Origin of the sequence: Planococcus rifietoensis, from assembly GCF_001465795.2 — a bacterium.
Lineage (GTDB): Bacteria > Bacillota > Bacilli > Bacillales_A > Planococcaceae > Planococcus > Planococcus rifietoensis.
Map to the genome: position 1 here is coordinate 1396019 of NZ_CP013659.2, position 114271 is coordinate 1510289.

Genomic DNA, 114271 nt, shown 5'->3' on the forward strand with positions numbered 1-114271 from the left:
GGCAGGAGATAACGTTCGCGGGCCATCTTTTTGAGATGCGAAGTATTGTGTATGTTCCGCTGCACAGCGCATGATTGCAGTTTCAATAAAAACCCGTAACGCAACGGCTGGACCGTGATGCCGCTAATAAAGAGGCTCAATACTTTTTCTGGGAAACGCTTAGCCAATTCCAAGGCGACATGGCCTCCTAAAGAAAGTCCCACTATATGGACAGCTCGATCCTTAATAACTTGATGGGCAATTTGTTCGGCACTATCCGCTAAACTGACCCAAGGTATCGCGGCACTTTTTCCGTGTCCAGGCAAATCAACCATAATCAATTGATGATCGGAAAATGCGTATTCTTGTTGCCACCATATCCAACTGCTTGCGCCAAGCCCGTGGATGAAGAGTATGGGTTCCGCTTCAGTAAACGTGGACTCTGAGTAAGCGATCATATTAGACACTCCTCGGTTTCTTTTTTTAAAACCAATCGATCAAATGCTTCATTCCTTAGAAATGTGGCAGGTTTTTTAGGGTCTTGAAGTGATCAAATAGCGCAGTAGGGTTTTAAAACGGTGACATAAAGCAAAGTGGTTTCATCATTCCCCAATTTCAAAGTGTTTATTGTTTTATAGAAATACAATTTTTTATCTAAGCGAAATCGGAACTGAGCGTTTGGAGTATAGATAGCCAATAAGCTCAAAAATAAACCTAATTCAAGCGAGAAAAGTGAGTTCTGTCGAATGAGAAAAATGATAAAATATTATCAAAATACTTTTCGGGAGGGGCAGCGATGGATACGTGGTTTGGTGCAAGATCTGATTATCCGTTCGAGCTTTTTTCCGTCAGCCATCTAATCGTACTGGCAATTGCCTTAACAGGATTCCTGTGCCTGGTCCTTTTAAGAGACAATTTCGCCGCTAAAGATGCCTTGTTCCAGCAATTGCGCTGGCTGCTGTTTCTTGTGCTGCTCATCTCTGAAGTGTCCTATCAGTATTGGGCCGTCAGCCACGAGTATTGGAGCTTCGATCGTTATATGCCGCTTCATTTATGCGGTGTCGCTTCTATCACCGCCATGATCGGCTTAGTGACTTTGCATCCATTTTGGATCCGCGTATCGTTTTTCATCGGCATCGTGCCCGCGGCTTTGGCACTGGTGACGCCGGATATGCCGTATGATTACCAGCACTACCGGTTTTGGAAATTTTTTGTCCATCATACTGCCATCGCCTGGGCAAGTCTGTTTTTGGCTTTATTTATGCCAAGTGCACTTACGTGGCGTTCGGTATTTTCGGTTTATGGAATTTTGCTCGTGTATGCCGCGTTCATCGGGTTTTGGGTCAATCCACAGACCGGCTCAAACTATCTTTACCTGTCGCAGCGGCCATCTACCATCTCACCCTTGGATTTTTTCGGGGATGGCGTTTGGTATTATATCAATTTATGCTTAGCTGCTTTCCTGTTATTTGCGGTTCAGTACGGGATATTCCGCTGGATCTTTAAAAAAACCGGCCCTGAAGAAAACTGAATGCGACTAACAACCAGCTGCCAGGTGCGGAAATGCTTCCGTCTCGGGCAGCTTTTTCGATTTTCAATAGAGGACTATTTGCATATTTAGAGAATAAAAGGGGGACAGAGCGAAAGGGGTGGCGGGAATGGATTGGGTAGTCGTACTGAGCTGGACATTGAACTCTTTATTGCTGTTGAACATCGTGCTCGCGCTTGTAATCATCTTTAATGAACGTCGGGATGCTGGGGCTACTTGGGCATGGCTATTGATTTTGTTTTTCTTGCCGATTCTCGGATTTATTGTCTATTTGTTTTTCGGCAGGCATTTGACCACCAACAACTTCTACAACTTAACGGAAGACGAACAATCCTATTTCACGCGCCAAGTCGATGCTCAAGTCCAGCGCATCCAGGCAGGGGAAGCAGAATATGATGAAGAGCTGCTGAACAAATACGAGCAATTGCTGATCATGAATTTGCGGTCGTCCAAATCACTCGTCAGCTTCTACAACGAAACCCGTATATTCTCTGAAGGCAACGAGAAATTCGACACCATGATCAAAGACATTGGCAACGCGCAGGAAGAAGTCAATGTCCAATACTATATCATTAAACGGGATGCGCTCGGCCAGCGGCTATTCGATGCTTTGCTCGAACGTGCCAAAGCCGGAGTCAAGGTACGGCTTCTCTATGATGCAGTCGGGTCGAAGAGTTTAAAACAATCGGATTTTAAGGAATTGATCGAACATGGCGGCGAAGTGGAAATCTTTTTTCCGTCCAAATGGGGAATCAATTTCCGCCTCAATAACCGCAACCACCGGAAAGTGTGCATCATTGACGGGAAAATCGGCTATATTGGCGGATTTAATGTCGGGACGGAATATTTGGGTGAAGTGGAGAAATTCGGCTATTGGCGCGATGTTCATTTGCGCATAGAAGGAGACGTCGTCCATCATATCCAAGACCGTTTTGTGCTGGATTGGAACTACGCCAACCAATACAAGAACCGAGACGACATCTTTTGTTTTCCACCTCACCAAATCAGACATTTCTCGCCGATGCAAATCGTCACGAGCGGGCCGAATTCGCACACAGAACATTTGAAAAACATGAAAATCAAAATGATTTCGTCGGCAAAGCGCGAAATCTACATCCAAACGCCGTATTTCATTCCGGATAAAAGCTTTATGGACGCCTGTAAAATGGCCTTGCTGAGCGGTGTAAAAATGAATATTATGATTCCCGGCAAGCCGGACCATCCATTTGTTATGTGGGGATCCTGGTCGTTCCTTGGCGAGTTGCTCGATTACGGAGCGGACGTCTATTTATACGATCGTGGTTTTTTGCACTCCAAGACGATGACCGTGGACGGCGAGATTTCAACTGTCGGGACCACCAACCTGGATGCCCGCAGCTTCCGATTGAATTTCGAAATCAATACGCTCGTTTTCAACCGCCGGATTGCGCTCGAACTGGAGTCCCTGTTCGAGTCGGATACTGCCGATTGCCGCAAATTGACGAAAGAACTCTACGCACAGCGCGATTGGACCATCAAGCTGCGCGAAGGTTTTGCCCGCCTGTTGAGCCCGATTTTATAATTTGTGATAGTTACGTGTGGAATGTGGGTTGAAGAAGTCTCCTAATCCAGTACGAATTAAAATAGAATTGTTTTTTCTACATTCAAAATTCAATGATCTATCTAAGTATTTGGAGAAGCGTTCGCTCGAAAACCCTTCTGCTCAATAATGTTGCGCATTACTTTCGCAAAGATAATGTCTCCCGTAGGTCGACCTTATCTTTCCAGTGGTAAAGCGAGACGACCGAGACCTCGGAAGGTGCCTAGCGGCTGAGGATGCCTGGGCGCGAGCCCACGGAAAGCGAGCGATAAGCTTCGGAAAATACAACTTCTTACGTTTTTTCGACAACCTGAAAAAGCTGAAACCACTTTAGGTTTCAGCTTTTTTTATTTGTCCAAAATCCCCAATGCCTACAAGCGCTTCTGCGACATGGCTTCGCGCATATGGCGCAGCGCCGTCTTGCCTTCGTCACCACGGGCGATCATGACGTTTGTGTAGAGCGCATCGATCAAGCTGAGCTGCGCGATGCGGGAAGCGAGGGCTTCTGAACGGAAATCCGTTTCTTCCGACAAGGTGTACAAAATAATATCCGCCTCTTTGGATAATGGCGATTTGGCGAAATTGGTCACGCAGACGATCGTCACTTCTTTTTCCTTCAAGACGTGAAGCACTTCCAGGACATCGCGCGTGCTGCCGGAGTGTGAGATAACAATGGCCACATCGCCTTTGGTGAGCTGGGATGCGGACATAAGTTGGAGATGGGCATCCATATTCATCGCCACATGAAGGCCGAGCCGGACGAATTTATGATAGCCGTCCATGGCGATCATCGCAGATCCGCCGTTTCCGAAAAACTCTATCTTGCGTGCAGACAGCACTGCTGCGACTGATTGTTTCAAGGCATCTTCGTCGATGATCTGCAAGGTATCTTCGAGTGTCTTGATATTGGAGCGGAATACTTTTTCTGCCACTGTTTTTACTTCGTCGCCTTCTTCGATCTGTTCATGGATGTCTTTTAATGGCGCGACAACTTCCGCAGCCAAGGCGATTTTGAACGCTTGGAAGCCTTTAAAGCCGAGGCGCTGGCAGAAGCGGAAGACGGTCGATTCTGCAAGCCCGAGCTCATCGGCAATTTGGTTGATCGTCAAATGGATGATGTTGCGGGGGTCATTTAAGATGTAATCGGCGATTTTCTTTTCCTTTTCACTGAAATTGCGGTAACTGCCACGGATGGCTGCCAATGCGAATTGTTGTTGTTTCATTCTGCCACGCCTCTTTCTGTTGCTTGAAGTTTTTTTATATTTCTATCATAACATGCTTGTGTATGGAAAAATATTTGATATAATAAGTTTAATAAGGAAAAATATTCTTTTATTCTACAGGAGGTTTTCAAATGGAAATCGGAATTATCGGTTTGGGCAAGATGGGCAAGAACTTGGCACTCAATTTAACAGATCATGGCCACACAGTGGTAGGGCATGATGCAAACGCCTTGGAAGTAAGCGGTTTCAAAGTTGCGGGATCGCTCGAGGAATTGGTGCAGAACCTGCAGGCACCACGTACGGTGTGGTTGATGGTGCCAGCCGGAGAAATTACGGAATCGGTCATCACACAATTGGTGCCGCTATTGGACAAGGGCGATGCCATCATTGACGGAGGCAACTCGAACTACAAAGAATCAGTGCGCCGCGCTGAGGAATTGCAAGCGAGCGGAATTTATTTCTTCGACTGCGGCACAAGCGGCGGAACAGAAGGCGCGCGCCACGGGATTTGCGCAATGATCGGCGGGGACGAAGAAAAGTTCAACGACATCGAACCGCTCTTCCGCGACATCTCAGTTGAAGGCGGCTATCTCTATGCCGGCAAATCAGGCAGCGGGCATTTCATGAAAATGATCCACAACGGCATCGAGTACGGCATGATGCAATCGATTGCTGAAGGATTTGATATCCTCCACAAGAGTGATTTCGACTACGACTTTGAAAAAGTGGCCGGCGTCTGGAACAACGGCTCGATCATCAGCTCTTATTTGATGGGATTGACGCAAAACGCCTTCTCGAAAGATGAAAAGCTCGATGGCATCAAAGGGGTCATGAACTCTTCAGGAGAAGGAAAATGGACAGTGGAAACGGCACTTGATTTGAATGTGCCGGCACCGGTCATCACGATGTCACTGATGATGCGCTACCGTTCACTTGAAGACGATACGTTTACAGGGAAAGTCGTCGCAGCACTTCGCAATGAATTCGGCGGGCACGCAGTCGTCAAAAAATAAACCATTGTTTATCTGAAAGAGGGGGAAATCACATGGATGGTTCAACATTAATTATCATCGCGGTTGCAAGCATTTTCGTATTGCTGTTTTTGGTCATGCGTACGAAATTGCACGCGTTCGTCGCGTTATTATTGGTAAGTCTACTGCTCGGCATCGCGGCGGGAATGCCGCTTGGGGATGTTATTCAATCGATTCAAAACGGCATGGGCGGAACACTTGGCTTTGTCGCAGTCGTCGTTGGCCTTGGCGCCATGTTCGGAAAAATGCTGGAAGTTTCCGGTGGCGCTGAACGCTTAGCCGCTACATTGATCGGTAAATTCGGAGAAGATAAAGCACCGTGGGCTCTTGGCGTAACAGGTTTCATCGTTGCCATTCCAGTATTTTTCGATGTCGGTTTCATCATTTTAGTGCCAATCGTCTACAGCTTGGCGAAAAAGACTGGCAAATCTCTTTTGCATTACGGGATTCCGCTATTGGCGGGTCTTGCTGTTACACATAGCTTCATCCCGCCGACTCCGGGACCGATTGCGGTTGCGGAACTGGTCGGTGCAGAACTTGGCTGGGTTATCCTGTTCGGGGTGCTCGCGGGGATTCCTTCCATGATTCTAGCGGGACCTGTTTTTGGACGCTACATAGGGAAGCGCATTCATTTGACGATTCCGGATTACATGGATATCAAAGAACAAGAATACGATAAAGAATTGCCAAGCTTCGGGATGATCATTTCTTTGATCTTGATACCGCTTGTGTTGATTCTCTTCAACACCTTGTCAGCCGTCGTGTTGGATGAAGGGAACCAGATCCGTGAGATCTTGACTTTCCTTGGCCATCCATTCGTCGCCTTGACAATCGCTACGATCCTGACGTTTTTCTTCCTGGGCACACGCCGCGGCTATTCACGCCAGGAAGTTCAAGACATTGCAACGAAAGCACTTGAACCTGCGGGTATCATCATCCTCGTTACAGGGGCTGGCGGTGTGTTCAAACAAGTATTGATCGACTCAGGTGTCGGCGATGTGCTCGGCCAAATGATGGGCGACTCTGCGCTTCCGCCGATTGTCCTAGCGTTCTTGATCGCTTCAGCAGTCCGTGTGGCACAAGGCTCCGCTACCGTTTCCATGGTAACGGCTGCAGGATTGATCGCACCGCTTCTAGAAATCACCGGAACAACTGGCCCAGCACTTGGCTTGATCGTTATTTCCATCGCTGCAGGCGCTACGGTTTTGTCTCACGTAAACGATTCCGGCTTTTGGCTTGTTAACCGCTATTTCGGAATGAGCGTCAAGGACACATTGAAATCCTGGACCGTGATGGAAACCATCATCGGCCTCACCGGATTCGTGGTAGTATTGATTTTGAGTTTCTTTATCACATGAGTACAGAAAAAGAAAAAGGGATTTTCCTTTTTCTTTTTCTGTTATAAGGAAGGAAGAAGAACATGCCTGAACAATCCTATTATTTAGGGGTCGATATAGGGACCACTTCCACAAAAGCTGTCCTATTCAATAAAGCGGGGCAAATCAAAGACAGCCATACTGTTTTCTATCCCTTGCACACGCCGAACCAGTTGACCGCCGAACAGGACCCGGAAGAAATTTTTCGCGCCGTCCTGACAGCGGTCCGGGAAACCTTGAGAAAAAGCGACATCAGCAAAGAGTCATTAAAACTCTTGTCGTTCAGTTCGGCCATGCACAGCCTGATTGCGGTAGATGCTCAAGGAGAACTTTTGACCAACAGCATCACTTGGGCAGATACGAGAAGCTCGAAGCACGCGAAGCACATCAAAGAAAACTTGAACGGACATGACATTTACTTGCGGACCGGTACGCCGATCCACGCAATGTCGCCATTAGCGAAACTTTTGTGGCTGCAGGATGAAAAACCGGAAATCTGCCAAGCTACCGCGAAGTTCATTAGCATCAAGAGCTATATTTTCCATAAGTTTTTCGGAGAGTATGTCGAAGATCATTCCATCGCTTCCGCTACAGGCTTGTTTAATTTGGAACAGCTCGACTGGGACCAAGGCGCATTGGATGTGTCTTGTGTAACGGCAGAGAAATTACCGCGCCTCGTTCCCACGACCGAGCAGTTCACTGGAGTCGCACCGGAGTTCGCTGCGTTCATGGGTGTCCGGGAAGACATTCCGTTTGTCATCGGGGCAAGCGACGGCGTGTTGGCCAATCTCGGCGTCGATGCCATCGACCCCGGAGTCATTGCAGTGACCATCGGGACGAGCGGTGCCATCCGTACAGTGTCCCCGGTGCCGAAAACCGACCCGAAAGAGCGGACTTTCTGTTATGTATTGACGGAAAATCACTGGGTGATCGGCGGGCCGGTCAATAACGGCGGCATCATTTTGCGATGGCTTCGCGATGAATTCGCATCATCTGAAGTAGAAACGGCGAAGCGCCTCGGGATCGATACATACGATGTGTTGACGAAAATCGCAGCAACGGTTAAACCAGGAGCTGACGGGCTGTTGTTCCACCCCTATTTGACAGGGGAACGGGCACCGCTTTGGGATGCCAATGCCAGAGGGTCGTTCTTTGGCCTCAGCATCCATCACCAGAAGCAGCATATGATCCGCGCTGTACTCGAAGGCATCGTCTTCAACTTGTATACCGTGCTACTGGCAGTTGAGGAATTGACAGGAGAGCCGGCACGCATACAAGCTTCCGGCGGTTTTGCCCGCTCTGAGTTGTGGCGCCAACTATTGGCAGACGTCTTCGACAAACCGGTCATCATCCCGGAAAGCTTTGAAAGTTCTTGTCTCGGCGCCGTGGTCCTCGGCATGTATGCTACGGGCGAGATTGAGGACTTTAGCATTGTCTCTGAAATGATCGGCAGCACCCATACGCATCACCCCGAAACGGAAGCGAGCAATATCTACCGTGAATTGCTCCCGATTTATATCCGTTTATCGCGTTTACTGAAAGAGGAATATGAGAGCATTTCCGATTTCCAGCGCAAGCATATGAATTAACAAGAAACCCGAGGCTACTGGCCTCGGGTTTTTTTAATGCATTGATTGAGGGTTAACACAATGCTGACCGTTATTTTGTGGAAAAGTTCTGAAAACGAACCGAATTCAAAGTGCCTTTTGATATACTAATATTCACAAGTACAGGTGGTTGTTGGGATAAAGGAGGGAGAATTCCATGCTCAATCAGGTGTTGAAACAATTCAATCTACAAGTGATTTCCGTCAATGAAGTCGAAGATTCTTTCAGTTCAACGGTATACAAATGCACTTTGCCGAATGGCGAATCGATCTTTTTGAAAATCCCGTATACCCGTGTGAAATACGAGCGCGAGCTGGCCGCTTATGAAATCCTCGCTGGCCATGTCCCGATTCCAAAGCTGCTCGATCATTGGGCGGGTGACGATAAATGCCCAGGGGCTTTACTGCTGTCCGAACTAAAAGGGAAGTCTTTGTCCGCAACAGCTTCTCCGGAAATCGCATATCAAATCGGTGCCATGCAAGCGTCTATGCATCAAATCAAACCTTCTAACAAGACAGCACTCGGCGCCATACAAAATGAATTTCCCAATTGGCATGAATTTATCGAAAGGCAGTTTTATAGCTTCGCGGAAGATGCAAAAGAAGTATTGGAGGAAGATTTATATATGGCCAGCTTGCGCAAGTTTGAGCAAATGAAAGGCGAGCTTCCAGAACCAGACGGGCCAAGTTTTGTCCATATGGATTTCCGGCCAGCCAATATCATTGTGGAAGAAGGCCAGGTTTCCGGCATGATCGATTTTGAAAGTGTGCGCTTCGGTTCGGCGGAAATCGATTTCACTAAAATTCACCGTGATTTTCTCAGCACAAATTCGTCATTATCTGACTCCTTTCAGATGGGCTATAACAGCATCCGGCCGATGATCGATTTGCAAGCCGTTTTGCCCTTTTATCGGTTCATTGATGCCTTTAACAGCAATGGCTGGAGCCAAAGGCGGGGCCTGGAGAAGAATTTTGCATTCTATGAAACCAATTTGAGGATATTGAAAGAAATGCTGCAAGGAGATCGGCTGGAAAAATGAAGACTAGACGCTGGCTATCCAGAAAAATCGGCGAATGCCAAATCTAGCAGATTGGAGGGAGATTGTTGAGAACCCTTTGTTACATCTTACTGTTGGCTGTGGTTTTGTTAGCAGCATGTGATGAAAATCAACAAAAGAGCGCCGCTGTTTTGGAAGCGGAAGCTCATTTGGAAAACCAAGGATATACGTCGATTTCCGTGATAGAAGAAAAGTCGTTGCTTCTAACGAAACAAGATTTGAAGGATCCGTCCTATGCGCCGATTTGGCAAGTCCAGCCCTTGGATTCTAATCAATACATAGATAAAGAGCTTACTTCTGTGGAATTAATCGTACAAAATCACCCGCTTGAACGTCTCTACAACAGCAAGAAAACAAGAACCATCGTCTATCTCCATCAAAATAAAGTAGTTGGCGGGTGGTCATTCCCAGTGACCTCAAGTGAAGCGCTTGTCGGCAATGTGTATTCCTTGGATGGGAAAACGGCGGAAGAAGTGAAGCAAGAAGAATTAAGCCCTAAATAGAAAAGATAATGTATACAAACGAATGGGGAGAGTGTTACGTGGAAAATCAAACATATGTTAATTGGGACGGCCAGACTGTGAGCCTGACTTGGCAGCCCTATAAACAGCTCCATGCAAGCGACGTCGCGACCAGTGTTCATGGCTACTGCTTTCTAGATGAAAAACTGGTCCTCGTTCAAGTAAAAGGCCGAGGATTTAATGTTCCGGGCGGCCATGTGGAAAAAGGGGAAGTGCCTGAACAGGCATTACGCCGTGAAGTGTACGAAGAGGCATATGTAGCCGGGGAGCTAACTTATATCGGTGCAATCGAAGTGAACCACTCAGAAAATAGGGAATTTATGGAGAATGGAAAATACCCGAAAGTTGGATATCAACTATTCTACCGAATGGACATTACAAAGTGTTTTTTATTTTTGCGTCAATTCGAGACCACCGCGCGCATTTGGGTAGAGACCGAAGAGGTTCCGTATGTGATGAATGATCATGAGTTAGCGCTATTGGTATTAAAAGAAGCAGTGGCGAGTAAGCGAAAGCTAGATTCAAATAGTGAATAAGGAACAGCATTTACATAAAGAATTTATTGGTCTTTGTAAAAGCTTCAATAAAGAATTTCGCATCATTTTAAGTTTGGATGATTATTTAAAAATATATACAAAATCATCTATAGACGGCTACAGGAGAACCGAGAACCACGGAAAAGACTTAAGGAAAATAGACATTATAAAAAAGATAAAGGAGGCAAATCAATGATTAAAGGCCTTTACGAAGCGCATTTACCGGTCAGGAATTTAAAACGCTCCATTGAATTCTATACTAGTTTGGAATTGGAACTTGCTTATGAGACTCCAAAGCTGGCTTTCTTTTGGATTGTCAAAGGGAAAAGTTGGGTGGGCTTATGGGAAACGGATAAAGTGGAAACGCCATATCATCCTTCGCTTCGCCATATCGCTTTTCATGTGGATATAGGAGCGATCCGCAACGCGAAGGTTTGGCTGGCTGACAGAGGAATCGAAGGGCGAACGGCTTTCGGTTTTTCACCGGAAGAACAACCAGTGATCTTGCCGAACCGGCCATATGCCCACGCAGCAGTTTATTTTCATGACCCGGATGGCAATTCACTGGAATTTATCGCACCGCTAGATTTCAAGGTTGAGGAAGAATTCGACATGATGTCTTTGGCACAATGGGATCAAAAGCACGTATAGAAAATGTTCAGCTGAGCAAGCAGAAAACTACGGGAGGGCATCACATGTTGAACTATACGTTGTGCTTGATTCGAAATGGCGATGAAATTCTGCTCCTGAACCGGGAGAAGCCGCCGCAGATGGGCATGTGGAATGGCGTCGGCGGAAAAATCGAGCCCGGCGAAACGCCGCTTGAAAGTGCCATCAGGGAAACCTTTGAAGAGACCGGCATTCGATTGACAGATATGCTGCATGCAGGAAATGTTCTTTTCACGAATGAAAGCAGCCGTCAAGGAATGTACTTGTTTATGGCGGATTTGCCGGAAACACAAGTTTTGGCTACGCCTCTTGGAACCCGTGAAGGCATATTGGATTGGAAGTCAATCGACTGGATCCTGCAAAAAGACAATCGCGGAGTAGCCGCTAATTTACGTGCCTATCTGCCTTCGCTGCTAAATGGTGATTTGAAATTGGAACATTGCTTCATTTATAAAAATAGGGAAATCGCTGAATACACAGCGGCAGCACTTTCAGAACCAATAAAAGCTTAGAGAGGAGTGGATTCAATGAATTTCAAGCCGATCAATTTCAATGAAAAACTTTTGAAATTCGACGATCTATGGTCGCCGAAAGTCATCGCAGAAATGAATGATTATCAATTCAAAACCGTGAAAGTGCAAGGGGATTTCGTCTGGCATAAGCACGAAGAAACTGATGAAGTGTTCATTGTGTTAGAAGGAGAACTGGCCATTGAATTCCGGGACGGAAAAGTGGAATTGAAAGCAGGCGAAATGTTTGTCGTTCCAAAAAATACAGAGCACAAGCCATTTGCGAAAACGCAAGCGAGCATCTTGCTGGTTGAACCTAAAGGCGTCGTCAATACAGGCGATATTCAAAGTGGGCAGACGGCAGAAAATGATGTGTGGATCTAAACGGGTTTTTCATGAAATTTACGCTTTCGTTGCGTAAAATGCGGTAAAATAACAGCATACTTTATTTTAGGACGTGATTTTCTTGCCGGATTGGACTTATCATACGATGTTTGAACCCGCACTTTCCCGCTTGCCGGCAAAAACCGGGAGAGAATTTATCCATAAAGGCATGCATCGGATCGCCTCGATTCCCGGCGGAAGCAAACTCATCGAATACTTGGGGCACACGGCTCCAGCCAAGCAGCTGGAAACGGAGATTTTTGGTTTAAAGATTGCCAACCCCGTCGGCTTGAGCGGGAAAATCGATCCCTTGCTTTCCGGAACCAAGGCATTCAGGCATTTGGGAATGGGCTTTATCGAGATCGGCCCGGTGTCGTGGGAGCCGGTGGAAGCGGGTTCACCGGAATTCATTGACTCAAAAGATAAGTTGCTTTTTCCATACCATCTGGAATCACCCGGTCTCAAGCGAACGATCGAGAAGCTCGAGAAGCTGAAACCGTTCGACAAGCCGATTTTCATCCGGCTAGGGAAAAGCGGTTCTTTTGAACAAACGCGTTCTTTATTGAACAAGCTGTCCGCGTATGGAGATGCTTTTGTCATTGAAGAGCCGTTCAGCGAGGAGCAGCGGCAGTCTTTAAAGGAAGCAGTCGGCAGCAAGCCGCTATTATATGCCAGTTCAGCGGATGAAATCGATTCAGCTGTTATGGGACTGGCAGCTAATGAAACATGCATAGACGGAATCGTCATCGATGAACTGGGAATAGACACGGGCGAAGGCATGGAATATCCGATCGAACAAACTGGACTGCTGGCTGAACAAGTGTCTGCCATTCGGCAGCACAGTACAATTCCGATCATCGTCTCAGGCGGAATCGCTGAACCGAAAGACGCCCTGGCTTTATACGGGGCAGGAGCGGATTTGGTGATGCTCTCTAGCGGCTATGTCAGGACCGGCCCCGGTTTGCCGAAGCGCATCAATGAAGGATTGCTGGATCAACGAATAACGGCGCCTCCTATGTACGATGGCTGGATTTGGCATTGGCTATTCGGATTGTTCATGTTCCTCGGCGGAGCAGTGGCAATGCTTGTCAGCATGACCATCGTCCTCATGCCTTATGACGAGGCATTTTTGAATTTATCGAGAGAAGAACTAATTGCGATCAATCCGAATATTTATCATTTCATGCAGCATGACCGGATGACCGTCGCCGGCACGATGGTTTCCGGCGGCATTCTCTATATGCAATTGGCGAGGCACGGTGTCCGTCATGGTTTGGAATGGGCAAAACGCGCGATTCACATCGCAGGGGTATTAGGGTTCCTCGGTATTTTATTATTTATCGGATTCGGTTATTTCGACTGGCTCCACGGTATTCTTTGGCTTGTTTTGCTTCCGTTTTTCTGGAAAGGCTACCAGGCATCCAAAAACCATAGCGAACATTCGTCTTCGCGCAACCGCACGAACCACCAAGCCTGGAAACGCAGCTTGTGGGGACAGCTGGCGTTCGTCGCACTTGGATTTGCGCTCGCAGCAGCCGGGCTTGTCATTTCGACAATCGGCGTGAACGGCGTTTTCGTCCAAACTGACATCGCCTATATCTGCATGAGCCCTGAACAAATCGCTGCCATCAACGAACGGCTCATTCCTGTAATCGCGCATGACCGGGCGGGGCTTGGCAGCGCCTTGATCAGTGTGGGGCTGCTTGTGTTGATGCTCGCGTTATGGGGATTTCAGGAAGGGCAGCGATGGGTCTGGTACACGTTCCTGTTCGGCGGGCTGCCGGCGTTTGGGGCGGCCATCATCATTCATTACGTAATCGGCTATACGAGCTTTATTCATATCCTGCCGGCGTATGTAGCCTTAGTGCTGTTCGCAAGCGGATTGATCTTGTCCAAAAAATTCTTTTTCATAAAATAGCAACTTGCCGGTGAATGAGCCGGCAAGTTTTTTTGCATAAAAAAACAGCCTCAAGGGCTGCTTATCGTCATCAATAATTTTTCGATACTTGATGTGGTGCTGCAGGTTCTGGGTTGTAAGTTGAATTTGTTGATTCTTGGTTTTTCTTCTTATCCAAATATTTCATCAAGCCGGCTGCGTTATTGCTGTACTGGTTGACTTGGAAACGGTTGGCAGGGTCGTCTTCGACTTTTTTCGAAATGCCCGACGTGATGCTGCGGACCACCGAATTCATGTCGATGACTGAATTGATCGTTCCTTTCGCCCCATCAACCAGGACGGCCACTTTCTCGGATTTCTGCTGGATGTCTTCTTTCAATTCATTTGTCGTATGCTGCAAATGAGTCGTCTCAAGCATTAGCTTGTCCATGCGGCCTTTCAAGTTATCTGCCGAACCTTTCATTTCTTTCATCGGCTCCTTGATGCCGGATAGCAGCATCACGACACCGACGACGGCGACGATCAGGCCAAGGACAATGATACCAAGTGCTATGTAAAGCCAGATAATCGGATCCATATAAACTTCCTCCTTTTTGGTTTGTGTATTAAGCCATACCCGTTTTAGGCAGTCTTTAACACAAAATCCAAGGAGAACAGTCAAGCTTGGCGGATTCGTTTTGGCAGAACGCCGGTATTTTCTAGGCCAATTGACTTTTTGCTTGTTCAATTAGGAAAATTCGGCTCCGCTCCATAAATCACTGACAAAATTTTAGCAATGAAGCTGCTGATCCTGCTTTACTGGCGTTATCGAGAATCAGCGGATAAGATAAATGCAATATAGCCGACGTCATGGCTGAAATTCCAATCCATGAAAACTTCATCGATGTTCCTCTGTAGAGAGTGGTTCAAAGGGGCTGCTTTAAGAAGTTTCCGTTCAAGAGGGCGTTTGGTCAATTTGAGGATTTCAGAGAAGCCTCCCTCTATCAAAGCTTTCTCAATCCCCACCAAAATGCCGCTGCGCTTCAACAATAATGTTCGATTGCTCATCCACAAGGTCTCGATGCTGTCCGGTATACGCCCGGCTTCTTCACTGACGCGTTCTACTTGTTTATGGAAAATATCACGCTCTCCATCTTCCGGCCACCCTAATGGATCTATGAGGTGATCATCACACATCACGCCGATAAATATGCCGCTTTTAAGCGCCAAGTTCCAATCGGCATATAACTCGGTGAATTCCAGCTGGGTAATCGTCAAAAGTTCACTTAAAATTTCAGCCTTCAAGGCATTGAACATGAAATCTCTCGTTTCCAACACGCGTTTGTCCTCTTCTTGATCAAGCAAAATCTTTTCCATAGGACTGACAAACCCTCTGAAATGTATTGTGATATATGGCCTTTTGATGGTGACGTAAACAGAAGCAGGCCCTTTTCCGAAATGCTGGCGGAGTAGGTTGGAAATATAGCCCGAAACTTCTGATTGAATTGGTCTTGCTTCCTGCATAATAACTGTCTCCTTCCCGGCACGCGACGGCCGGCTAGTTCTTTGCTTTTCGCTCGCTCTTCTTAACGCGCAGAAAAACGGGTTTTACCTGCAGTTCTTCATTCCGATTCAAATTTCAGTCAAACTTAAACGGAAAAAGCTGCATTATTGGATAAATGGAAATGAAAAATCCACCTTCTACAGGCCTTCAGCCTACTTAACTTGACGGATATAAAATAAAAAAAGACGCCAAAAAGAATGATTCATTCTCTTTGGCGTTATTCCCAGCTCTATTGTCAGGTTTATACTCTGCGCAATTCCAATATGGCAGCCCATGCTGCATTTTTACAATCCCATTTAACTAACTGTTATGAAGCCCGCTTCATAGTCGCGGGAGATGATTCAACTACTGTATAAAGAATTATAGCGAGAAAGGGAAAAAATTTCAAGGCGCTATTCAGGAAAGCGCTCATGCTTCCCGAACTGGCTAAAGGGAGGTTTCTGCAAACAATGTTGGAAAGCCTATCGATTTCCTCATTTGCTAACTAGGTTCCATTGTGGATGGGAAAAAGAGCTTAGTTATAGATCGTTTGATAAGCCTTCATGAACTTCTTGTCAATCCGCTGCTTGAGTTTCCATGGGAATTTGCCGTGCATGCTCCATCGTCCGTAAGTCAAAAAAGCTTCGCCGCCGCCCGTGGAGAGGATTGCGACATAGCGTTTTTGCGGAATGAAGGAAGACAATGGATTTCCATCGAGAAAATTCAGGAGGTTGTCCCACAGCACGGGTCCTTGGCGAACCGCATAGACCCCGTTTTTTGCAAGGTCCGGATAGCGGTCAATCGAGATGCAATCGCCGGCACCGAAGACCTCGGCGTAACGGGTCGATTGAAGTGTTGAATGGACAGCTAAAAATCCGTCGCGGTCTACTGGCATGCCTGAATGCTCGAATAAATCAGGGCTTTTCGGGCCAGTCAGCCAAAGAACATCTGATTGGGGATAGGAGGCACCGCTTTTTGCGGTCACAGAATTTCTGTCGATATCGTCTATCGTTACATCCGTGAAAAACGGCAGCTCTTTTTCGCGCGCAATCGCCTCGATTTTTTTGGAAGCAGTTGCTCCTTGAGCTGATAGCAGCGCACCCGAACTCAATAGCAGAGGAACGGCTGTGAAATGTCGCCGCTTTCGCCAAGCTTGTACAGAAAAGGCCAGTTCCACGCCCGATGCGCCGCCTCCGACAATGACAGGCTTAGCAGATTCACGGAATTTCAGCAATTGTTCCGGAAAATGATAGTTCGGCTTGATCGGTGAGATGTATTTTCGCAGCGTTTCTGGGCTATTCGTTTGTGAACCGATGTCAAAAGAGACAGCATCGTAAGGATAGGCCTTGCCACTCTGGCCTATCAGGATGCGGGATTTCGGATCGATGGCACAGATGGCATCTTGATAGAAAGCCGAGCCGATTTTTTCGGCGAGCCGTTTTAAATCGATGCGGATCTCATCCAAATCATAGAGACCTTCCGTGAATCCAGAAAACATCCCTGAATAGTATTGGTAGACCGCAGGCGAGACGAGCACCAGTTGCACATCTTCCCGCGGTTTTTTGGCGAATTGGGAGAGCGCATGCAAATGGGCATGGCCGCCTCCAACCAAGACGATAATCTTCATATTGAACACTCCTTACGACAGAATCCGTTTGGCCTCAGCCATGCGCTGAAAGATGGTAAAAATCTGTACGGCGATAAACAATAGCGTAATCGCCGTTAAATATGGAGAAAAAATGATCATTAACGTAAACAGGATAAAGCCTTCGGTCCGTTCTGCAAGCCCGGCTTGGTAGTAGAACGATTTCGTTCCCTGTTTTTCGGATAATGCCCCGACGGTCAAGAAGATGGTCATGGCAACGATGATCGATGCACTTAGCAGCAGCAAAGCCCACATCGAGTCTGGAAAGCGAAAAGCCAGCCCTAAAATCACGCTGATTTCCACGAGCCGGTCGAAACTGATGTCGAGCAGTGTGCCCCAGGGAGACGGTTTTGTTTTTCTCGCCATTGTCCCATCGACCACATCCAAGAAGCCGGATAGCCAAAGCGCGATAAGTGCCAAGGCTGGCTGATTCAAGTAGATGAAGACACCTGATGACAAGCCAATGGCAAATGCCGTCTTGGTCACCCCGTCAGCCGTCCAGCCTTTTTTCAATAGATAATCGGCAGTCTTGTCTACTGCCGGTTGTACGTGTTTTCTGGCATATGTATCAAGCATCGATGTCACCTTTTCCTGTTGAGGATGTTATCAGTATATAACAACCCGAACGGCTGGACCCATCAAAGAGCTTAGGGTTCCGGCGGTCAATTTAAAATAGTCGATAATTCCGAGGGGTATTAAAGGAAAGTTCCTGATGCTTTTTGATAAGATGTACTTACTTCAGGAAAGAAAGGATTTGGTAGAAATGGCCAAAAAATATGATATTGCAATTATCGGGGCAGGAGCAGCAGGCCTGACAGCCGCTTTTACAGCTGCTGGATTTTCGAAAAAGACCGTTCTTATCGATAAAAATCTGCCAGGCGGAGAATGTACGTGGTCTGGCTGCATTCCGAGCAAATCGCTCATCAATATCGCGAAAGAAGTCCATCACGCCAAAAAATATTCACCTGAGCTAAAAGTCGATACATCAGAAGTATTAAAAGATATTCAAAAAGTCATTCAAAAAGTATACGCCGGGGAATCACCGGAAGTGCTGAAGGAATCCGGCATCGACTTTATCAACGCTTATGCGAGATTTACTGGACCAACGACATTGGAAGTGGAAGGGGAAACGATTGAAGCGAAAAAAATCATTCTCTCTACTGGTTCCACACCATTGGTACCGCCAATCGACGGCTTGAGTGAAGTGGGTTACCTGACCAATGAATCGATCTTTAAATTGGAGTCGTTTCCTAAAACGATGACCATTCTCGGCGCAGGCCCAATTGGTGTCGAGATGAGCCAAGCGCTCAACCGTCTCGGCGTTAAAGTGACGCTGGTGGAAAAATCGGAGCGCATCTTGTCCAATGACGACGAGGAACTCGCGTTGATGATCCAGCAGCGCCTCATCGAAGAAGGCGTCACGATTCGTGTAGGCGCGGCAGCAGTTAAAGCTGCACAACAAGGCAGTCAAATTGAACTGACAGTCGAGAAAGACGGCAAACAAACAGCGATTTCAAATGAAGGGCTTCTCGTTGCGCTCGGCCGCCAAGCAAATGTCAAGGGCTATAACCTGGAAACTGCCGGTGTCGAGTACGATAAAAAGCGCATTCAAGTGGATGAGCATATGGAAACGACCGCTAAAGGCATCTATGCCATCGGCGATGTCGTCGGGCCTTACCAACTATCGCATATGGCGAACGCACAAGGCATTACGGCGACACAAAATGCCATTTTGCCGATCAATCGCAAAATGAATTACGACAATGTGACCTGGTGTACATACACGGACCCTGAACTTGGCCACTCCGGTTTGTCCGAAGCGCAGGCACGCGAACAATACGGCGATTCGATCCGCGTCTACGAACACGATTATGCGGATATCGATCGTGCCAATACGAAACAAGGTTCGATCGGTAAAGTGAAGATCGTGCTCGACAAAAAAGGCTATATTCTTGGGGCAAGCATCCTGGGCGACCGTGCTGGGGAAATCATCAGTCAAATCCAGACACTGAAAACACTTGGCATCAATATGGGTAAATTATCCAGTGTTATCCATCCGTATCCGACCTACAGCGAAGTCTTGGTGAAAATCGGGAAGAAAGTTTATGTCGATAACTTGCTGAACCAGCCAGTCGTCAAAATCTTCAATAAAGCAAAAGATGGCGAGTTGCCTGTCAAAAAAATCGGGTTGTACGGTGCTGCAGCAGCGGCAGGCTTTGGCATCGCCAATATGGCGGTCCAAAATAACACTAAGCCAAAACTTGGCGTTAAAAATGGCCGTCTCAAGGAAATGCCTTCCACGCCTAATGCCGTTTCGTCACAAACAACTGAACGGGACAAATTCGTTCCAGCATGGCCGTATAATGGCAGCAATGAACAAGCGAAAAAGAACTTGATCGGCATGTTGAAAGGCTATGAAGGTGTGCGGATTGTCCAAGTGAATAATAATTATGTGTATGCAGTTGCTACGACTAAATTGATGAAATTCAAGGATGACATCGAATTTTATTTTAATGACGCAGCGCAGCAAATCGAATTCCGCTCCTCATCACGCGTCGGTTATTCAGACCAAGGGCTTAACCGCAAGCGCTATGATGAAATGAGAAAACGTTATTCAAGCATTTCGACACATACGCGTAATTCATGAATAAAAAGCGCATGGCCAAATGGCTGCTGGCGGCTGTAGCCATCGGCTTGGTCATCTGGCTCAGCCGTTCAGTCTTCGATGTGGAGGCGGAAGATCTCCGCAACTGGATATTATCGTTTGGATTATGGGCGCCCGTAATTTATATCATCGTGTACACGATCCGGCCGCTGATTTTCTTCCCAGCCTCGGTACTGTCAATTGCGGGCGGCTTGGCTTTCGGTGCTTGGATGGGCACGCTTTATACCATTATGGGCGCGACTTTAGGTGCAATGCTGTCCTTTCTGGTCGCCAAGTCGGTAGGAAAAAGCATTGTTACAAAAGAATGGACAGGAAATGCGGCGAAATTCCAGAGACAAATGGAACAGAACGGCTTTTTGTATGTGCTGCTGTTTCGCTTGATCCCGGTCATCAACTTCGACTTGATCAGCTATATGGCAGCAATCGCCAAAGTGCGGTTCCCGTCGTTTGCCTTGGCGACTTTGATCGGTATCATCCCGGGAACCTTCGCTTATAATTTTCTCGGCAGCAGCTTTGTTAGCGGCAATCCAAAAGTGATTGGGGCGGCAATCATTGTGTTCGCTGTTTTGACCGTTGTGCCGATTGTGATTCGCAACCGCTGGAATCGAAAAAACGGGGGCAATCCAGGCAAGCCGAATTGATGCTGTGATACTCAAGGTGCATTGCTGATGCTTGATTGAAATACAGAGAAGCCGCATAAAAGGGTTAGGAAGTGGGATTAATGAAAATATATCCAATAACGGCAGTTAGCGTCTTAGCGCTTGCCCTGTCAGCCTGTTCAAGTGAGCAGGCGGGAAGCGCGACGGATGCGGAAAGTTTATTGACGGATGACTGGAGCGTTATTCAAGAAGCGGCGCAAGGCCAGGAAGTCAATATGTATATGTGGGGCGGGAACGACAACATCAATACTTATTTGGATAAGTGGGTCGCGCCACGCATGAAAGAACAGCACGGCATTGAATTGACCCGTGTGCCGATGAATGACGCGCAAGACATCATCAACCAATTGCTCGACGAAAAAACAGCTGGGAAAAGCGACGGCAGCATGGACATCATCTGGATCAACGGCGAGAACTTCAAAGCCGCAAAAGACAACGACCTGCTGTGGGGAGATTTCACCGGCCAATTGCCAAATTTTAATGACTACATCGATGCAGATGCCCCGGAAGTTTCACAGGATTTCGGAGAACCGGTGGAAGGCTTGGAAGCACCATGGGGCAAGGCTCAATTTGTATTCGTGCATGACGAAAGTAAACACGAGACTCCGCCAAAATCGATGGCTGAACTCGCCGATTGGGTACAGGAACATCCGGGACAGTTTACGTACCCCGCACCGCCTGATTTCACGGGCAGTGCTTTTGTCCGCCAGGTATTGTATGAAACGACCGGGGGGCACGAACAGTACCAGCAGCCTGCTGCCGAGATTGAAGATTTGGAACAACGCCTCGAGCCGATGTGGCAATACTTGAATAGCATTGAGCCGTATTTATGGCGCGAAGGCGAAACGTATCCGGAAAGCCTGGCAAAACAAGATCAGTTGTTTGCGAGTGGTGAAATCGGGATGACCATGAGCTACGATCCTGCACTTGCTGCGAGTGAAGTATTGAAGGGACGTTTCCCAGAGTCGACCCGCACTTATCTCTTGGACGGGGGAACACTGGCGAATACGCATTTCCTGTCGATTCCGTTTAACGCATCAGATAAAGCAGGGGCGCTTGTCGCAATCAATGAACTAATGTCGCCTGAGGCCCAAACGGCTAAATTATCGCCCGAGAACTGGGGCGATTTGACGGCGCTCGAATTGGAAAAATTATCGCCCGAGCAGCAACAGGCGATGAATGAAGTAAATCTCGGGGAAGCGACACTTTCAATAGAAGAATTGGAACAAAACCGCTTGCCTGAATTGTCTTCAGATTATATCGACATCATTGAAAAAGGGTGGACGGAACATGTGGCGAAAGAGTAAACCGTATCTTTTGCTGCTGCCGGCCGCCGGCACGATCATCCTCCTGTTTTTCGGGGGGATTTTTGATGGGCTGCTGAAAAGCTTCGGCTATTTTCCAGCAATCGGGGAAACGCAATTGACCTTGGCTGCCTACGACAGGCTCCTGCATTCAGGCTCTTTTTGGGAATCGATGGCGCTCACGTTGCGAATAGCGGCGCTGTCTTCATTGCTGTCGGCAGTCATCGGGGCGCTCCTCGCCGTGGGCTTGTTTTTTCTCACGGATTCCATGAAAAAGGCAACGCCGAAAGCTTGGTACCGCTTGTTCCAATTGCCATTGACCATACCGCATCTGGTCGCAGGTTATATTATCGTGCTGTTGTTCATGCAAAGCGGATTTGTATCGAGATTGTTCGTGGCATTTGGCTGGATTGACGACATCACGGATTTCCCGGTGCTCGTCAATGACCCGTTCGGATGGGGAATCATCCTCACTTACGCTTGGAAAGAAGCACCTTTTGTAGCGCTTATGCTGTATCCAGTGCTGTCGCGGATCCAGGGTTCCTGGCGTGAAGTGTCACGTGTTTTCGGCGCGGGCAATTGGCAATTCGTCCGGGAAGTGGTCGTGCCCGTCATGATTCCGGCGTGGGTGATTGCCACGTTCATCGTTTTTGTATTTACTTTTTCCGCTTTTGAAGTGCCGTATCTGCTTGGTGTCACCTATCCAAGCGTGCTGCCGGTCTATTCATATCAGCTGTATACAAGCGGCACGCTTGCAGATCGCCCCGAAGCACTTGCGGTCAATATGATCCTCGCGGCTTTTACAATTTTGCTCGGACTAGTAGCGTATTACTTCAGTAAGCGCTGGAATGTACTGAAGGGGTGGAGCTAATGAAAAAACATCCACACCTTCTGTCCATGTTTTTCTTCATTGCATTGATTATTTTCGTCATCGTCCCGTTTGTTCCCCTGCTGTTGTCAAGCCTGTCATTCGGGTGGCGCTGGCCGGATGTTTTCCCGCAAGACTGGAGTTTGCGTGCATGGGAATACGTCATGAATGACGGGCGAACGTGGCAGGCGGTCGGGATTAGCTTATGGATCGCCTTGATCGTAACGGCTGTGAACATCGTACTTGCAGTCCCGGCGGCCAACGCATTGGTGCGTTATCCGGTTCGTGGCAGATGGCTGTTTGAAGCGATCATTTTTGCGCCGATCCTGATTCCGCCATTCATCTCGGTCATGGGGATCCATTTGACCTTTTTGCGGCTCGGACTGACTGAAACCGTTCTTGGTGTTGTGTTGGCGCATATCGCACCGACTTTGCCGTATATGTTCCGAGCGGTCATGGTCAGCTATCAAACCTTGTCAGCGGATTGGGAAGACCAAGCGCGCATGTTGGGGGCAGGCGCATGGCAGCGATTCTTCCATGTCGTGCTGCCGCATCTGTTGCCGGGCATCTTGGCAGGCGCCAGTTTAAGCGTCTTGATTTCCTTGAGCCAATACTTAATCACCTTCATCATCGGTGCTGGCCAGGTGGTCACCCTGCCGATCTTGCTGTTTCCGTTTATCAGTGGGGGAGACCCAGGCATAGCCTCGGCTTATTCATTGCTATATGCAGCCATTGCCATTGCGGCTTTGATTGGAATGGACGCAGCTTTAAAACGTTATTATCAACTGAATAAAGCCAGACAGGATCCGGCGAAAGGAGTGGAACCATGAGCGATTTGCGCATCATCGATTTGGAAAAGCGATATGGAGCCGTGCAGCCAAAAGACGAAGCGTCGTTCGTGCTTCGTCCGGTCCGGCTGTCCATCCGGGAAGGAGAGTTCTTTTCGCTGCTTGGGCCCTCAGGCTGCGGCAAAACGACTTTATTGAAACTGGTCGCTGGCTTGTTGCAAGCAGATGGCGGAGAAGTGTGGGTGGGGGATGAAAACCTGACAAATGTACCGCCTGAATCAAGAAAGTTTGCCATGGTGTTTCAGCAATCGTTGCTGTTTCCGCATAAAACCATTGAAGACAATGTGGCTTTTGGCTTGAAAATGCAGAAAGTCGGCAAACAACAGCGCTTGAAAGCTGCCCGGGATATGCTCGAACATGTGGGACTCAGTGGATTTGGCAGCCGCTTTCCCGACGAACTGAGCGGCGGGCAGCAGCAACGCGTGGCACTCGCCAGGGCGTTGGTGGCGAATCCGCGCGTTTTGTTGATGGATGAACCATTCAGCGCGCTCGATCCGGGCTTGCGGGAAGACATGCGCGATTTGCTGAGCCGCATCCAAAAAGAATTTCGTGTGACCGTCTTGTTCGTGACGCACGACCGCGACGAAGCTTTTGCATTATCCGACCGGATCGCGGTCATGGGCGAAGGGGCATTGCGCCAAGTCGGCAATGCGAGAGAATTATACGAACGCCCGGACACGACAGCGGTCGCTGCTTTCCTTGGCTTGCGGAATATCTTGAGCGGCACGCTGGAAAATGGCCGTTTCGTCTCTTCGGATGGATTTCTTGAAGTGGATGGCGCCAGTCAATTGGCAGACGGCGAGTATTTTATGGTCATTAGGCCAGATGCGATCATAGCAGCAGAAAATGACCAATCAAGCCATGTCCGCATTCAAGGCATCATCCAGGAAATGAAATACGTACGCGGCATGTACAACCTGAAAGTGAAAGCAGGGAACCAGCTGCTGGAATGTATTTTCACTACTGACCAAGCGGAAAAAACAACCGTCGGGGAAGCGATCGATTTGCTGGTGGACATGAAGGAAGTCCGTTTTTTGAAAGAATAGCATCACTCAAGTTAAAAGCCCCTTGCCATCAATGCGGCAAGGGGCTTCATGATTTTCTAGCTAACGGGAGCCTCTGACAATATAGGCATCATTCCAGAAAGTGTTGTGTGCAATTGGGTTATTTTTACTGATTATTTTTACAGTTATTAATAGAACAAGTGTTCTGTTTGTGGTAAAATAAAGGTACAGCTGCATGAGGGCGGTTTGGCCATTCCCTATAGAAAGGGGGTGGTAGCATGACCATGGCAGAAGCATTTTCGCTTGTGTTCACGAGTGTCGGGTTGACGATCAGCGCATTGACGCTCGTCTTATCCTTGATTCTGGTCATTCCGAAAAAAAAATAACCGTCCCATTGGCGTGGGCTGACGGTTATTTCATAAACCTATAGTGTCCAGCCGACCGCCCTCGAAAGGCGGCATGCAGCTGGCCGGATGCATACAGCATCCGGTTTTTTTCGTTACTTTCAGTATACTAAATTACAGCTATTTTGCAACTGTCTCATATCCAACCCCGCTCATAAGGCACAGGAGCTTCGATATCGGCTCCGAGCGTCTGAGCGGCAGTGTAGGCCCAATACGGGTTGCGCAGCAATTCGCGTGCCAGGAAGATGAAATCCGCACGGCCGTTCTGCAAAATTTCTTCTGCATGGCGCGGCTCGGTGATCAAGCCGACAGCGCCTGTTGCGATTGGTGTTTCTTTTTTGATCGTTTCCGCAAAATTCACTTGGTAGCCAGGGTAGACTGGAATCTGTGCCGGCACGACAGCCCCTGAACTGACATCGATCAAATCGACGTTCTGTTGTTTCATCCATTTGGTCATCTCGACATATTGTTCAGGCGTCATACCGCCGTCTGTGTAATCTTCTGCCGAAATGCGCACGAACAAAGGTCCGTCCCAAACCGCATTCACTTCGTCCAATACACGGCGCAACAGGCGGTAACGGTTCTCGCTGCTGCCGCCGTATTCGTCAGTGCGTTGGTTGGTCAAAGGAGATAAGAACTGGTTGATCAAATAGCCATGGGCTGCGTGGATTTCGATGACGTCGAAGCCAGCTTTTTTGGCGCGTACAGCGCCATCTTGGAACGCTTGGACGGTGTCATCGATTTCTTCGATCGTCATTGCTTTCGGTGTTTTGTATTTAGCGTTGAAGGCGATTGCGCTTGGTGCCTGAATGTCGCCGTCGACTGTCGCTTTCCTGCCGGCATGCGCCAATTGGATGCCGGTTTTCGCGCCGTTCGCTTTCATCAAGCGGACGATTTCCGCCTGTCCGTCGATTTGGGCATCATCCCATATGCCGAGGTCGCGGGAAGAAATGCGCCCGATCGGCTGAACGGCAGTGGCTTCAGTGATAATCAATCCAACGCCGCCGACTGCGCGCGTCGGATAATGGACACGATGCCAATCGGTAACCTGTCCGTCTTCTTTATCGCTTTGGTACATACACATCGGAGCCATGACGATGCGATTTTTGAAATGGACGCCTTTGAGCTCGAATTCTTCGAAAAGTTTTGCCACGTGAAATTCCTCCTTCAGTCTCTATACAAGAGATTAGTATACCGGAAATTCGGGAAGGCTTCGATTCGAAAGACTTCTCCTGCTTCTTTAACGATGAAAACATCCGCATAAACAGAAATCCCCCGTAAAAGTCGTCGCTTTCACGGGGGTAAGGAGGTTCTTATTCGAATTCTTTGCCGAGCTCGCGGGAGCGATTGGCAGCCGAAGTAACGCAATCGCCGACGATGCGCTTGAAGTCGTTATCATAGAGAGCTTGGAGTCCGGCTGCGGTGGTGCCGTTCGGGCTCGTGACGCGCTTGCGCAATTCACCGAAGTCTTCTTGCTGGAGCATTTCCGCTGCGCCATCGAAAGTTTGGCGCACCAGTTTCTTCGCATCTGCAGAAGACAAGCCGTTATCGATCCCAGCTTGTACCATGGATTCAGCGAAATAATAAAGATACGCTGGTCCGCTTCCTGCAATGCCGGTCACCGCGTGCAATTGGTCTTCTTCCACGACCGTCACGCCGCCGATCGATGACAAGAGCTTTCTCAGCAAATGCTGCTGTTCTTTGGTGACGAATTTGCTCCAAGCGACGCCTGTGGCCGACTTGCCGATTTGCGCTGATGTATTCGGCATCGCACGGGCCACGGCGAAATCGCCGACATGCTTTTGGATCGTCTCAATCGAAACGCCTGCCGCGACAGAGACGATGACAGTATCGCCTGTCAATTTTTCGCGGATTCCTTTCAATGCCACTTCAACATCTTTCGGTTTCATCGCAAGCAGGATGAAATCAGCATCTCTCAGTTCGGTCTTGTCATCGCACACAATGTTAACGCCATATTCATCATGCAAAAATTCCAAACGGTCCTGATCTGACCGGTTCATGACGGAGATTTCATCGGGTTTCATAATTCGCTTATTGATCCAGCCGTGGATCATGGATTCGGCCATCGATCCGGCCCCTACACATACAATTTTCATACATTCCACTTCCTTTTCTCAAAATAAAAAGCGCAATCATCCCTGTTATTCCAAGGACGAAAACGCTTGTTTCCGCGGTACCACCTAAGTTTGCACACTTGCACAACTCGATATCCTTATCGCGGACAGACGGCCGTGTTTGCACGGCAGCTCAGAAGCAGGTTCAGGAAGGGAGCGGGGGTGCGGCGTTTCAGCGTTGGCGGCACTCTCTTGTACCCATCACCTTCCGTACTAATCTTCATCTACGCTTACATATGTTATTAAATTATAAGTAAACAAATTTTATTTGTCAAATTGGCCAGCCGGCGTGACGGCGCCTGCCATTCAAGGTATGATAAGTGAATAGACATTCATTTTAAGGGAGTGGGAATGATGGAACCGATCAAAATCACCATCCCGACGCCATTTGCGGTCGGAGATGTCAATTCTTATCTATTGAAAGGCGACGCGTTGACGTTGATCGATGCCGGACCGAAAACACCGGAAGCCTGGGAAGCGCTCAAGGCCGGACTGAAAGCGGCGAATGTCGCCCCTGAAGACATCGAGCAAGTGGTCTTGACGCACCACCACCCGGATCATGCCGGCTGGGTCGACGGCTTCGACGCCGCCAAATTGTACGGACATCCATATAACGATCTATGGCTGCGCCGGGACGAAGCTTTTTTCGATTATCATGACGCGTTCTATCAGGAGCGCTTGAAAGAAGAGGGAGTGCCGGGTGATTTAATGTTCTGGATGAAGAAGATGAAGCGGCCGCTCAATTTGATGGGCAATCGCCCGCTCGATATGGCTATCAATGAAGGCGATACGATTCCGGGCCACGCGGACTGGCATGTCATGGAGACTTTGGGGCATGCCCAGAGCCATTTGTCGTTTTGGAATCCGGAAGAACGCACGATGATCGGCGGCGACCACGTCATCGCGAAAGTATCCTCGAACCCGCTTATTGAACCGCCGTATAACCCGGAAGAAGGACGCCCGAAGTCTTTGCTTCAATACAACTCCTCTCTCAGCCGGCTATTGAAAATGCCGATTGACGTCATCTACAGCGGACATGGGGAAGATGTGCGCAATGTCCACGAACTTGTTTCTACACGGCTTGAAAAGCAGCACTTACGGGCAATGAAAGTACTCGACATGCTCGACCGGTCGAGTGAGCAGTCGGTTTATGAATTGACACAGCAGCTGTTTCCACATGCTTACGAAAAAGAGCTCGGTTTAACACTGTCCGAGACGATCGGCCAAGTCGATTACTTGCTCGAAGACGGCTTGATCGAAGAACGGCTCAACGACCAGGGCATTTTCGTCTACCGGCAAGCTTAATGTACAGAGTTGCATGCACAAGCTTCAGCAGGTAAACTGAAAATTAAGAGTTGCAACAAGAATCTAAGCGTAAAGGATTGGGATAAAGTGAAAAAAGCTAGTTTATTTCTTGCAGGATTCCTGCTATTGGCAGGTTGTTCAGATGATGCCGCACCGACAGAACCGGCGGAGCCGGCAGGCAATGAAGAAGAACCGGAAATTGCGGTTGAACAAGAGGGCATGACGGAAGAAGGATTCATTACGCAGATTGGGGATGGACGCATTCTCATCAATAGCATTTACTTCTCTGTGCCGGAAGACGTCGAAGTCCAATTTGCAGAAGGCGGCGAAACGACAGAAGCTGTCATTAGCGACTTGCGCACCGGCATGAAAGTCACGACCGATTATACAGGGCCGCTAGAAGAGTCCTATCCGATGCAAGGCGAAGCGGAAAAGATCACCATTTTGCAGGACGAAGAATCCAAGCGGCAATCGGAAGCTTTGCAGGCCTTTATCAATGAAGAGCAGCTGTCCAAACTTATCATTTTGGGACAGCCCATCGTGCGCGGCGATGAAATCGGATTTTTATTCAATAATATGGAAACTGGTGATTTAACGGAAGTGCGCATCGATATGAATACACTGGAATATACAATGGGCAATGAAGAAGATGAAGAACAAGCAGAAGACACCGAGGAATAAGCCGAACGGCAGATCTCGGCAGCAGAAACCCTGGATGGCATAGAGCCATCCGGGGTTTTGCATGCACAGAACTTGTTCTTTCTATAGAAGAAACACGTTTTTTTGCATATTTCCTAAAAAACATGAAAATTTATGCGCGTCTTCCCTTGCGTTATAAAAAATGCCATGTTATTATGTGTATATTCATCGCATATAACGCATAAAAATACAGGAGGTCATATTATATGAACAAAAAAATCGTACTCGCATACTCAGGTGGACTAGATACATCGGTGGCCATTCCATGGCTCAAATCACAAGGTTACGACGTCGTTGCTGTTTGCCTCGACATCGGAGAAGGAAAAGACTTGGACTTTATCAAACAAAAAGCGCTGCAAGTCGGAGCGGTCGAAAGCTATATGATCGATGCCAGAGACGAATTTGCCGAAGACTATGCACTCATTTCGCTTCAAGCCCATACATTATATGAAGGCAAATACCCGCTCGTTTCTGCATTGTCGCGTCCGTTGATTTCCAAAAAACTCGTGGAAATCGCAGTAGAAAGCGGCGCAACAGCTGTTGCCCATGGCTGCACAGGAAAAGGCAACGACCAAGTTCGTTTTGAAGTTTCCATCAAATCCTTGAACCCCGACCTTGAAGTCGTCGCACCTGTTCGCCAGTGGGGCTGGTCGCGTGATGAGGAAATCGCTTATGCCAAGCAGCATGACGTGCCGGTTCCGGTCAACTTGGATTCGCCATTCTCCATCGACATGAACCTATGGGGCCGTGCCAACGAATGCGGCATCCTCGAAGACCCTTGGGCAACACCGCCAGCAGATGCATATGATATCACCAATGCACTGGAAGACACGCCGGATACGCCGGATATCGTCGAAATCGAATTCGTCAAAGGCGTACCGACGAAATTGAACGGCATCGATTATAAATTGACGGATCTGATTTTCGAATTGAACCATGTCGCAGGCAAACATGGCGTCGGCAGAATCGACCATGTGGAAAACAGACTGGTCGGCATCAAATCGCGTGAAATCTATGAAGCGCCAGCAGCGATGACTTTGATCGCCGCGCATAAAGAACTTGAAGATATCACTTTGGTAAAAGAAATGGCTCATTTCAAGCCGGTCATCGAGAAGAAAATGACGGAATTGATCTACGAAGGGCTATGGTTCTCTCCACTGCGTGTCGCACTTGAAGCGTTCTTAAAAGAAACGCAGGAGTTCGTCAATGGCACAGTCCGTGTCAAACTGTTCAAAGGCCATGCCATCACGGAAGGGCGTAAGTCACCAAACTCCTTGTACAGCGAAGAACTGGCGACGTATTCAACAGACGATACGTTCAACCACGAGTCTGCAGTCGGATTCATCGAGCTATGGGGCTTGCCGACAGTCGTCAACTCTAAAATCAACAAGAAAGAAGTTGCGGTCACGGCACAAGTCAAAGAGGAGGTACAGCTATGACCAAACTGTGGGGCGGTCGTTTCCAAAAGACAGCTGAACAGTGGGTCGACGAGTTCGGGGCTTCCATTTCCTTTGACCAGAAACTAGTGCTCGAGGATCTCCAGGGCAGCATGGCGCATGTCACCATGCTGTCTTCCTGCAAGATCCTGCCGCAGCAAGACGCTGACTTGATCTTGTCAGGGCTTCAGACGCTGCAGCAAAAAGCGGAGAATGGAGAACTCGAGTACAGCGTATCGAACGAAGACATCCACTTGAATTTAGAAAAACTCCTGATTGATGAGATCGGCCCTGTCGGTGGCAAACTCCATACCGGCAGAAGCCGCAACGACCAGGTAGCGACGGATATGCATCTGTATCTGAAAAACCGCGTGACGGAAATCATCGAGCTGATCGAAGCCTTCCAGTCGGCAATCGTCGAGCAGGCAGAAACGCATGTTGAGACGGTCGTACCGGGGTATACGCATCTTCAGCGCGCGCAGCCGATTTCATTCGGCCATCATCTGATGACCTATTTCTGGATGCTGCAGCGCGATAAAGAACGTATGCAGGAATCCTTAAAGCGCATCGATGTGTCGCCTTTAGGAGCAGGAGCGATGTCCGGGACGAGTTTCCCGATCGACCGCGAACTGTCCGCTGAACTGCTTGGCTTCTCAGGCGTCTACCAAAACAGCCTGGATGCCGTCAGCGACCGTGACTTTATCCTGGAATTCCTCAGCAACTCATCGATGCTTATGATGCACTTATCACGCTTTGCAGAGGAGATCATCCTTTGGTCGAGCGAAGAGTTCCGTTTCATCGAACTTGACGATACCTTCTCGACAGGCTCGAGCATCATGCCGCAAAAGAAAAATCCGGATATGGCGGAACTTGTCCGCGGCAAGACAGGACGCGTCTATGGCAATCTATTCGGCTTGCTGACGACTTTGAAAGGCTTGCCGCTTGCCTATAATAAAGACATGCAGGAAGACAAAGAAGGAATGTTCGACACGGTCCATACCTTGATGGGATCTTTGCCGATCTTTGAAGGGATGATCCGGACGATGAATGTCAACACCGCCTCTATGGAAAAAGCGGTGAACTCCGACTTCTCGAATGCCACGGAGCTCGCGGATTATTTGGCGGCGAAAGGCATGCCGTTCCGCGAAGCGCACGATGTCACCGGCAAGCTGGTCTTCACGTGCATACAGCGCGGCTATTATTTGAAAGACCTGCCGCTTGAGGATCTCCAGGCAGCCAGCCCGCTCATTGAAGACGATATTTACGAAACCTTGCTTCCGCAGACGGCCGTCAAACGCCGCAACTCACTAGGTGGCACAGGATTTGATCAAGTACATCATCAATTGGGACTAGCCAAGAAACTCATCGGGTGATCATTAGTCCATTTATATGCGCGCTTGTTCTGTTCGGTACAACAGGCAAGTTACTTGCGCCCGGCTCTCTTCCCCCTAAAGAGAGCCGGTTTTTTTATGGCGTTATGGCGCTTTGCGTGTATCCTTAACATATAGGGCGAAAGCGTGAAGATTACGGAAATGTCCATAAAGATTTCACAGGCAATTTGGCGGTTTTTGCGCACTATCTCTGATAAGATAGAGTTCGTGAGAGAGAGGAGCGTGTTCGAATGGCAACCGATATTAATTTACTTTTGGCTTTCGGTGCCGGATTCTTGAGTTTCATCTCGCCATGTACATTGCCTTTGTATCCTGCCTTTTTATCTTATATTACAGGCATGACCATGGATGAGATTAAAAATGACCGAAAAGTAATGCAGCGCCGTGGAATGTTCCATACTTTATTTTTCCTATTGGGCTTTTCCACCATTTTCATCGCGTTGGGCTTCAGCACATCATTCTTTTATGAATGGTTCGTGCGCTACGATGAATTGATTCGCCAAGTGGGCGCATTGTTCATCATCATTTTCGGGCTGATGATCGTCGGTGTCTTTACGCCGAAATTCTTGATGCAAGACCGCAAGTTCTCGTTCAAGAACCGGCCTTCCGGATTTTTAGGCACTTTCGTTATCGGCCTTGCGTTTGCGGCTGGCTGGACGCCATGCACCGGGCCGATCACAGCGGCGATTTATGCGCTCGCTGCGGCCAACCCCGGATCAGGCATCTGGTATATGCTCGCATACGTCCTCGGCTTTGCGATTCCATTTTTCGTTTTGTCGTTTTTCGTTACCCGTCTCGGCTGGCTGCGCAAGCATCACAGCACGATTATGAAAGTCGGCGGATTCGTCATGATTGCGGTAGGAATCTTGCTGTTCTTTGACGGCATGACGTACATCATCCGTATTTTGAGCCCGATTTTCGGGGATTTCCAAGGATTCTAAAAAGTAGGTGACGAGATGGAAACCATTTCTTCAATGGATCAATTCCAACAGAAAATAGAAAGCAGCGAATCGTTTCTGCTATTCGTCAAAACCGACCATTGTTCAGTATGCGAAGGGCTGAAGCCGCAAGTCGAGGGATTGGAGCCGAATGCATCTATTCCATTCTACTTGGTGAATGCAGCGCGTGTTCCGGAAATCGCCGGGCAGTTGATGCTGTTTACGGCGCCTGTGGTCATCCTTTTCAAGCAAGGGAAAGAACAGCTGCGCTTTGCCCGTTTCGTGCGCATGGATGAGTTGGAGAGCCGCCTCGGCGAATTGGAGGCAGAATTGAATGGATGAATTATTCAATAGCATCCCGCCAGCCATTTTCTTGGCCGTGACGACCATCGGCGCGCTCGTCATGGGTACGCTCGCTATCATTGTCCGATCAAAATCGGCAAAAAAGCCGGCATCGGTCAAAAAGATCATTTTGCCGCCTTTGTTCATGTCGACCGGAGCTTTGATGTTCATTTTCCCGTTTTTCCGGGTAGCGCCGCTGCAAATTGCTGAAGCGCTGCTCGTCGGGGCTTTGTTTTCGATCATCCTGATCCGCACGTCGAAGTTCGAAGTGCGTGATGGGGAAATCTATTTAAAGCGCTCAAAAGCTTTCGTCTTCATCTTGCTCGGGTTACTGCTCGTGCGCTTGCTGGCGAAAGTCATCCTTAGCTCGTCGATTGACGTCGGGGAGCTAGGCGGCATGTTCTGGCTGCTCGCTTTTGGCATGCTTGTGCCGTGGCGTCTTGCGATGCTGCGCAAATACCAATTGATTGCAGGACAAAAAAAACGCTGTTCCCGAATAGGGAGCAGCGTTTTTTTGTGGTTATTGTTCGAAATATTGCTCATATGGCGTGACATCGATTTCGAGTTCGGCCATTTTTTTGCGCAAAAATTTGTGGTCGCGTTTTGGCGTCGCTTGGATATAGCCGCGGATAATGTGTTGCATTTCCATTTTCTTGGCTTTTTCCTCCAGCAGGATCTCGCCGATGCGTCCTGCGATTTTCTGTTTCGCTACCGGTCGGAATAGGTCCGGTACCGGTTGGACGAGTTCGTTCAATAGCTCTTTTTCTTCGGCTCCCCATAGGTGGATCGTTTTTTCTACGTAGTATTCTTCCCAGTTCAGATCCGACAGACCATCTTCTTTTGGCATCGATTTCAGGAATTTCCGGAACATAAAATAGCCGCCGATCGCGAACAGTCCGACCAACACAACGACCCAGAATAATATGAACCATAAAAACCAGCCTTCTAATTCCACTTCGTCTCACCTCAATCATTCTCTATACCATTATAGAAGCCCACGAAAAAAAATTCACCTGAAATGTATCCTTTTTTCGTGTTTATGTCTATATAGCGAATGAAAGGGGGTGAGCAATATGGCATTCAGCGATTTTAAGAACGCAAGCATGCGCTTGACGTTTGACAACGGGCTTGATGAGCAAGGGCGCTTGAAGCGTAAAGTGAAAGCGTACCAGAACGTGGCGGAAGCGGCCACTGCCGATGGAATTTTCCAGGCAGCGCAAGTGTTGGAAACATTCGGCACGAAACCGCTTATGGAACTGGAGAAAATCTCCGGTTCAAGTATCTATCAATAATGAGGAGGAATGGGACACATGGCAAAAACATTGGAATTGATTTTTGAAACGGCTGCGAACAAAGCGGTCACCTTGACGGTCGATGAGCCGAGGGAAGACTTGACGGCGCAGGAAATCATCACCGGCATGCAGGCGATTGTCGCCCAGAACGTCTTTGAAGTCGGCGGATCGCCGTTTGCGCTTGCTAAAGGCGCACGTGTTGTCGAACGCACTGTCGTCGAATACGAAGTTTAATGAACAGGGCCTTCCCGCAAATGCGGGGAGGCTTTTTTTAGAAGGAAAGGAGGCGCTTCGATGCAGGAGTGGATGCAATGGATACAGGAACTTGGTTTTCCGATATTCGTTTCGTTTTACCTGATGCACCGCGTGGAAGGTAAGCTTGTCGCGATCCACGACGCGCTCATTACGATGAAGACGCCGTAATTCACAAAGTTGTGATTTCTGAAGCGGGAATCCGGATTGTTTTCAAGCCCTTGTTCGGCTATGATATAGGCAGTTACGAGAGTGGGGGCAATGATATGAAGTGGAAATGGGCGGTGCTGTTGTCAGCGCTGATGCTGTTTCTCGCAGCATGCGGCGCGGATGCGGTCGAAGAGTTCAATTATACCGACCACCGCGGCGAACAAATAAGCAAGCAGCAATTGGAAGGGACGCCTTGGCTGGCGACATTTGTCTTCACGAATTGTGAGACGGTGTGCCCGCCGATGACTTTCAATATGGCTGACTTGCAGAAGGAAATGGAAGCGAAGGGCCTGAGCGACTATAAAATTATTGCATTCAGCGTAGACCCAAAAGAAGACACGCCGGAAAAAATGCGGGAATACTTGTCGCATTACCCGATTCCTGATGAAAGCAAATGGCATTTGCTGACGGGCTATTCGCAAGATGAGATCGCGGAGTTTGCGACGGAAAATTTTAAATCCTTGGTCAAGAACGACCCGAACAGCGACCAGGTCATCCATGGCACGTCTTTTTACCTGGTTGACCAAGAAGGGGTAGTCGTTGGCAATTACGACGGTTTTGAACAAGTTCCGACAGCGGAAATCATTGAAGACATGCAGGAACTCGCACAATGAAATAAGAAAAAGCTGCCGATAGACTCGGCAGCTGATGGAAAACCGGTCATTGGCCGGTTTTTTCTTTTGACAAAAGATCGCGAATTTCGATCAATAGCTCTTCTTTCTTATCGAGTACTTCCGGTTCTTCTTCCGCTGGCACATCTTTTTGGCGTTTCAAGCGTGTAAATAAACGAATCACCATGAATATAGAGAACGCAATGATGAAAAAGTCGATGACGGATTGCATGAATGCGCCATAACGCAGTTCGGCTCCATTAAATGTATAAGTCAAATCTTCGACACTGAATCCACCAAGCAAAATCCCCACGCCGGGCATGATGATGTCTTCGACAAGCGAGGTGACAATTTTCCCGAATGCGGCCCCGATGATCACTGCTACTGCTAAATCCAGCACATTTCCTTTTAAAGCGAATTTCTTAAAATCTTCCCACATAGGCTATTCCTCCTTCCAATTCCCATTATACATATTCTCCTCGAATTATTATTCTCCTTCCTCAGGCTGTGCCGATTGCTAGTAGCAAACGGGCAAACACGGGGCGGCTGTGGTAAACTGAGGCAAATGAAACTATAGGTGTGAACATATGAAACAGAAAAAACGAAAAAATTCCTCGCTTGTTTTGAGGTTCCTCATGTTATTGGCCTTTGTCCCGGCAGCGATCGTGGCATTTACGCTTCTCGCAGTAGTGGCATATTCGTATTACGGCGACACCGTCAAAGAAACGGTGCAAAAAGGGCAGGACCGCGTGTTTGAAGTGCCGTTTCCGGAAGAAAATATTACGCTTTACCAGGAAGCAGCCGATCGCTATGAGATTCCGTGGACGCTATTGGCTGCCCATCACCGCATCGAAACGAAATTCTCGACGATGGATCCATTGTTGTCACCCGTTGGGGCAGAAGGGCATATGCAATTCATGCCTTGCACATTCGTTGGCTGGAGCCATCCGACTTGTTCCGGTCAAGGACAAGGAGAAATTCCGCAAGCGGACAAGACCAACCCGGAAGTCATTGCAAAATACGGGGGCTACGGCGTGGATGCCAATGGCGACGGTTTAGCTGACCCGTACAATTTGGAAGATGCACTCCACAGCGCCGCCAATTACCTGGCGCAAAATGGTGCGGCAGAAGGGGACTTGGAGCGGGCGATATACCGCTACAACCATAGCGATGAATACGTAGAAGACATTCTTCATTATTACGGACGCTTTGAAGAACAATATAATAATTCATAAAAAAAAGAGTGGACCGAAGTCCACTCTTTTTTATTACGCGCGTTTGCGTCCTTTGTTCATTGATCCAAGGATCAAGCTAAGAACGAAGACGAAGATCAATGCACCGATTAGTGCCGGGATGATCGCTACGTCCCAAACTACTGGCCCCATGTCGCCTAGGAGCAAGCCGCCTAGCCATGCACCAATGATACCTGCAATGATGTTACCGATGATGCCGCCAGGAATGTCTTTCCCGAGGATTAGGCCGGCCAACCAACCGATGATACCGCCCATGATTAGATATAAAATGATTCCCATGTTTTTTCCAGCTCCTTCAAAATGTTTTATTATTATAAGTGCTACACTCTAGGTATAACCACATTCAGGACTTTTAAAACATGTAACAGTAAAAATTATCGTATTTGGGCGCCTAAAATAGTTTCAAAGTGCCGCATGGCATAGCGGTGGCCCGCATCATCGAAACTTGCGACGGCCTGTTCGTGGATGACAATTTGGAATCCTTCATTATAGGCATCAATCGCCGTATGCAATACGCAGATGTCCGTGCAGACACCGATGATATGCACTTCTTCGATACTGCGCTCGCGCAACATCAGTTCAAGGCGTGTTCCGGCGAACGCACTATAGCGGGTTTTATCCATCCAGACGATATTCTCTTGATGACGATCGTATACATCCTGGAGACGGCCGTATAACTTGCGGCCGTCCGTTCCTTTAATGTTATGGGGTGGGAAGAGCTTGGTTTCGGGGTGATAGGGATCATTTTCTTCATGCAAGTCCACCGGCATGACCACCAAATCGCCGTTTTCGAGAAATTGCTCCGTGATGAAGCAAAGTGCCTCTTCGATTTCCTGGCCAGGTGCCCCGCAAGTCAACGCGCCGTCTTGCGCCACAAAATCCACTGTATAATCCACTACCAGCAATGCTTTTTTCATCTCAATCGCCTCCTGTTTTCTTTTAGTATACCCGTTCCTGCCTAGCTTATTAATGGATACGAAAAAGAGAAAGTCTAGCATAAATAAATATCTTGCCAATATTCTGAAAACTAATTATAATAAACAAAACAGAAAAGGGGTGTGTTCCATGCAATACGAAAACCTGGAAAAACTCAATAAACAAGGGCTGTGGTTCACGGTCATCCACACACTCATCATTTTCAGCTTTGCGCTCGATTTTGGTTTTTTGGCCTAACCGCCGTATAAACAGGAAAGCATTACCTCAAAATTAAAACGAACCCATAAAAATCCACCCGTCCAATAGGAGCGGGTGGATTTTTATGCGGGCGGGTGGGCCTGACGTTTCATGCGCACGAGCGAATCCTTGAGCATGCGGGAAGCGGATTCGAGGGAGACGCCGAGGATTTCCTGGATCTCTTCCAGATTTTTGTGTTCGACCGCATACAAATGGTGGACATAGGCGAATCGGATATCGCCCGAACGCATCGGGGCGCCGACAAATTCGGCAAGTGCTTCCGTGTAGTCGGATAGCGAGCCCATCTGAAAATTGGTAAATTGGTCTTTTACTTTCGATGACAACAGGAAGGAAGTGCCGCGCGTTTTCGCCCGTTCGATCCCTTGTTCCATCACTGCTTCTTCGTATTCATCAAAGTGCAGCGTGCAGTGGTAGCCGTCTTTCTTTTCGACATCCAGATGGAGGCCGTCTGCGTCATTCAGGAAATTATCGATGTCGATTGTCACCATATCGCGAAGGCGCAAGCCTCTTAGATAAAAGACGTAAAGCAGTTTGGCATTGAGCGGCAGTTTAGCGGACTTCAACACGTCCGGCTTCTTTTCCAAAAGATGCCCGTAGTCGACTTCGATGTCGTGGGGCTTTAAATCAAGCTTATGGTTTAATTTGAATTTCGGCATAAAATCATTCGGGATCTTGCCAATCTGCCACATATAATCGAACCAGCGGCGGATGTAGATTAATTTGCGGTTCAAGGTGCTGTCTTTGATGCCAGCTTCTTTTTGTTCCAATAGGAATTGCTGAATGTCGGAGGGACGGATTTCATGGGGCTCCACCGATTTTTTGTAGGTCTTTCGCAAAAAGGCAAAAAGGGCGCGGATCAATTGGACTTCATGAACAACCGTGTTTGGGCTGATGCCGTTATCCAATCTGTATTTTTCATAACCGTATGGCATGGACATTCACCTCTCTAACTAGGTTTTATTCATTGTACCAGTTTTTGGGCGAAATAGAACGTACTTTCCCTTGTCCAGCAAGGGAATGACTGAAAAAGTTCTTTATTCATTCATAAGTAACAAACTACTTAAGGGTATTGTAAAAAAATCAAAACCCGCAAACAAGAAGCGCAAAATGGAGAGGAAAAAACGAATGATAATCGACAAACAGGGTATAAAGAAAGATAATGGGAAATAGAAATGAGGTGCAGCAATTGCGAAACGAAGAAAATGCAAGAATCCGCCATACGATCTTGAAGAAAGTCGAATCATACGATGACCAGGCGCTGAATGAAAAACCGTCAGAGAACGAATGGTCTGCCATGCAGATTTTGGATCATCTACATAAGATGGAGGAGGCGATTACAGCGGGCGTGGCCAAGACTGCTGAGAAGAACCAACGAAAAAAAGCGATGAAAAAACCGATCCAAGTCTCAGTCAGCCGCAAATTGAAAGTCGATGCGCCTAATCATACGGTGCCGGAGGACAGGTTTTTCACGTTAGAAGAAATGAAAGAAAAGTTGAATGATTCGAGAAACCGCCTGTATGAAGTCTACACGCATGCAGATGAAGAGACGCTTGAGAACAATTCTATGCCGCATCCTGTTTTCGGCGATGTGCCTCTCGTCCAATGGTTCCCTTTTATCGGCTATCACGAGAAACGCCATTTGGCCCAATTGGAAGAGACCTTAAGTAAAATCGATGAGAAAAAGAAATAGTCATTAGAAAAACTTATCGAAATGTATAATTTTAATGTAATTTACTTATGCACATTGTTTCGGTATGATGGAAGAGGAGAAAAGACGCGGTAACACGCCTTTTCAGAAGATTTAAAGGAGGAACACGATTATGGCAAAGAGCAGTTTGCACAACAGCCGCACGTCGTTCGAGCTTAACGGCAAGACGTATAATTATTATCGTCTCGCAGCACTCGAAGAAGCGGGGATCGCGAAAGTATCTCGCCTTCCGTACTCTGTAAAAGTACTATTGGAATCCGTATTGCGTCAGCATGACGGATATGTCATCAAAGACGAACATGTAGAAGAACTAGCAAAATGGGGCAAAGACGCAAACAAAGAAGCAGAAGTTCCATTCAAACCTTCCCGTGTCATCCTTCAAGACTTCACTGGTGTACCGGTAGTCGTTGACTTGGCGGCGCTTCGTTCAGCAATGGCTGAAATGGGCGGCGACCCGGACAAGATCAACCCGGAAATTCCAGTTGATTTGGTCATTGACCACTCGGTTCAAGTTGACCGTTACGGCACTGAAGATGCACTGCGCGCGAACATGGAACTTGAGTTTGAACGCAATGCAGAGCGTTACCAATTCCTCAACTGGGCTCAAAAAGCTTACGACAACTACCGTGCGGTTCCACCAGCAACAGGTATCGTCCACCAAGTAAACCTTGAGTACTTGGCAAATGTTGTCCACGCTATCCCAAATGAAGACGGCACATTCGAAGCCTTCCCAGATACGCTTGTCGGTACAGATTCCCACACGACAATGATCAACGGGATCGGCGTACTTGGCTGGGGCGTCGGCGGAATCGAAGCGGAAGCGGGCATGCTCGGACAGCCTTCATACTTCCCGATTCCTGAAGTTATCGGCGTGAAAATGACTGGCGAACTGCCAAACGGCGCAACTGCGACGGATTTGGCACTCAAAGTCACTGAAACTTTGCGTAAAAAAGGCGTAGTCGGCAAATTCGTCGAGTTCTTCGGACCTGGCGTTACGACATTGCCGCTTGCAGACCGTGCGACGATCGCCAACATGGCACCTGAATACGGCGCAACTTGCGGATTCTTCCCAGTGGACGAAGAAGCATTGACTTATATGCGTTTGACTGCCCGTACGGAAGAGCAAATCGCTGTCACTAAAGAATACTTGAAAGCGAACGATATGTTCTTCACAGTCGACAACGAAGACCCAATCTATACGGACCTTGTTGAAATCGACTTGACGACGATCGAACCGAACTTGTCAGGCCCTAAACGCCCGCAAGATTTGATTCCATTGTCGCAAATGAAAAAAGAATTCAACACAGCGATTACAGCTGCAGAAGGCCCGCACGGCTTCGCGTTGGACCAAAACGAAATCAACAAAACAGCGACTGTTAAATTTAACGACGGCAAAACAGCCGAAATGAATACGGGCGCTTTGGCGATTGCTGCCATCACATCTTGCACGAACACGTCCAACCCGTACGTTATGCTCGGCGCTGGATTGGTTGCGAAAAAAGCAGTTGAAAAAGGCTTGACGCCGCCGCCATACGTGAAAACGTCACTGGCACCAGGTTCGAAAGTCGTTACTGGCTACTTGAGCGATTCTGGCCTTCTTGACTACATGAACCAAATCGGATTCAACTTGGTCGGTTACGGCTGTACAACATGTATCGGTAACTCCGGCCCGCTCCTTCCTGAAATCGAAGAAGCGATCGTTGAAAACGACTTGCTCGTTTCATCTGTATTGTCCGGTAACCGTAACTTTGAAGGACGCATTCACCCGCTTGTAAAAGCAAACTACTTGGCATCCCCGATGCTTGTTGTAGCTTATGCACTTGCCGGTACAGTGGATATCGACTTTGAAGTAGACCCAATTGGTCAAGACCAAGATGGCAACGATGTATTCTTCAAAGACATCTGGCCTTCAACTGAAGAAGTGAAAGACGTCGTGCACAACACGGTAACGCCTGAATTGTTCCGTAAAGAATACGAGCATGTCTTCACTGAAAACGCTGAATGGAATGCCATCGAAACAAACGATGATTCATTGTATGCATTCGATGACAACTCTACGTATATCCAAAACCCGCCGTTCTTCACAGGCATGTCGAAAGAACCGGCACCGATCCAGCCGCTATCCGGCCTTCGTGTCATGGCGAAATTCGCTGATTCGATCACGACGGACCACATTTCACCGGCAGGCGCAATCGGCAAAGATACACCAGCTGGATTGTACTTGCGTGAAAACGGCGTTGAGCCGCGCAATTTCAACTCTTATGGCTCCCGTCGCGGTAACCACGAAGTCATGATGCGTGGTACGTTTGCCAACATCCGCATCCGTAACCAAGTCGCACCAGGCACTACTGGCGGCTTCACGACATTCTGGCCAACTGGCGAAGTTATGCCGATCTACGATGCATGCATGAAGTATCAACAGCAAGGCACTGGCCTTGTGGTTCTAGCCGGTAAAGATTACGGCATGGGCTCTTCCCGTGACTGGGCTGCTAAAGGAACATTCCTTCTAGGTGTCAAAACAGTCATCGCGGAAAGCTATGAGCGTATCCACCGTTCGAACCTTGTGATGATGGGCGTCTTGCCGCTTCAATTCGTCAACGGCGAAAGCGCTGATTCCCTTGGTCTGACAGGCCACGAAACAATCAGCGTCAACTTGTCTGACGATGTGAAACCGCGCGACGTACTGACGGTCACAGCTACTGCTGAAGATGGCAAAGTCACGGAATTCAAAGTCCTCGCACGCTTCGATTCTGAAGTGGAAGTCGACTACTTCCGTCACGGCGGCATCCTGCAAATGGTGCTCCGCAACAAATTGCTAGAAGCATAAAAAATAAAAAGGCTGCCTCCGGGCGGCCTTTTTATTTTGGGAAGAATCGTCCGTAAAGGATCTGGCGAGCTATGAGAAACACAGCTTCAGAGCCTTGTGCTTTTTGATCGCAATGCATGTCCTGTATACTAGAGGAGAGGTGAAGGAAAATGTACATAAGTGATAAAGAAATTGAGATCCGCTATGCGGAAACAGACCAGATGGGCGTTGTCTATCACGCCAATTACTTGATCTGGCTCGAGCTCGGGCGCACGCAATTGATCGAGGATCTCGGGTTTACGTATGCCGGCATGGAATCGCAAGGATTCCTGTCCCCGGTGACGGATATCTCCATCCAATACAAAGCAGCGCTGCGCTACGGACAGAAAGCGCGCGTCAAGACCTGGGTGGAGTCTCACGGCCGCTTGCGGACGACATACGGCTACGAAGTGCTCCATGAGGATGGCACACTCGCTGCAAAAGCGACCTCCGAGCATGTCGTGGTGAAAAAAGACAACTTCCGTCCCGTTCCGCTGGCGAAAGTGGCCCCTGAATGGGATGCCAAATACAAGGAAGTGGTGAGGGGGGCAGAAGATGGCATTCGGAATCCGACGACCTGAATTGGAACGCTGGAAACAGGATGTGCAAGACGGCCAGATCTCTTTTCTTACCCATTACTGGGTAGATCACCGATTCCCCGGCTGCAGCACAGTCACGAAAGTGGGCTGCAGCGACATCGACAAACTTGCTGACTGGGGCAGCCGCTATGGCTTGCGGCGTGAATGGCTGGACTTGCGCAATGACTACCCGCATTTCGACTTATTCGGCGACCGTCAAGCGGAAATTCTGGAGGCTGAAGGCCGCTTGGATCAATTGAATCGATTAACCAAAAACCCCAATGAATAGAGTGAATAAAAAAGAAGCATGGCGCAAAATTGCGTCATGCTTCTTTTGGTTCGTATGAATAACTCAATTCACCTAATGTATCATCTACGGTGACGTGCAGGTCATGTTCGTCGAAATACCACTGGTCGGCTTCTTCTATAAAATAAAGCACTTCATCTTCTTCGAGGCGGACCAGCGCTTCGTAGGGGCTGTCTTTCGTCACACCGAGCGAGAAGCCCGGCTGCAAACCGGCGCCTCCGTAGCGGACGAAAAACCGCACCGCTTCTCCAGCTTCGACTTCCATTTCGTTATGGAACCAATCTCGTGCATCTTTGCTCAAATGGATCTCCATGCAAACACGTCCTTTCGGGTTCTACCACTTGATCTTCGGTTCGGTACCTGCGCGAATTCTGGCGATGTTCGCACGATGCCGGTAAATGATGAACGTGGCGAGTGTGAAAATGACCGCCATGAACAGGTAATCGCCGGTATTGATCGTGTAGATGATCGTGTAAATAACTGAGACGACAGCCAAGATGATTGACGACAAGGATACCATCTTGGTGATCTTCAACGCAATCAACAAGACCGCGACGGCCAGTAAAAACAACGGCCATTGATACCCCAGCAAAATCCCTCCGGATGTGGCCACCGCTTTGCCGCCCTTAAAGCGCGCAAACACCGGAAACATATGGCCGATGACCGCGATGACGCCGAGAATCAGCGGGTGGACATCGGTAACCATGACGAGCGGCAAAAGCGTCGCGGCGGTGCCTTTTAGAATATCCAGGATGGTGACGACAAAACCCGCTTTTGGCCCAAGCACGCGGAAGGTGTTGGTCGCCCCTAAATTGCCGCTTCCTTTTGTTCGAATATCCGTATTGTAAAAAAGTTTTCCGATCCATAAGGCTGAAGGGATGGATCCGAGTAAATAAGCGATAATTACCGGAAGCAAAATGTCCATAATTGACTCCTTTGACGTACACTGTTTTCTTTTCTACAGTTTACCATGACCGAAGACACAGAAACAATAGATGGCGGATTATTCAACAAACGGCCCCGTTTCATGTATGATAGACTAAAAGGACAGGTGATTTTGTTGAAGAATCCAGACCGCACAGAAATCAAAGAAGTGCTCGACACGGCTAAAACCATTGCGGTGGTGGGCTTGAGCCCGAATCCGATGAGAACCTCGTATATGGTATCCAAAGCGATGCAAGATGCCGGCTACCGCATCATCCCGGTCAATCCGATGGCGGATGAAGTGCTGGGGGAGAAAAGCTACGCGACGCTTGCGGACATTCCGGAACCGGTCGACATCGTCAATGTATTCCGCCGCAGCGAATTTTTGCCGGCCATTGCCGAAGATTTTCTCAAAATCGAAGCCCCGGTGTTCTGGACGCAGCTGAACGTCGTCGATGAAGAGGTCTTCAATCGCCTCCAGGGCGCCGGCTATACGGTCATTATGGACCGCTGCATCAAAGTCGAACATGCCATCCTGAAATAGCAGCTTTCACGAAGGGCGCCTAGCGCTCTTTTTCTATGAACATTGACAGGAACGCCTGGAATGGCATACGATTAAAAGAAGACAGTATACGAACAAATGTTTGTTGGAGGGAAATAGATGGCAAAAACGAACAGCAATGCATACAACGAAGAAGCGATCCAAGTACTAGAGGGATTGGACGCTGTCCGCAAACGCCCCGGGATGTATATCGGTTCGACCGATGCCCGCGGGCTTCACCACTTGGTCTATGAGATCGTCGACAATTCCGTCGATGAAGCGCTTGCCGGATTCGGCGACCGCATCACGGTGACCATTCACGAAGACAATAGCATCAGCGTGCGCGATTATGGCCGCGGCATGCCTACAGGAATGCACAGAAGCGGCAAGCCGACACCGGAAGTCATCTTGACGGTGCTCCATGCCGGCGGGAAATTCGGCCAGGGCGGCTACAAGACAAGCGGCGGGCTTCACGGCGTCGGCGCATCTGTCGTTAATGCCTTGTCGAGTTTTTTGGAAGTGACGATCCACCGCGACGGGCGCAAATACCGCCAGCGTTTTGAAAATGGCGGCAAACCCGCAACAACTTTGGAAGAGATCGGCAAAACGAAAGAATCAGGCACCTTGATTCACTTTCTGCCGGACGAAAGCATCTTTAGCGTATCCAAATACAATTACGACACGCTGAGCGAACGCTTGCGTGAATCCGCGTTCCTCATGAAAGGCATGAACATCGAGTTGATCGATGAGCGCAGCCAGACCGGCGAGAGCTTCTTTTATGAAACCGGTATCAAAGCCTTCGTCGAATACTTGAACGAAGAAAAAGACGTGCTCCACAAAGTGGCGTATATGGAAGGCCAGAGCGACAGCCTCGAAGTCGAATTCGCGTTCCAGTTCAACGACGGCTATTCCGAAACGATCCTGTCGTTCGTCAACAACGTCCGCACACGAGACGGCGGGACGCACGAAACCGGCGCAAAAGCGGCAATGACCCGTGTATTCAACGATTACGCACGCAAAATCAATTTATTGAAAGATAAAGACAAAAATCTCGAAGGCTCCGACATCCGCGAAGGCTTAGCGGCCATCGTCTCGGTGCGCATCCCGGAAGCTTTGCTGCAATTTGAAGGACAGACAAAAAGCAAACTCGGCACAAGCGAAGCCCGCGGTGCCGTTGATGCGGTGATCTCCCAGCAATTGATGTACTTCCTCGAGGAGAACGCAGAACACAGTGCATCACTCGTCCGCAAAGCGATACGGGCGTCTCAGGCGCGTCTCGCCGCACGAAAAGCGCGGGAAGATGCCCGAAATGGCAAAAAACGCAAGAAATCCGATACTTTATTGTCCGGCAAATTGACGCCGGCGCAGTCGCGCAACGCCAAAAAGAACGAATTGTACCTTGTAGAGGGCGACTCGGCCGGCGGTTCGGCAAAACAAGGCCGCGACCGGACGTTCCAGGCGATTTTGCCGCTGCGCGGGAAAGTCGTCAATACCGAAAAAGCGAAATTGGAAGAAATTATGAAAAACGAAGAAATCGCCACCATCATCCACGCAATCGGCGGCGGCGTATCTTCCGACTTCTCCGTAGACGACATCGCCTACAACAAAGTCATCATCATGACCGATGCCGATACTGACGGCGCGCATATCCAAGTGCTGCTGTTGACGTTCTTTTACCGCTACATGAAGCCGCTCATCGAAGCAGGCAAAGTGTTCATCGCCTTGCCGCCGCTCTATAAAGTATCCAAAGGCGTCGGCAAAAAAGAAGTCGTCGATTATGCCTGGACCGAAGCGGATCTTGACGAATCGATCAAAAAAGTCGGCAAAGGCTATATGCTCCAGCGCTATAAAGGCCTTGGGGAAATGAACGCCGACCAATTGTGGGAGACGACGATGAACCCGGAATCACGCACCTTAATCCGTGTGACGATCGAAGACGGCGCGCGCGCCGAACGCCGCATCACGACCTTGATGGGCGATAAAGTCGAACCGCGCCGCAAATGGATCGAAAACAACGTCGACTTCGGCTTAGAAGACGACAGCAACATACTCGAAAATGATTTGATTCACGCTGAGGAGGAACTCGTATGACACAAACCGAACGTTTCCAAGATCTGCCCTTAGAAGAAGTCATCGGCGATCGGTTTGGCCGCTATAGTAAATACATCATCCAGGACCGCGCGCTGCCGGATGCCCGCGACGGGCTCAAGCCGGTACAGCGCCGCATCCTGTACGCCATGCACCACGAAGGCAATACCAACGACAGAGCGTTCCGGAAATCCGCCAAAACGGTCGGGAACGTCATCGGTAACTATCACCCACACGGCGATAGCTCGGTGTACGAAGCGATGGTGCGGCTCAGCCAAGACTGGAAAATCCGCCACATGCTTGTAGAGATGCACGGCAACAACGGCTCAATGGACGGGGATTCCCCGGCTGCGATGCGGTATACGGAAGCCCGGCTTTCCTCGATTTCCGGCGAACTATTGCGCGACATCGAAAAACGCACCGTCGAATTCATCCCGAATTTCGATGATGTGGACGTCGAACCGACCGTCCTGCCGGCGCGTTTCCCGAATTTGCTCGTCAACGGCTCGACCGGGATCTCTGCAGGATACGCGACTGACATTCCGCCGCATGCGCTGCATGAAGCACTCGATGCGGTCCTCATGCGCATCGACAAACCGGATGCATCGATCGACGAATTGATGACCGTCATCAAAGGCCCGGATTTTCCGACCGGCGGCATCATTCAAGGCGTCGAAGGCATCAAAAAAGCCTATGAAACGGGTCGCGGCAAAATCGTCGTCCGTTCCAAAGCGGCCGTGGAACCGTTAAAAGGCGGCAAGGAACAGATCGTCATTACGGAAATCCCGTTCGAAGTGAACAAAGCGAGCCTCATCAAGAAAATTGATGACCACCGCTTCGACCGCAAACTCGATGGCATTTCCGAAGTGCGCGATGAATCCGACCGCACAGGCCTGCGCATCGTCATCGAATTGAAAAAAGAAGTGCAGGCAGCCGGCATCTTGAACTATCTGTACAAAAACACCGACCTGCAAATCAGCTATAACTTCAATATGGTGGCGATCCATCACCGCCGTCCGACGATGATGACCTTGCCGACGATGCTCGATGCCTATATCGAACATCAAAAAGAAGTCGTGACGAAACGCTCGGAATTCGACTTGCAAAAAGCGAGCGACCGCATGCACATCGTCGAAGGCTTGATCAAAGCGCTGTCAATATTGGATAAAGTGATCAAGACGATCCGTGCGTCCAAAGACAAACGCGACGCGAAAAACAATTTGATCGCGAAATTCGAGTTTTCGGAAGCGCAAGCAGAAGCCATTGTCTCCTTGCAGCTTTACCGACTGACGAATACCGATATTACCGAGCTTGAAAAAGAAGAGGAGAGCTTACGGAAATTAATTGCCGAGCTAACCGGCATCTTGACGAGCGCGACGAAATTGAAAAACGTCATCAAAAAAGAATTGCAGGCGATCCGCAAGAAATTCGCGGAACCACGGCGCTCTGAAATCGAAGAAAAGATCGAAGAATTGACCATTACGCGTGAAATCATGATTCCAAGTGAGGAAGTGATTGTCACCGTGACGAAAGAAGGCTATGTCAAACGGACGAGCACCCGCTCCCATGCGGCCTCGAACGGCAAAGATTTTGCCATGAAAGACAGCGACCACCTGTTATTCGAAGGCAATCTCAACACGCAGCATACCGTGTTGATCTTCACGACCGGTGGAAACTTCGTGTTCCAGCCTGTCAATGAACTGCCGGACATCAAATGGAAAGACCTCGGCCAGCATTTGTCGAGCATCGTCACGCTCGATTCCAATGAAGCGGTGCTCGCGGTGTTCCCGTTCGAAGATTTCGAGCAGGATGCGACCATTTTAACCGTCTCCAAATTCGGTCAAGTGAAGCGTTCAGCGCTGAAAGACTATCAGGTGCAGCGCTATTCACGTGCCATCAAGACGATGAACTTGAAAAAAGGCGACGACATGATCTTCGCCGGCCTCGTGACGAATGAAACCGAATTGTTCCTGGCGACGAAAATGGCGTACGGCGTCCGCTTCCCGCTTGAAGAAGTTCCCGTAACAGGGCTCCGGACGGCCGGTGTCAAAGGCTTGAACTTAAAAGAAGGCGACGAAGCGGTGTCTGTGGTCATGATCGATCCAAAACAGCAGCCAGATCTCGTGCTTGCCACGCAGCGCGGAGCCGCCAAAAAGATGAAACTTAGTGAATTTGAAAGCGGCAGCCGCGCCAAACGCGGTGTTGTCATGCTGCGGGAATTGAAATCCAATCCCCACCGTGTGGTTGCTGTCATCGGCACAACCGGAAAAGAAGAAATTCTGCTCGAAACCACCAAAGGCTTGCGCATCGCGATTGCGCCAGGCCGCCTAAAAGCGGTCGACCGTTATTCCAACGGGTCGTTTATCGTAGACGAAGCAACAGACGGCGCCGTCACGTCAGCTCACTTAGTGCCCGCTACTGAATAATTTTAACAGGCGTTGAATGATTTATTCATTCAACGTCTTTTTATTATAGATTCATCTATTCACTAGAGAATCACCAGTATGCTTACTGAATAACTAGTTGAATTCATTCTTTTGGGGGCAGCACCAAAACCCAGCAGGATCATCCAATAGGAGGCTTGTAACATGATACTTGAAACCGAACGGCTATGGTTGAAGCCGTATGCAGCGGACATGGCGGATAGCATTTACGCCGTAATTAAAAAACGCGAAATTGCCGACACGATGTTGATGATCCCGCATCCGTATCCGAGACAGCAACTCGATAGCTGGCTCGACTATGTCCAAAAAAGCTTTGATATCGGCCAATCCTTTGAATACGCCGTCTTCACGAAAGACCAGCCCGCACGCTATATCGGCAATTGCGGATTGGTCGCCGTGTCGAAAGCCCATCACTCGGGCGAAATCGGCTATTTCATCGATCCCGCCGAGTGGGGACAAGGCTATGCGACAGAAGCGTGCCGAAAAGTGCTCGAACAGGCCTTCACCGAACACGGCTTGAACCGCGTATTCGGCCGCTGCCTCGCGCGGAACCCAGCGTCGAGGCGTGTGCTTGAGAAGGCGGGCATGGCGTTTGAGGGACGTTTCAAACAGGAGTTTTTTATGGACGGTGCCTATGAAGACATTGATTATTTGGCGAGACTGAAACAGGACGCCGGTATGCCGAAACAAGACACGCCGTTTTGAATGCTGCGGCTCCTCTCAAAATAGGTTAGTAGCTGATGGGAAGTGGACCAGCTCGTCGTAAAAGTAATTGTGCTATAACACAAATTCTATGTTGTTTCATTTTTCCGCCAATTCCGAAACTTCCGTTGACAGCCCGTGTTCGGCTTTCTATACTTGATATATAACAGTTGGACACTAGAGACACGAGAGGGGTTTTCGAAATGATCGTACCATTGACACCGCTGGACTGGAAACGACGCGCGGTAAAGTATTACCCGGACAAGGTAGCCGTAATCGACGGAGACACGCGTTTCACGTACAAGGAGTTTGCCCGCCGCTCCGACCAGTTGGGGATTGCCCTACATAATGCAGGCATCAAGGAAAAAGACCATGTCGCCGTGATGCTGCCGAATACCCATTATATGCTTGAAGCGTTCTATGGCATCCCGCCGCTCGGAGCGGTCATCGTGCCGCTCAATTATCGTTTGTCTGCCAAAGACTTGGGCTATATCATCAAGCACAGCGACGCGAAGATGCTGATTGTCGATGCGGAATACGCCAAAATCATCGAAGAGATCCAAGGCGACTTGCCGATTGAGAACTACATTATCGTGCCGGCTGAAGGGCATGAGACAAATCTTACGGGCATTGGCTACGAGGAATTTATCGGAGCGGTCACTGACGACGAGCAATTGCCAATCGTCGAACTTGACGAGAACCAGATGCTGTCGCTCAATTACACGAGTGGCACGACTTCCAATCCGAAAGGCGTTATGCAGACGCACCGGACGAATTATTTGAACGGCGCGAACTTCCTGCATCATTTGGAGATTAAGTTCGACGATGTTTATTTGCATACCTTGCCGATGTTCCACACGAACGGATGGGGCGGTGTCTGGGCGATCACAGCAGCAGGAGCCACGCATGTGTGCTTAAGAAAAGTCGACCCGCCGCTGATTCTCGATCTGTTTGAAAGCCACGGCATCACCTCACTGTGCGGCGCGCCGACAGTCGTCAATATGCTGGTCAATGAACCAAAGGCCAAACAGATCGAATTGAAGACCAAAATCCGTATGGGCACGGCCGGTGCGCCGCCTGCTGCGGCACTCATCGCCAAGGCCCAACAAACGCTCGGCCTCAACATGATGCACGTTTACGGGCTGACCGAGACTTCGCCATTCATTTTGTATTGCGAATGGAAAAACGAATTCGATGCGCTGGATGTTGACCAGCAAGCGAGCATCAAGGCGCGCCAAGGCATTGAACTGGCCTTTAACGGCGAAACGAAAGTCGTCAATCAGGGAGACGGAAAAGAAGTCGCCTGGAACGGCAAGGAGCTCGGGGAGATCATCACCCGCGGCAATGTCGTCATGGCAGGCTATTACAAAGATCCTGAGAAAACCGCGGAAGCGATCCGCGATGGCTGGTTTTATACCGGCGACCTCGCTGTGACACATCCGGACGGATTTATCGAAATTCAAGACCGCATCAAAGACATGATCATCTCAGGCGGTGAAAATATTTCGTCTACGGAAATCGAAGGCGTGCTCTATAAGCATCCGGCGATCGCAGAAGTGGCGGTCATTGCCGTACCGGATGAGAAATGGGGCGAAGTACCAAAAGCCATCATCGTGCTGCACAAGGGAGCGGAAGTGACCGAACAGGAAATCCTCGACTATACGCGTGATCATATGGCACGCTTTAAAGTGCCGAAATCGGTCGACTTCGTGGAATCGTTGCCAAAAACTGCAACCGGCAAGCTGCAGAAGTTCCAATTGCGTGAAATGTATTGGGGCGGCGGCAAGAAAGTCAATTAAGGCAGCTAAAAAAGCGAGAACTCCTCAACCGGGAGCTCTCGCTTTTTTTATTGGGAAGCATTCTTTGTCGGGTTGCGTTTACGGATCAACGCAATCAATAGCAAAATCACCAAGCACATGCCGAGTGCGCTATACAACAGGGAGCGCGGCAGCCACAACACCAGCCCGAACGCGACCGCGATTTCAATGGCCACTGCCGGCAATTTCCCAAGCGAGCTCGCCGCGAAAAAAGCAGGCGCCGAAATCCGTGTCAAGGCAGCGCCTGCCGTGACGGCACTGGACGGGACAAATGGCAAGATGCGCAGCCCCAATACGGCCCACCAGACGCTTACAGGGGATTGATTGCGGAAAAACCGGAACCAGGAACGCTGTTGCCACGCATCCGGGATATGTTTCGCCCCGTAGCGGTACAGCCAAAATCCAAACAGTGCGCCGATCATCTCTCCGCTGATGGACAATGCACTGCCGCCGATCAACCCGAAACGGTCGAGGTTGATTGGGGTAATGAGAAGGCTCGGGATGAATCCAAGCGTGCCGATGGCGATATTGGCGATTAACAATAAGATGAATTCTAAAAAGCGCAGTAGGCCTTCCATTAGCGCGTCACCTCATTATTTACGGACAAGAAAGAGGTGCTCATCGCTTGGCGCCGAGGTTTTGCTGCTGCTCGCGAAATCGTTTCGGCGTGCTGCCGCTATGGCGTGTAAAAGCAGCGTGAAACTGCGTCGCGCTCTTATAGCCGCAGAGCCCGGCAATGTCCGAAACCGATTGCTCTGAAGCCAGGAGCAGCTGCCTGGCGCGCTCCATGCGGCAGCTGATGACAAATTGCAGCGGTGTCTGGCCGACCGACTCCTTGAAATGGCGGCTGAAATGGAATTTGCTGAGTCCGGAAGCGGCAGCAATGGATTCAAGCGAAAAGGGCAAATGGCAGGTTTCTTCCATTTGGTGCAAGATGCGTGCCGTTTTGGAAGAAGCCACCGTTTGAACCGGGGCGCTTGGTGGTTTGGCTGCAGCATACAACCAGTTCAGCAAAAGCTGCACTGGTCTTGACGAGTCAGGGCACACTTGTTGCAGTTCACGGCCCAGTTCGTCCAACACGGATGCGAGAAAAGCAGGGTGAGTAGGATAAGTGAAACAGATCGTGTCATTTACTGACTCAAGGGGATGCGTAACCAGCAGTCTTTGATAGCGCTGTTCACCATTAGAAGAAAAAGACAGTGCGTGCCATTGGCCAGGAGGAATCAGCGCAAGTGCTCCTGGCCCGAGCGTCATGCATTCAGCGTTTGCGGTGAGTTCGAGTTCACCTGACTCCACCCAGAGCCATTCTGCCAGTTGCTGGTGGCGGTGGAGCGGGATATGCACGGACTGTGTGGTCGCGACGGTCTTCGATTCAATAGCTTGCAATTCAAAATCACGGGTCATGTTCAGCCAACTTTCTTTCAGGGAGAGAATATGTTTATTATAGCAAGAAACAAGAAAAATAACGGAAAATTTTCGGGGTAAATACCAAAATCCGCTGCATGAACCGCAAGAATTGATAATTCCAGCGAATTTCATTTAGCAGACTGGCCCATTTTCTAAAAAAAAAAGCGAGTCATATTGCGTCCCGTTTCGCTGCATGCTCATAAAAAAGAGGCTTCCGATGAACGGAAACCTCTTTAAAAAGCAAACTGTAAATGTTCTAGCACACCGAATCGTTGGATTTCGGGACGGATAGGCCGAACAAAGGCCGCAAGTAAAGTGCGAAGAACGTACCGGCGAGAGCGAGAATGCCCCAAATATAGCCGTGCAGGCTAAACGAGGCGATGCCGCCGAAATATGCGCCGATGTTGCAGCCGAACGCAAGACGCGCGCCGTAGCCCATCAGCAAGCCGCCGACAACAGATGCCCAGAAATTGCCCATGGTGATTTTGGTGAACTTGAACAAGCCGCCAGCCGCTGAAGCGAGAAAGGCGCCGAGGATGACCCCGAAGTTCAACACGGTCGTGGAGTCTGCGAAAATGGATGATTCAAGCATTGCCGCGTTCGCGCCTTGCCAGTAGCCCCAGCTTGCGACGTCCACGCCGAAGAATTCAGCAATTTTCGAGCCCCATAACGCGAATGCGGACGTGATGCCCCAAGGCGTTCCACGCGTCATTAAGGTCAATGCGTTCAATACCGCAAGTGCGATCGCTGCGGCGAACAATGGCCAAGAGCCGCGGAAAATGCGTTTCCATCCTGTAGTAGTCGGAAGCGGCGCCATTTTCGGTGCGCGTTTCTTTTTCTCGATGATCAAGGTAATCCAAGCGATGAGCCCGAATAACGCAATTGACACGAACCATGCGCCGCCGTAGCCAAGCCCTGTAGACGTGGCCAGTGACACCGGTTCAAAAGCAGGCAAATCTTCTGTCCAAAACGGCAAGTGATACGCGCCGATGGTCGTTCCGATAATAAAGAACAACAGCGTGATGAACATGACCGAACGCCCGCCGCCGATCGCATACAGTGTACCGGAAGCACAGCCGCCGCCGAGCTGCATGCCGATGCCGAAAATGAACGATCCGACCACTAAGCTCACGCCGACCGGGGAAACGTAGCCTGACACCCCGGTGCCGAAGAACGAATAGCCATACGCTAGAATCGGCGCGAACAAGGTCACGGCAACTGCCAGCATGAGCATATGCGAACGCATCGCTTGGCCGTTTCCGACCGACATGAAGCGGCGGAATGCCGAGGTAAAGCCGAACCGTGCATGGAATAAGGTATAGCCGAGCAACAGCCCGATGCCAAGCAGCACGGTTTGTGCGATATGCTGCGTGGCGAGTAAATACACCGTCAATAACGCTGCGACCGCAATCCCCCCGGCAATCAAGGATTTCTGCGGTGCATTCAAGGCGGTGGTGTCCCGGTAAACGGGATCGTTTACTTCATTGACGGGTTGGACCCGCGTACTAGTCGTCATGTAAAACATCCTTTTCTGAGTGATATAGTAGGGAATAAAACATTATATTAAAGGAGCGTTTCAGTAAAGTCAACGGAGCGGCTTTCAGCTAGCAGGGAATTATGAAGGTTTGTAGAAGAAGGGCCGGGGAATAGAAGGATAATACGTCTGCGGACTGCTGCTAGTTGGTTCTGGAGAAAAATGTGAAGACACTAAATAGATAGTATTCAATGGTCCGGTAGATGGTGGTTTTAGGAACGAAAGCGAGGTGAAGTACCATGGACAATCGATTATGGATCAATTTGCCAGTGAAGGATTTGCAGGCAGCTCAAGCCTTTTATGAGCAAGCCGGTTTTTTGCTCCCCAAAGCGGATGCCAGCAATGCCCAGCAGGCGGCATTTTATTTAGAGGGCCAGCACCTCTACGTGATGCTGTTTCCTGAAGAAAGCTTTGAAGCTTTTACGCAGCAAGCGATCGCCGATACATCAATCGGTTCTGAGGTATTGTTTTCGTTATCGGCAAAAACCCGCGAAGAAGTCGATAACTTCATGTTCCGCATCGAACAGGCAGGCGGCACCGTCTTTGCGCCTCCGGGTGAACGAAACGGTATGTACGGAGCGGGGTTTTCAGATGTGGATGGGCATCGCTGGAACTTTTTGGTGATGGATGTTTAACTCGTTCTCTTCATAATGATAAAAAACCGGGACCGCACGAGGAGGCGCTTCCGGTTTTTTTCTGTGGAATAGTCTTTCATTTGGAATGAATAATGACCCATTTTAACGATAGGGAGGCAAGTCAAGCGGAATTACGGTACGATGGATAAATAGACCAAAGGTTTTGACTATTTTTGCATGAATTTTTTCATGTAGCTAGGAGCGAGTGTCCTGTGAATAATAAATTTCTTTTCGCGTTTCTCGTCATCATCACCACCAGTTTGATGGGATCTTCGTTTGCAGTCGGCAAAATCGGCCTCGAACACGTTTCGCCGCTGCTGTTGGTCGGGATCCGTTTCACGATTGCAGGCATCTTGATGGCCATATTCGTCAAACTGTTCAAGCGCAAGCACCCACGGCAGCGTTCCGAATGGCTGCATATCCTCATCATCGGTTTTTTCCAGACCGCTGGTGTCATGGGCTGCATTTTCCTGAGCCTGCGGACGATCACGGCCGGGGAATCCGCCATTTTGACGTTCACCAATCCTTTATTGGTAGTGATTTTTGGCACTGTCGCACTCGGCATTCGCTACCGCATCGTTCAATGGGGAGGGGTGCTGCTCGGGTTTTTCGGTGTTTTCATTACGATGGGCAGCCAAGTGAACTTGGAAGTCGGCACCTTGTTCGGCTTTGGCAGTGCCGTGTCCTGGGCGATCGGCACCTTATTGATCAAGCATTGGGGCATCCGGCTCGATACATGGGTGCTGACGGCGTATCAAATGCTGTTTGGCGGCTTGATTTTGCTGATGGCAAGCAGCTTATTGGAAACCCAGCGACTGGCCATCAATACAGAATCGCTCTTCATCATTTTCTGGCTGGCGATTCCGGCGTCGATCATCCAGTTTGCGATTTGGTTTTTCCTGCTGCAAAACGGCAATCCCGGGAAAGTGAGTGCCTTTTTATTCCTGGCGCCATTTTTCGGTGTCATCTCGGGATGGCTCGTTTTAGGGGAGCAAGTCGGGGTGTCGCTGATTATTGGGGGCGCGTTGATCTTTACAGGCATTTTCTTGGTGAATTGGCCCGAAAAGCGGCAAGAAGCGGCAATTCCTGGAAAAGCCATATAAAGGAGTACGATAGCGGATTTATAGCGGATTTATGCGAATAACAGATGCTGTGGATCGATAACAGGCGGCAACCAAATCAAAACTGCAGCTAGGAGCCAGCCGGAGCGGTTCATGCAAACTCAAGAAATTTAAGGAATGAAGAATCCGAAATAACTGTATGGATGATATCGTAAAAGATCTGATGAAAATCGCAGCAAGTTAACAAAAAAAATCACGATTATATGAGACGAACTAATGGCAACTTAAAAACCCAAATCGATTCAGCTGTTCATCAGCCGTTTCGATTTGGGTTTTTAAATTTCATCATCGCGACAATCCTTAAGCACAGTAATCGAGGAAATCCTAAAAAAACGCTCGAAATGACGATTGGATCCACATATCGAAAAACAGCCGGTTTCACTGAAAATCTCGGTTTCGTCTCACTGTCATGAGTATACTTATTAAATGAAACGCAGCTTCCTATAATTTATATTATGTAAACTAAAATTTAAAAAAGCCTATTAAAGAAAATTCAGCCGGTCCCCATCACCCAAGCGCTGCCTTTCTGTAGACCGGCTGGTGTTCATTTCAAATGGTCGTTTAAGATTCCTTCTTCCAGCACATCGAATTTATCACCGTGCACTTTCTCGATATGCATTTCACCCCACTGGCACAACGAATCCAAAATGCCTTGCAAGCTCCAGCCGTATTCACTTAGTTCGTATTCGACTTTTGGCGGCACTTGGTTGTAGACGATTCGGTTAATGACGCCATCAGCTTCTAATTCACGCAATTGCTGCGTCATCATCTTCTGTGTGATGTTTGGCATCAAGCGCCTCAGTTCGCTCGTTCTTTTCGTGCCGTGCGTTAAATGACAGAGAATCACCGTTTTCCATTTGCCGCCGATTACTTCCAACGTGGCTTCCACTGAAATATTGTATTTTTTCACCATGTCTTATCCCTCCAATAGGCACTAAAAAGTACCTACAGCACTTTAAAGTACGTACTTCCTTTTAAAATCCTCGTCATCCATACTAGCATGTATCGAACGAAATCGATCGATAAAAACGTTTTTGGAGGAGAAAAAATGTCTGCATCACAAAAAAGAAGTAATTTCGCTTTATTGGCATTGGCGCTTAGTGCCTTTGCCATCGGCACCACCGAATTCATCAGTGTCGGCTTGCTGCCGTTGATCGCCGAAGATTTAGGGATTTCCGTCAGCACAGCGGGTTTGACTGTGTCATTATATGCACTCGGTGTCATGGTCGGCGCCCCGGTACTGACCTCTGTCAGCGCAAATATGCCTCGGAAGTCTTTGCTGCTATGGATTATGGTCGTCTTCATTATCGGGAACTTGACTGCGGCAACAGCCTCGACTGTTGGCGTTCTACTCGCAGCACGAGTCGTTTCCGCATTAGCGCACGGCGTTTTTATGGCAATTGGCGCAACGATTGCGGCGGATCTGGTACCGGAAAACAAGCGAGCTAGCGCCATTGCAATGATGTTCACCGGGTTGACGGTAGCTACGGTGACCGGTGTCCCCTTCGGCACTTTCCTGGGCCAACAGTTCGGCTGGCGTTTCGCGTTCATGGCGATTGTCGCACTTGGTGTTGCAGCACTGATCGGCAACGCTTTACTCGTGCCGAGTGATTTGAAAAAAGCGGCGCGCACTACATTGCGTGATCAAGTCAAGCTGGTCACCAATGGCCGTTTGCTGTTGGTCTTTGCCATTACGGCGCTCGGCTATGGCGGCACGTTTGTCGTCTTCACCTATCTGTCTCCCTTGCTTCAGCAAGTCACGGGGTTTGCAGCTGGAACCGTCACAATCATCCTCTTCGGATACGGCATCGCCATTGCGGCGGGCAATACAATCGGCGGCAAATTGGCCAATCGCAACCCGATCCGGGCATTGTTCTATATGTTCTTGATTCAAGCCGTCATCTTGCTCATCTTGTCGTTTACAGCCACTTTCAAAATCGCCGGCTTGATCACCATTCTCTTGATGGGCTTATTCGCGTTTATGAACGTTCCAGGGCTTCAAGTTTATGTAGTCATGCTCGCGGAGCGTTACGTGCCGAGCGCTGTAGACACAGCTTCTGCCATCAATATCGCTGCCTTTAATGCGGGCATCGCCATTGGAGCGGTGCTTGGCGGTGCTGTGGCAGATTCGATTGGCCTGATCCATACGCCTTGGATCGGCGCAGTCATGGTCTTTGGCGCCGTGTTGCTGAGTGCCTGGAGCCGCAGCTTGGAGCAAGGATCTGAGCGAAAAGCTTCAGCTGTTGTCCGGAAATCCGCGGTGACGTAAAGGTGTTCATCCAATGCATAAAAAACCCCATCTCGGAATTGCTTCTGGGATAGGGTTTTCCGCTTTATTTTCATTAGACACATACGATTCATCCAGTTATTTGTACTGATTGCTGCGTTTCATGTCCCGAATGGCTTGAATCGATAATCTAACGAGCAAAATGACGCATAAGAACAGCCCTCCATATGCGGCAGTATTCAAGTAAATCGCGTACACCGTATCGATGAATTGGGCGATGGCCAATAAGGCAGCCGAGATGAACCCGAACGTGATTCCAGACATCAACAAGACAAACCTGGAGAACAACTGCATGACAAACCCGGAGTTGTGCTTATCGGAAAACACGTCGTGGTGCAAAATGATCTTGCCGCCTTCTACGCGCCGGATCAATTGATCGATGCGTTTCGGCAATTTTGCGACTTCCGGCAAGATGAGCACTAATTCCTCTTCGATCCGTTCTTTTGTAGCAAGCGGCTGTTTAAACGGTTTTTTCAACACCGATGTCTTGTATTCTTTCGCAAAGCTTTTCGCTTCCGTGAACATGTCAAAATTGGGGTCGATGGTGTGCAAAGTGCTGTCAAGGCTGATCAGCGACCTTAGCGCGATCCCGACAGACGGATAAAACGCCAAACCGAATTCACGAATGACATCGAATAAGGAATGGATCAATTCGGCTGTCGGGATGCGGTCGACATAGGAGATCTTCAGTAAAATCTCCCCTATGGCCTGTTCAAATTTCGCCCCGTCGATCTTCTCACTGTTTTCCACCAGCTTTCTGACCGCATCATGGACGATGCTGGCATCGTTTTGCTGGATGCCGATGATGAAATGATTGAGTGCTTCTTGCTGAGGCGCTGTTAAGCGACCGACCGAACCGAAATCAAGCAAAATCGGTTGGCCATCCGTTTCATCGATAAAAATGTTACCAGGATGCGGATCCGCGTGGAATATGCCGGAAAACAGCATTTGTTCTAGAAATGAAAACAACACCGTGCGCCCAAAATTTTTCGGCTCGACTGTAAAGTGTCGGAACACCGCATCGCCTTGTGAGATGCTTTTCCCCTGAAAATACTGCATGACAATAATCGTTGAATTGCTGTATTCCCTATAGACTTTCGGGATCTTGACTTGATTCTTGCTGTCTTCTAAGGCATTTTTCACTTGGATCATATTGCGCATTTCGATTTCAAAGTCGATTTCCTCGCGCAAGCCATTGGCGAATCCAATTGCTAGTTCACGGAATCCGATGTTCTGTGCCCACGTCGATTTGCTGGATACCCATTCGGAGAATTCCACTAAAATGTCCAAATCATCCCGCATGATGGCGCTCACTTCCGGGCGCTGCATCTTGATGATGACCTCTTCATTGGTCTTGCGCAGCACGCCGCGGTGGATCTGGCCGATCGAGGCCGAGGCGAGCGGTTCTTTGTCGAGTTTGGAGAACACTTCTTCAATTGGCTGGGCCATGGATTTTCGCAGGATTTCTGTCACTTGTTCTTTTGGCAAGGCTTTGACGTTTTGCTGCAGCTGGCTCAGTTCTTCGATGAATACGGGTGCAAACAAATCCGTCCGTGTTGATAATACTTGGCCGAATTTGATGAATACGCCCCCTGCTTCTTCAAGCGTCCTGCGGAAAGCGACCGCAAGCTCCCGGTTATTTTCACGATGACGCGCATATTTCAAGGTGCTGGAAATGCCGTTCTTGACCGCAATCTCCAGTACTTTGCTTAAGCGTTTCTGGCGTCTCCAGCGATTGCGCAGCCTTTTCCAGATAAATTTGCGGTTGGTCATGCGTTCGCCGCGGTCGCCAAGTTCAATCGGGTCGAATAATTCGAGGATCAAGTAAAACAGCATCGAAATCATCAACATGCTGCCGATCCAAATGACGGTGCTGGTGTCTGTCAACATCGTTGCGAAGGCATCGTCCATGAATTCGGTATACCGTAAATAGGAATACCAATACACGAATGTCGTCAGCACAATTCCAAGCACGACGGACAATATGCGTTTGGTAAAATTCACTTTCGATCCCATCAAGCGGCCACTGACAAAATAAATAAAAATGGCGATGACCAGCATTTCAGCAATCATCCGTACATATATGACCATTCGCGGACTCCTTTCCCTAAACCACCGAACCTGCAATGAATTATCGGTTTGTCTTTCGTTGCAATACAACTTTAGCCCTTCTATATAAGTAATTTCGAGGTGTCGGCAAGTCCTTCCTGCTTTTTCTTTGCGGTGAATGTTTTTTGGTTGATGGCGGTTTTTCTTTTTTGTATTATACCTTATGTAGTTTATTACAATTATTTTTGATTTTCGGCTTATTTATGCTGTCATCTTTTATTCATTTTCCGATTCCGCTTGCTGCTTAACCCTGTTCATGAAGTTTAACACGGTATTTCGGGCTGCTTTTTTACTGCCGGCCAAAAGCATCATCTTTCCCGTAACGCTTATGCCTTTGTTTTGCCCTTCATAAATAAAGCGCGTGCTTTGTGCGGACTCTTGTTTCAAACTGAACGCATAGCGCACTTTGAACATGTGCCCCATCTCAAAAGCCGTCTCGCGGTATTTTCTGTCGGGTTCATCCACATAGGATAAAGTTTCAACGATATAGCGCTGCTGCTGTTTGCCCTCTGTATAAACTTGCGCGTGTTTAGCGCCTGTGGCATTATTCTCCCCTTCGAGCAGGTCATGCGATTCCACTTTTGGCATAATGCGCTGGATCTGCTCGTCCTGGAACAAATTCCAAACCTTTTCAATCGGTGCATCGATAATCATTTGCTCTTTCCATTTAACCATTTTTCTCATCCTTTCATGAACTCTTTTCTACAATTCTCGTAAATGCTTACTGCTGCCCTTTGATTCCGTTACAATGGAAACAGCAAAACGATTATGGAGTGATTTGATGAGAACCTCAACGATTCTGTTTATCTTTTTACTGGTGATGCATCTATTGACCGTCCTCAACACTTTGTTGTTTGGCGGCAATTTAAATGATCTTGTGTTCTGGTTCAATTCCGCCTTGTTTATGGCGGCGCTGGCCGTGTTTGTTTACCGGCGCGGCATATTCGATGCCAAAGAAGCGCCTACGTCTGAACCTGCCAAAAAACGCAAATGATTTGGCGCCATCAGCAATTCATCGATACCCTGTAAAACACCGCCCATTCCAGGCGGTGTTTTTTCATTCAATTTTTTTCATATGACTGAAGAATTTCTTCACATTTACCGGACAGCATGCCAGACCCAGCGAAGCCTTGCAGCAAACCCGTAACGGTCAAGTTCGTGAATTTATGGCCCATGGACGCTAACTGCTGTTCAAAAGCTTCTATGTCGCCGCTATAGCCGCGGATCAACTGAGTGAATTCCTGGAGTTCAGCTTTTGATAAATCATGCACCACAATGGCTTCATGGATCGTCGGCTCACGCATTTTATCTTCCAATGCATCCCCAAGCAACGCCAATAAAGTCCGGTTGTGAAACTTTAGTTTTTCAATTTCCTGATGCAAGCTTTTCAGTTCAATTTGTTCCATGCGTCAAGCTCCTTTTAGCTTTTTGTAATCACTTTGCCTTCGCATCCAACACTTCAAGATGGTCAATGAAGTTATATTTTTGGATCTCCCAGCGCTCGCTGGCATACGCCAAGTGATTCATGCCGCCATTTTGCAAACGGACTTCGCCGTCGTATTCGCCGTGCGCCAATTGTTCAAGAATGGCATTGATGACGCCTCCGTGCGCCACGACGAGCACACGTTGGCTGCCGAAGCGTTCATTGAGTTGAGAAAGCCCGCTCGACAGCCTGCCGTGGAATTCTTCTGGCTGTTCCTGGCCAGGGTAATTCTTGTCGGGATACAAGCCGTAACGCTCCTCTGCTGTCATGCCTTCTGCTTTGCCAAAATGCTTTTCCTGGAACTCTTCCATTTCAAATACCGGCAAACGCATCGTTTCATTGATGATCGCCGCGGTCTCTTTGGCGCGCTTGAGCGGGCTCGTCACGATGACGTCCCACGCTTCTTCCGTCAGGTGAGATCCACACGCGCGTGCTTGCTGCTTTCCTGTCTCGTTCAGCGGCACATCCGTCGTCCCTTGGATGCGGCCGACTTTATTCCACTCTGTTTCTCCGTGCCGAATCAGGCAGATAATCGTCATCGTACGCTACTTCCCTTCCGTTGCTAATTGATTCATTACTGCTAACCATCAATCTTCGCGTTGTTTTGTTTTGCGTTGTTTGCTCCAGCGCCAGAACATGATCGCTTCCCCGATTACCACACCGATCGCCCCTGCAGCGACCAAGGTCGATGTATCCGGGTCATCGTTGATCAAAAATGCAATGACAACGCCCACTACAAGCCCGCTCAGTAAAACGGCATATGCATTTTTGCGTGATTTCAGATAATCCACTGTCTCGCACCCTTTCTTATTGCTATTATTCCATCTTGCCGAAGTTCTCTTGAGAACGCAAGAATTGTCAGCATCCAGTTGCCTGTACTGGTATATTATCTTGGGTGCCTTTTTTAAAATTACCTAATAACCTTATGTAGTTTAATACATGTAAATTGACGGAATCAACATCAAAAAAATAGAGCCCGTTTCGGCTCTATTTCGTTTCAACCACGAACGATGTCATTTTTGTTATTTGCAGCTCGCCGTCTCCTTGCCATTCATAAAAATCGCAATAGCAGTATTTGCGTTCCCTGTCATTTCCGCCTTTTGCGGTCATGACGCCTTTCACCGCACCTTCCTGCCCTGCGGCAATGATGGTATCGACCTCAAACGCCATCTGTGTATAATCCTGCATCCCGAAAGCCGCATCCACTAATGCCTGTCTTCCCTTTAAAGGCATTGTCCCGACCATGATCCATTCCACATCGTCTGAAACATGCTGTTCAATAAAGTCTTTCTTTCCTTTGAAAAAAGCATCATTGAAATCCCTTAAAAAGTCGGTGGTGCTGCTCGTCCTCATATTTTTCCCTCCCTTTATACCAATCAGGCTCTTTTTCTTCAAATCAGCACTTAGTTATCCGAATATTCAACTTATTTACAGTTTACTCTCTTTGCTGCACCCTGCCTAGTCTATTGTTTCCGATTTCCTCTGTTTCTTTCGCTTCCCACTCATCAAGCTTGATTTTTTTCATTGCTTGCCCTCTTTAAATGGTTATAATGGAAAAATGCATGGTTACATTAAGCACTGGGAGGATACATCCAGAAGAAGGCTTGCATGCGCGTCCGGCTGCAGCACTTGTCAGTGAAGCGAACCGCTTCCAATCAGAACTCTCGCTCGAATTCAAAAATCGGACCGTTAACTTGAAATCCATACTCGGCGTCATGGGGCTTGGGATTCCGACCCGTTCTGCCATCACGATCCATGCAGACGGTGAGGACGCACAACAAGCAATACGCGGCGCAACCGCCTTATTGGAAGCGCATGGCATGATCGATTCAGGGCAATAACGCCTTTAAGCACATTTAACAGACGCTGTTTCATAGGCACAAAAAAACCGCCATCCGGTAATTTCCGGATGGCGGTTTTTCAATTATGCAGCTGTGGTGATATTTTTCTTCAGCAAGCCGACGAGGATCGCTGTTACAAACGAACCAGCAAGGATAGCGATCAAGTACATCAAGATACTTGCCGCTCCCCCGTCCACCAGGCCGATGACGAAGACGCCGCCATGTGGTGCACGAAGTCCGATATCAAACAGCATGACGAGTGCGCCGGTCGTTGCCGCACCCGCAACCGCTGACGGGATGACGCGAGCTGGATCGGCTGCAGCAAACGGGATGACGCCTTCAGTGATGAAGCTCGCGCCGAGAACATATGCCGTCTTGCCGGCTTCACGTTCCGGCTTGGTGAATTTCTTCTTGAACATCGTTGTTGCAATGGCCAGTCCAAGCGGCGGGACCATGCCCGCTGCCATAACCGTCGCCATGAAATTGAAGTTCTGTGCATCGAGCATGGCTATGCCGAATGTGTAAGCGGCTTTGTTGACCGGGCCGCCCATATCGACTGCCATCATGCCGCCTAGGAGAAGTCCGACGAGAACCAGATTGGTGCCGCCAAGGCTTTCAAGGAAAGCGGAGATTCCAGTATACACTTGAGTCAAAGGCGGATTGATCAGCATCATGATGACCCCAGTGATCAAAATGCTGAATACCGGATAGAACAACACCGGTTTCAATCCTTCCAGGCTTTGCGGAATGCCTGAGAACACTTTCTTCACGAGCAGCGTTACGTAACCGGCAAGGAAACCAGCGATCAAACCGCCGAGGAAACCGGAACCGCCGCTAGCTTCTTCAACGCCTGTGACCGTGATTGCAAGCAAGCCACCGATCATCCCTGGAGCAAAACCTGGACGGTCAGCAATGCTCATCGCGATGAATCCGGCAAGGACAGGAACCATTAAGAAGAACGCCGTGCCGCCGCCGATAGTTGACAGCATCGCAGCAAATTCATTGTATTCCGGGCTATCTGGATTTGCCGCATTGATGCCGAAGAAGAACGACAGCGCGATCAAAATCCCGCCGCCGACAACGAATGGCAGCATGTTCGAAACGCCGTTCATCAAATGCTTATAGAATCCTGATTTTGTCTCTGGGCCGGCATCCGCGTCTTTGGTGCGGTCATGCTTATAAACAGGCGCATCTTGAGCCAGTGCGCGGTCCAAAAGCTGGTCCGCTTCGTAGATCGCCTTTCCGACTTGTGTCTGGATGACGTGCTTGCCATCGAATCTCGCCATTTCGACTTTCGTATCGGCTGCCACGATGATGGCATCCGCTTCGGCGATTTCTGCATCGGTCAAGCGGTTTTTCACGCCGCTCGAGCCGTTTGTTTCCACTTTCAAGTTGATGCCGCGCTCTTTCGCACGCCCGTTGAGCTTCTCAGCCGCCATATAGGTGTGAGCGATGCCTGTCGGGCAAGCCGTAACAGCCAGGATCTTGCCGCCTGCAGCGGGTTCTGCTGTGCCGGCAACCGGTGCACTGTCATCTGCTTGTTCCGGCCCATCCACTTCCGCTTCTTTCGCAGAGACGATGTCGAGCACTTGCTGTTTCGACTCGGCTTCTAAAATATTGACGCGGAATTTCTCATCCATCAAAAACGTTGCGAGGCGCGATAAAGCTTCCAGGTGATCATCATTTGCCCCGGCTGTTGCCGCGATCATGAAAAACAGCTGTGCAGGCTGTCCGTCCAGCGATTCGAAGTCAATGCCGTCAAAAGAACGGCCGAACGCAATGGCAGGTGTTTTGACCGCTTCGGACTTTGCATGGGGGATGGCAATGGTGTCGCCGATCCCTGTCGTGCTTTGTTCTTCGCGCGCCAGGATATCTTTCGTGAATTGCTTTTTGTCGTTCAATTTCCCGGCCCGGTCCAGTTGCCCAGCCAGTTCGTCCAGTACTTCCCGTTTGGAGCCGGCTTTCAGATCCAGAATGATGGTGTTTTCCGTCAATAATTGTGTAATTCTCATTTTGTCACATCCTTTTCTTCGAATGGGGTTACGGTCACTTCTGGGAGCAATTGTTCCACATCTGCCTGTTCGCATAAATCGGTCCGAAAAGCAGTGGCGCTTCCGCTGGCGACGCCGTATTGGAACGCTCTCTCCGGGTCTTGATGCTGAATATAGGAAGCGATGAATCCAGATACCAAGGAATCTCCCGAACCGACGGTGTTGACGACTTTGCCTTTTGGCACTTGGGCTGTATAGCGATGTTCACGGGAAGCATAGATGGCTCCCGCCCCGCCCATGGAGACGACGACATGCTGGACGCCTCTTTCCACCAGCCGGCTGGCATAATGGAAAGCTTGTGCTTGGGTGGTGATTTCGACTCCGAACATCTCTCCGAGTTCATGCTCGTTCGGTTTAATGAGGAAAGGCTTCGTGTCTAACAATTCCTGCAGCGCGGGGCCGGACGTATCGAGCACGAAATGAATGCCACGCTCCTGGCAACGATCGGCGAGATCCTTGAAGAATTGGGTCGGCACCGATGACGGCAAACTTCCCGCCAAGACGAACCAATCGCCTTGTGCCATAACGGCAATTTTTTCTTTCAGTTGTTCCAGCTGCGATCCCTCGAGCACCGGGCCGGGCCCATTCAATTCGGTTTCTTGGTCGGTCTTGATTTTGACATTGATTCGCGTGATCGCGCCGGTGTCGATAAAATCGGTCTCGATGCCTTCTGCGTCCAGGAACTCTTCAATAAAGCGTCCTGTAAAACCACCAGCGTATCCGAGCGCCCGGCTTTTCAGGCCCAAACGGCTGAGTACGCGCGAGACATTGATGCCTTTGCCGCCGGGGTAATAATACACTTCATCCGAACGGTTCAAGGCACCGCTTTCAAAATGCGTTAAATACGCTGTGTAATCAATGGATGGAGCGAATGTGCATGTGTAGATCATTGTGTCACCACCTTAATAGTTGTTTGTCGTTCGATTTCTTCCAATGCCTCATCCGGCAAGCCGTCGATGATGAGTGCGGACCGGCTTAAGTCGAAGATGTGCGCAAAACTGACTTTGCCGTATTTGGATTGGTCCGCAAGCACGTAACAGCTTCTGGATAATTCCCCGGCCCTTCGCTTGACGGCCGCTTCTTCAGGGTCCGGTGTTGTGAAGCCGTGACTGGGGTGAATTCCATTGACGCCGAGAAAGCTTTTATCGAACCGGTAATTCTCCAGCGACTGGGTCGCCTGAGGACCAACTAAAGCACCCGTGCGCGACTTGATGAATCCACCTGTCAAATAGGAAGTGATCCCGTGCTCGATCAAGGCTTCCAGGTGGCTCAGTCCATTGGTGACAACGGTTACATCTTTGTCTATTAAAAAGGGGATCATTTGCGCCGTCGTCGTGCCTGCATCCAGGAACAGCGAATCGCCTGTTTTGACGAGCGAGGCCGCATAGCGCGCAACCAGCTGTTTTTCCTTCAGGTTCTTTGCCGCTTTATCCGACAAACTCGGTTCCGGCACATTTGGGGCGATCCGGCTGGCACCGCCAAAAACGCGTTCCAGCTTCTGCAATTCCTCAAGTTCCGTCAAATCACGGCGGATGGTGGATTCTGAAGCCGCGGTCAGTTCGACCAGCTCCTGAATTTTGATGCTTTGCTTTTCTTTCAAAAGGTTTAAAATCAGTTGATGCCGCTCCGTGGTCAGCATTCAGTCACCTTCTTTTCTTTTCTGATTAAATAGATAATACTTGAAATCGTTTACAAAATCAATCATAATCATTCATAAGCAGTCAAATTCATTCAAAAAAGAATGAATCCCGCTCAAATACACGCATATTATAGGAGGAACTCATCATGGTAGAAAAACAATATACAATTACAGACGAAGCAGGCATCCACGCGCGCCCGGCATCCGCACTGGTCGGATCGATCTCGAAATTCCAATCGGACATCACGCTCGGCTTCAACGGCAAGCAAGTCAACTTGAAATCGATTCTCGGCGTCATGTCGCTCGGCATTGCTTCCGGGTCAACCGTTACGATTGCTGCGGACGGAGCGGACGAAGAAGAAGCGATGGCTAAAATCGACGAAGTGCTGAAAGCGGAAGGGATTTCCAACCAATGACAAGCCCTCTCTCCGGGATCGCAGCCTCCACCGGGATCGCCATCGCCAAAGCATTCCGCCTGGAAAATCCGGAATTGACCGTCGAACAGCAACAAGTGGGCAATCCCGCTGAAGAAATCGCGCGCTTTGATGCAGCCGTTGCTCAATCGGCCGCCGAACTTGAAGTCATCCAGCAAAAAACCGCCCAGCAGATCAGCGACAAGGAAGCCGCGATTTTCGGCGCCCATTTGCTGGTCTTGAGCGACCCTGAACTGATTGGGCCGATCAAAGAGCGCATTTCAGCGGATAGTGTCAATGCGGAATTTGCGTTGCAGGAAACAAGTGATATGTTCATCACGATGTTTGAAGCGATGGACAATGAGTATATGAAAGAACGCGCAGCGGATATTAAAGACGTCCGCAAACGCTTGCTGTCCCATCTGCTTGGCGTGAAGATCCAAGACCCGAGCATGATCGATGAGGAAGTCATTGTCATCGCCGAAGATTTGACACCGTCCGATACCGTCCAATTGAATGCCCAGTTTGTCAAAGGCTTCATCACCGATATCGGCGGGCGCACTTCGCATTCCGCCATCCTTGCGCGCACCTTGGAAATCCCGGCAGTAGTCGGCGCACAAAACGCCATGGCCACGATACGCAATGGCCAAACGGTGATCATTGATGGCTTGGAAGGCAAAATCATCATCGACCCCGATTCAGCGACTATCCAGCAGTTCGAGCAGGAAAAGTCAGCATATGACGCCCAAAAAGCCGAATGGGCCAAGCTCAAAGATGAGCCGACGCTAAGTGCCGACGGACAGCATGTGGAACTTGCCGCCAATATCGGCACCCCGAAAGACCTTGCCGGCGTGCTCGAACATGGCGCAGAAGGCATCGGCCTTTACCGCACCGAGTTTCTTTATATGGGCAGAGACGCCTTTCCGACAGAAGACGAGCAGTTTGACGCCTATTCAAAAGTCTTAAAGGGCATGAACGGCAAGCCGACCGTCGTCCGGACACTCGACATCGGCGGCGATAAAGAACTCACGTATCTGGACTTGCCGAAAGAACTGAACCCATTCCTCGGGCTTCGCGCGATCCGTTTGTGCCTGGAGATGCCAGAACTCTTCAGAACGCAACTGCGTGCCCTATTGCGCGCAAGCGTGCATGGCAATTTGAAGATCATGTTCCCGATGATCGCAACGATAGAAGAATTCCGCCAAGGAAAAGCAATGCTTGCAGAAGAAAAGGCCAAATTACTGGAGGCCGGCATCGCAGTCAGCGACTCGATCGAAGTCGGCATCATGGTGGAGATTCCTTCTACCGCCGTCATGGCGGATGTCTTCGCCAAAGAAGTGGATTTCTTCTCCATCGGCACGAACGACTTGATCCAGTATACGATGGCTGCAGACCGCATGAACGAACGCGTGTCGTATCTGTACCAGCCGTTCAACCCCGCGATTTTGCGCTTAGTCAAAATGGTTATCGATGCCGCGCATAAAGAAGGCAAATGGGCAGGCATGTGCGGCGAGATGGCCGGCGATGACATCGCCATCCCGATCCTTCTCGGGCTCGGCTTGGACGAATTCTCCATGAGCGCTTCTTCTGTCCTGAAGGCGCGTGCACAGATCAGCCGTTTGTCAAAACAAGAAATGGCTTCGCATACCGACCGCATACTTGCGCTCTCGTCATCTCAAGAAGTGGAAGCGTACGTCAAAGGAATCAGCTAAAAAAACCCCTGAACGCCTTCGCGGCATTCAGGGGTTTTTCGTGTGATCAAAATGGGTTGGTCGCCCATTGTTTCGATAAAGGGATAAAGATGCGCGGGTTCAATTTCAATTGCGAAACGATGTATTCCGCGATGTCTTCCGGCTGCATGAACTTCTCTTTTTCCTGTTCCGTTTCATTGCCGGAATCAGTCATGCCTGTGACCACGCGGCTAGGTGCCAAAGCGAAGACACGGATATTGTCGGGGCGCACTTCCTGCATCAAGGCCTCGCTCATGCCAAGCACCGCGAATTTCGATGCGCTATAGGCGCTCGAGCCTTTCGTGCCTTTGAGTCCCGAAGAAGAGGAGATGTTGACGATATCGCCTCCCTGCTTGTCGATCATCTGCGGCAGCACCGCTTTGGTCATATGGACCATGCCCATCAAATTGATATTGAGCATATTTTGCCAATCCTCGGTATCAAGTTCCATAAACTTGCCGTATTTTCCGATTCCTGCGTTGTTGATAAGGATATCAATCGTGCCGAGTTCGTCGGTCAATTTCTCGACGGCCGCTTCGACTTGCTTTGAATCCGACACATCCGCAACCGCAAATGCTGCGCGGCCCCGTAATGAACGGATCTCTTTCGCCAATTGTTCGATTTCTTTTCGGGTTCTGGCGATCAGCCCGACGGCCACGCCTTCATTGGCCAGTGCCAGGGCGGTTGCCCGGCCGATGCCGCGCCCTGCTCCTGTAATGATTGCTGTCTTTTCCGTTAACACTTGTCCCACTTTATTTTCCGCCCTTCAGGTAAATGAATTTTCTCTGCCCTAGTCTTTGCCCCTAAACGGGCGGCGGTAAACCGGCCGATTGACTGAGGATAAAATTTTTTTAGGCCAGCAGCCTCAGTTTTGTTTGCGGAAATAATCCAGCAGGCCCTGCGCACTGACCTGTAAGTCCATCTCGATATAAGGCATCACGCGGTGCGGCTGTTTGGCGCCTTTTTCCGCCAATTGCGCCATAACGGGTGCCAGCAGACGTTTTGCCAATTGATCTGCGGATTCTTTGTTCTGATAGGCCGCCGCTCCTTCTTCAACAAACAGCTCTAGCCATTCCAGCACCTGCTCTAGCGCTGCATCAGGGTTATGCGCAGCGCCGAAATGCCCAAAATAAAGCACATCGAGTTGCTGCCGTTGCATCCGTTCGATGGATGCCTTCATCGCCTCAGGGTCGAATTGGTTCGGTGAAGTGGACGGCAAGTAAAAGTCGATGCCGTCTTCGATCAGCTGTGCATAGCGGATGCCGGCTGTATCCCCTGCAAAAAACCCATTCGATACTGGGTCTAAGATGCCGAAATGATGTTTGGCATGGCCCGGCGTATCCCAGAACTCAAGCGTACAGTCCGGGCCGATCTGCAGCCGGTCGCCTTCCGTTTTGATATCGATGCGCTGTTCGGGCACCGGGACGATTGGATTGAACAAATCATCAAATTGATCTCCGTATACCGCTCTAGCCCCGGCGATGAGACGGCTCGGGTCTGCCAGGTGCCTGGCGCCTTTCGGGTGGACGATGAGCGTCGCGTTCGGGCAGTCCTGCAAGAGTAAGCCCGCTCCCCCGGCGTGGTCAAGGTGGATGTGGGTGACGATGATGTAACGGACCTCATCGAGTGAGATGCCGAGTTCGTTCAATCCTTGTTTCACATGCTCTACCGAGGGGCTCGGTCCTGTTTCAATAATGGTTAGCTGCTGTTCCATGATGACGTAGCTGCCTGTTCGGTGTTCGAGGCCGAGATCGAAACCGTCGATCAACTGAATGCGGTCGTTCAACTTGCTGATGGCCATACTGGCACCCCTTTCTATTTGTCTTCAGTCTACCAAAGCCCGAGCTTGCGCTACAACTCGGCACATAAAAACGCCGCCAGAATTCGGCGGCGTTTCTCATCAATTGCTGGATGGGCTATAGGAAGTCAGTGGAATGTCTTCATAGTCTTCCGGGTCCAATGAATAGACGCTGTCGTCGGCTACCCCTTCGACAATCGCTGTCAATCCGCGCTCCACCGATTTGACCAATTGGCCTTTTTCTTTCTGCCCAAGCGACTGGGTTTGGCCGCGTACTTCAAACAACACGGTGCCGCTGCCGTTCAATGCATAGCTGCCAAGCGCTGTGCCCGGCAAATCGAGCCCTTGTGAATAAAGCGAGATATTGGTGAATTTCGAATTGCCGTAGGACTGCAGCTCCTCATACGCCGCCACATTCAGCTGGCGTGAAAAATCATAATCGTACTGGTCTGCATACTCGCTGTATTTCGCCCCTTCAGCACTGGATGGGTCCGGAACGAATTGGGCGGACAACGACAATGTAACTGGATCTGGCGTGCCATCGACATAATACATCCCTTGGTGATGCAGGTCGATAAAGACGTCGACGGTGCCATATTCCGCTTGCAGCGATTTATAGACGTCGCGTGACACTTGGGCTTCTTTCGTAATAAACCAGCCCGGTTCGTTCGATGCGCCAGGGAAATCTTCCGCTTGTGGCACATAGTCCAGGTCCGGATTAAAGTCGCGGTTCACATCAAAGCCTGGATTGGCGCCGTAATCATAGCTTTGGCTGACGCCGCGGTCCAAATAATTCCATGATGGCGTTGCAGCGGCGAGTTCGGGATAATCCGCCACGACATCGCTCCATGTCATGCTATTGCGGCGCTTATCGCCTTCTGAGGCATCCGGATTCATCATCGGCATGAAGACGATCGTCACTTCGTCGCGCAAGGCTTTCGCCGCTTTCGAGTTGCCGGATAGCGATTTCAACATATTCAAAATGGCCACAGTGCCTGTTTTTTCGTTTCCGTGAATCTCACTTTGGATTAGCAGCACTTTATCGCCCGTGCCGACAGTCGCCGTATAAATATCGCGGCCTTCGAAGGATTGGCCGGCGACATCCACGGAAACAGAGCCTTTGCTATTTGCTTCGATGCGCTGAAGTTCTTTTTGCAGCTCCCCGTAATCGATAAATCCGGAAATGGCATTGTCATGATGGTGTTCAGTCGGCTGTGCAGGCTCTGCTGCTTGTACCGGCATCGCAAGCATCGCACAAAGCCCCGCCATCGTCATTGTCTTGAATATGTGTTTTTTCACTATCCCCACTCCTTTTCATTGAATAGGCTGAGTATAGCAAAGCTTGTTAAGCTTGCCTATAGTTGTCAGAAATTTCAGTTCTTTGGATATATAATCCACAGCGTCAATCGCGCTTCGCCCGTTACCATTGCCGGAGAGCAAATTTTGAACTCGCTGATTTCCATTGTTTCGTGGGACGAAATACCCTCAGCGTCCAGTTAACGGCTGCAGTCATTTATCAGGACTAAAACCCTCCCTCTGTCAACTTGTCTATTTAGCGCTTTTGGGTTTGCCTATTGCCTTAGATCGGCTACAGTTATACCATTAAGGAAGAAACTGGAGGTTATCATATGAATGATCCGCAAATCCCGCAAGACAGCATCATCTGGTCACAGGAAATGGTGCGCAGCACATTGCCAAAACGCGCACAAGACAGCCATAAAGGGGTATTCGGAACGGCGTTATTAGTAGCTGGGGGCCCGGATATGCCCGGGGCTGCCTTGATTGCCGGGCTCGGCGCGCTCACAAGCGGCGTTGGAAAATTGGCAATTGGGACGTACCGCGAAACCATCCAGAGCATCGCTCACGCGGCGGCCGAAGCGACGTATGTGCCGGATGCGCTGATCCATATCGCCAATGGCACCCATTCACTTACTTCCTATAAAGCCATCGCCTGTGGGCCTGGCACCTTGCCGGATGCAGTGACCGAAGCGGCTATTGACAGTTTGCTGAATTCACCTGCCCCTCTCATACTCGACGCCGGCGCATTGAGTGAACGAAGCTATGACAAAAGAAGCGCTCCGCTCATCTTGACGCCGCACGCCGGTGAATTCAGCCGGATCTCCGGTTATTCAATGGAGCAGATTAGCGAGTCTCCCGGTTCATGTGCAGCGGCATTCGCCAAGGAACACAATTTGACGATCGTCTTGAAAGGGCCCCGCACAACAATCGCTTTCCCAGATGGCGAACGGTTCGACAACCCGACAGGAAATGCCGCGCTTGCAAAAGGCGGCACGGGCGATATGCTGACCGGGATGATGCTCGGCATGCTGTGCTGCCATGAAAACTGGCGCCACGCCGTTTTGAATGCCGTTTACTTGCACGGAGCGTGTGCAGACGAATTCGTCAAAACCCGCTCCCCCCATACAATGTTGGCACGCGATATCGCGGAGCTGTTGCCGGAAGTATGGAAACAATACGAATAAATCATTGTTCGAAATTTCGCCACATGCGCAAAAGCCGGGCTGCGAATTAGTTCGCAGCCCGGCTTTCATGCATATATCGGATGGAAACTGCTCACTATTTTGACAGTCCAAAGCGATAAAAAGCAGCTGTTTTCCGCTATAATGGAAAGCGCCAGGCATAAGATTTTCAATACGGACGGAGGTATCTTTATAATGAATAGACACCGTGCGGGACAAAACCAGTGAGCTATGTTCCGATACTTCACTTGACGGTGCCTGCGGTATGGATTTCTGTACTGTTGGCCGCCGCTGCAGTCAGCTTGCTGATGCGCGCCGCGATTGGGCATAAACCTGGCGAATGGTACTGGAACGCTTTGGCGCTTTACATTCTGACGTGGAAGCTCAGCTACATCGTTTTCAATTTACAGCATTTTCTTGACATGCCTTTATCGATTCTTTATTTCAACGGCGGGTTGTACGGCCATTTGCTTGCCATAGCATTGCTTATCGGCTATTTGGCCCTGGCACAAAGAAACCACGCTGCTGTGGCGGAACAGGCTGCTACTGCCTGGCTATTGTTTTTTCTGGCGTACCAGTCCATTTTGCATTATTTTGAAGCCGAATTTGTGCAAGCAGCCCTTCAAACCGCTCTTTTCGCAGCAGCTATCGTAGCCATCCGTATGCTGGGGAAACGGCCAGACGTTCCGAATGGCTTATTGCTTGCCGCATTTTTCACAGTAGAGCTGCTCATCTTAAGTGTATTCGGCCCGCTGCTGACTTGGCAAAATGCGACGCTCATTGTTGTGGCCGCATTCACGATCGCCCTGTACATACGTTTTGAACAGAAAGGACCGAGCATATGATAAAAAAAGCCATCGTCGGCATATTGCTGGTTGCAGCGATTGCCATCATAGCCATCAATTTCTTTGAACAAGATGCTCAGCCAATCGATACGAGCGAATCCACCACTTCCGCAAGCGCACAAGACGAGTCACTTGCCGAAGGCCTCTCGCAAGGGCAGGTAGCACCTGATTTCACATTGACTGATCAAAATGGCGAAACGGTCAAACTATCCGATTACCGCGGCAAAAAAGTCATTTTGAACTTCTGGGCGACCTGGTGTCCCCCATGCCGGGCTGAAATGCCGCATATGCAGGAATTCCATGAAAACAACGCAGATGGAGATGTCGTTATTCTCGCAGTCAACCTGACCGCTCAGGATAACGGCGATGAAGCGATTCGCTCGTTTATCGATCAATTCAGCCTGACGTTCTCGATTCCGATGGACGAAACCGGCAGCACCGCCCAAGATTATCAAATCCGTACCGTGCCGACTACTTACATCCTCAATACGAAAGGCGAAATCGCCCAAAAAATCGTCGGACCCATGGATGAACAAATCATGAAAGACCAGACAGACAGCATCGACTGAATTTTTCTGCAAGGCTGGCATGAACTTAAGGGTTTAAAGTAAAGCCATTTGCGGAATACTAGAAGCAGGACTTGCAATGAAATGGAGGATTTATTCATGGAACTTGATTTAGCAAAAGAACAATTGCCATCGACACAATCTAAAGTGAACGACCACACACCTGACCACATCAATCAGCAAATCGAACGGGAAACCGAAGCTTCGGTCAATTATTACAAGCGCCAAGGCGAAGGTGAAATCCAGGCGCGCATAAACGAGTTGGATTACGAATGGGACACGGAACGCCTGATGAAAGTAAATATGGCGTCCGTTGCAGCCCTTTCCACTCTGTTGGCAGTAAAGGGCAATAGAAAATGGGCGCTTCTAGCCGGAGCGTCAAGTGCAGCCATCATTCAGCACGCGCTGCAAGGCTGGACACCGGCAATCGTCGTTTTCCGCAAATTGGGCGTCCGCACCGTCGACGAAATCAACCGTGAAAAAAAAGCTTTGCAAAATTTGTTGAATAAACCTGAATAAGACAAAATCCCCTAAGCCTTAGCGCTTAGGGGATTTTTAAGTATTTTTCGTCGCAGCGTCTGTTTCACTCGCCGTAACTGCAGGCATTTTATTTTTCTGCAGCCAGCCTTTAAAGAGCCGGTGCAGCGGCAGCTCGAGTTTGAAGTGTGCCAGAACCCCGAAAAACATCATTAAAGCGACGAGCACGATGCTCATGCCGACGTTACCCAATACGTCATGCAAACCGGCTTGGTCCATCCACTCGGAGAATACATCGAGCACGACATTGTGGACGAGATAAATCGCAAATGCAGCATTGCCGAGTTGATGGAACGCGTTGGGGATGTTGACATCCTTTTTCAAATCGACCACGCCAAGTCCAATCAACAACAACATGATCGAGATGCTTGCGCTCATTTCAAAACTGACTTCCATGAAGGGGTTCAACGCATTCACCCACGTCACAGGAAAACCGATCAATCCACATGCCATGAATAGATAGCCGATGAGGACCGGTATGTTGGCATGAAGAATCAACCACGCACAAAACACACCCGCGATAAACATCAAGTTATAGGAAGCAAACAGAAAATCGAATAAAAAATGATCAATATAGACAATGCCAAGGACGCCCAAAAGCGAAAGGATGCCCCAGGCGGTGAAGAGCGCCTTGCCGATCCAGCGCGGACTTAAAAACAGCACAGAAAACATCAAATAAAAATAAATGGTGTATTCCAACGACCATGCCACAATCAAGAACGGATCTTGCCATTCAGGATTTGGAACCAGAAAGATCGACGTTAAAATGACCGCCATGTCCCGCTCCGCCCCTGTCGCGAACCAGGGCAACAGGAATGCCAAGATCAAGAACACCAAAGTCACGACCCAATACAGTGGATAGATACGGATAAACCGGTTAATCAAAAAATCCGTTAATTGCCCTTTCTTGCCGAATTTTTGACGGTAAATATAGTACGCCATGAACCCCGACAAGGAAAAGAAATAATAGACGCCGCCGGTCAATGGCAAATAGGCCAGGTTCCATATATTGAATCCGTAGTAATCCATCATGGTCGTCGATAAATGGTGAAGCATGACCAATAACGGCACCAATGCCCTGGACAATTGAATCAGCACCAGCTTTCTTCTCACGCGCCCCACTCCTCTATCGCAAATTCAGACTATCGCCAAAAGACCTATAATAATCCATGAGTCTCACTTATTTTTAAATTTTATAGAGATAATATACCACGTTCTTTTAAAATCACAAGTATTTTCTCCCAGCTGCTCGTGCGTTGAGCTTCTTAGCATTAAAAAAACCCGGAAGCCATAGCCGGCCCGGGTCTGATCGTTTATCGACGCTCTTTTGCGACCGCTATGCCGGTCGTCTGCAAAGTTTCCAACAGCAATTGGTGCATAATGGCATAACCTTCTTCGTTCGGGTGGATCGAGTCGAGCCAAATGGAAGGCACTTTCCCCATTTTCCGTGTATTCGTGACGATGACGCCTTTTGCCCCGATTGCAGAATTCCACATACGGAACAAAAGGTTGGTAAAACCGAAATACTGCACTTCTTTTTTCATCGAATTATATAAACTATTCTGGACGATGAGCACTTCCTCATTGCCTTTTTGAATAGCTCCGTAGATCTCCAATAAATTGCGGCGGTATTTCTTTTTCAATGCAGCAAACTGGCGGATCAACTCGCTTGCGCCTCCCCCTTTGTATTGACGCAGCAAATCGTTGCCGCCAATATTCAATAGCACAAGATCGGCTTTGCCCAATTCCGCCTGCCAATAATCGCCCCGCAGCCGTTCAACGAGGCCATCGCTCGTCAAACCATTGATGCCGAAGTTCATCACTTCGCTATCGGGAAAACTGTCTTCCAAATGTCTTGCAATCCCGCCTTTCGTCCCGTAGCCATATGCTACGGAGTCGCCGAGAATGACAATTTTATCTATCTTTCGCGGCTTGGCCGCATTGCGTTTTTTACGTCTGAGTGCCTTTTGATAAAGGGCACTTGACCGGAAATTATTGCCCAATCTTCTGCACGCCCCCTCATACTCGTATCTCTTCATTTTAACATATTTTCCTGGTTCTTTACCTTTTTCACGCTTATATGCATATCCTGCAAGGCTCATGGGGTATGGACAAGTAGAACAGATAAGGAGGGATGTTGATGGATCAACTTTATTTAATCATCGGGATTATAATTGTCGTCCTCACATTGACCGATTTCATCTGGACAACTTTATGGGTCGATGGCGGCGCTGGGCCATTGACCCATAAGCTCACTTCCGCCTACTGGACGCTTCATAAGCAAGTAAGCCGGAACAATTCAAAATTCCTGAGCCTTGCGGGGCCGATTATTTTGGTCTCTACCTTGGCAACATGGATTTTTCTGCTCTGGGCTGGCTGGACTTTCATTTTTGCCAGTTCCGATATGATTGTCGATACCAAAGACGGCGGCCCATTGTCGTGGGTTGAATATGCCTATTATGCAGGCTACTTAATCTTTACGCTCGGCAACGGCGAATTCGCACCCGATGATGGCATCTGGCAAATCGTGGCGATTTTTGCAACCGGCACCGGCATGCTATTCATTACCTTCGGCGTGACTTACTTGCTGCAAGTGCTGAGCGCCGTGTCAGAAAAACGTTCTCTTGCAGCGAGCATTAGCGGCATTGCAGCGGATCCAGCTTCCTTCGTCAACACCGCCTGGAACGGGAAAAACTTCGACAATCTTAATCTATTGCTCGATACGTTCGCGAATGAATTAAGCAATGCCGTGTCGAAATACAACGCCTATCCCGTACTCCATTATTACCGCAGTTCGACGCATGACCGATCGTTGCCGGTCAATATTGTTGTGTTGGATGAATCATTGACTTTTTTACAGCATGGCATACCGAAAGACATTCAACCCAATGCCTTATTGATGCAGGAACTTTCAAGCAGCGTCACTAGTTATTTGGATACCTTGCATAGCTCCTCCATCGACGCATCTACCGTAGTTCCTCCCCATCAAGTGCTGGCGAATCTCGACGCGTCGATTCCGACCGTTGATGCAAAATCCTATGAAAAGACAATGGAATCATTTAAACTCCGCAGAAGAAAGCTTCTCGGGCTTGTGGAAATGACGGGTGAATCATGGCCTGGCACAGCAAACGACCTTGAATAAATCGATGAATGAATCACAATGTCTGAATATATAATTGGATAGATCGACGTGAAGAAAGCGCAATTTCCTGGCGCTTTTTTCATTTCCTGTTTTTGTCGTTCTTCCCAATAAATTTAAATAAGGTGTTTCAATTAAAAACATTCAGGGAACAATTTGAAGGATGAGATTTTGAAATTGGAGGCTAAGTAATGCAAACGACAATTCCTGCTTTATTGACAAAAGAAGATTTCACAAACCGCAACGACTTGCCTGACTGGTTGCTCCGCGAATACAAAACCTTTCACGAGACGGTCACGGATAAGACCTTCCCGTGCTATTTCGGCAGAAGCGGCGAATTAAAAAGCGAGCTGCGCTATGCATACATAAGCCAAAATGATTGGTCAAATTTGCCGGGAGCCGTAGCAGAATTTTTGACTTTATTTGAAGATCCGAAACATAAACGGCATGGCTTGTTCGTGTTCGTAGAACCATTTAAATCTGAAGGGCCGCTCGATGCTTACCGCAAGCAATTTTGGGAAATCCTCCAGTATCTTCACGACATGGATGATACCGAATGGCCGGAACAGGCGCCGCGGGATCCCGATCATTATTTATGGGATTTCAACTTTAAAGGAGAACCCATTTTCATCTTCGGCAACGCGCCCGCCTATAAACAGCGCCGCACCCGCCACCTTGGCAATTCAATGGTGCTCGGGTTCCAGCCGAGAAGGATCTTCGAAGGGCTGACAGGGACTGAAAAAGGCGGCATTATGTCGCGTGAAAAGGTCCGGGAACGCGTTGAGAAGTGGGATGAATTGCCGACCCATCCGGATATCAGCCATTTTGGCGACCCGGAGCACAATGAATGGAAGCAATTCTTCATCGGTGATGATGTTGAGCCGGTCAAAGGCAAATGCCCGTTTTCGCATAAAGAACTGTAACTATAAAAAAGCGTCCGTACAGCAAACTGTACGGACGCTTTTTTGGTTAGGCTTTATTTTTTTGCCGCTCTTTAAACTTTTTCACGGTGTTGCCATTGATAAGTTGCAACTCGTCCTCGATAGCTGACGGCTCCATCTCGCTTCCTTCGATCTGCTCAAGCAAGCGATCCACCACTTGCTGGGCAAATGGCTGTGCAGCGGATGGCGGCTTGACGGCCGTCAATTCAGCGTCATCCCCTTCTGCAGGTTCCCCCACCACTACGATGCTGATGTCTTTTGGCACTTTGAATCCAGCGCTTTTCAATGAATTGAGTAATTGCAGCCCGTCTTCATAGCTCGCGGCAACAAACGCACTGGTCGGTTTTTTGAATGAACGCAATTCAGCCGCAATGGCATCGAAATCGGCGGGGCTTTGTGTCGAATGGATGCGTTTTTTGCGCAGCTTCAATTGATGATGCGCTAAAGCTTCATAGTAGCCTCGCAGCCTTTCGCCGCTATCCGGCAGATCGCTCCCAATCCAAGCAATTTGCTGATGGTCTTTTTCAGCAAGATGGCTTGTGGCAAGGTATGCCGCTTTCCGCCCATCAAAAGGTTTCATAGCATTTACTGCTTCTTCGGCTTGCAAATAAGGACTTGCTTCTTTCAAATATTCCTTCAATTCAACCGGAAGGCTGCCGATGCCGATGACGCCAGCAACTCCCTTTACGAAAGCCTTGCTGTCTTCCGTCGATTCACTGCCAATCAATGCATGGCCCGTCAGCTCATAGCCCGATGCCTGTGCCGATTCGGTAAATTCGCGCAAGCGGGCGAATTCTTCAGGTGCGCAATCCTCCGCAAACAGTACGGCGATATGTTTTGGTGTCTCTGCGGGTTGTGCATGAGCTGCACTGTCATTTCCGTAATCCAATTCAGCTAAGGCTTGCATCACTTTGTCGTATGTTTCCTTTTTGACTTGCTCTGGCCGATTCAACACCCGCGACACCGTCGTTTGAGAGACTCCTGCATGTTTTGCAACTTCTGTGGTCGATACCATTTCCGTCACCCTTCCCATTCATTCATTTGTTGAATATACTATAACACACCTAACCACGATATTCATGGCAGATTCAAAAAAAGCTGTCCAAGAAGAACTAATGAAAGAAACATGCCGAACAGCAAAAAAAGAATTTGGTGAATTCAAGACCTTTTCAAATGAATAATTTTATTCAATTAAGTGAATTTATTATTTTTTATTCATTTTTATTCATTTTATTTTTATGTTTACTTATTCATAAAAGGGTTTTTTGCGCGCGGTCACATTATTCGCGTTACTAAAATTCATAATTTATAAATAAAAAAGCGCGCAGCAATCGCCGCGCGCTAAATTCATTATTCACCCACAAAAAAATTATTACGATGCCATCTGAAAAAAGCTGTATTCGAATCCTTCGCTGCGATGCGCATATTTTTCTTCAAACCATAATGGCTTGCTTGTGGTTGAATGGCTGCTGACATTCTCAGCGTGCCTACACCGGTAAAGGAAATCTGGCCGCTTTCATAAAGCGCTGCGTGGTTGGCGCATAATAGCACCCCATTCGCTGGGTTGACCCGTTCTGCATCAGTGCTGTCTTTCCAAGGCTTGCTATAGGCCGCCTTCAGCAATGCAGGATTATCGAGGCTGCAAAGGGCACATTTATTTCCCCAGCGCTCCAACTGCACTGCTTTAAACTGCCTCTTGAAGTCCCTGAACTTTCGACGCAGCAAGTATTCGGAATCCATCATCCAAGCGGTCAAAGAATTGTATTTCTCTTCCCGAACAGCGTCGTAAACAAATTCCAATTGCTCGATATTGCGCCATTTCGAGGACGATAATAATTCCAAAAACACCAGCGCCAATGCTTCATTGCATGGGTATACATAGCCTGAGTTGCCATTGCCGTCCGGTTGGAAAGCAGAATACTTGATCGGCAAATGTTCCGCTACCATTTTAATGCAAGACGCAATTTCCAATGGGTCGTCCAGTTCCAAGTATTCACAAGGTGCAATCCACTCAGCTTGTGGTGTGCCTGCTGCCTGCTCGCGCGCATCTTCTTGAATGGTTCCCACCGCAACCAATGCGCCTCTGACGTAATGGAAGGTCCGGTCCCCTTTTTGCAATGATTTCACCCGCTCCCACGAATGTGGCGTGGTTCCCGATTTATCTTTCATAGGCGCCCGGACAATTCCGAGACGCTTTTCTTCTCTATAAGTTTCCCCCTGCATGACGATGTAGCTATTCATTACGTGCCTCCTGACAATTGCTTTCTTCTATTCTACCATCATTTTGCCGTTTCCGCCCGGTGCTACTGCAAACAAACCAAATGATGGCCAAGTAAAAAGCCATCTCCTGAAAGGAAATGGCTGTCAAACCGCACGGGTGATTCGACCAGGCGCGGTGGCTTTATACCAGCTATAGCAAAAAAGGATGATAAGGGCCAGATCGATAACATCTCCGCCATAATACATGATTAGCGCTCCCATTTGCCCGTCACTGGTCGTGATTCCAGCAGGGAGCATAGCGTAAAGCAATTTCGCCAACACTTTATGGCTTGCTAGCGCTACAACCAAGACCGCTGCGCGCAAACGGAACGAATGCCGATGGGCAGTCAAGTCGGTATATAAAATCGACCACGTGAACATATATCCTGCCAACAAAATATGAATATGGACTAAAGCGTAAACCCCTGTCGATTGGTGCATCAAGACGAATAAATCCGTTCTATACAGAATAAACAAGCCGCCGAAATTCAACAACGCGGTGCTGGCAGGATGGCTTGCGACTGCAATGAATTGGCTATTCAACAAACGGCTCAGGCGACGCGCGGATTGGGTCGGCAAGCCCCTCATCACCAAAGTCAACGGTTTGCCATGCAGCAATAATAGCGGTGCCAGCATGCCAAGCAGCAAATGCCCAGTCATATGGAAGGAAAAACTGGTGTGTGCTGCGTTCGCCAAAGGGCCGACTAATGAAGCGCCTGCCGCGATCACGCCAGCAAACCAAAACAGGTACCGGTGCATGGGCCATTTCCTATAGTGTTCGTTGGTCCATATCGAAAGCATCGGATAAAATATCAGGGACCAGGCGAGCAATAACGCCGCTGTTAGCTGAAACCAAGGTTCTATGGAGCCGAGGTAATGATGTATCATCGCTTTATGCGGACCGCCTTTCCTTGGCGGATTTTGCAAGGAACACCCCCGCAATGAGCAAAGCTGCGCCAAATAAATTCCAGCTCAAGTCATAGGGCCATAATTCGACCTGATAACGGACTTGGTGGGTCCTAAACACCTTATGGTCTATGATCCCATCAAACAGCTGAAATCCCCCTGCACCCATAAGGACTGAGGCAATCCAATACCGCAGGCGGACCGCGTGCCGCCTTCTCAAGTCTGCAAACATGAATAGCCCGCCAATCGCTGCAACCCAGGCAAAAGAATTCAACAAACCATCGGCAAAAATACCGATTTGCGGTGTCGCCAAATCATAGAAATGATGCCATTGAAGCAATTGGTGGAAGATCACTTCATCGACGAACGCCATCGAGCCGATCCCGAACAATACGCCGGACCAGAAATTCTGTTTTTGGAGTTTACGGGCTGTTTCATCTGCGATTTCCTGTTTCTTACTTGCCATATATGCCCCTCCTTTTTACTTCGCTATTCTTAGATCAATGAAAAAAGAGCCTCTGGCCAGGCTCTTTACTCGATTTCGATGCGTTTGCCATTGCCGGAGTCTTTTTCTTCCGGTTTTGGCACAGTCAATTGCAAGACACCGTCTTTGAAGTTTCCTTTAATGGCTTGGTCATCGACATCACCGACGTAAAAACTGCGCTTAAACGATCCAAAAGAACGTTCCTTTCGGATGTAATGGCCTTCATCTTCCGAAGTTTCCGAGCTTTCCTCTTTTTTGCCGCTGATTGATAAATAACCGTCTTTGAAATCGACCTGGATATCATCTTTTGAAAAACCTGGTACATCGACTACCACTTCATACTGCCCGTCCGCTTCTTTTACGTCGACTTGAGGATAATTGCTTTCCTTGAAGAATCGGTCAAAGAAATCCGAATCCAAATCGCTTTGGAATAATTTCGGGAAGAAATCCTCCCGTTTTCTGGGCATGAATTTCATCAGTCTTCCTCCTCGATCGTCGATTATTTAAAACAAGGCCAGAGACTCTTCCTTATAGTTGGTGCTGTTACTGTGAATTATAGGGAGTTTTCCCAAAAAGTCAACCAGTTTTTTACCAATTCCCAATAGTTTGACGAAAGCTTACATATTCCACGTTACACCGGAAAGAAACTCCTTAAAATTCCTCTTCGCTGGCTGGTCTGGTAGGCTTTAAATACAAATTCGCCTTGCTTTTATCCTTTATTCTGAAGGCAGGTTTAAAAAAACATGTTTACAGGAATACTACAGAAAGCATATGTGTACTACTCAAAATGATTTCCCTGTTATAATGGGAGATATTACTGAAGGAGATGATAGCGATGGAAATGGGTACGATTAAAGGTTCGAGTATGATGGTGAAAGTAGTGCGTTCCCTTATGGAAGAAGGCTGGTCTTTTACACCGAACGAATTGGACATCATCGTCCGCGCCGAGCATCCTGAAACCGGCGAATCCATCTCCTTCCCTTCATTCGGGAGCCTGAAAATGTGGCTTTACGAAAAAGGGCTTAGCTATTAACTGAAAAAGCTGTCCCTCTGCCGAATCGGCAGCAGGGACAGCTTTTTTTGGTCATTTCAAGTTGATTGGCGGCATTTCGGGACGCGTACAGGTTATACAGACGGTTCAAGCATTGCCGGCTTTTTGCAAAGTGAAGCGTTGACGCCTTGTTTTCGCAGTTCGGAAACGATGGCACCGTTGGTTTTTCTGCACACTTCATACGATTCATCGAACATTCTCTTTAATTGCTTCATTTGATTGGATTGACGATTCATTCGACACACCCTCCACTCGGATGACTTCCTAGACCAGTATACAGGGCAACTATGAACAAACTATTAACAAACGGAAAAAACTTTCAAAATAAGCGATTTTCATTTGCTGTGCCATAAAAGCGTTTGTCAGTTGATCTTGATTCAGCTCCAACCCCTAAAAAATCCGCCTACAAGAGGCGGATTTTTTCTTTTACATACGCAAGCTGATCCCAGGGCCGATCGGCAGCCCAGTCAATGCAAAGATGATCATCATAACAAGCCATACGCCAAAGAATATGAGGCTATACGGCAGCATCAAAGAAATTAAGGTGCCGAGGCCCGCTTTTTTGTCGTATTCGCGCATGAAGGCAAGCACGATCAAAATATATGGATTGAGCGGCGTGATGATGTTCGTCGATGAATCCGCGATGCGGAATGCCAATTGGACAAATGCGGGATGATAATCCAGCAGCATGAACATTGGGATGAAGATCGGCGCCATCAACGCCCATTGTGCGGATCCGCTGAAAATCAATAGGTTCAATAGGGCGGCAAGAATACTGAAGCCGACCATGACCGGCAAGCCTGTCATATTGATGCTCGTCAAGAATTCAGCGCTGTTGACAGCAAGCCAGATGCCCAGGTTGCTCCAATTAAAATAACTAATGAACTGGGCTGCAGCAAAGATCAAGACGATATAGCCGGACATGTCCTTGATGGCATCTCCCATATAAGCAGGAATGTCTTTTGATTCAGTGATTTTCTTGACCGTGATGCCGTAGGCAACGGCCACTGTAATGAAGAAAAACAGGATAATTGGCACGATGCCAGATAAGAAGGGCGACGGGATGATCCCACCGTCTTCGTTGCGGACAGGCGAGCCTGGGAAGAATAGCAGCAAAGCGATCAAGCCGATGTAGACGGCCCCTGCGATCAACGCATTTAGCAAGCCTTTGTTTTCTTGTTTTGTCACAGGTTCAAATGAATTATCGGTTCTGCCCGTGTACTTGCCAAGGCGCGGTTCAATCAGCTTTTCAGTGATGATCGCCCCGACAATCGCCATAACGACAACGGATGCGCTCATGAAATACCAGTTATCGACAGGCGTTACGATCATGGTATCGTCGATGGTTCTGGCAGCTTCTGTGGAAATCCCGGATAGCAATGCATCTGTTCCGGTAATCAGGATGTTCGCAGTGAACCCTGCGCCCGTTCCGGCAAACCCTGCTGCAAGTCCGGCGAGCGGATGCCTGCCAACAGAGGCGAAGACCATTGCCGCAAGAGGCGGCACCAAGATAAAGGCAGCGTCTGACGCCAAGTTCCCCATGATCCCTGTGAAAATGACCGCATAAGTGATCAGTGATTTCGGTGCATTCAGGATGGATTTTTTGATGGCGGTCTCCATCAGCCCGACACGTTCAGCCAAACCAATGCCGAGCATCATGACAAGCACGAGTCCGAGCGGCGCAAAGCCGGTGAAGTTATTGATCGTCTCTGCGAGGATATAACGGATCCCTTCCCCTGAGACGATGCTTTGAATTGCCAGTTCTTCGCCCGTTCCCGGATGAACAACGGTCGTCCCGAGCGAACTGACCAGCCATGACAGCAAAACGACAAAAACTGCTAAGTATACAAAAATGAAGAATGGATCGGGCAAGCGGTTGCCCCACTTTTCAATGAAATTCAAAAATCCTTTTTTGTCTTGTTGCTCTGTCGGTGTTGCCATTCCCATTCCTCCCTTTTCGTTTTATGCACCGAATAGCAAACGGTACAATTTCCGCGGCCTGCCGCGACGCCCGGCTTCTTCCCCCGCCACTTCGGCGAGGCCGATGCTCTCGAGCTCCGTTAAGATCCTGCGCGCATTGCGTTCTGTGCTGTTCATCCATTGCGATAATTCCAACGCAGTGAGTTCAACTTTCGCGTAGTGGTGGGACAATGATTCAATGCGGGAAATGACGGTCTGGCTAATCGCTGCGCCTTTCAGCGCTTCTTGCCATTTCGACTCGGAACTGCGGCGGCTGTAGCGGAGACGCTCACCTGATGAGTTGATTTCCGTCACTTTTCCGCCTTCGTCGATATTGATGACCACGCCGTTCTCTTTTTCTCGGGCGTAGTCAAGCGCCAGGCGGACATTCTGCTCCGAGTCCGTGACGGTCCGTCCATAGCCGATGCCGATGCGCACCTGGAACTTGCTGTTGGCAAAAATCTCTTCCTTCAGCTCTTCCGGATGATGTGATTTGCTGTAAAGTTCCAATTCTCCGCGAGTCGTATAGATGAAGTAGATGCCATTGCCCATTCCGACTTTTGAGCCTTTGACTTCTTCGGCAAAATCGATGAGCACCCGGTTCACCGCGAGTTCCTGCCGTTCAATTTTGAACGGCGTTTTGCGCTGCTGCGCTTGGCTCGGGTAGATAATTTCGATGCCAATCATCGCCAATTGCTTCATTCGGTACAAGTCTGACAGGCTTCTTTCCTTGATGACGGAAATCGCACGATGGGCGGCCAGTTCCGATACGCTGATCCGGTAGACCGGCACGCCGCGCTCCTTCAAGCCGTTATAAGCGGCATGGACGCAAGTAAGCGCTGCTTGGATGTGCCCGGAGCGGTACAGTTTTTCGTGGTAATCGATCAATTCTTCTGCCGGTATATAGCCAAGCTCCGGCGCGGTATGGATCTCCAATTTTTCCAGATCAAAATCCTTAAGCATTTTCAGCACTTCGCGGCGCGGAACCGAGTCGACGCTGATGCTCGATAACACAGCGCCTTCTTGCATAAAGGCGTCGAGCATCGTTCCGAGCAGGCTTGACCCGTGCAGTAGAATATAATCCGCATGATCCGCATCGATTAATTTTTCTTTCAACGCAAAATGATAAGGCGCCGGGCCTGAAAAGAGCCAATGGCCAATACGTGCCGAATGTTGGTTGATAATGTTTTTCGTTTCTTCAGTGTGCTGGTAGATGAAAGGAATCAGTTCGATGCCTTCTAAGCTGCCTGCCGCTTTCATCGTTTCATTGACCGAATCATTCGGCCCGATCAGCCCGACTTTAACGTTTTCCGTCATGTCCGGTGGCCTCCATCAAGAAGCGGGACAATAATTCGACGCCCATCTTCAAATCTTCAGCGCTCGCGAATTCGTCGGGGTGGTGGCTTAATCCATCCTTGCAGGGAATAAACAGCAACCCGCTTGGCCAAGTTTGTGCCATGTTCATGACATCATGTCCGGCGCCGCTGTCCATTCGATGTGCCAAATAAGCTTCATGGTCGCCAGCATCGACCAATTGTTGGGCGATTCCGTCATCGAGCAACACGGATGGGTTGTCGACCAGCACTTCGATATCGATCTGCACGCCTGTTGTTTCTGCGATGCGCTTCGCTTCGCTCCGTACGGCATCTGCCATCTTGTTTTTCAATACATCATCCACACTGCGGATATCGACGCCTGCCGTGACCGTTTGCGGAATGACGTTCATCGAATTCGGTGAAGCCGTCAAGGTCGAAACGGTCGCGACCAGCGATTTTTCGTAGGCGTCATTCATTTGAAGCGCCGTCTCCTGGACGAATGAAATGAACGGCGCGGCGGCAGCCAGTGCATCTTGCCTTTGGTCCATCGGCGTCGTTCCCGTGTGTCCCGCTTTTCCATGGAACGTGACCGCCAAACGGACGGGACAAGCGACGCCTTTAACGACTCCATAATCTTTCTCGTGATTGACGATGTGCATCCCTTGTTCGATATGCAGTTCGATAAAGCATTGCAACTCGTCTTTTGAACGCTTTGCATTCACCAGTTCCTGCCACACAAACCCTTGGCTTTCGACCGCTTGCGCGAGCGTGATGCCATGCTGGTCTTCGAGTGTGCCAATAGATGGATCCAATATTCCGCTCATTGCTTTACTGCCGATTGTCGAGACCCCAAAACGCGAGGATTCTTCAGAACGGAAGCAAATGATTTCGATAGGCCGCTGCGGTTTAAAATCGGCTTCCTTCAACATTTTGACGGCGCCAAGCCCGCAGACAACACCGGCGCCGCCGTCGAACGCCCCGCCGTTTGGCACAGTGTCGAGGTGGGACCCTGTTGCTACTGCCGCATGCCCACCCGTGACGTTCCAGCGGGCGATAGCATTTCCTGCAGCGTCTACTGAAACGTCGAGTCCCAATTCTTCAGCGATTGCTTTAAAAGCTTCGATGGCCTCCGTTTCTTCCGCTGTATAGCCTTCCCGCGTAAACCCTTGCGGCTGGACCAGTACATCGCTTAAGTTCATCCGTTGCAATTGCTCAACGAGCCAGTTATTCACGAGTGTTCCCCTCCTTCAGCAAATGATCGGTCGTCCGGATCAATGTTTCCAATCCTGCCGTCAATGCCTGTTCCTCGTAATCAAAACGCGGATGGTGATGGCCGGCCGGCAAGGGGCTGGCAAAAATCATGAAAGTCGCTTTGCCTCCGCGTTCACGGACGCGCTCGATCATATACGTAACATCTTCTGATGCGCCGATTGGCAAATGCGGCACAATGTTCAAGCGTTTCGACGCAGTGCAGGCACGTTCCACGATGGCGGCGAACTCAAGATCTGCGTCGGCCGAAATCGCTTTTCCCATATGCTCGATTTCCAGTTCGACATCAAACATCGCTGCACTCGCCTGTAGGATGCGCAATGCATTTTCCTGCATGTATTCATCCAAGTCGTTGGTCTCGCCACGTGTCTCGATTTCCATCAGCGCTCGATCGGCGATGATATTGCGTCCCGATCCCGCGTGCAAAGTGCCGACATTGATGCGCGTCGCCCCATCTTTATGGCGAGAAATGCCGTGTAAATGCATGGTGGCGGATGCTGCTGCGAGCAAAGCGTTACGTCCAGCATTCGGCTCCAATCCGGAATGCGCCGATTTGCCGCTGAATTTCGCGTTGATTTTGGAACTTGCCAAGAACTTGGACGTGGCCGCGGCGACCGTCCCAGACGGCAAATCGTGTATACCGACATGGCCGCTCAGGAAATAATCGGCATCGTCCAGCCAGCCTTTATCGACAACGGCCTTTGCACCGCGTCCGCCTTCTTCTGCCGGCTGGAATAAAATCGTATATTTGCCCCGAAGGTTGTCTTTTTCTTTTGCTAGGTATTCAGCGAGCCCGAGCCCGACAGCGGCATGCCCATCGTGGCCGCAGGCATGCATCATGCCCGAAATATCCGAGCGGAAATCTTGCCTAGCTGGCACGTGGCCTGAGGTATCGTCTTCTTCAATCGGCAAGGCATCGATATCAAAGCGATAAGCGAAATTCGGCCCTGGCTTGCCGGTATCGAGTACCGCAGCAAGCCCGGTATGCCCGCCTTTCATCCTTTCCAAAAAATCAGAAGGGACGCCGTAAGCGAGTGCCCGTTGTTCCTGCTGTATCAAAAATTTTGCATCTGGCACGCCCATGCGTTCATCGCTCGTTAAAAAATCGGTACCATAAAACAATTCAAAGCCTTTACCGGCCAATTGTTCGCTTAAGTGGTACGTCGTCACATATTCCGCAAATCCAATTTCGGGATACTGATGCCGTTTGCGGCGTTGGTCGATGAGATGCGGTTCAATCTCTTCCATAAACCGTTCGATAGCATCTGTCATGTCCATTCCTCCTAGTTATTCAATTCCGCAAGCACATCGAGTGCCGCCTGAGCCATCAGGCCGGTTCCAATCGACAATGCTTGTTCGTCGATCATGAAGCCTGGGTCATGGAGCGGTTTTTGTGCCTCTCCGACCGATGTGCCGAGCCAGTAGTAAACGCCTTCGTATTTTTTCAAGAAGCGCCCGAAGTCTTCGCCTGCCATGCTGCCGATCACTTCAGGAACACCTTCCGCGCCCAATTGCTTGGTGGCAGAGTCACGGACCACTTCAGCCCAGCGTTTCGTATTGACCGTAGCGGGATATCCATCTGAATATTCGATTTCACATGAGCCACCCATCATGTCGGCGGTGCCTTTGACGACTTCGTGGAAGCGTTTTTTCAATAATTTCTTCGTTTCGTCTGATAATGAACGGATTGTGCCTTCCAATACCACACTGTCTGCCACGACATTATAGCGGTAGCCTCCCGAGATTTTTCCGATCGTGATGACGCCAGAGTCCATCGGGTTGGCGTTTCGGCTAATGATGGTCTGGATGGCCGACATCACCTGGTTGGCGATGACGATGGCATCAATTGTTTGATGGGGCATTGATGCATGGCCGCCTGACCCGTGGATCGTGACGTGGAAACGGTCAGAATTCCCCATGATCGGCCCGTCGATGACCCCAACTTGCCCTGCCGGAAGCCCCGGCCATACATGTTGCGCCAAGATGACATCTGGCTGGTACCGATCGAACACGCCGTCAGCCATCATTTGCTCAGCTCCTCCAGTCGGCGCGTTTTCTTCGGCTGGTTGAAAAATGAGCAATACCGTTCCTGCGATTTGATCTTTTTGTTGCTGGAGCAATTTCCCAACTCCCAACAGCATTGCGGTATGTGCATCATGGCCGCATGCATGCATTTTCCCATCGACTTTGGATTTAAATGGGACATCCGCTTTTTCCGTAATTGGCAAGGCGTCGATATCTGCGCGCAACCCGACCGTCTTGCCGGGCTTGCCGCCTTCAATGATTCCGAGAACACCTGTTTTGGCAAATCCGGCATGGTATTCGATACCGTATTCAGTGAGCTTTTTTTGAATTTTTTGCGAAGTTTCCATTTCTTCGCCGCTCAGTTCAGGATGTTCGTGGAGATCCCGGCGGAATTCGCGTATGTCTTCGAATAGTTCTTGTGCTTGTATTTTCATCGCTGTCACCTGCTTTTCGTATTTAAGGAAATAAACCTTAATCATTCCGTTAATAGAAAGTGTACCGTACTTGCCTTGTGAAATGCTACCCCCTTTTTGATTTTTCTGAATATCCTTTCAATAAAAAAGAAGCCCTCGCTGATGCGAAGGCTTCTTCAGAACTTGAGCTATCGTGATATTGGTGAATCGTTGCAGAACATAAGATGCAAAATCAGCTATATAATGCAGCAAATTGATTTTTACGCTGCTCGATGACGTTGAAAATCGCACAATCGTGCACTTCGTTGTATTTGATGCCGAGCGTTTCCAGGTATTCCGCAAGTTCTGCGTAGAGCTTCTCGTAGATTTCCATAAATGCCGAATCGGTAAGTTCCTCGAGCGTTTTCGTATGGTCGTCCGCCTGTTCGGTTTCGCCCGCTTGCCTCATGACATATAATTCGCTCATGCTATGGATTAAATGGCGGAATGTTCCCGTGAAGTAAGGCGCCGAAAAACTTTCTTCTTTCTTCGCCAAGACAAACGGCAAGCTTCTCAAAAACAAATCTGTCGACCCTTGCATCCCTTGCCGGATCACTGAACTATGGACTTGGCAGAAGTAGGTTTGCCAGCATTGGTAGCTGTCGCTTTTGTCCAACTCCTGCCATTCGGCGTGCCGCCGGATGTCCATATTCTGTTTAAAATGCTCGATCGCCTGGCCCAGGACAAAGGCAATCAAAGGGATTGTGTCATTTCCCGACATTTCGATTCCAATGATGCTTTTGACACCAAACGGATGATGGACGGCTTTCTTGCCGTCAAACTCATCGTCGATGATACCGTATTCAGTGAAGATCGCATGACTGAAATCTTTGCGTTCACTATAAAAGAAAAGAAATTCGATTTTATCTTTGAAATTAAACGGTTTATACGCCGTTTTCGCTGTCTTTACCATAGCCGGAATATTCATTGCCGGCTCTCCATCCATCAATTCAATATAGCGGATCCCTTGTTCCGTAGTTTTCAATGGTTTAACTCCTTCTCTGTATGTCCATCTTTCGCCATTTTTCAAGTCATTCCCATTCTCATCTCGTTAGCCTTATTATAAGAAAAACCTTTTTAAAAACACAAGCAAGAGCTTTTTCCCTTTATGCGCACGCGATAAACATTTCCGTAGCCAAGCCGCATTATGGCCGCCCGTTAAATTCTCTGGAATGCTTCATATGCCTAACTGTACCACCCATCGGGGACAAAATATAATTCTCCAGTCCCTCAACCCATCATTTAACTGCTTCAAGCCATTTTTTCTTGTTTCAGCTTCCTAAGCACTGCCGCATGCTTATATCCTGTAAAATTACATAATAATCAGTTAAATCCAGCCGTGTCAGCATGCGTCTTATTTTTTGAAATTAAATGAAAGCGCTTCAGAAACTGCGCCACTTGAAGTTTTTGACCGGCAACTATAATGATCAAAAAGGAGAGATTTTTTATGACAGCAACAACTAAAGGTTTAGAAGGTGTAGTCGCAACACAATCGGCGATCAGTTCGATCATCGATGATACCCTTACATACGTCGGCTACAATATCGACGATCTAGCGGACAACGCCAGCTTCGAAGAAGTAATCTACCTCTTGTGGCACCAGCGTTTGCCGAAGGCAGACGAACTCGCGGAGCTGAAACAGCAGCTCGCGGACAACATGGCGGTACCGCAAGCGGTGCTCGACCACTTCAAGACATACGACATCAAGCACGTCCATCCAATGGCGGCACTGCGCACAGCGGTCTCCATGCTCGGCCTCTTCGACGAAGAAGCGGAAGTGATGGAAGATGCGGCGAACTACCGCAAAGCGATCAAAATCCAGGCGAAGATCTCGACGCTCGTGACGGCCTTCGGCCGCATCCGCGCCGGCAAAGAACCGATCCAACCGAAAACGGATTACAGCTTCGCAGCGAACTTCCTGTACATGCTGTCTGGCGAAGAGCCAAAAGACATCGAAGTCGAAGCGTTCAATAAAGCGCTTGTGCTTCACGCAGACCACGAACTGAACGCTTCGACGTTCACGGCGCGTGTCGCAGTCGCTACTTTGTCGGATGTCTATTCCGGCGTGACAGCAGCGATCGGCGCTTTGAAAGGCCCGCTTCATGGCGGCGCCAACGAGCAAGTGATGAAGATGCTCACAGAAATCGGATCGGTCGACAACGTCGAGCCGGTCATCAAAGAAAAACTGGCGAACAAAGAGAAAATCATGGGCTTCGGCCACCGTGTCTACCAAAAAGGCGACCCGCGTGCGAAGCATTTGTGCGAAATGTCGCAAAAGCTCACTGAGCTTCGCGGCGAATCGAAATGGTATGACATGTCCGTGAAAATCGAAGAATTGGTAACGAGCGAAAAACCGCTTCCGCCAAACGTCGATTTCTACTCGGCTTCGGTCTATCACTCGTTGAACATCGAGCATGATTTGTTCACGCCGATCTTCGCGGTCTCCCGTGCGTCGGGCTGGCTTGCGCACATCCTGGAGCAATACTCGAACAACCGCCTGATCCGCCCGCGTGCGGAATACATCGGGCCTGGCATGCAAACTTACGTGTCGGTTGAAGAACGTTAAATCGATCAGCATAAGCTTGAGCCTCCCCTTCGATTGGGTGTATGGCTCAAGCTTTTCTATTTGCCCGGCTAGCCCCCTTTGGTTGTTTCAAGGATTTCATTGTGGCTATAATAACAGGAAAGACATACCAAAACATCGATAATAGGAGGCACGCCCATGAATCATACAGAGAGCGGCTGGAAACTGCACAATAGTTATGCAGGCCTGCCCAAAACCTTATATGCCCCAATGGAAGCCAACCCGGTCCCGTCACCTGAACTCGTTATCGCGAACCGAGCATTGGCAAAATCACTTGGCCTGGACCCGCAACAGCTAGACAGCCCTGAATCCCTGCAAATGTTTGCAGGCAATCAATTTCCTGAAGGCAGCTTCCCGCTCGCCCAAGCCTATGCCGGCCATCAATTCGGCCAATTTACGATGCTCGGCGACGGCCGTGCCATCTTAATCGGCGAACAGCAAACACCGGATGGCGAGATTTTCGATGTCCAATTAAAAGGCGCCGGCATCACGCCTTTTTCCAGAAGCGGAGACGGCCGCGCGGCACTCGGGCCCATGTTGCGGGAATACATGATCAGCGAAAGCATGCATGCGCTCGGGATTCCAACGAGCAGAAGCCTTGCAGTCGTATTGACAGGAGAAAAGATTCAGCGCTACTTTGCAGAGCCTGGAGCGATCCTGACGCGTGTGGCTTCAAGCCATATCCGTGTCGGCACTTTTCAATTCGCAGCGAAATACCGTTCGACTGAAGATTTGAAAGCTTTAGCGGATTATACGATCAAACGGCATTTCCCAGACATCACCGGGCCAGACCGCTATATCGAATTATTCCGCCAGACAGCGCAGCGGCAAGCTTCACTCATCGCGAAATGGCAGCTCGCCGGTTTTGTCCACGGCGTTATGAATACGGACAATATGGCGATCAGCGGCGAAACGATCGACTACGGCCCATGCGCTTTTCTGGACCGCTTCGACGAATCCGCGGTCTTCAGCTCGATCGATGCTGGCGGCCGTTATGCTTATCGTAACCAGCCGCTCATCGGCGGATGGAATTTAGCGCGTTTTGCAGAGTCCCTGTTTCCTCTTTTAAATGAGATTCCGGAAAAACAGGCTTTGTCTTCTCTCCAAGGAGCGCTTGAGGAATATATAAGTTCAGAAAAACGATTGTATTTATCAGGCATGCGCGAAAAATTGGGCTTGTTTACCGAAGCGCCAGGAGATGAACAATTAATCGATGACTTGCTGGCATTGATGCAGGAAAAGCAAGCGGATTATACTAATACATTCCGTTTCTTGACTTTCGAAGCAGTGGAAGAGCCCCAACTGGCAAACGACCCGGCTTTTAAAGACTGGCATAGCCGCTATAAAGCCCGCCAACAGCAAGAAGGCCGTTCAGCACAAGAAATCCTGGAATTGATGAAAAACCGAAATCCAGCTGTCATCCCGCGCAACCACCGCGTGGAAGCAGCATTGGGAGCAGCGGCGCAAGGCGATTATGAAGTGATGGAAAAGCTTTTGGATATCCTTCGAAATCCATATGCCCATTCCGAAGAGCAGCTGCCCTATACAGCCCCTCCACCGCCTTCAACGCCTCCATACCAGACTTATTGCGGAACATGAACCAAAAAATCCCCTGCCTCTTCATCGGCAGGGGGTTTTCTCTATTGCGCTTGGCTGGTTGATCACTGTCCGTCTGTGACTTCAGTGACACTGACCATTTTGACTTCGTTCATCTTGAATTGGTAATACGTATCGTTGTCGCCGATAAATTCGCGGAAATCATCCGCATCCAAACCGCTGACTGCTTGTTTCGGGGTATCGGCTTCGACGGTGTTGACCGCTTCGACGCCTGCGCCGAAATGATAAACGACACGGAATTTTTTTGTTGATGCCATAATAAATGGATTCCTCCTCAAATGCTTGTCTGCTTTAGGTTTACCCGATTTTTCAGGGAGTATTCACCTCTGCCGTCATTTTCTCATTGTCGATGAAAATAGTAGAATTCCTTTACTTGGAAAAGTATTTGGCTTAGACTTTAGCCATCGGGCAAACCCGACACGTAAAACCACATACCGTTTTTCTGCACTGGGGGTGCATGTTTTGCTGAGATGAGAGCTTTCGCTCCGATCCCTTATGACTCGATCAGGTTAGGACCTGCGTGAGGAAGTGCGGTGACTTTCCGACATGACGACGAAATACGGAATAGTGGCTGCATCTTCACGGATGTGGCTTTTTTGTGCATATTTTTAGGAGGGATTCTAAATGGAACCAACTTCATGCGGCACCAGCCCGATCGTCGGATTTCGCTTTTCCTTGCATCCGATGAGCGGCAATTTCATCAGCATCATCAAAAGCGCGTTAAAGGACACCGACACGTCCAATGTGTGGATGCAAACCGATGATGTCTCCACCGTCATTCGGGGCAAACAACAGCATGTCTTTAATGTCGCGAAGGCTCTCGCTCTTCATGCGGCGAAGACGAAGGAACATATCGCCCTGTCCGGCACCTTTTCAGCTGGATGTCCTGGAGATACCGCAGGTAATGCGTATTTGGAGGCGCCGGATGAACCGGCAAATCAAGACGACAGTAAGCAATACGTTTCATCGCAATTCGCGCTTTACCCGATGAACAATCCCGATTATATGGAAGTTATCTACCGCGAAGTGGAACGTGCAAAAGAGTTTGGGGTATGGAACGATTCCATGCATTACGCTAGCGGCATCCACGGGGATATTCATGAAGTCTTTTCTTTTTACGAAACGAGCTTTTCCAGCGCGCGCTCCACTAAATACCCCCATCTCGTGATGACCGTATCCATGAGCATCAACAGCCCTTCACATAAAACAGGCGCTGAAGATTTTTCTTAAAGAATAAATTACCTCGTGACCCTAGATTTTGGTCTAAAAAAACATCCCCGCAGTTGGATCGTTCACTGCAGGGATGTTTTTTGGTTTACATAATATTATTATCAACCTGTTTTCAGCTGTCGATTTTACCGTAAGTGATTTCGTCCTCATCCTGGACATCAACGCCGTTTTTCACGTGGACAATCGTCCGTAAAATCAACTTGGCATTCACGTTCTCCAGCACCCACCGCTCATCTGGGACAATCTCGAATTGCTGCATGACGGTGTTCTTCGATTTCACGGATCCCGCAAATTCCAAGCTCTGCTTGGCAACTGGCGTTTCATAAAAATCGAAATCGCTGTCTTCCCGGTAATCTTCCACTAAACGAATCACTTGCAGTTCGATATAATCGATTTCCTGATCGCCGCTTCCACCGTCTAAATAGACGGTCCCATTTAATGTTTCGCCTTCTTCAAGATGCGGCCTTTCTACTACTGTGTCCACTTTGACCGAACCGATGCCGATCGAAGATAAAAAGTCTTTGAATTTCATAAAAATCTATACCCCCAAAATTTGATAATTCTCCATACCACTTTCCTGCATCCTGTAAACAGAAAGCTTAAAGCTCGGTGTAGTCGTATTGATTATCCAAGTTTGTCTCATAGCGGTTATAACGCCGCTTGAACAGCTTGTATAGATGGCTGACGATGACCCGCAGCAACGCATACATCGGAATCCCCAAAATGACTCCGACGACGCCAAACAAGGAGCCTGCCGTCAACAGGACGAAAATGATCGTGACAGGGTGGATATACATCGTCTTGCCCATTACTTGCGGCGAGATCAAATTGCCTTCCACCAACTGCACGACGGTCCACACAATCGCCAGTTTCACCAGCATGAACGGCGAAGTGACGAGTGCGATGATCGCAGCGGGCGTAATCGCTATAGCTGGACCGATATAAGGAACGATGCTTGTCACCATTGCCAGCGCGCCGAGCAGCAGTGCATAATCCATACCGATGATTAAAAAGCCGATGTAAACCATGACGCCAATACAGAAGGCGACGATGAGCTGGCCCTGGATATATGCCCCCAATTGCTTGTCTGCGTCCTTTAACACTTCTCTTGTATCATCCCGAAATCTTGGCGGCAGCAATTTCAGGAAATAGCCTGGAAGCTTGTCGCCGTCTTTCAATAGATAAAACAGGATGAACGGCACGATGACAATCGACAGGATGACGCCCGTAATGGTCGAAATCCAGCTGGTGACGCGAGCGATGATGCCCGTCACTGTCGCTTGTAGTGTATCCGCAATGCTGGTCGGCAAGGTGGCAATCAATGCTTCGATGTTGAAGCTCGAATCCCGGTAATAATCACCAACAAAGGAATTGCGCAAGAATTGGTCGATATTATTCAATAAGCGCATGAAATAATCCGGAAATTCTTCGATCAAGTTCTGAAACTGATCCCTTAAAAAGGGGAAAACAAGGACGCTCAACAACGTCAAGAGCCCGATGCCCCCGAGGAAGATAATGAGAATCCCCCAAATTCTCGGGATCTTGAACCGTTCCAGCAACCGCAGCACCGGACGCAGCAAGTAATACAAAATAAGCGCCAGGACGACCGGCAAGACAACCGTTTTCATGAATACATTGAGCGGATTGAAGATAAATGATACTTCCCTGAAGATGAACACGACAAGCCCGATCAAGATCAAAATCAATAATGTAAAAAACGTATTCCTCCCGCCCAGGAAGCGAATATAGTTGGTAGCGAAAAACGGCGGTCTATTGTCATCTGGCGGCATGGCGATCCCCTTCTTTATATAGGCTTCTACCTGTAGTTTACCATATTATCTGAAAAATTAGTTGAGTGGCTGAGACAAAAATTCTTCCAGCGCACGGCGGTTTTGCTCTATATCGATTTCAAGAACCGAACCCGCTTGCGGATAATTCGCATAGCTGTAGCCGCCTTCCACTGGGATCGTCAAGCGTTCGATTTCCCCGCTGCCGCCGGTTCCGAGCTGTGTCGCCAATTTGATTTGGTCGACCAACGGCATATCGGTTTGCACATAGCCTTGTGCCGCTCCAGCTAGCTTTGGCAGTTTCGGGATCGACGACACGCTGATCAACTCATCTTTCAATGCGGCGATCACTTGCTGCTGACGGCGCACACGGCCGAAGTCGCCTTCATTATCCGAACGGAAGCGCGCGTAGCCGAGCAATTCCTGGCCGTTCAAATTCTGGACGCCGGGAGACAGGGTCACGCCGATTTTCTCGGACATTTCTTTTTCAACATCGATTTCCACACCACTCGGCGCTGCGATATCGACCAGCGTTTCAAAGCTCTTAAAGTCGACCAGCGCATAATTGTGGATTTCGACGCCGAACATTTCACGCAAGGTCGACGCCAATAAATCGACGCCTCCTAAATAATAAGCTGTGTTCAATTTATAGGATTGATAACCTGGAATATCTGCATAAATATCGCGCATGAACGATGTGATCTTCACTTCATTATTTTCACGGTCATGCGTCACCATCATCATTGTATCCGTACGGGATTGTTCTTCCCCGCGCGAATCCACCCCGAGCACGAGAATATTCTGGTACCCGCTATTGTCTGCATCACCCGCAAATGGTTCCGGTTCAATTTCAGTTTCACCGGCTATATTTTGGCCTTGTTGATATTGGATGAAAAAGTAAACTCCGGCACCGAGCAATAAAATGATCAATAATAAGAAAAGTTTGCCTCTCGGGCGGAATCGTCTGCGCTTTCTGGTCTGTCTCGTTTCGTATTGTTCTTCCATGATGATTACATTCCTTTCTGAGCTGTACAATTTGTTTAGACGCATATTAATAGAGAGAGGTTTCCCTCCTCAACACGTTTTTATTGTCTGCGCTTTACCGGAGTGGTAAAATTCTTCTTATTCTCAGGCGCGCTACTCGACCTCAATGGAGACGTCCAACCGGCTTGCCGATGCGATGGACAACTTCTTAAGGAAGCGAAGACAGCGGCCTATATCATAGAAGGAGGCAATCCGATGTTAGAAAAAGCAACATTCGCTGGCGGCTGTTTTTGGTGCATGGTCAAGCCATTCGACCAATTCGATGGCATTGAATCCGTCGTTTCCGGATATACTGGCGGCCATTTGGCGAATCCCTCATATGAACAAGTGAAAAGCGGCCATTCCGGCCACCTGGAAGCGGTTGAAATCACGTTCGATCCAGCTGTCTTCCCATACGAGCAATTATTGGATATCTTCTGGCAGCAAATCGACCCAACCGATAATGATGGCCAGTTCCAGGACCGCGGAGCTTCCTATCGCCCTGCCATCTTTGTCCACAATGATGAGCAGCGGCAATTGGCGATTGCTTCCAGAAAACAACTTGACGAGAGCGGCCGCTTCAATAAACCGGTCATCACTGAAATCCAGGATGCCGAGCCTTTCTATCCTGCCGAAGAGTACCATCAGGATTTCTACTTGAAAAATCCAGATCATTACGCACAAGACCGCGCCGAATCCGGGCGCGATGAATTTTTAACTAGTGCGTGGAAGAAAGCCGACGCTTGATGCGCCGGCTTTTTCTATTGCTGAAAATCTCCGTAAAAAGATTCCTTAAGCGGTCGATCTCCGCATAAGTGTTCACTGGAATGTTTTTATTGACAGATTATTCACTTAGTTTAAAATCAGGATACGCGGGTTTTTCCGTAAAATTGCGCTAAACAGGAGGCATTATCATGCAATGGCTCAGTACATTGGACATTTTTTTCGTACAATTGATCCTTTTTCCGCCGTTTGTCATCCTACTTGGCGTCGCAGCGGCGCTGTTGGCAAGTCGGATTTTCATCGGTCCCCTCGTCACGCTCATCTCATCGCTCGAACTGAATTATTGGTATTTTTCCACTTTACTTCCAGAGGCGGATATTCCGCCAATGATGGTGGTTTCATGGGCAATCCTGTTTCCGCTTCTATCGCTTTATTTTTCGTGGATGGCCGTTGAGCCACCTGCGAAACGGCGCCATCAAGCTTTTCGGTTGAGCAAATAAGCAAAAAGAATCATCAACAAAACGAATGCCAAGAACATCCATAAAGTAATATCGTGGTTGCCTGTTTGGTCATAGACGACTCCGATGATAAACGGCATGAATGCCGAAATCAAGTACCCGCCGGATTGCGTCATTGCAGCCCAGCTATTCGCTTCGTCAGCAGAATCTGTCGCATCGAGCGGCAATAGTAAAGCAATCGGAAACAAGCCGCCGAGCGCCACACCAATCAAAGCGGCGGCCGGCCATACTGCCCAAGCCCCTGCAAACATCAATAACAGGATTCCGGCAGTGCCGAATGCGAGCACAGCCAATACCCATAAAAAGCGGTTCGGATAACGGCTGAACAGCAATGGAATGGAAATATTGCAGACAATCTGCACCGCCGTCATGACGGTGACGACCGCTCCTGCCGACAGCACGCTTAAGCCCTTGTCGATCGCAATGGGCGCGAGCCATGTCAGCATCGAGAAAAAGAAAGCCGATTGAAAGCCAAAGAACAAAAGCATATACCAAGCCTTTACATTTTTCCACGGGCTTCCGCTAATCGGCAATGGATCATCCGGCAGTTGTTCTGACTTTGCGCTCGCTTCAGGCATTCTCAACCATACGATAAGTGCGGCGAGTGCCAAGCCTGACCAAACCGCAAGCCCTGCTGGCCATCCAGAAGCCGCATAGACAACGCTCGTCAATCCTGCGGCAAGTGTCGCACCGAGTCCCATTCCGAACGAATAAACACCGATCAATGAAGCCGTCCGGGTCGGGAAATCCCGTTTGATCATCGCAGACAACATCGGCCCGATGATGGCAATCGCGATGCCGATGAAAAACGAACTGAGCAATAAATTGAAATAACTCGGCCAAAAGCCGCGTCCTAAAGTAAACACGCCGATGACCGCCAGCAAAAAGCCGATGGAACGCTTCAAGCCGAAGCGACGGTTGAAAACGATCGCAAACGGCGCGAATAGCCCCATGCATAGGACGGGTACTGCGGTCAATAAACTGACTTGCCCGTTGGTCAGTACAAGATCCGTTCGAATCGGTTCGAGCATCGGCCCGATCGAAGAGATGGCCGGACGCAAATTGAGCGCCACTAGTAGAATGGCAAAGATAACGGCAGTCAATGCTGATTTTGTTTGAATTTCCCTCATATTTTCTCTCTCCTTATCCCTCAGCACCAAACTTGTGTTCCTGCCGCTCCGTCCCTTAAAATAAGACTGGAAAGGCGGGTTGCTGGATGAAGCTCATAAATTGGAGCTATGCAAAACGATACAATATTAAAGCCACTTTTGATGAATTTCCGCACGTTGTCGTGCTGTTCCGTCAAATTGGCGGCTATTACTTTATTTACTCGATGAAAGGCCTGACGCCAGAACATGTTCCGGGCAGGCGCGAATATGTACAGATGGAGTACCTCCTGAATAAAGAACTCGGTCAATTGGATGCTTATCTCCGCAGAAAAAGCCGCTAAAACTTATCCTTTATTAGTTTAGCCGACACAGGCTTTGAACGCTACCGGTTTGGGGCGTATTCGTGTTATACTATTCATATTGTGAATTTTAGGAGGACGAATAATAATGATAGCAGTAAATGATGTATCCTTGCGTTTTGGCGACCGCAAACTATTTGAAGATGTCAACATCCAGTTCAACCCAGGCAATTGCTACGGCTTAATCGGTGCGAACGGCGCCGGTAAATCGACGTTCATCAAAATCCTTTCCGGCGAACTTGAAGCACAGTCCGGAAATGTCTATATGGGCTCTGGCGAACGTTTGGCCGTATTGAAGCAAAACCACTTTGAGTACGAAGAATATGCAGTTCTTGAGACAGTCATCATGGGCCACAAAAAACTCTACGAAGTCATGTCTGAAAAGAATGCCATTTATATGAAAGAAGACTTCTCTGACGAGGACGGCATGCGTGCAGCTGAACTTGAAGGCGAATTCGCAGAACTGAACGGCTGGGAAGCTGAATCTGAAGCCGCCATCCTTTTGCAGGGCCTTGGGATTTCCGAGGATCTCCACGACAAGAAAATGGCGGAACTTTCCGGGTCTGATAAAGTTAAAGTGCTTTTGGCACAAGCTCTATTCGGCAAACCGGATGTTCTTCTTCTGGATGAGCCGACCAACCACTTGGACTTGAAAGCCATCCAATGGCTTGAAGAATTCCTGATCAACTTTGACAACACGGTCATCGTCGTATCGCATGACCGTCACTTCCTTAATAAAGTATGTACTCATATCGCCGACCTCGATTTCGGGAAAATCCAGCTTTATGTCGGCAACTACGACTTCTGGTATGAATCCAGCCAATTGGCAACACGCCTGGCATCCGACCAGAATGCGAAAAAAGAAGAAAAAATCAAAGAGCTCCAAGCGTTTATCGCCCGTTTCTCTGCCAACGCTTCAAAATCCAAGCAGGCGACTTCACGGAAAAAAATGCTTGATAAAATCGAGTTGGACGATATCCGACCGTCTTCCCGTAAATACCCGTTCGTTAACTTCACCATCGGACGCGAAATCGGCAATGATGTGTTGACAGTTAAAGACTTGAGCCAAACCGTTGATGGCAATCAATTATTGAACAACATCAGCTTCAATATGAATAAAGACGATAAGATTGTCTTGATGGGCGACCCATTGGCGAAATCGGCGCTCCTTCGCGTACTTGCCGAAGAAGACGAGCCGGCTTCCGGTTCTGCCCGTTGGGGTGTCACCACTTCACGCGCCTACTTGCCGATCGACAATACCGAATACTTCGAAGGCAGCGAAACTTCCTTGGTGGATTGGCTCCGCCAGTATTCACCAGAAGATGAAAGCGAGACCTTCCTTCGCGGCTTCCTCGGCAGAATGCTGTTCTCTGGCGAAGAAGTGAAGAAGAAACCGTCTGTTTTGTCCGGTGGCGAGAAAGTACGCTGCATGCTATCGAAAATGATGCTGTCGCATGCCAATGTGCTGCTATTGGATGAGCCGACCAACCACTTGGACCTCGAATCGATCCAAGCCTTGAACAATGGCATGATCGCATTTAAAGGCGCCATGGTCTTCACTTCCCATGACCATCAGTTTATCCAGACCGTTGCCAACCGCGTCATCGAAATCCAAGAAGATGGCTCGATTCTCGACAAGCAATTGACTTACGATGAATTCTTGGAATGGAAAGAAACACAAGGCATCGCTAAATAATTTCCAGGCATAGGAAAGCCCCTCAGAAATTCAATTTCTGAGGGGCTTTTTTTGCTTTGATTTTATTTCAGGAAGCGTTTAACGGCTTTTCCGGCTGGCAACTTCGCCGCCCAACGGTCACCGGAATTTGCCAGTTTGCTAAGTACTTTCAAGAGATCTTCGTCTCCAGCCCAGTGCTCTGTGACGACTTCTTTCGGGAATCGGTTCAAGACCGTATTGATGACGTATACTGCAACGATGACATCGTCCATGAATCCGCCTGGCCCGACTAAAATTTCCGGCAGAAAATCGATCGGTGCCATGAAATACAGCACCCCAGCCCCAACGTAAGCTTTGCTTTTCTTATCAATGCGGCTGTCTAGCAGCAAGCGGGTCAATAAGTGGAAAAGATCTGGTGCGAATAAGACGAACTGGCCAGCAGAATCCAGTTTCGATGATTTGCTCTCGAGCCAATTGTGTACTCTGACACGAAGCTTTTGATAGAAATCGCGTTGTTTCTCTTCACTTGGCAATGGCTTTTTTAAATATTCGTTACCCATATGCGTTCCCCTTTCATCCGGCAATTAGAAGACTAATGTAACGTTCGTTGCAACCCGTTCTTTATCGGGAGCCCCGTCGTAAATGGTAAATTCAACGTGCTGGTTCGGCATGAAGCGGCGGAAGCCTTCTTCATTGATGTTGATCGTCTCGAAGTAGAACACCTCGCCCGTATCGCCTTCGATATAGCCGAATCCTTTATCGTCATTAAATTCTTTCACTTTTCCCTGCATGGATAAATCCCCCTTCATTATTCTTGGTATTCTAATTTAGATATACCCGATTAAGACGGAACATTAAACAATGGAAACCGCAAAGGAAAAAATCCATTAAAAAAGAACTGCCATTACGGCAGTTCTTGGATTGGAGAATTAAAGTTTAGTTACGTTAGTAGCTTGAGGTCCGCGGTTGCCTTCCTCTACTTCAAATTCTACGCGCTGTCCTTCGTCAAGCGTTTTAAAGCCTTCGCCTTGGATCGCTGAGAAGTGTACGAATACGTCGTCGCCGCCTTCAACTTCGATGAAGCCAAAACCTTTTTCTGAGTTAAACCATTTTACTGTACCTTCTTGCATGTTAAATTACCTCCTGTGGTAAACAAAATTTTTCAATATGCGAACTTTCATAAAAAAATTCACATATTCCCAAAAGTACCGACACTTGCTGATCACTTTTGGGAATATGTGAATAGCTGTTGCGGAAGTTCGTATGTTGAATTACCTTAATTATATCAAATTGACTATAAAAGTCAAACAAATCTAAAAACTTTCTGAATCTTTTCCAAACTATTTTTTTTGCCTTCTAAAAAATCCTTATAAGCATTATGCCAAATTAATGGGAATTTGTAAAGTGTTAATGTGTAGGGCTGCTAACGGTCCGGAAGTTTGTATTGGATCTCCCGTTCACGTAAAATAAGGGATAGAGACGCGCGCGATGAAACTTTTTCCTGCGCCGCACGTATAGTTTAGTAGCCGTTAAGGAGGTTAAAGCATGAAACCCATTAAGCCGATCGAAAACTTCATTAAACGACAATCGGTCAGCCTCCCTCTTATGTCCGCCATGTTCCCGATTCTCTATTTAGGAGCGGAAATCGGGCTGCTTGCTTCCGGTGCCGTAGCAGCTGGCACTTATTTTGCCAGCAATACGTCGATGAAGCAATACCAGCTGTCGAGCGATTCCAAACAGCTCGGCATGACCAGAAGCGAGTACCGGAATATCCGCGTACAAATCAAGGAAGGCAAAGAAAAAATCAAAACCTTGCAAAGCCAATACTATAAAGTACGCTCCATCTCCTCTTTCAAGCAATTGATGGATATGGTTAAAATCGCTAATAGAATATTAATGATCGTCCAGCAAAACCCGCGCAAATTCTACTTGGCAGAACCGTTCTTCTATTCGCATCTGGATTCTGCCATCGAATTGACCGGCAAATATACATTATTGGTCGGACAGCCCGTCAAAGACATGGAGATGCGCATTGCGCTCCAGGAAACGCGTGAAATGCTTCGTTCACTGCAGCAAGTGATGGAAGCCGACTTGAAACGCGTGTTGTCGACGGACGTGGAGCAATTGCGCATGGAACTCGATTATGCGCGGCTCGCTGTCGACCAGCACAATACGAGAACGATCGATCAGCAACAGCAAATCGAACATAAAGGAGACATGGAAAATGACCAACAATCAGACGAGAAATGAGTTGGATGAGCTTCTCGGGACCCCTTTTGGCATGCAGGAAGCATCTCCGCAAACGCAATTGGCGCAAACGGAAGGACAGCCTGTCGCGCTGCTCGACCGACTGAGTGCCGAAGAACAGGAAAAAGCACGTGAATTGGCCAAGCAAATCCCGACCGGCAACCGTGAAGCGATCCTCACATACGGCGCCAATGCCCAAAATCAACTGAGCCAGTTTTCGCATAAAATGCTCGACCACGTCCAGCGGAAAGATATCGGTCCTGTCGGGGATGTGCTCCACGACCTCATGAAAAAGCTCGAACAGTTGAACCCGGAAGAACTGACGCAGAAAAAGCAAAAAGGGCTGCGCAAAGTGTTCAACCGCGCGAAGTACTCCGTCCAGGAAATGATGAGCAAATACCAGAAGTTAAGCACGCAAGTCGACCGCATTAGCGTCCAACTTGACCATTCAAAACGCGGCTTGCTGGAAGATGTGCAGATGCTCGAGCAATTATATGACCAGAACAAGACTTATTTCCAAGCGTTGAACGTCTATATCGCAGCAGCGGAAATCAAACGGGACGAGATCATGAACGAAACGATTCCGGCACTGCGCAAGAAAGCCGAAGCATCCAACGACCAGATGGCCTATCAGGAAGTGAACGATATGGTCCAGTATGTCGACCGCTTGGAAAAACGCCTGTATGACTTGCAATTGTCGCGCCAAATCACCATCCAAAGCGCGCCTCAGATCCGCATGATCCAACAGACCAACCAAACGCTTGCAGAAAAAATCCAATCATCGATCATGACATCCATTCCGCTATGGAAAAACCAGATCGCCATCGCATTGACCTTGAACAAGCAGATGAAAGCGGTCGAAGCGCAAAAACAAGTGACCGCCACCACAAACGACCTGTTATTGAAAAACTCGGAAATGCTCAAGATGAACTCGATCGAAACCGCACGTGAAAACGAGCGCGGCATCGTCGAAATCGAGACCTTGAAGCAGACCCAGGAGAATTTGCTTGAAACGATTGAAGAAACATTGAAGATCCAAGCAGAAGGCCGCCGCAACCGCAAAGCGGCAGAGCTTGAAATAGGCCGCATGGAAGAAGACTTGAAGCAACGCCTGCTTGCCATTCACGATGGCCAGGAAAAGAACTGATAAAAAACCCTTTCGCATTTTTTGCGAAGGGGTTTTTAGATTGTTCATTATAATGCCTGCACAACCAAATGCAAGGTGCGTTTCAATAAGCGCAGCGTCTGCTCGACAAATTGCTCCAGTGAATCAGCGCTGACCGATTTATTGCCATAGAGCATCCGGTAAAATGCAGCTTGTTCTTCGCTCGTCGATTCACCGCTCAAGAACAGATGCATCACTTCGATGCCCATCTTCTCGGTTTCCGAAACGGCTTGTGCCGTATCGATAATGCCGTTGTCAGCATAATTATAAGCAGACGGCTCGCCGTCCGAAAAGACCAGCATGAAGCGGTGTTTTTCCGGACGCTGTTTCAGGCGCCCGGCCATCCAGCGAATCGCAAAGCCGTCGCGGTTGTCTTCATGGGCATCGAGCGAAAGAATCTCAGCCGCATGATCGGTCATGCCGTCGGTAAATTTATGCAGCCATTCAAAATAATTGGGCTGTTTGTCATCACCCGCTTCATAAGCATCTTCATAAAATACCGCGATTTCATGTGGGATCTTGAGCGACCTGAGCACATCGTGGAATAATAACACCGCCTGCTTCGTCTCGTCGAGCTTGTCGACCATCGAAGCGGAACCGTCAATCATCAAGCTGAAGACTGCATCCAATTGTTTTGAAGGGGCGGTCTTCCGGTAAAAAGGCTTTGGCCGTTCGTCAGTGACAAGCGGCAATAAGTTTTTTGACAGGCGGCCGGCATGCAAATTCGTTCGTTCGCTTTCGATACGCTGTTGCATGCGCTTTTGCATTTCCTTCAGCAATGCACGCACATATGGCGCTTGTTCGCTGCGCCATTGCTGCAACTGCTGGCGGTCAAAAGGCAAAGCCTCGATGCGTGATTCATAATAGACGACGCCATCATTCGCTGATCCGAAACGGCCGCTTGCTTTTTTCGGTTTCTTTTCGTCTTTCCTCTGTTCATCAGCAAGGTTGTCTTCACGGTGTTCGCCTTGCGACTCACCCGTTCCGGTTTGTTCAACTTCCCCCGCGCCCTCTTCTTCCCTGCCCCCATCGGCAAGCTTTGAATCGCCGCGCTCGAGTTCATACTCAAGGGCTGCGGCATCATTCAACTCGGTTTCCCGGTGCCAGGATTGGAACCATTCTTCAATCGTGTCGATCTCCTCTTCCTCTTCTGACTGCTCTGCCTCAATGCCTTCGTGGTATCTTGGCGGAGGCATCTTCTCAGCCGGTTCGCCGAAAGTATAATATGTGTGGAGGGCATCTGAGTTCAGCAAATATTCCAGTTGCGGCAGAATCTTCTGGATGGTCCGTGCAGAATCGGCAGTCGAATCGGCACTGAATAATTCCGTCCATGCCAAAAATAAAGGATCCAGCTCGTCATTTAACGAAACATCTTTGCCGCGCAGCTTCAAATAAGCTGCATTAAGGAAAGCGTCGGCCCAAAATCCTTTTTTTCGGTTCTGTTCCAGTTGGTCGGAATGGAAACCAGTGACGATTTTCTCCCTCACTTCAAATGCGTGCTTCGTCCCCGGGCGTTCCGCTGTGATACGGTCACTCAAGCGGAATTCTTCCGCCATCAACAGCAATTGAGCGGCAAGTTCTGGTAAATGAGTCTCCACCTGTTCAAAACGGCGCCATGAGCGCAGGCTAAAATGGCGCCAAAATCCAGCGCTTATCAAATAAATATCTGAAAGATACCCCGCCTGCTCGATTTCCTTTGGCCGATGGCGCCAGAACACACTCATCGAGACAGCGCCTTCAGATGGCCGGAATTCCCACAATTTCCGTGTCGACAACCGCAGGTAAGGTGCGGATGACAACGCTCTCGCAAGCTGTTCCATCCGGTTGAGGAGCCTCGTATCAACCGTTTCATTATTGAATTGGATAAAGCGATTGATTGAAGTCATCCTGCATCCCTACTTTCGCCAAGTATTCGCCAAATCCATCAATAAATTCCGTTCACTTTCATCGTCCAGTTTTTCGGCGATGGCGTAGCGGACCGCGCGCAGCGTATCGATATGCATCGCGAGCGCGGTGGCATCCAACAAGCTTCGGATTGAAGCGGCTTCTTCTGACATTAGGCCGCTCTCCACTTGCTTCATCAAATCCGCTGCCAAGTTTAACATGAAAGTTTTCAGCTTCGGGTCAGCATCCGGGAATTGTCTGTCCCATAGCCCCCGTAGCTGCTCGCCGGACAAATAAGGAATCGGATAGGAAATGAAACGATTTTTTAGCGCTTCATTCATCGGCGATGTCCCAATATACCCTTCATTGATGGCAGCCATTACCGAAAAGTCAGGATGCGCTTGGATCACTTCGCCGGTAAACGGATTGGTCAGCATCCGCCGATAATCAAGCGCACTGTGAAGGATCGGTAAGGTTTCGGCTTTCGCCATATTGATTTCATCGATGTAAAGGATATGGCCATGTTTCATGGCGGTTACGACAGGGCCTTCAACAAACTCGATCGCGCTTTGGCCATCACGCTGCACCAATGTCTTAAAGCCAAGCAGCGCTTCTGCATCCAAGTCGACGGAACAGTTGATGCTCTGGATCGGCTGTTGGAACAGGTCGGAAACGCTTTCGGCGAGTTTCGTTTTGCCTGCTCCCGTCGGCCCTTTCAATAGCACCGGCTTCTTTAGCACGACAGCTGTCAGGATATCATTCCATAAATTTTCATCAGGCGAAATATAGCCGCCTTCTCCGATCAGATTTGAATCTTCTGCATGGTCCCGCTGCGTCCGTTTCTTGATTTCTTCATCAATAATCGTCATCTGCTCCACTCCTGTCTCCATAGAAAAAACCGATGGATTCATCGGTTTTTGTTCATCACTCGAAATAAGTTTTGTAATAGCCGCCGACTTTACCCGTGTTGTCGACGACAAACAAAAATTCATCAGTTTCGTTTTTCACGTCATATTGTTGTCCTGCTGTCAGCACGTTCGATACTAAAAATTTGTCAGCGTCGGTATGCTTGCACGTAACGGTGCGGACGGTTTCTTTTTCGAGCCAATTGGTATGTATCATCGGTATCATCCTTTTCTGTCAATGTGAATGTGATGTTCTACTGCTCTATTCAGTATAAGGAAAATTGCACGGGAATTCAAACTTGCCCTCCCTTGCCGCCTTTTCGGAAGATGGTTAGATACGCCACCAAACCGAGGACCGCGATACTCGATAAAGCGATTAAAAACCATTGCAAATGCCCGAGAATCGCTTCATAAGCATATGGAAAACTACGGCCTAATGTGAAATACGTGATGGTCCAAACAAATCCGGCAGGCATCGCGAACAGTAAATAACGGCCAAGCGGAAAGCGATCCGCCCCTACAACATAAGGCATCGCCCAGCGCACGCCTGGAAGGAAAAAACTAAAGGCAATCGCCCAATTGCCTTTATGGGCCAAAAATTGCCGGAATCGTTCGATGCCGCTCTGCAGAAATGTCGTCTGCAGCCAAGCGATCAAGCGATGCCCGAACAGCCAACCGAGCCCGTAAGCAAATAAATTGCTCGTGATCAGCCCACTGTATGCTGATAAAAAGGCCGGAAGCGGCTTGAAGTCGCTCGTTTCCGTCACCACACCTGAAAACGCAGCCGCGAATTCATTCGGAATCGGCAAGCCAAACAGCAAAAGCCAATTGACCAAGAACATGCTCAAGTATCCGTATTCCATCGCCATTTCCCATAAAAAATCCAGCTCCATCCAAATCCCCCGTCTCTATGCCACATTATCCCATAACAAAAGGCAGCCCCGCAATGGAGCTGCCTAATGGTGTGGTCTTAAGATTCAAGCAATAGGTCTTCTGGGTTCTCGATCAATTCTTTCACTGTTTTCAAGAAGCCGACAGAATCGCTGCCATCGATGACACGGTGGTCATACGATAGTGCTACGTACATCATTGGACGGATTTCAACATTGTCGCCCACTGCGATCGGGCGCTTCTGGATCGTGTGCATGCCGAGGATCCCGACTTGCGTACCGTTCAAGATCGGTGTAGACAAGAGCGAACCGAAGACGCCGCCGTTTGTGATCGTGAACGATCCGCCGGTCATATCGCCGATCGACAATTTCTTGTCGCGTGCTTTTGTTGCCAATTCGCCGATAGACGCTTCGATTTCTGCAAAGTTCTTTTTATCCGTATCGCGAACGATCGGCACTACAAGGCCTTCTTCAGTCGATACAGCGATCCCTACATCATAGAACTGCTTCAAGAGCACATCCGTGCCATCGATTTCAGCGTTAACATATGGATATTTTTTCAATGCAGCAGTTACTGCTTTAGTGAAGAACGACATGAATCCAAGCTTAACATCGTGGTCTTGCTGGAATTTGTCTTTCTTGCGCTTGCGCAGTTCCATTACATTGGTCATGTCGATTTCATTGAACGTCGTCAGCATGGCAGTCGATTGCTTCACTTCGAGCAAACGCTTGGCAATGGTCTGGCGGCGTCTTGTCATTTTTTGACGGACTACGCGGCCGCTTTCTTCATCAGAAGAAGGCGCTGCAGATGCGGAAGCTTTCGGTGCTTCCTGTTTAGCTGGAGCTGGAGCCGCTGCCGGTTTCGAACCGTGTGCTTCAACGTCTTGGACGCGTACGCGGCCCATTGGGTCTACTGGCGTGATAGAAGCGAGGTCGATGCCTTTTTCACGAGCCAATTTACGTGCTGCTGGGCTTGCGATTGTGCGGTCGGAAGAAGTGCTTTCTTCTTCTGTAGGCGCAGCTTCCTGGTCTGCAGGAGCTTCTTGCTTCGCTTCTTCTTTCGCAAGATCTTCTTTTGGTGCTTCTTCTTTTTTAGCTTCTTCTTTCGGTGCTGAAGCTGCCGCTTCGCCGGAACCTTCTCCGACTGTTGCGATTACTTGGCCGACTTCAACTGTATCGCCTTCTTCAGCGAGCAATTCCTGAACGACGCCCGCTTCTTCAGAGATGACTTCAACGTTGACTTTGTCTGTTTCAAGTTCAACGATGAATTCCCCTTTTTCTACTGTATCGCCCGGCTGTTTCAGCCACTGTGCGATTGTTCCTTCTGTAATCGATTCTGCTAATTCCGGTACTTTGATCTCTGCCACAATTAATTCCTCCTTAAAAGTTCATCATTTCGATTTAGCTAGAGCTTCATCGATGATGCGTGCCTGTTCGACTTTATGTGACTCGCCGTCGCCTTCTGCAGGGCTCTGGCGCTTCATGCGTCCGTAGTATTTCACTTCTTTGCCATCTGCGAGTTCACGCAAGTAAGGGTCGGCAAATGACCAAGATCCCATATTTTGCGGCTCTTCCTGGACCCAAGCCAATTCCTTGGCATTCGGGTAGCGGTCGACAATCGCTTTGATTTTTTCGGCCGGGAATGGATACAACTGCTCAACGCGGACAATATGCGCCCACTCGTAGCCTTTTCCGTCTTTGACGCGTTCTGCCAAATCGATGGCCATCTTACCACTAGCGAATAGCAAGCGTTTCACTTTCTTCGCATCCTGCCCCATGCCCGGCTGTTCGATCACTGTCTCGAACTTGCCTTGTGCCAACTGGTCGACTTCAGCCCCAACAAGCGGGTGTCTTAGAAGTGACTTCGGCGACACGATGATCAATGGGCGGATCGCTTCTTCCCCAAGCATTTTCGCCTGGCGGCGGAGAATGTGGAAATAGTTTGCTGCGCTGGATAGGTTAGCGACTGTCCAGTTGTTTTCTCCAGCCATCTGCAAATAACGCTCAAGACGTGCACTGGAGTGTTCCGGACCTTGTCCTTCATAGCCGTGCGGAAGCAGCATGACCAGGCCGGATTTTTGGCCCCATTTTGCGCGGCCGGACGAAATGAATTGGTCGAACATGACTTGTGCCATATTGGCGAAATCTCCATATTGAGCTTCCCAAATGACTAAAGCTTTGTCGTTCTCTACGTTATAGCCGTATTCGAAGCCAAGAATGGAAGCTTCACTTAGCGGGCTGTTGTAGACGACGAATGATGCTTTCGAGTCGGAAATGTGGTGAAGCGGAACAAGTTCGTTGCCGTTCTTCTCATCATGCAGCACAAGATGGCGGTGTGCGAATGTCCCGCGCTGTGCATCTTGCCCTGTCAGGCGGATCGGGTTGCCTTCTTGTAAAATGGCACCGAAAGCCAAAGTTTCTGCATGGGCC

The 114271-nt window shown here is 49.0% G+C and carries 119 protein-coding genes, 2 pseudogenes and 1 riboswitch (2 of these 122 cut by a window edge); of the genes and pseudogenes, 62 read left to right on the forward strand and 59 right to left on the reverse strand.

Translation table 11 applies throughout. The features are described from left to right. Window positions 1-437 carry the 5' portion of an alpha/beta fold hydrolase gene (locus AUC31_RS06850; protein ID WP_058380762.1) on the reverse strand. Its footprint begins 331 nt before the window's first position, so the window shows 437 of its 768 coding nt (coding positions 1-437); the start codon lies at window positions 435-437; its stop codon lies beyond the left edge, outside the window. A gap of 338 nt (window positions 438-775) precedes the next feature. Here AUC31_RS06850 and AUC31_RS06855 point away from each other — a divergent pair, with 338 nt between their 5' ends. Both AUC31_RS06855 and cls read left to right on the forward strand, forming a co-directional pair. Beyond that, a complete protein-coding gene (locus AUC31_RS06855; RefSeq protein ID WP_058380761.1) occupies window positions 776-1510 on the forward strand; it encodes a YwaF family protein in 735 nt (244 codons plus the stop codon). 127 nt (window positions 1511-1637) lie between these two features. Next, window positions 1638-3089 (forward strand): cardiolipin synthase, encoded by a 1452-nt coding sequence (gene cls / locus AUC31_RS06860; RefSeq protein WP_058380760.1) that lies wholly within the window; start codon window positions 1638-1640, stop codon window positions 3087-3089. Window positions 3090-3478: 389 nt separating this feature from the next. Here cls and AUC31_RS06865 read toward each other — a convergent pair whose 3' ends face one another. Beyond that, entirely contained in the window at window positions 3479-4330 is an 852-nt protein-coding gene (locus AUC31_RS06865) for a MurR/RpiR family transcriptional regulator (protein WP_058380759.1), read from the reverse strand. Window positions 4331-4461: 131 nt separating this feature from the next. On the opposite strand from AUC31_RS06865, the gene gnd reads away from it, so the two are divergent. From gnd to AUC31_RS06920, 10 genes are all read left to right on the forward strand, one after another. Next, window positions 4462-5343 carry a phosphogluconate dehydrogenase (NAD(+)-dependent, decarboxylating) gene (gene gnd, locus AUC31_RS06870; protein ID WP_058380758.1) on the forward strand — a complete coding sequence of 294 codons (882 nt, stop codon included), beginning with the start codon at window positions 4462-4464 and terminating at the stop codon, window positions 5341-5343. 32 nt (window positions 5344-5375) lie between these two features. Next, window positions 5376-6719: a GntP family permease gene (locus AUC31_RS06875; protein ID WP_058380757.1), complete on the forward strand. Its 1344-nt coding sequence runs from the start codon at window positions 5376-5378 to the stop codon at window positions 6717-6719. Between the two features lie 62 nt (window positions 6720-6781). Beyond that, window positions 6782-8326: a gluconokinase gene (gene gntK, locus AUC31_RS06880; RefSeq protein WP_058380756.1), complete on the forward strand. Its 1545-nt coding sequence runs from the start codon at window positions 6782-6784 to the stop codon at window positions 8324-8326. 175 nt (window positions 8327-8501) lie between these two features. After that, a complete protein-coding gene (locus tag AUC31_RS06885; protein ID WP_058380755.1) occupies window positions 8502-9383 on the forward strand; it encodes an aminoglycoside phosphotransferase family protein in 882 nt (293 codons plus the stop codon). A 65-nt stretch (window positions 9384-9448) separates the two neighbouring features. Next, the gene (locus tag AUC31_RS06890) at window positions 9449-9904 is read left to right on the forward strand and encodes a hypothetical protein (RefSeq protein WP_068347029.1); all 456 of its coding nucleotides are present in this window, start codon (window positions 9449-9451) and stop codon (window positions 9902-9904) included. A 38-nt stretch (window positions 9905-9942) separates the two neighbouring features. Beyond that, window positions 9943-10458 carry an NUDIX domain-containing protein gene (locus AUC31_RS06895; RefSeq protein ID WP_237150724.1) on the forward strand — a complete coding sequence of 172 codons (516 nt, stop codon included), beginning with the start codon at window positions 9943-9945 and terminating at the stop codon, window positions 10456-10458. A gap of 192 nt (window positions 10459-10650) precedes the next feature. Continuing rightward, window positions 10651-11109: a VOC family protein gene (locus AUC31_RS06905; RefSeq protein WP_058380751.1), complete on the forward strand. Its 459-nt coding sequence runs from the start codon at window positions 10651-10653 to the stop codon at window positions 11107-11109. A gap of 44 nt (window positions 11110-11153) precedes the next feature. After that, entirely contained in the window at window positions 11154-11639 is a 486-nt protein-coding gene (locus AUC31_RS06910) for an NUDIX hydrolase (protein WP_058380750.1), read from the forward strand. A gap of 15 nt (window positions 11640-11654) precedes the next feature. Beyond that, a complete protein-coding gene (locus tag AUC31_RS06915) occupies window positions 11655-12020 on the forward strand; it encodes a cupin domain-containing protein (protein WP_058380749.1) in 366 nt (121 codons plus the stop codon). 73 nt (window positions 12021-12093) lie between these two features. Beyond that, complete coding sequence (locus tag AUC31_RS06920) at window positions 12094-13938, forward strand: beta/alpha barrel domain-containing protein (RefSeq protein WP_418054978.1); 1845 nt, start codon at window positions 12094-12096, stop codon at window positions 13936-13938. A gap of 70 nt (window positions 13939-14008) precedes the next feature. Here the strand turns inward: AUC31_RS06920 and AUC31_RS06925 are convergent, their stop codons facing one another. The 4 genes from AUC31_RS06925 to AUC31_RS06940 form a co-directional block, all read right to left on the reverse strand. After that, window positions 14009-14494, reverse strand: coding sequence for a DUF948 domain-containing protein (locus AUC31_RS06925; RefSeq protein ID WP_058380747.1), 486 nt, complete (start codon window positions 14492-14494; stop codon window positions 14009-14011). A gap of 227 nt (window positions 14495-14721) precedes the next feature. After that, complete coding sequence (locus tag AUC31_RS06930) at window positions 14722-15420, reverse strand: Na-translocating system protein MpsC family protein (RefSeq protein ID WP_058380746.1); 699 nt, start codon at window positions 15418-15420, stop codon at window positions 14722-14724. A gap of 554 nt (window positions 15421-15974) precedes the next feature. Continuing rightward, window positions 15975-17066, reverse strand: coding sequence for an FAD-dependent oxidoreductase (locus AUC31_RS06935; protein ID WP_058380745.1), 1092 nt, complete (start codon window positions 17064-17066; stop codon window positions 15975-15977). Window positions 17067-17078: 12 nt separating this feature from the next. After that, window positions 17079-17660, reverse strand: coding sequence for a CDP-alcohol phosphatidyltransferase family protein (locus AUC31_RS06940; RefSeq protein ID WP_058380744.1), 582 nt, complete (start codon window positions 17658-17660; stop codon window positions 17079-17081). A 187-nt stretch (window positions 17661-17847) separates the two neighbouring features. Between AUC31_RS06940 and AUC31_RS06945 the strand changes: the two genes are divergently transcribed. The 6 genes from AUC31_RS06945 to AUC31_RS06970 all read left to right on the forward strand — a co-directional run bounded on the left by AUC31_RS06945 (window position 17848) and on the right by AUC31_RS06970 (window position 24474). Continuing rightward, complete coding sequence (locus tag AUC31_RS06945) at window positions 17848-19731, forward strand: FAD-dependent oxidoreductase (RefSeq protein ID WP_058383638.1); 1884 nt, start codon at window positions 17848-17850, stop codon at window positions 19729-19731. Beyond that, window positions 19728-20390 (forward strand): TVP38/TMEM64 family protein, encoded by a 663-nt coding sequence (locus tag AUC31_RS06950; RefSeq protein WP_058380743.1) that lies wholly within the window; start codon window positions 19728-19730, stop codon window positions 20388-20390. The genes AUC31_RS06945 and AUC31_RS06950 overlap by 4 nt, the downstream gene beginning before the upstream one ends. A gap of 80 nt (window positions 20391-20470) precedes the next feature. Then, window positions 20471-21715, forward strand: coding sequence for an ABC transporter substrate-binding protein (locus AUC31_RS06955; RefSeq protein ID WP_058380742.1), 1245 nt, complete (start codon window positions 20471-20473; stop codon window positions 21713-21715). Then, entirely contained in the window at window positions 21699-22583 is an 885-nt protein-coding gene (locus AUC31_RS06960) for an ABC transporter permease (RefSeq protein WP_058380741.1), read from the forward strand. The genes AUC31_RS06955 and AUC31_RS06960 overlap by 17 nt, the downstream gene beginning before the upstream one ends. Then, window positions 22583-23410 (forward strand): ABC transporter permease, encoded by an 828-nt coding sequence (locus AUC31_RS06965; RefSeq protein WP_058380740.1) that lies wholly within the window; start codon window positions 22583-22585, stop codon window positions 23408-23410. Before AUC31_RS06960 ends, AUC31_RS06965 begins: the two co-directional genes overlap by 1 nt. Then, window positions 23407-24474, forward strand: a complete 1068-nt coding sequence (locus tag AUC31_RS06970) for an ABC transporter ATP-binding protein (RefSeq protein ID WP_058380739.1) — start codon at window positions 23407-23409, stop codon at window positions 24472-24474. Before AUC31_RS06965 ends, AUC31_RS06970 begins: the two co-directional genes overlap by 4 nt. 498 nt (window positions 24475-24972) lie before the next feature. On the opposite strand, the gene namA is transcribed toward AUC31_RS06970, so the two are convergent. Both namA and proC read right to left on the reverse strand, forming a co-directional pair. After that, on the reverse strand, window positions 24973-25989 hold the full coding sequence (gene namA, locus AUC31_RS06975; RefSeq protein WP_058380738.1) for an NADPH dehydrogenase NamA: 1017 nt from the start codon (window positions 25987-25989) through the stop codon (window positions 24973-24975). Between the two features lie 160 nt (window positions 25990-26149). Further along, the gene (proC, locus tag AUC31_RS06980) at window positions 26150-26953 is read right to left on the reverse strand and encodes a pyrroline-5-carboxylate reductase (protein ID WP_083509133.1); all 804 of its coding nucleotides are present in this window, start codon (window positions 26951-26953) and stop codon (window positions 26150-26152) included. A 372-nt stretch (window positions 26954-27325) separates the two neighbouring features. On the opposite strand from proC, the gene AUC31_RS06985 reads away from it, so the two are divergent. The 7 genes and pseudogenes from AUC31_RS06985 to AUC31_RS07015 all read left to right on the forward strand — a co-directional run. Beyond that, a complete protein-coding gene (locus AUC31_RS06985) occupies window positions 27326-28276 on the forward strand; it encodes an MBL fold metallo-hydrolase (RefSeq protein ID WP_058380737.1) in 951 nt (316 codons plus the stop codon). 87 nt (window positions 28277-28363) lie between these two features. Continuing rightward, window positions 28364-28957, forward strand: coding sequence for a DUF3221 domain-containing protein (locus AUC31_RS06990; RefSeq protein ID WP_058380736.1), 594 nt, complete (start codon window positions 28364-28366; stop codon window positions 28955-28957). Window positions 28958-29181: 224 nt separating this feature from the next. After that, window positions 29182-30414, forward strand: coding sequence for an argininosuccinate synthase (locus AUC31_RS06995; protein ID WP_058380735.1), 1233 nt, complete (start codon window positions 29182-29184; stop codon window positions 30412-30414). After that, the gene (gene argH / locus AUC31_RS07000; protein WP_058380734.1) at window positions 30411-31784 is read left to right on the forward strand and encodes an argininosuccinate lyase; all 1374 of its coding nucleotides are present in this window, start codon (window positions 30411-30413) and stop codon (window positions 31782-31784) included. The genes AUC31_RS06995 and argH overlap by 4 nt, the downstream gene beginning before the upstream one ends. 248 nt (window positions 31785-32032) lie before the next feature. Further along, complete coding sequence (locus AUC31_RS07005) at window positions 32033-32743, forward strand: cytochrome c biogenesis CcdA family protein (RefSeq protein ID WP_058380733.1); 711 nt, start codon at window positions 32033-32035, stop codon at window positions 32741-32743. Between the two features lie 15 nt (window positions 32744-32758). Then, window positions 32759-33082 carry a thioredoxin family protein gene (locus AUC31_RS07010; protein ID WP_058380732.1) on the forward strand — a complete coding sequence of 108 codons (324 nt, stop codon included), beginning with the start codon at window positions 32759-32761 and terminating at the stop codon, window positions 33080-33082. Next, window positions 33075-33551: pseudogene (locus AUC31_RS07015) on the forward strand (CcdC family protein); the annotation flags it as partial. The gene AUC31_RS07010 and the pseudogene AUC31_RS07015, both read left to right, overlap by 8 nt. A 51-nt stretch (window positions 33552-33602) precedes the next feature. On the opposite strand, the gene AUC31_RS17565 reads toward AUC31_RS07015, so the two are convergent. Continuing rightward, window positions 33603-34037 (reverse strand): DUF2621 domain-containing protein, encoded by a 435-nt coding sequence (locus tag AUC31_RS17565; RefSeq protein ID WP_083509134.1) that lies wholly within the window; start codon window positions 34035-34037, stop codon window positions 33603-33605. Window positions 34038-34155: 118 nt separating this feature from the next. Here AUC31_RS17565 and AUC31_RS07020 point away from each other — a divergent pair, with 118 nt between their 5' ends. The 4 genes from AUC31_RS07020 (at window position 34156) to AUC31_RS07030 (ending at window position 35450) form a co-directional block, all read left to right on the forward strand. Next, the gene (locus AUC31_RS07020; protein WP_058380731.1) at window positions 34156-34374 is read left to right on the forward strand and encodes a DUF1659 domain-containing protein; all 219 of its coding nucleotides are present in this window, start codon (window positions 34156-34158) and stop codon (window positions 34372-34374) included. A gap of 18 nt (window positions 34375-34392) precedes the next feature. Continuing rightward, window positions 34393-34608 (forward strand): DUF2922 domain-containing protein, encoded by a 216-nt coding sequence (locus AUC31_RS07025; RefSeq protein WP_058380730.1) that lies wholly within the window; start codon window positions 34393-34395, stop codon window positions 34606-34608. 60 nt (window positions 34609-34668) lie between these two features. Then, window positions 34669-34797: a YvrJ family protein gene (locus AUC31_RS17570; protein WP_083509135.1), complete on the forward strand. Its 129-nt coding sequence runs from the start codon at window positions 34669-34671 to the stop codon at window positions 34795-34797. Window positions 34798-34892: 95 nt separating this feature from the next. Continuing rightward, on the forward strand, window positions 34893-35450 hold the full coding sequence (locus tag AUC31_RS07030; protein ID WP_058380729.1) for an SCO family protein: 558 nt from the start codon (window positions 34893-34895) through the stop codon (window positions 35448-35450). 46 nt (window positions 35451-35496) lie between these two features. On the opposite strand, the gene mscL is transcribed toward AUC31_RS07030, so the two are convergent. Next, window positions 35497-35886, reverse strand: coding sequence for a large conductance mechanosensitive channel protein MscL (gene mscL, locus AUC31_RS07035; protein ID WP_058380728.1), 390 nt, complete (start codon window positions 35884-35886; stop codon window positions 35497-35499). A 148-nt stretch (window positions 35887-36034) separates the two neighbouring features. On the opposite strand from mscL, the gene AUC31_RS07040 reads away from it, so the two are divergent. Further along, window positions 36035-36682: a lytic transglycosylase domain-containing protein gene (locus tag AUC31_RS07040; RefSeq protein WP_058380727.1), complete on the forward strand. Its 648-nt coding sequence runs from the start codon at window positions 36035-36037 to the stop codon at window positions 36680-36682. A 33-nt stretch (window positions 36683-36715) separates the two neighbouring features. Here AUC31_RS07040 and AUC31_RS07045 read toward each other — a convergent pair whose 3' ends face one another. The 3 genes from AUC31_RS07045 to AUC31_RS07055 all read right to left on the reverse strand — a co-directional run bounded on the left by AUC31_RS07045 (window position 36716) and on the right by AUC31_RS07055 (window position 38826). Then, a complete protein-coding gene (locus AUC31_RS07045; RefSeq protein WP_058380726.1) occupies window positions 36716-36979 on the reverse strand; it encodes a GlsB/YeaQ/YmgE family stress response membrane protein in 264 nt (87 codons plus the stop codon). Window positions 36980-37074: 95 nt separating this feature from the next. Then, window positions 37075-37617, reverse strand: coding sequence for a cysteine hydrolase family protein (locus AUC31_RS07050; protein WP_058380725.1), 543 nt, complete (start codon window positions 37615-37617; stop codon window positions 37075-37077). Between the two features lie 339 nt (window positions 37618-37956). Continuing rightward, on the reverse strand, window positions 37957-38826 hold the full coding sequence (locus AUC31_RS07055) for a site-specific integrase (RefSeq protein WP_058380724.1): 870 nt from the start codon (window positions 38824-38826) through the stop codon (window positions 37957-37959). 245 nt (window positions 38827-39071) lie between these two features. Between AUC31_RS07055 and AUC31_RS07060 the strand changes: the two genes are divergently transcribed. From AUC31_RS07060 to AUC31_RS07075, 4 genes are all read left to right on the forward strand, one after another. Further along, window positions 39072-39584, forward strand: coding sequence for a DinB family protein (locus AUC31_RS07060; RefSeq protein ID WP_237150752.1), 513 nt, complete (start codon window positions 39072-39074; stop codon window positions 39582-39584). Window positions 39585-39714: 130 nt separating this feature from the next. After that, window positions 39715-42429, forward strand: a complete 2715-nt coding sequence (acnA, locus tag AUC31_RS07065) for an aconitate hydratase AcnA (protein ID WP_058380722.1) — start codon at window positions 39715-39717, stop codon at window positions 42427-42429. A 149-nt stretch (window positions 42430-42578) separates the two neighbouring features. Next, entirely contained in the window at window positions 42579-43028 is a 450-nt protein-coding gene (locus AUC31_RS07070) for an acyl-CoA thioesterase (RefSeq protein WP_058380721.1), read from the forward strand. Further along, complete coding sequence (locus tag AUC31_RS07075) at window positions 43003-43314, forward strand: hypothetical protein (protein WP_058380720.1); 312 nt, start codon at window positions 43003-43005, stop codon at window positions 43312-43314. Before AUC31_RS07070 ends, AUC31_RS07075 begins: the two co-directional genes overlap by 26 nt. A 34-nt stretch (window positions 43315-43348) precedes the next feature. Here AUC31_RS07075 and AUC31_RS07080 read toward each other — a convergent pair whose 3' ends face one another. Then, window positions 43349-43645 carry a HesB/YadR/YfhF family protein gene (locus tag AUC31_RS07080; RefSeq protein WP_058380719.1) on the reverse strand — a complete coding sequence of 99 codons (297 nt, stop codon included), beginning with the start codon at window positions 43643-43645 and terminating at the stop codon, window positions 43349-43351. 21 nt (window positions 43646-43666) lie between these two features. Next, a complete protein-coding gene (plsY, locus tag AUC31_RS07085; protein ID WP_058380718.1) occupies window positions 43667-44257 on the reverse strand; it encodes a glycerol-3-phosphate 1-O-acyltransferase PlsY in 591 nt (196 codons plus the stop codon). Window positions 44258-44386: 129 nt separating this feature from the next. On the opposite strand from plsY, the gene AUC31_RS07090 reads away from it, so the two are divergent. From AUC31_RS07090 to AUC31_RS07110, 5 genes are all read left to right on the forward strand, one after another. Next, a complete protein-coding gene (locus AUC31_RS07090) occupies window positions 44387-44800 on the forward strand; it encodes a CoA-binding protein (protein ID WP_058383636.1) in 414 nt (137 codons plus the stop codon). 117 nt (window positions 44801-44917) lie between these two features. Next, window positions 44918-46888 (forward strand): DNA topoisomerase IV subunit B, encoded by a 1971-nt coding sequence (parE, locus tag AUC31_RS07095; RefSeq protein WP_058380717.1) that lies wholly within the window; start codon window positions 44918-44920, stop codon window positions 46886-46888. Next, entirely contained in the window at window positions 46885-49311 is a 2427-nt protein-coding gene (parC, locus tag AUC31_RS07100) for a DNA topoisomerase IV subunit A (RefSeq protein ID WP_058380716.1), read from the forward strand. Before parE ends, parC begins: the two co-directional genes overlap by 4 nt. Window positions 49312-49473: 162 nt before the next feature. Next, window positions 49474-50034 (forward strand): GNAT family N-acetyltransferase, encoded by a 561-nt coding sequence (locus AUC31_RS07105; protein WP_058380715.1) that lies wholly within the window; start codon window positions 49474-49476, stop codon window positions 50032-50034. A 200-nt stretch (window positions 50035-50234) separates the two neighbouring features. Further along, the gene (locus AUC31_RS07110) at window positions 50235-51830 is read left to right on the forward strand and encodes a long-chain-fatty-acid--CoA ligase (RefSeq protein ID WP_058380714.1); all 1596 of its coding nucleotides are present in this window, start codon (window positions 50235-50237) and stop codon (window positions 51828-51830) included. A gap of 47 nt (window positions 51831-51877) precedes the next feature. Here AUC31_RS07110 and AUC31_RS07115 read toward each other — a convergent pair whose 3' ends face one another. The 3 genes from AUC31_RS07115 to AUC31_RS07125 all read right to left on the reverse strand — a co-directional run bounded on the left by AUC31_RS07115 (window position 51878) and on the right by AUC31_RS07125 (window position 54771). Continuing rightward, window positions 51878-52426: a TVP38/TMEM64 family protein gene (locus AUC31_RS07115; RefSeq protein WP_058380713.1), complete on the reverse strand. Its 549-nt coding sequence runs from the start codon at window positions 52424-52426 to the stop codon at window positions 51878-51880. A 40-nt stretch (window positions 52427-52466) separates the two neighbouring features. After that, window positions 52467-53252, reverse strand: coding sequence for an AraC family transcriptional regulator (locus AUC31_RS07120; RefSeq protein ID WP_058380712.1), 786 nt, complete (start codon window positions 53250-53252; stop codon window positions 52467-52469). A 259-nt stretch (window positions 53253-53511) separates the two neighbouring features. Next, window positions 53512-54771: a YeeE/YedE family protein gene (locus tag AUC31_RS07125; protein WP_058380711.1), complete on the reverse strand. Its 1260-nt coding sequence runs from the start codon at window positions 54769-54771 to the stop codon at window positions 53512-53514. A 257-nt stretch (window positions 54772-55028) separates the two neighbouring features. Between AUC31_RS07125 and AUC31_RS07130 the strand changes: the two genes are divergently transcribed. Further along, complete coding sequence (locus AUC31_RS07130; protein ID WP_058380710.1) at window positions 55029-55424, forward strand: VOC family protein; 396 nt, start codon at window positions 55029-55031, stop codon at window positions 55422-55424. Window positions 55425-55687: 263 nt separating this feature from the next. Beyond that, window positions 55688-56527, forward strand: coding sequence for a DMT family transporter (locus AUC31_RS07135; RefSeq protein WP_058383635.1), 840 nt, complete (start codon window positions 55688-55690; stop codon window positions 56525-56527). A 562-nt stretch (window positions 56528-57089) separates the two neighbouring features. On the opposite strand, the gene AUC31_RS07140 is transcribed toward AUC31_RS07135, so the two are convergent. Beyond that, window positions 57090-57458 (reverse strand): winged helix-turn-helix transcriptional regulator, encoded by a 369-nt coding sequence (locus AUC31_RS07140; protein WP_058380709.1) that lies wholly within the window; start codon window positions 57456-57458, stop codon window positions 57090-57092. A 135-nt stretch (window positions 57459-57593) separates the two neighbouring features. Between AUC31_RS07140 and AUC31_RS07145 the strand changes: the two genes are divergently transcribed. Next, a complete protein-coding gene (locus AUC31_RS07145) occupies window positions 57594-58814 on the forward strand; it encodes an MFS transporter (RefSeq protein ID WP_058380708.1) in 1221 nt (406 codons plus the stop codon). A gap of 96 nt (window positions 58815-58910) precedes the next feature. Here the strand turns inward: AUC31_RS07145 and AUC31_RS07150 are convergent, their stop codons facing one another. Both AUC31_RS07150 and AUC31_RS07155 read right to left on the reverse strand, forming a co-directional pair. Beyond that, window positions 58911-60923, reverse strand: a complete 2013-nt coding sequence (locus tag AUC31_RS07150; protein WP_058380707.1) for an ABC1 kinase family protein — start codon at window positions 60921-60923, stop codon at window positions 58911-58913. 234 nt (window positions 60924-61157) lie between these two features. Beyond that, a complete protein-coding gene (locus tag AUC31_RS07155) occupies window positions 61158-61616 on the reverse strand; it encodes an SRPBCC family protein (protein ID WP_058380706.1) in 459 nt (152 codons plus the stop codon). A 106-nt stretch (window positions 61617-61722) separates the two neighbouring features. Between AUC31_RS07155 and AUC31_RS07160 the strand changes: the two genes are divergently transcribed. After that, window positions 61723-61935 carry a hypothetical protein gene (locus AUC31_RS07160; protein WP_058380705.1) on the forward strand — a complete coding sequence of 71 codons (213 nt, stop codon included), beginning with the start codon at window positions 61723-61725 and terminating at the stop codon, window positions 61933-61935. A 67-nt stretch (window positions 61936-62002) separates the two neighbouring features. Here the strand turns inward: AUC31_RS07160 and AUC31_RS07165 are convergent, their stop codons facing one another. From AUC31_RS07165 to AUC31_RS07180, 4 genes and pseudogenes are all read right to left on the reverse strand, one after another. Continuing rightward, window positions 62003-62347 carry a hypothetical protein gene (locus AUC31_RS07165; protein WP_058380704.1) on the reverse strand — a complete coding sequence of 115 codons (345 nt, stop codon included), beginning with the start codon at window positions 62345-62347 and terminating at the stop codon, window positions 62003-62005. A gap of 28 nt (window positions 62348-62375) precedes the next feature. After that, a complete protein-coding gene (locus AUC31_RS07170; RefSeq protein WP_058380703.1) occupies window positions 62376-62963 on the reverse strand; it encodes a histidine phosphatase family protein in 588 nt (195 codons plus the stop codon). 48 nt (window positions 62964-63011) lie between these two features. Beyond that, a complete protein-coding gene (locus tag AUC31_RS07175) occupies window positions 63012-63215 on the reverse strand; it encodes a hypothetical protein (protein ID WP_058380702.1) in 204 nt (67 codons plus the stop codon). A gap of 304 nt (window positions 63216-63519) precedes the next feature. Continuing rightward, window positions 63520-63777, reverse strand: a pseudogene (locus AUC31_RS07180) (nuclear transport factor 2 family protein); the annotation flags it as partial. Window positions 63778-63986: 209 nt separating this feature from the next. Between AUC31_RS07180 and AUC31_RS07185 the strand changes: the two are divergent. Continuing rightward, on the forward strand, window positions 63987-64265 hold the full coding sequence (locus AUC31_RS07185) for an HPr family phosphocarrier protein (protein ID WP_058380700.1): 279 nt from the start codon (window positions 63987-63989) through the stop codon (window positions 64263-64265). A gap of 83 nt (window positions 64266-64348) precedes the next feature. Here AUC31_RS07185 and AUC31_RS07190 read toward each other — a convergent pair whose 3' ends face one another. Genes AUC31_RS07190 through AUC31_RS07200 form a run of 3 tightly spaced genes read right to left on the reverse strand, consistent with a single transcriptional unit; the run spans window position 64349 to window position 67955 of the window. Then, complete coding sequence (locus AUC31_RS07190) at window positions 64349-66277, reverse strand: PTS fructose transporter subunit IIABC (RefSeq protein ID WP_058380699.1); 1929 nt, start codon at window positions 66275-66277, stop codon at window positions 64349-64351. Further along, window positions 66274-67206: a 1-phosphofructokinase gene (pfkB, locus tag AUC31_RS07195; protein ID WP_058380698.1), complete on the reverse strand. Its 933-nt coding sequence runs from the start codon at window positions 67204-67206 to the stop codon at window positions 66274-66276. The genes AUC31_RS07190 and pfkB overlap by 4 nt, the downstream gene beginning before the upstream one ends. Next, entirely contained in the window at window positions 67203-67955 is a 753-nt protein-coding gene (locus tag AUC31_RS07200) for a DeoR/GlpR family DNA-binding transcription regulator (protein ID WP_058380697.1), read from the reverse strand. Before AUC31_RS07200 ends, pfkB begins: the two co-directional genes overlap by 4 nt. Window positions 67956-68101: 146 nt before the next feature. Between AUC31_RS07200 and AUC31_RS07205 the strand changes: the two genes are divergently transcribed. Further along, a complete protein-coding gene (locus AUC31_RS07205; protein ID WP_058380696.1) occupies window positions 68102-68371 on the forward strand; it encodes a phosphocarrier protein HPr in 270 nt (89 codons plus the stop codon). Then, complete coding sequence (gene ptsP / locus AUC31_RS07210) at window positions 68368-70080, forward strand: phosphoenolpyruvate--protein phosphotransferase (RefSeq protein ID WP_058380695.1); 1713 nt, start codon at window positions 68368-68370, stop codon at window positions 70078-70080. Before AUC31_RS07205 ends, ptsP begins: the two co-directional genes overlap by 4 nt. Window positions 70081-70126: 46 nt before the next feature. Here the strand turns inward: ptsP and AUC31_RS07215 are convergent, their stop codons facing one another. From AUC31_RS07215 to AUC31_RS07225, 3 genes are all read right to left on the reverse strand, one after another. Beyond that, entirely contained in the window at window positions 70127-70849 is a 723-nt protein-coding gene (locus AUC31_RS07215) for a 3-ketoacyl-ACP reductase (protein ID WP_058380694.1), read from the reverse strand. A gap of 114 nt (window positions 70850-70963) precedes the next feature. Further along, window positions 70964-71899, reverse strand: coding sequence for an MBL fold metallo-hydrolase (locus tag AUC31_RS07220; protein WP_058380693.1), 936 nt, complete (start codon window positions 71897-71899; stop codon window positions 70964-70966). 99 nt (window positions 71900-71998) lie between these two features. Further along, window positions 71999-73138 (reverse strand): M14 family zinc carboxypeptidase, encoded by a 1140-nt coding sequence (locus AUC31_RS07225; protein WP_237150754.1) that lies wholly within the window; start codon window positions 73136-73138, stop codon window positions 71999-72001. 386 nt (window positions 73139-73524) lie between these two features. Here AUC31_RS07225 and AUC31_RS07230 point away from each other — a divergent pair, with 386 nt between their 5' ends. The 4 genes from AUC31_RS07230 to AUC31_RS07245 all read left to right on the forward strand — a co-directional run bounded on the left by AUC31_RS07230 (window position 73525) and on the right by AUC31_RS07245 (window position 76306). Further along, on the forward strand, window positions 73525-74379 hold the full coding sequence (locus tag AUC31_RS07230) for an NAD(P)H-hydrate dehydratase (protein ID WP_058380692.1): 855 nt from the start codon (window positions 73525-73527) through the stop codon (window positions 74377-74379). Window positions 74380-74600: 221 nt separating this feature from the next. Then, the gene (locus AUC31_RS07235) at window positions 74601-75221 is read left to right on the forward strand and encodes a hypothetical protein (protein WP_058380691.1); all 621 of its coding nucleotides are present in this window, start codon (window positions 74601-74603) and stop codon (window positions 75219-75221) included. Next, complete coding sequence (locus tag AUC31_RS07240) at window positions 75218-75790, forward strand: peroxiredoxin family protein (protein ID WP_058380690.1); 573 nt, start codon at window positions 75218-75220, stop codon at window positions 75788-75790. The genes AUC31_RS07235 and AUC31_RS07240 overlap by 4 nt, the downstream gene beginning before the upstream one ends. A gap of 96 nt (window positions 75791-75886) precedes the next feature. Next, window positions 75887-76306, forward strand: coding sequence for a hypothetical protein (locus tag AUC31_RS07245; protein WP_058380689.1), 420 nt, complete (start codon window positions 75887-75889; stop codon window positions 76304-76306). A 36-nt stretch (window positions 76307-76342) separates the two neighbouring features. Here AUC31_RS07245 and AUC31_RS07250 read toward each other — a convergent pair whose 3' ends face one another. Then, window positions 76343-77437 (reverse strand): acyltransferase family protein, encoded by a 1095-nt coding sequence (locus AUC31_RS07250; protein WP_058380688.1) that lies wholly within the window; start codon window positions 77435-77437, stop codon window positions 76343-76345. A gap of 200 nt (window positions 77438-77637) precedes the next feature. After that, on the reverse strand, window positions 77638-78327 hold the full coding sequence (locus AUC31_RS07255) for an SGNH/GDSL hydrolase family protein (protein ID WP_058380687.1): 690 nt from the start codon (window positions 78325-78327) through the stop codon (window positions 77638-77640). 137 nt (window positions 78328-78464) lie between these two features. On the opposite strand from AUC31_RS07255, the gene AUC31_RS07260 reads away from it, so the two are divergent. Together AUC31_RS07260 and AUC31_RS07265 are read left to right on the forward strand one after the other, a co-directional pair. Beyond that, window positions 78465-79466 (forward strand): ion channel, encoded by a 1002-nt coding sequence (locus AUC31_RS07260; RefSeq protein WP_058380686.1) that lies wholly within the window; start codon window positions 78465-78467, stop codon window positions 79464-79466. Between the two features lie 188 nt (window positions 79467-79654). Then, a complete protein-coding gene (locus tag AUC31_RS07265; RefSeq protein WP_058380685.1) occupies window positions 79655-80386 on the forward strand; it encodes a YqcI/YcgG family protein in 732 nt (243 codons plus the stop codon). A gap of 46 nt (window positions 80387-80432) precedes the next feature. Here the strand turns inward: AUC31_RS07265 and AUC31_RS07270 are convergent, their stop codons facing one another. From AUC31_RS07270 to AUC31_RS07290, 5 genes are all read right to left on the reverse strand, one after another. Further along, window positions 80433-81419, reverse strand: coding sequence for a LacI family DNA-binding transcriptional regulator (locus tag AUC31_RS07270; protein WP_058380684.1), 987 nt, complete (start codon window positions 81417-81419; stop codon window positions 80433-80435). Window positions 81420-81754: 335 nt separating this feature from the next. Then, a complete protein-coding gene (locus tag AUC31_RS07275; RefSeq protein ID WP_058380683.1) occupies window positions 81755-82645 on the reverse strand; it encodes an HNH endonuclease in 891 nt (296 codons plus the stop codon). Window positions 82646-82768: 123 nt separating this feature from the next. Next, the gene (locus AUC31_RS07280) at window positions 82769-83422 is read right to left on the reverse strand and encodes a cytochrome c oxidase assembly protein (RefSeq protein WP_237150726.1); all 654 of its coding nucleotides are present in this window, start codon (window positions 83420-83422) and stop codon (window positions 82769-82771) included. Between the two features lie 133 nt (window positions 83423-83555). Beyond that, window positions 83556-84035, reverse strand: a complete 480-nt coding sequence (locus AUC31_RS07285; RefSeq protein ID WP_058380682.1) for a DUF2243 domain-containing protein — start codon at window positions 84033-84035, stop codon at window positions 83556-83558. A 65-nt stretch (window positions 84036-84100) separates the two neighbouring features. Next, complete coding sequence (locus AUC31_RS07290; RefSeq protein WP_058380681.1) at window positions 84101-84529, reverse strand: Hsp20/alpha crystallin family protein; 429 nt, start codon at window positions 84527-84529, stop codon at window positions 84101-84103. Window positions 84530-84888: 359 nt separating this feature from the next. Between AUC31_RS07290 and AUC31_RS07295 the strand changes: the two genes are divergently transcribed. Further along, entirely contained in the window at window positions 84889-85086 is a 198-nt protein-coding gene (locus AUC31_RS07295) for a hypothetical protein (protein WP_058380680.1), read from the forward strand. A gap of 92 nt (window positions 85087-85178) precedes the next feature. Here AUC31_RS07295 and AUC31_RS17690 read toward each other — a convergent pair whose 3' ends face one another. The 7 genes from AUC31_RS17690 to AUC31_RS07325 all read right to left on the reverse strand — a co-directional run bounded on the left by AUC31_RS17690 (window position 85179) and on the right by AUC31_RS07325 (window position 93110). After that, on the reverse strand, window positions 85179-85340 hold the full coding sequence (locus AUC31_RS17690) for a hypothetical protein (protein WP_157073469.1): 162 nt from the start codon (window positions 85338-85340) through the stop codon (window positions 85179-85181). 190 nt (window positions 85341-85530) lie between these two features. Beyond that, on the reverse strand, window positions 85531-87045 hold the full coding sequence (locus tag AUC31_RS07300; protein WP_058380679.1) for an AbgT family transporter: 1515 nt from the start codon (window positions 87043-87045) through the stop codon (window positions 85531-85533). 21 nt (window positions 87046-87066) lie between these two features. Further along, window positions 87067-88380 carry a helix-turn-helix domain-containing protein gene (locus AUC31_RS07305; RefSeq protein WP_058380678.1) on the reverse strand — a complete coding sequence of 438 codons (1314 nt, stop codon included), beginning with the start codon at window positions 88378-88380 and terminating at the stop codon, window positions 87067-87069. After that, window positions 88364-89611, reverse strand: coding sequence for a M20 family metallo-hydrolase (locus AUC31_RS07310; RefSeq protein ID WP_058380677.1), 1248 nt, complete (start codon window positions 89609-89611; stop codon window positions 88364-88366). Before AUC31_RS07310 ends, AUC31_RS07305 begins: the two co-directional genes overlap by 17 nt. Continuing rightward, the gene (locus AUC31_RS07315; protein ID WP_058380676.1) at window positions 89604-90920 is read right to left on the reverse strand and encodes an amidohydrolase; all 1317 of its coding nucleotides are present in this window, start codon (window positions 90918-90920) and stop codon (window positions 89604-89606) included. Before AUC31_RS07315 ends, AUC31_RS07310 begins: the two co-directional genes overlap by 8 nt. 11 nt (window positions 90921-90931) lie before the next feature. Then, window positions 90932-92107: a M20 metallopeptidase family protein gene (locus AUC31_RS07320; protein WP_058380675.1), complete on the reverse strand. Its 1176-nt coding sequence runs from the start codon at window positions 92105-92107 to the stop codon at window positions 90932-90934. A gap of 211 nt (window positions 92108-92318) precedes the next feature. Further along, entirely contained in the window at window positions 92319-93110 is a 792-nt protein-coding gene (locus tag AUC31_RS07325) for a hypothetical protein (RefSeq protein ID WP_058380674.1), read from the reverse strand. Window positions 93111-93572: 462 nt separating this feature from the next. Between AUC31_RS07325 and citZ the strand changes: the two genes are divergently transcribed. Together citZ and AUC31_RS07335 are read left to right on the forward strand one after the other, a co-directional pair. Then, window positions 93573-94691 (forward strand): citrate synthase, encoded by a 1119-nt coding sequence (gene citZ, locus AUC31_RS07330; RefSeq protein WP_058380673.1) that lies wholly within the window; start codon window positions 93573-93575, stop codon window positions 94689-94691. A 156-nt stretch (window positions 94692-94847) separates the two neighbouring features. Next, the gene (locus tag AUC31_RS07335) at window positions 94848-96308 is read left to right on the forward strand and encodes a protein adenylyltransferase SelO (protein WP_058380672.1); all 1461 of its coding nucleotides are present in this window, start codon (window positions 94848-94850) and stop codon (window positions 96306-96308) included. Window positions 96309-96370: 62 nt separating this feature from the next. Here the strand turns inward: AUC31_RS07335 and AUC31_RS07340 are convergent, their stop codons facing one another. Next, window positions 96371-96583, reverse strand: coding sequence for a hypothetical protein (locus AUC31_RS07340; protein WP_058380671.1), 213 nt, complete (start codon window positions 96581-96583; stop codon window positions 96371-96373). A gap of 182 nt (window positions 96584-96765) precedes the next feature. Further along, a riboswitch (TPP riboswitch) is annotated at window positions 96766-96870 on the forward strand. Window positions 96871-96950: 80 nt separating this feature from the next. On the opposite strand from AUC31_RS07340, the gene AUC31_RS07345 reads away from it, so the two are divergent. After that, the gene (locus AUC31_RS07345) at window positions 96951-97556 is read left to right on the forward strand and encodes a YkoF family thiamine/hydroxymethylpyrimidine-binding protein (RefSeq protein ID WP_058380670.1); all 606 of its coding nucleotides are present in this window, start codon (window positions 96951-96953) and stop codon (window positions 97554-97556) included. 112 nt (window positions 97557-97668) lie between these two features. Here AUC31_RS07345 and AUC31_RS07350 read toward each other — a convergent pair whose 3' ends face one another. The 3 genes from AUC31_RS07350 to AUC31_RS07360 all read right to left on the reverse strand — a co-directional run bounded on the left by AUC31_RS07350 (window position 97669) and on the right by AUC31_RS07360 (window position 100348). Continuing rightward, window positions 97669-98088 carry a sporulation protein gene (locus tag AUC31_RS07350; protein ID WP_058380669.1) on the reverse strand — a complete coding sequence of 140 codons (420 nt, stop codon included), beginning with the start codon at window positions 98086-98088 and terminating at the stop codon, window positions 97669-97671. A 67-nt stretch (window positions 98089-98155) separates the two neighbouring features. Beyond that, on the reverse strand, window positions 98156-99346 hold the full coding sequence (locus AUC31_RS07355; RefSeq protein WP_058380668.1) for an AI-2E family transporter: 1191 nt from the start codon (window positions 99344-99346) through the stop codon (window positions 98156-98158). A 57-nt stretch (window positions 99347-99403) separates the two neighbouring features. Beyond that, entirely contained in the window at window positions 99404-100348 is a 945-nt protein-coding gene (locus AUC31_RS07360; protein ID WP_058380667.1) for an LCP family protein, read from the reverse strand. 234 nt (window positions 100349-100582) lie between these two features. Here AUC31_RS07360 and msrA point away from each other — a divergent pair, with 234 nt between their 5' ends. Together msrA and AUC31_RS07370 are read left to right on the forward strand one after the other, a co-directional pair. Further along, a complete protein-coding gene (gene msrA / locus AUC31_RS07365; RefSeq protein ID WP_058380666.1) occupies window positions 100583-101113 on the forward strand; it encodes a peptide-methionine (S)-S-oxide reductase MsrA in 531 nt (176 codons plus the stop codon). A gap of 167 nt (window positions 101114-101280) precedes the next feature. Beyond that, window positions 101281-101589, forward strand: coding sequence for a hypothetical protein (locus tag AUC31_RS07370; RefSeq protein ID WP_058380665.1), 309 nt, complete (start codon window positions 101281-101283; stop codon window positions 101587-101589). Here the strand turns inward: AUC31_RS07370 and AUC31_RS07375 are convergent. Next, the gene (locus AUC31_RS07375; protein ID WP_058380664.1) at window positions 101565-102737 is read right to left on the reverse strand and encodes an MFS transporter; all 1173 of its coding nucleotides are present in this window, start codon (window positions 102735-102737) and stop codon (window positions 101565-101567) included. The two genes, AUC31_RS07370 and AUC31_RS07375, sit on opposite strands and share 25 nt — an antisense overlap. An 86-nt stretch (window positions 102738-102823) precedes the next feature. On the opposite strand from AUC31_RS07375, the gene AUC31_RS07380 reads away from it, so the two are divergent. Beyond that, a complete protein-coding gene (locus AUC31_RS07380; RefSeq protein WP_058380663.1) occupies window positions 102824-103057 on the forward strand; it encodes a hypothetical protein in 234 nt (77 codons plus the stop codon). A gap of 106 nt (window positions 103058-103163) precedes the next feature. Further along, window positions 103164-104771 (forward strand): ABC-F family ATP-binding cassette domain-containing protein, encoded by a 1608-nt coding sequence (locus tag AUC31_RS07385; protein ID WP_058380662.1) that lies wholly within the window; start codon window positions 103164-103166, stop codon window positions 104769-104771. Between the two features lie 62 nt (window positions 104772-104833). Here AUC31_RS07385 and AUC31_RS07390 read toward each other — a convergent pair whose 3' ends face one another. The 3 genes from AUC31_RS07390 to AUC31_RS07400 form a co-directional block, all read right to left on the reverse strand. Continuing rightward, window positions 104834-105310: a YkvA family protein gene (locus AUC31_RS07390; protein ID WP_058380661.1), complete on the reverse strand. Its 477-nt coding sequence runs from the start codon at window positions 105308-105310 to the stop codon at window positions 104834-104836. 24 nt (window positions 105311-105334) lie between these two features. Further along, window positions 105335-105541, reverse strand: coding sequence for a cold-shock protein (locus tag AUC31_RS07395; RefSeq protein ID WP_058380660.1), 207 nt, complete (start codon window positions 105539-105541; stop codon window positions 105335-105337). 138 nt (window positions 105542-105679) lie between these two features. Continuing rightward, a complete protein-coding gene (locus AUC31_RS07400; protein WP_033541967.1) occupies window positions 105680-105880 on the reverse strand; it encodes a cold-shock protein in 201 nt (66 codons plus the stop codon). Between the two features lie 415 nt (window positions 105881-106295). Between AUC31_RS07400 and AUC31_RS07405 the strand changes: the two genes are divergently transcribed. Together AUC31_RS07405 and AUC31_RS07410 are read left to right on the forward strand one after the other, a co-directional pair. Then, on the forward strand, window positions 106296-107000 hold the full coding sequence (locus AUC31_RS07405) for a 5-bromo-4-chloroindolyl phosphate hydrolysis family protein (protein ID WP_058380659.1): 705 nt from the start codon (window positions 106296-106298) through the stop codon (window positions 106998-107000). Next, window positions 106975-108144 (forward strand): toxic anion resistance protein, encoded by a 1170-nt coding sequence (locus tag AUC31_RS07410; protein ID WP_058380658.1) that lies wholly within the window; start codon window positions 106975-106977, stop codon window positions 108142-108144. Before AUC31_RS07405 ends, AUC31_RS07410 begins: the two co-directional genes overlap by 26 nt. Window positions 108145-108191: 47 nt before the next feature. On the opposite strand, the gene AUC31_RS07415 is transcribed toward AUC31_RS07410, so the two are convergent. From AUC31_RS07415 to AUC31_RS07440, 6 genes are all read right to left on the reverse strand, one after another. Beyond that, the gene (locus tag AUC31_RS07415) at window positions 108192-110048 is read right to left on the reverse strand and encodes a vWA domain-containing protein (RefSeq protein ID WP_058380657.1); all 1857 of its coding nucleotides are present in this window, start codon (window positions 110046-110048) and stop codon (window positions 108192-108194) included. Window positions 110049-110057: 9 nt separating this feature from the next. Then, the gene (locus AUC31_RS07420; RefSeq protein WP_058380656.1) at window positions 110058-110915 is read right to left on the reverse strand and encodes an ATP-binding protein; all 858 of its coding nucleotides are present in this window, start codon (window positions 110913-110915) and stop codon (window positions 110058-110060) included. A gap of 55 nt (window positions 110916-110970) precedes the next feature. Beyond that, complete coding sequence (locus AUC31_RS07425) at window positions 110971-111168, reverse strand: DUF6501 family protein (protein WP_058380655.1); 198 nt, start codon at window positions 111166-111168, stop codon at window positions 110971-110973. A 76-nt stretch (window positions 111169-111244) separates the two neighbouring features. Further along, complete coding sequence (locus tag AUC31_RS07430) at window positions 111245-111844, reverse strand: DedA family protein (RefSeq protein WP_058380654.1); 600 nt, start codon at window positions 111842-111844, stop codon at window positions 111245-111247. Window positions 111845-111921: 77 nt separating this feature from the next. After that, on the reverse strand, window positions 111922-113208 hold the full coding sequence (gene odhB / locus AUC31_RS07435; protein ID WP_058380653.1) for a 2-oxoglutarate dehydrogenase complex dihydrolipoyllysine-residue succinyltransferase: 1287 nt from the start codon (window positions 113206-113208) through the stop codon (window positions 111922-111924). Window positions 113209-113232: 24 nt separating this feature from the next. Continuing rightward, on the reverse strand, window positions 113233-114271 hold the end of the coding sequence (locus AUC31_RS07440) for a 2-oxoglutarate dehydrogenase E1 component (RefSeq protein ID WP_058380652.1). Its footprint extends 1790 nt past the window's final position; only the last 1039 of its 2829 coding nucleotides appear in the window; the start codon falls outside the window, past its right edge; the stop codon is at window positions 113233-113235.

Excerpts from the sequence above, each read along its gene's own strand:
- AUC31_RS06855 (WP_058380761.1), top strand. The coding sequence starts at position 776 with ATGGATACGTGGTTTGGTGCAAGATCTGATTATCCGTTCGAGCTTTTT.
- cls (WP_058380760.1), top strand. The coding sequence starts at position 1,638 with ATGGATTGGGTAGTCGTACTGAGCTGGACATTGAACTCTTTATTGCTG.
- AUC31_RS06865 (WP_058380759.1), bottom strand. The coding sequence starts at position 4,330 with ATGAAACAACAACAATTCGCATTGGCAGCCATCCGTGGCAGTTACCGC.
- gnd (WP_058380758.1), top strand. The coding sequence starts at position 4,462 with ATGGAAATCGGAATTATCGGTTTGGGCAAGATGGGCAAGAACTTGGCA.
- AUC31_RS06875 (WP_058380757.1), top strand. The coding sequence starts at position 5,376 with ATGGATGGTTCAACATTAATTATCATCGCGGTTGCAAGCATTTTCGTA.
- gntK (WP_058380756.1), top strand. The coding sequence starts at position 6,782 with ATGCCTGAACAATCCTATTATTTAGGGGTCGATATAGGGACCACTTCC.
- AUC31_RS06885 (WP_058380755.1), top strand. The coding sequence starts at position 8,502 with ATGCTCAATCAGGTGTTGAAACAATTCAATCTACAAGTGATTTCCGTC.
- AUC31_RS06905 (WP_058380751.1), top strand. The coding sequence starts at position 10,651 with ATGATTAAAGGCCTTTACGAAGCGCATTTACCGGTCAGGAATTTAAAA.
- AUC31_RS06910 (WP_058380750.1), top strand. The coding sequence starts at position 11,154 with ATGTTGAACTATACGTTGTGCTTGATTCGAAATGGCGATGAAATTCTG.
- AUC31_RS06915 (WP_058380749.1), top strand. The coding sequence starts at position 11,655 with ATGAATTTCAAGCCGATCAATTTCAATGAAAAACTTTTGAAATTCGAC.
- AUC31_RS06925 (WP_058380747.1), bottom strand. The coding sequence starts at position 14,494 with ATGGATCCGATTATCTGGCTTTACATAGCACTTGGTATCATTGTCCTT.
- AUC31_RS06930 (WP_058380746.1), bottom strand. The coding sequence starts at position 15,420 with ATGCAGGAAGCAAGACCAATTCAATCAGAAGTTTCGGGCTATATTTCC.
- AUC31_RS06935 (WP_058380745.1), bottom strand. The coding sequence starts at position 17,066 with ATGAAGATTATCGTCTTGGTTGGAGGCGGCCATGCCCATTTGCATGCG.
- AUC31_RS06940 (WP_058380744.1), bottom strand. The coding sequence starts at position 17,660 with ATGCTTGATACATATGCCAGAAAACACGTACAACCGGCAGTAGACAAG.
- AUC31_RS06945 (WP_058383638.1), top strand. The coding sequence starts at position 17,848 with ATGGCCAAAAAATATGATATTGCAATTATCGGGGCAGGAGCAGCAGGC.
- AUC31_RS06950 (WP_058380743.1), top strand. The coding sequence starts at position 19,728 with ATGAATAAAAAGCGCATGGCCAAATGGCTGCTGGCGGCTGTAGCCATC.
- AUC31_RS06955 (WP_058380742.1), top strand. The coding sequence starts at position 20,471 with ATGAAAATATATCCAATAACGGCAGTTAGCGTCTTAGCGCTTGCCCTG.
- AUC31_RS06960 (WP_058380741.1), top strand. The coding sequence starts at position 21,699 with ATGTGGCGAAAGAGTAAACCGTATCTTTTGCTGCTGCCGGCCGCCGGC.
- AUC31_RS06965 (WP_058380740.1), top strand. The coding sequence starts at position 22,583 with ATGAAAAAACATCCACACCTTCTGTCCATGTTTTTCTTCATTGCATTG.
- AUC31_RS06970 (WP_058380739.1), top strand. The coding sequence starts at position 23,407 with ATGAGCGATTTGCGCATCATCGATTTGGAAAAGCGATATGGAGCCGTG.
- proC (WP_083509133.1), bottom strand. The coding sequence starts at position 26,953 with ATGAAAATTGTATGTGTAGGGGCCGGATCGATGGCCGAATCCATGATC.
- AUC31_RS06985 (WP_058380737.1), top strand. The coding sequence starts at position 27,326 with ATGGAACCGATCAAAATCACCATCCCGACGCCATTTGCGGTCGGAGAT.
- AUC31_RS06995 (WP_058380735.1), top strand. The coding sequence starts at position 29,182 with ATGAACAAAAAAATCGTACTCGCATACTCAGGTGGACTAGATACATCG.
- argH (WP_058380734.1), top strand. The coding sequence starts at position 30,411 with ATGACCAAACTGTGGGGCGGTCGTTTCCAAAAGACAGCTGAACAGTGG.
- AUC31_RS07005 (WP_058380733.1), top strand. The coding sequence starts at position 32,033 with ATGGCAACCGATATTAATTTACTTTTGGCTTTCGGTGCCGGATTCTTG.
- AUC31_RS07010 (WP_058380732.1), top strand. The coding sequence starts at position 32,759 with ATGGAAACCATTTCTTCAATGGATCAATTCCAACAGAAAATAGAAAGC.
- AUC31_RS07020 (WP_058380731.1), top strand. The coding sequence starts at position 34,156 with ATGGCATTCAGCGATTTTAAGAACGCAAGCATGCGCTTGACGTTTGAC.
- AUC31_RS07025 (WP_058380730.1), top strand. The coding sequence starts at position 34,393 with ATGGCAAAAACATTGGAATTGATTTTTGAAACGGCTGCGAACAAAGCG.
- AUC31_RS17570 (WP_083509135.1), top strand. The coding sequence starts at position 34,669 with ATGCAGGAGTGGATGCAATGGATACAGGAACTTGGTTTTCCGATATTC.
- AUC31_RS07030 (WP_058380729.1), top strand. The coding sequence starts at position 34,893 with ATGAAGTGGAAATGGGCGGTGCTGTTGTCAGCGCTGATGCTGTTTCTC.
- mscL (WP_058380728.1), bottom strand. The coding sequence starts at position 35,886 with ATGTGGGAAGATTTTAAGAAATTCGCTTTAAAAGGAAATGTGCTGGAT.
- AUC31_RS07040 (WP_058380727.1), top strand. The coding sequence starts at position 36,035 with ATGAAACAGAAAAAACGAAAAAATTCCTCGCTTGTTTTGAGGTTCCTC.
- AUC31_RS07045 (WP_058380726.1), bottom strand. The coding sequence starts at position 36,979 with ATGGGAATCATTTTATATCTAATCATGGGCGGTATCATCGGTTGGTTG.
- AUC31_RS07050 (WP_058380725.1), bottom strand. The coding sequence starts at position 37,617 with ATGAAAAAAGCATTGCTGGTAGTGGATTATACAGTGGATTTTGTGGCG.
- AUC31_RS07055 (WP_058380724.1), bottom strand. The coding sequence starts at position 38,826 with ATGCCATACGGTTATGAAAAATACAGATTGGATAACGGCATCAGCCCA.
- acnA (WP_058380722.1), top strand. The coding sequence starts at position 39,715 with ATGGCAAAGAGCAGTTTGCACAACAGCCGCACGTCGTTCGAGCTTAAC.
- AUC31_RS07070 (WP_058380721.1), top strand. The coding sequence starts at position 42,579 with ATGTACATAAGTGATAAAGAAATTGAGATCCGCTATGCGGAAACAGAC.
- AUC31_RS07075 (WP_058380720.1), top strand. The coding sequence starts at position 43,003 with ATGGCATTCGGAATCCGACGACCTGAATTGGAACGCTGGAAACAGGAT.
- AUC31_RS07080 (WP_058380719.1), bottom strand. The coding sequence starts at position 43,645 with ATGGAGATCCATTTGAGCAAAGATGCACGAGATTGGTTCCATAACGAA.
- plsY (WP_058380718.1), bottom strand. The coding sequence starts at position 44,257 with ATGGACATTTTGCTTCCGGTAATTATCGCTTATTTACTCGGATCCATC.
- parE (WP_058380717.1), top strand. The coding sequence starts at position 44,918 with ATGGCAAAAACGAACAGCAATGCATACAACGAAGAAGCGATCCAAGTA.
- parC (WP_058380716.1), top strand. The coding sequence starts at position 46,885 with ATGACACAAACCGAACGTTTCCAAGATCTGCCCTTAGAAGAAGTCATC.
- AUC31_RS07105 (WP_058380715.1), top strand. The coding sequence starts at position 49,474 with ATGATACTTGAAACCGAACGGCTATGGTTGAAGCCGTATGCAGCGGAC.
- AUC31_RS07110 (WP_058380714.1), top strand. The coding sequence starts at position 50,235 with ATGATCGTACCATTGACACCGCTGGACTGGAAACGACGCGCGGTAAAG.
- AUC31_RS07115 (WP_058380713.1), bottom strand. The coding sequence starts at position 52,426 with ATGGAAGGCCTACTGCGCTTTTTAGAATTCATCTTATTGTTAATCGCC.
- AUC31_RS07120 (WP_058380712.1), bottom strand. The coding sequence starts at position 53,252 with ATGACCCGTGATTTTGAATTGCAAGCTATTGAATCGAAGACCGTCGCG.
- AUC31_RS07125 (WP_058380711.1), bottom strand. The coding sequence starts at position 54,771 with ATGACGACTAGTACGCGGGTCCAACCCGTCAATGAAGTAAACGATCCC.
- AUC31_RS07130 (WP_058380710.1), top strand. The coding sequence starts at position 55,029 with ATGGACAATCGATTATGGATCAATTTGCCAGTGAAGGATTTGCAGGCA.
- AUC31_RS07135 (WP_058383635.1), top strand. The coding sequence starts at position 55,688 with ATGGGATCTTCGTTTGCAGTCGGCAAAATCGGCCTCGAACACGTTTCG.
- AUC31_RS07140 (WP_058380709.1), bottom strand. The coding sequence starts at position 57,458 with ATGGTGAAAAAATACAATATTTCAGTGGAAGCCACGTTGGAAGTAATC.
- AUC31_RS07145 (WP_058380708.1), top strand. The coding sequence starts at position 57,594 with ATGTCTGCATCACAAAAAAGAAGTAATTTCGCTTTATTGGCATTGGCG.
- AUC31_RS07150 (WP_058380707.1), bottom strand. The coding sequence starts at position 60,923 with ATGGTCATATATGTACGGATGATTGCTGAAATGCTGGTCATCGCCATT.
- AUC31_RS07155 (WP_058380706.1), bottom strand. The coding sequence starts at position 61,616 with ATGGTTAAATGGAAAGAGCAAATGATTATCGATGCACCGATTGAAAAG.
- AUC31_RS07160 (WP_058380705.1), top strand. The coding sequence starts at position 61,723 with ATGAGAACCTCAACGATTCTGTTTATCTTTTTACTGGTGATGCATCTA.
- AUC31_RS07165 (WP_058380704.1), bottom strand. The coding sequence starts at position 62,347 with ATGGAACAAATTGAACTGAAAAGCTTGCATCAGGAAATTGAAAAACTA.
- AUC31_RS07170 (WP_058380703.1), bottom strand. The coding sequence starts at position 62,963 with ATGACGATTATCTGCCTGATTCGGCACGGAGAAACAGAGTGGAATAAA.
- AUC31_RS07185 (WP_058380700.1), top strand. The coding sequence starts at position 63,987 with ATGGTTACATTAAGCACTGGGAGGATACATCCAGAAGAAGGCTTGCAT.
- AUC31_RS07190 (WP_058380699.1), bottom strand. The coding sequence starts at position 66,277 with ATGAGAATTACACAATTATTGACGGAAAACACCATCATTCTGGATCTG.
- pfkB (WP_058380698.1), bottom strand. The coding sequence starts at position 67,206 with ATGATCTACACATGCACATTCGCTCCATCCATTGATTACACAGCGTAT.
- AUC31_RS07200 (WP_058380697.1), bottom strand. The coding sequence starts at position 67,955 with ATGCTGACCACGGAGCGGCATCAACTGATTTTAAACCTTTTGAAAGAA.
- AUC31_RS07205 (WP_058380696.1), top strand. The coding sequence starts at position 68,102 with ATGGTAGAAAAACAATATACAATTACAGACGAAGCAGGCATCCACGCG.
- ptsP (WP_058380695.1), top strand. The coding sequence starts at position 68,368 with ATGACAAGCCCTCTCTCCGGGATCGCAGCCTCCACCGGGATCGCCATC.
- AUC31_RS07220 (WP_058380693.1), bottom strand. The coding sequence starts at position 71,899 with ATGGCCATCAGCAAGTTGAACGACCGCATTCAGTTGATCGACGGTTTC.
- AUC31_RS07225 (WP_237150754.1), bottom strand. The coding sequence starts at position 73,138 with ATGCCGGTACAAGCAGCAGAGCCTGCACAGCCGACTGAACACCATCAT.
- AUC31_RS07230 (WP_058380692.1), top strand. The coding sequence starts at position 73,525 with ATGAATGATCCGCAAATCCCGCAAGACAGCATCATCTGGTCACAGGAA.
- AUC31_RS07240 (WP_058380690.1), top strand. The coding sequence starts at position 75,218 with ATGATAAAAAAAGCCATCGTCGGCATATTGCTGGTTGCAGCGATTGCC.
- AUC31_RS07245 (WP_058380689.1), top strand. The coding sequence starts at position 75,887 with ATGGAACTTGATTTAGCAAAAGAACAATTGCCATCGACACAATCTAAA.
- AUC31_RS07260 (WP_058380686.1), top strand. The coding sequence starts at position 78,465 with ATGGATCAACTTTATTTAATCATCGGGATTATAATTGTCGTCCTCACA.
- AUC31_RS07265 (WP_058380685.1), top strand. The coding sequence starts at position 79,655 with ATGCAAACGACAATTCCTGCTTTATTGACAAAAGAAGATTTCACAAAC.
- AUC31_RS07270 (WP_058380684.1), bottom strand. The coding sequence starts at position 81,419 with ATGGTATCGACCACAGAAGTTGCAAAACATGCAGGAGTCTCTCAAACG.
- AUC31_RS07275 (WP_058380683.1), bottom strand. The coding sequence starts at position 82,645 with ATGAATAGCTACATCGTCATGCAGGGGGAAACTTATAGAGAAGAAAAG.
- AUC31_RS07280 (WP_237150726.1), bottom strand. The coding sequence starts at position 83,422 with ATGCACCGGTACCTGTTTTGGTTTGCTGGCGTGATCGCGGCAGGCGCT.
- AUC31_RS07285 (WP_058380682.1), bottom strand. The coding sequence starts at position 84,035 with ATGGCAAGTAAGAAACAGGAAATCGCAGATGAAACAGCCCGTAAACTC.
- AUC31_RS07290 (WP_058380681.1), bottom strand. The coding sequence starts at position 84,529 with ATGAAATTCATGCCCAGAAAACGGGAGGATTTCTTCCCGAAATTATTC.
- AUC31_RS07295 (WP_058380680.1), top strand. The coding sequence starts at position 84,889 with ATGGAAATGGGTACGATTAAAGGTTCGAGTATGATGGTGAAAGTAGTG.
- AUC31_RS17690 (WP_157073469.1), bottom strand. The coding sequence starts at position 85,340 with ATGAATCGTCAATCCAATCAAATGAAGCAATTAAAGAGAATGTTCGAT.
- AUC31_RS07300 (WP_058380679.1), bottom strand. The coding sequence starts at position 87,045 with ATGGCAACACCGACAGAGCAACAAGACAAAAAAGGATTTTTGAATTTC.
- AUC31_RS07305 (WP_058380678.1), bottom strand. The coding sequence starts at position 88,380 with ATGACGGAAAACGTTAAAGTCGGGCTGATCGGGCCGAATGATTCGGTC.
- AUC31_RS07315 (WP_058380676.1), bottom strand. The coding sequence starts at position 90,920 with ATGACAGATGCTATCGAACGGTTTATGGAAGAGATTGAACCGCATCTC.
- AUC31_RS07320 (WP_058380675.1), bottom strand. The coding sequence starts at position 92,107 with ATGAAAATACAAGCACAAGAACTATTCGAAGACATACGCGAATTCCGC.
- citZ (WP_058380673.1), top strand. The coding sequence starts at position 93,573 with ATGACAGCAACAACTAAAGGTTTAGAAGGTGTAGTCGCAACACAATCG.
- AUC31_RS07335 (WP_058380672.1), top strand. The coding sequence starts at position 94,848 with ATGAATCATACAGAGAGCGGCTGGAAACTGCACAATAGTTATGCAGGC.
- AUC31_RS07340 (WP_058380671.1), bottom strand. The coding sequence starts at position 96,583 with ATGGCATCAACAAAAAAATTCCGTGTCGTTTATCATTTCGGCGCAGGC.
- AUC31_RS07345 (WP_058380670.1), top strand. The coding sequence starts at position 96,951 with ATGGAACCAACTTCATGCGGCACCAGCCCGATCGTCGGATTTCGCTTT.
- AUC31_RS07350 (WP_058380669.1), bottom strand. The coding sequence starts at position 98,088 with ATGAAATTCAAAGACTTTTTATCTTCGATCGGCATCGGTTCGGTCAAA.
- AUC31_RS07355 (WP_058380668.1), bottom strand. The coding sequence starts at position 99,346 with ATGCCGCCAGATGACAATAGACCGCCGTTTTTCGCTACCAACTATATT.
- AUC31_RS07360 (WP_058380667.1), bottom strand. The coding sequence starts at position 100,348 with ATGGAAGAACAATACGAAACGAGACAGACCAGAAAGCGCAGACGATTC.
- msrA (WP_058380666.1), top strand. The coding sequence starts at position 100,583 with ATGTTAGAAAAAGCAACATTCGCTGGCGGCTGTTTTTGGTGCATGGTC.
- AUC31_RS07370 (WP_058380665.1), top strand. The coding sequence starts at position 101,281 with ATGCAATGGCTCAGTACATTGGACATTTTTTTCGTACAATTGATCCTT.
- AUC31_RS07375 (WP_058380664.1), bottom strand. The coding sequence starts at position 102,737 with ATGAGGGAAATTCAAACAAAATCAGCATTGACTGCCGTTATCTTTGCC.
- AUC31_RS07380 (WP_058380663.1), top strand. The coding sequence starts at position 102,824 with ATGAAGCTCATAAATTGGAGCTATGCAAAACGATACAATATTAAAGCC.
- AUC31_RS07385 (WP_058380662.1), top strand. The coding sequence starts at position 103,164 with ATGATAGCAGTAAATGATGTATCCTTGCGTTTTGGCGACCGCAAACTA.
- AUC31_RS07390 (WP_058380661.1), bottom strand. The coding sequence starts at position 105,310 with ATGGGTAACGAATATTTAAAAAAGCCATTGCCAAGTGAAGAGAAACAA.
- AUC31_RS07395 (WP_058380660.1), bottom strand. The coding sequence starts at position 105,541 with ATGCAGGGAAAAGTGAAAGAATTTAATGACGATAAAGGATTCGGCTAT.
- AUC31_RS07400 (WP_033541967.1), bottom strand. The coding sequence starts at position 105,880 with ATGCAAGAAGGTACAGTAAAATGGTTTAACTCAGAAAAAGGTTTTGGC.
- AUC31_RS07405 (WP_058380659.1), top strand. The coding sequence starts at position 106,296 with ATGAAACCCATTAAGCCGATCGAAAACTTCATTAAACGACAATCGGTC.
- AUC31_RS07410 (WP_058380658.1), top strand. The coding sequence starts at position 106,975 with ATGACCAACAATCAGACGAGAAATGAGTTGGATGAGCTTCTCGGGACC.
- AUC31_RS07415 (WP_058380657.1), bottom strand. The coding sequence starts at position 110,048 with ATGACTTCAATCAATCGCTTTATCCAATTCAATAATGAAACGGTTGAT.
- AUC31_RS07420 (WP_058380656.1), bottom strand. The coding sequence starts at position 110,915 with ATGACGATTATTGATGAAGAAATCAAGAAACGGACGCAGCGGGACCAT.
- AUC31_RS07425 (WP_058380655.1), bottom strand. The coding sequence starts at position 111,168 with ATGATACATACCAATTGGCTCGAAAAAGAAACCGTCCGCACCGTTACG.
- AUC31_RS07430 (WP_058380654.1), bottom strand. The coding sequence starts at position 111,844 with ATGGAGCTGGATTTTTTATGGGAAATGGCGATGGAATACGGATACTTG.